At 72.3% G+C, this 114,061-nt stretch carries 95 protein-coding genes and 1 pseudogene (1 of these 96 running past the window's edge); 49 read left to right on the plus strand and 47 right to left on the minus strand.

Going from position 1 to position 114,061, the window contains the following annotated elements:
• From ACZ60J_RS32650 to ACZ60J_RS32660, 3 genes are all read right to left on the minus strand, one after another.
• The coding region (locus ACZ60J_RS32650) for a cellulose binding domain-containing protein (protein ID WP_469687451.1) at positions 1–875 on the minus strand (875 nt) is incomplete at its 3' end.
• 202 nt (positions 876–1,077) lie between these two features.
• Positions 1,078–1,719 carry a response regulator gene (locus ACZ60J_RS32655; RefSeq protein WP_469687453.1) on the minus strand — a complete coding sequence of 214 codons (642 nt, stop codon included), beginning with the start codon at positions 1,717–1,719 and terminating at the stop codon, positions 1,078–1,080.
• Positions 1,716–2,942 (minus strand): sensor histidine kinase, encoded by a 1,227-nt coding sequence (locus ACZ60J_RS32660; protein ID WP_469687455.1) that lies wholly within the window; start codon positions 2,940–2,942, stop codon positions 1,716–1,718. The genes ACZ60J_RS32655 and ACZ60J_RS32660 overlap by 4 nt, the downstream gene beginning before the upstream one ends.
• A 166-nt stretch (positions 2,943–3,108) precedes the next feature.
• Between ACZ60J_RS32660 and ACZ60J_RS32665 the strand changes: the two genes are divergently transcribed.
• Positions 3,109–3,669 (plus strand): hypothetical protein, encoded by a 561-nt coding sequence (locus ACZ60J_RS32665; RefSeq protein WP_469687457.1) that lies wholly within the window; start codon positions 3,109–3,111, stop codon positions 3,667–3,669.
• Between the two features lie 38 nt (positions 3,670–3,707).
• On the opposite strand, the gene ACZ60J_RS32670 is transcribed toward ACZ60J_RS32665, so the two are convergent.
• Entirely contained in the window at positions 3,708–4,280 is a 573-nt protein-coding gene (locus ACZ60J_RS32670) for a cob(I)yrinic acid a,c-diamide adenosyltransferase (RefSeq protein ID WP_469687459.1), read from the minus strand.
• Between the two features lie 217 nt (positions 4,281–4,497).
• On the opposite strand from ACZ60J_RS32670, the gene ACZ60J_RS32675 reads away from it, so the two are divergent.
• From ACZ60J_RS32675 to ACZ60J_RS32685, 3 genes and pseudogenes are all read left to right on the plus strand, one after another.
• Positions 4,498–5,346 (plus strand): 3-hydroxyacyl-CoA dehydrogenase family protein, encoded by an 849-nt coding sequence (locus tag ACZ60J_RS32675; protein WP_382970649.1) that lies wholly within the window; start codon positions 4,498–4,500, stop codon positions 5,344–5,346.
• Positions 5,347–5,504: 158 nt separating this feature from the next.
• Positions 5,505–5,828, plus strand: a complete 324-nt coding sequence (locus ACZ60J_RS32680) for an STAS domain-containing protein (RefSeq protein ID WP_243336243.1) — start codon at positions 5,505–5,507, stop codon at positions 5,826–5,828.
• 221 nt (positions 5,829–6,049) lie between these two features.
• Positions 6,050–7,840: pseudogene (locus ACZ60J_RS32685) on the plus strand (ATP-binding protein); the annotation flags it as partial.
• 1,424 nt (positions 7,841–9,264) lie between these two features.
• Here ACZ60J_RS32685 and nucS read toward each other — a convergent pair.
• Positions 9,265–9,936, minus strand: coding sequence for an endonuclease NucS (gene nucS, locus ACZ60J_RS32690; protein WP_469687461.1), 672 nt, complete (start codon positions 9,934–9,936; stop codon positions 9,265–9,267).
• Between the two features lie 220 nt (positions 9,937–10,156).
• Between nucS and ACZ60J_RS32695 the strand changes: the two genes are divergently transcribed.
• Positions 10,157–10,549: an SCO5389 family protein gene (locus ACZ60J_RS32695; RefSeq protein WP_243336246.1), complete on the plus strand. Its 393-nt coding sequence runs from the start codon at positions 10,157–10,159 to the stop codon at positions 10,547–10,549.
• Positions 10,550–10,662: 113 nt separating this feature from the next.
• Here ACZ60J_RS32695 and ACZ60J_RS32700 read toward each other — a convergent pair whose 3' ends face one another.
• Complete coding sequence (locus ACZ60J_RS32700) at positions 10,663–11,694, minus strand: LLM class flavin-dependent oxidoreductase (protein WP_469687463.1); 1,032 nt, start codon at positions 11,692–11,694, stop codon at positions 10,663–10,665.
• Between the two features lie 242 nt (positions 11,695–11,936).
• Between ACZ60J_RS32700 and ACZ60J_RS32705 the strand changes: the two genes are divergently transcribed.
• Positions 11,937–12,278: an ATP/GTP-binding protein gene (locus tag ACZ60J_RS32705; RefSeq protein WP_407837193.1), complete on the plus strand. Its 342-nt coding sequence runs from the start codon at positions 11,937–11,939 to the stop codon at positions 12,276–12,278.
• A 9-nt stretch (positions 12,279–12,287) separates the two neighbouring features.
• Here the strand turns inward: ACZ60J_RS32705 and ACZ60J_RS32710 are convergent, their stop codons facing one another.
• The 7 genes from ACZ60J_RS32710 to mce form a co-directional block, all read right to left on the minus strand.
• Positions 12,288–13,151 (minus strand): ABC transporter permease, encoded by an 864-nt coding sequence (locus tag ACZ60J_RS32710; RefSeq protein ID WP_469687465.1) that lies wholly within the window; start codon positions 13,149–13,151, stop codon positions 12,288–12,290.
• The gene (locus tag ACZ60J_RS32715; RefSeq protein ID WP_469687467.1) at positions 13,148–14,338 is read right to left on the minus strand and encodes an ABC transporter ATP-binding protein; all 1,191 of its coding nucleotides are present in this window, start codon (positions 14,336–14,338) and stop codon (positions 13,148–13,150) included. The genes ACZ60J_RS32710 and ACZ60J_RS32715 overlap by 4 nt, the downstream gene beginning before the upstream one ends.
• 136 nt (positions 14,339–14,474) lie before the next feature.
• Positions 14,475–15,254: an ABC transporter permease gene (locus ACZ60J_RS32720; protein ID WP_469687669.1), complete on the minus strand. Its 780-nt coding sequence runs from the start codon at positions 15,252–15,254 to the stop codon at positions 14,475–14,477.
• Positions 15,255–15,256: 2 nt separating this feature from the next.
• Positions 15,257–16,279: an ATP-binding cassette domain-containing protein gene (locus tag ACZ60J_RS32725; protein ID WP_469687469.1), complete on the minus strand. Its 1,023-nt coding sequence runs from the start codon at positions 16,277–16,279 to the stop codon at positions 15,257–15,259.
• A 113-nt stretch (positions 16,280–16,392) separates the two neighbouring features.
• Positions 16,393–17,331, minus strand: coding sequence for a coiled-coil domain-containing protein (locus tag ACZ60J_RS32730; RefSeq protein WP_254384267.1), 939 nt, complete (start codon positions 17,329–17,331; stop codon positions 16,393–16,395).
• Positions 17,332–17,533: 202 nt separating this feature from the next.
• Entirely contained in the window at positions 17,534–22,255 is a 4,722-nt protein-coding gene (gene scy / locus ACZ60J_RS32735; protein WP_469687471.1) for a polarized growth protein Scy, read from the minus strand.
• Positions 22,256–22,435: 180 nt separating this feature from the next.
• Positions 22,436–22,864 (minus strand): methylmalonyl-CoA epimerase, encoded by a 429-nt coding sequence (gene mce / locus ACZ60J_RS32740; protein WP_469687473.1) that lies wholly within the window; start codon positions 22,862–22,864, stop codon positions 22,436–22,438.
• Positions 22,865–23,001: 137 nt separating this feature from the next.
• Between mce and ACZ60J_RS32745 the strand changes: the two genes are divergently transcribed.
• From ACZ60J_RS32745 to ACZ60J_RS32755, 3 genes are all read left to right on the plus strand, one after another.
• A complete protein-coding gene (locus ACZ60J_RS32745; protein ID WP_469687475.1) occupies positions 23,002–24,198 on the plus strand; it encodes an acetyl-CoA C-acetyltransferase in 1,197 nt (398 codons plus the stop codon).
• Between the two features lie 72 nt (positions 24,199–24,270).
• Entirely contained in the window at positions 24,271–25,245 is a 975-nt protein-coding gene (gene meaB, locus ACZ60J_RS32750) for a methylmalonyl Co-A mutase-associated GTPase MeaB (protein ID WP_469687477.1), read from the plus strand.
• Between the two features lie 80 nt (positions 25,246–25,325).
• Positions 25,326–25,400 carry a 50S ribosomal protein bL37 gene (locus ACZ60J_RS32755; protein ID WP_099895366.1) on the plus strand — a complete coding sequence of 25 codons (75 nt, stop codon included), beginning with the start codon at positions 25,326–25,328 and terminating at the stop codon, positions 25,398–25,400.
• An 83-nt stretch (positions 25,401–25,483) separates the two neighbouring features.
• Here the strand turns inward: ACZ60J_RS32755 and ACZ60J_RS32760 are convergent, their stop codons facing one another.
• The 5 genes from ACZ60J_RS32760 to ACZ60J_RS32780 form a co-directional block, all read right to left on the minus strand.
• Entirely contained in the window at positions 25,484–26,071 is a 588-nt protein-coding gene (locus tag ACZ60J_RS32760) for a PepSY domain-containing protein (RefSeq protein WP_469687479.1), read from the minus strand.
• Positions 26,072–26,193: 122 nt separating this feature from the next.
• Positions 26,194–26,670, minus strand: coding sequence for a MarR family winged helix-turn-helix transcriptional regulator (locus tag ACZ60J_RS32765; protein WP_469687671.1), 477 nt, complete (start codon positions 26,668–26,670; stop codon positions 26,194–26,196).
• A gap of 69 nt (positions 26,671–26,739) precedes the next feature.
• The gene (locus tag ACZ60J_RS32770; RefSeq protein ID WP_469687673.1) at positions 26,740–27,543 is read right to left on the minus strand and encodes an AIM24 family protein; all 804 of its coding nucleotides are present in this window, start codon (positions 27,541–27,543) and stop codon (positions 26,740–26,742) included.
• Positions 27,544–27,554: 11 nt separating this feature from the next.
• Positions 27,555–28,205: an AIM24 family protein gene (locus ACZ60J_RS32775; RefSeq protein ID WP_399376866.1), complete on the minus strand. Its 651-nt coding sequence runs from the start codon at positions 28,203–28,205 to the stop codon at positions 27,555–27,557.
• A complete protein-coding gene (locus ACZ60J_RS32780; RefSeq protein WP_469687481.1) occupies positions 28,205–28,843 on the minus strand; it encodes an AIM24 family protein in 639 nt (212 codons plus the stop codon). Before ACZ60J_RS32780 ends, ACZ60J_RS32775 begins: the two co-directional genes overlap by 1 nt.
• 170 nt (positions 28,844–29,013) lie before the next feature.
• Between ACZ60J_RS32780 and ACZ60J_RS32785 the strand changes: the two genes are divergently transcribed.
• From ACZ60J_RS32785 to glxA, 5 genes are all read left to right on the plus strand, one after another.
• Complete coding sequence (locus ACZ60J_RS32785; RefSeq protein WP_469687483.1) at positions 29,014–29,358, plus strand: DUF3817 domain-containing protein; 345 nt, start codon at positions 29,014–29,016, stop codon at positions 29,356–29,358.
• Positions 29,355–29,651: an MTH1187 family thiamine-binding protein gene (locus ACZ60J_RS32790; RefSeq protein ID WP_383952579.1), complete on the plus strand. Its 297-nt coding sequence runs from the start codon at positions 29,355–29,357 to the stop codon at positions 29,649–29,651. Before ACZ60J_RS32785 ends, ACZ60J_RS32790 begins: the two co-directional genes overlap by 4 nt.
• Before the next feature lie 90 nt (positions 29,652–29,741).
• Positions 29,742–30,395, plus strand: coding sequence for a C39 family peptidase (locus ACZ60J_RS32795; protein WP_469687485.1), 654 nt, complete (start codon positions 29,742–29,744; stop codon positions 30,393–30,395).
• Between the two features lie 125 nt (positions 30,396–30,520).
• Positions 30,521–32,284, plus strand: coding sequence for a glycosyltransferase family 2 protein (locus tag ACZ60J_RS32800; RefSeq protein WP_469687487.1), 1,764 nt, complete (start codon positions 30,521–30,523; stop codon positions 32,282–32,284).
• Between the two features lie 3 nt (positions 32,285–32,287).
• Positions 32,288–34,306: a radical copper oxidase GlxA gene (gene glxA / locus ACZ60J_RS32805; RefSeq protein WP_469687488.1), complete on the plus strand. Its 2,019-nt coding sequence runs from the start codon at positions 32,288–32,290 to the stop codon at positions 34,304–34,306.
• Positions 34,307–34,339: 33 nt separating this feature from the next.
• Here glxA and ACZ60J_RS32810 read toward each other — a convergent pair whose 3' ends face one another.
• Positions 34,340–35,365 carry a glycoside hydrolase family 6 protein gene (locus ACZ60J_RS32810; protein WP_469687490.1) on the minus strand — a complete coding sequence of 342 codons (1,026 nt, stop codon included), beginning with the start codon at positions 35,363–35,365 and terminating at the stop codon, positions 34,340–34,342.
• A 247-nt stretch (positions 35,366–35,612) separates the two neighbouring features.
• Complete coding sequence (locus tag ACZ60J_RS32815; protein ID WP_469687492.1) at positions 35,613–36,611, minus strand: ArsR/SmtB family transcription factor; 999 nt, start codon at positions 36,609–36,611, stop codon at positions 35,613–35,615.
• Positions 36,612–37,545: 934 nt separating this feature from the next.
• Between ACZ60J_RS32815 and ACZ60J_RS32820 the strand changes: the two genes are divergently transcribed.
• The 6 genes from ACZ60J_RS32820 (at position 37,546) to ACZ60J_RS32845 (ending at position 43,180) form a co-directional block, all read left to right on the plus strand.
• Positions 37,546–38,736: an MFS transporter gene (locus tag ACZ60J_RS32820; RefSeq protein WP_469687494.1), complete on the plus strand. Its 1,191-nt coding sequence runs from the start codon at positions 37,546–37,548 to the stop codon at positions 38,734–38,736.
• A gap of 21 nt (positions 38,737–38,757) precedes the next feature.
• On the plus strand, positions 38,758–39,267 hold the full coding sequence (locus ACZ60J_RS32825) for a MarR family winged helix-turn-helix transcriptional regulator (RefSeq protein ID WP_469687496.1): 510 nt from the start codon (positions 38,758–38,760) through the stop codon (positions 39,265–39,267).
• A 98-nt stretch (positions 39,268–39,365) separates the two neighbouring features.
• The gene (locus ACZ60J_RS32830) at positions 39,366–40,403 is read left to right on the plus strand and encodes an MBL fold metallo-hydrolase (RefSeq protein WP_469687498.1); all 1,038 of its coding nucleotides are present in this window, start codon (positions 39,366–39,368) and stop codon (positions 40,401–40,403) included.
• Positions 40,404–40,464: 61 nt separating this feature from the next.
• Positions 40,465–40,794 (plus strand): DUF3817 domain-containing protein, encoded by a 330-nt coding sequence (locus ACZ60J_RS32835; protein ID WP_469687499.1) that lies wholly within the window; start codon positions 40,465–40,467, stop codon positions 40,792–40,794.
• Between the two features lie 99 nt (positions 40,795–40,893).
• Positions 40,894–42,594, plus strand: coding sequence for an acyl-CoA mutase large subunit family protein (locus ACZ60J_RS32840; protein WP_469687501.1), 1,701 nt, complete (start codon positions 40,894–40,896; stop codon positions 42,592–42,594).
• A gap of 34 nt (positions 42,595–42,628) precedes the next feature.
• Positions 42,629–43,180 carry a hypothetical protein gene (locus ACZ60J_RS32845; RefSeq protein ID WP_469687503.1) on the plus strand — a complete coding sequence of 184 codons (552 nt, stop codon included), beginning with the start codon at positions 42,629–42,631 and terminating at the stop codon, positions 43,178–43,180.
• Here ACZ60J_RS32845 and ACZ60J_RS32850 read toward each other — a convergent pair.
• Positions 43,122–43,784 (minus strand): TetR/AcrR family transcriptional regulator, encoded by a 663-nt coding sequence (locus ACZ60J_RS32850; RefSeq protein WP_469687505.1) that lies wholly within the window; start codon positions 43,782–43,784, stop codon positions 43,122–43,124. The genes ACZ60J_RS32845 and ACZ60J_RS32850 overlap by 59 nt on opposite strands.
• A gap of 249 nt (positions 43,785–44,033) precedes the next feature.
• Here ACZ60J_RS32850 and ACZ60J_RS32855 point away from each other — a divergent pair, with 249 nt between their 5' ends.
• The 4 genes from ACZ60J_RS32855 to ACZ60J_RS32870 all read left to right on the plus strand — a co-directional run bounded on the left by ACZ60J_RS32855 (position 44,034) and on the right by ACZ60J_RS32870 (position 48,234).
• Positions 44,034–45,041 (plus strand): tetratricopeptide repeat protein, encoded by a 1,008-nt coding sequence (locus ACZ60J_RS32855; RefSeq protein ID WP_469687507.1) that lies wholly within the window; start codon positions 44,034–44,036, stop codon positions 45,039–45,041.
• Between the two features lie 591 nt (positions 45,042–45,632).
• Positions 45,633–46,274 (plus strand): DUF6230 family protein, encoded by a 642-nt coding sequence (locus ACZ60J_RS32860; RefSeq protein WP_469687509.1) that lies wholly within the window; start codon positions 45,633–45,635, stop codon positions 46,272–46,274.
• A 111-nt stretch (positions 46,275–46,385) separates the two neighbouring features.
• Positions 46,386–46,973: a DUF6114 domain-containing protein gene (locus ACZ60J_RS32865; protein ID WP_469687510.1), complete on the plus strand. Its 588-nt coding sequence runs from the start codon at positions 46,386–46,388 to the stop codon at positions 46,971–46,973.
• Entirely contained in the window at positions 46,963–48,234 is a 1,272-nt protein-coding gene (locus ACZ60J_RS32870; protein WP_469687512.1) for a hypothetical protein, read from the plus strand. Before ACZ60J_RS32865 ends, ACZ60J_RS32870 begins: the two co-directional genes overlap by 11 nt.
• A 125-nt stretch (positions 48,235–48,359) precedes the next feature.
• On the opposite strand, the gene pyk is transcribed toward ACZ60J_RS32870, so the two are convergent.
• From pyk to pta, 3 genes are all read right to left on the minus strand, one after another.
• Positions 48,360–49,790 carry a pyruvate kinase gene (pyk, locus tag ACZ60J_RS32875; protein WP_469687514.1) on the minus strand — a complete coding sequence of 477 codons (1,431 nt, stop codon included), beginning with the start codon at positions 49,788–49,790 and terminating at the stop codon, positions 48,360–48,362.
• A gap of 63 nt (positions 49,791–49,853) precedes the next feature.
• Positions 49,854–51,077 carry an acetate kinase gene (locus tag ACZ60J_RS32880; protein ID WP_469687516.1) on the minus strand — a complete coding sequence of 408 codons (1,224 nt, stop codon included), beginning with the start codon at positions 51,075–51,077 and terminating at the stop codon, positions 49,854–49,856.
• Positions 51,078–51,139: 62 nt separating this feature from the next.
• Entirely contained in the window at positions 51,140–53,221 is a 2,082-nt protein-coding gene (pta, locus tag ACZ60J_RS32885) for a phosphate acetyltransferase (protein WP_469687518.1), read from the minus strand.
• 308 nt (positions 53,222–53,529) lie between these two features.
• Between pta and ACZ60J_RS32890 the strand changes: the two genes are divergently transcribed.
• Together ACZ60J_RS32890 and ACZ60J_RS32895 are read left to right on the plus strand one after the other, a co-directional pair.
• The gene (locus tag ACZ60J_RS32890; protein WP_385369109.1) at positions 53,530–54,555 is read left to right on the plus strand and encodes an ATP-dependent 6-phosphofructokinase; all 1,026 of its coding nucleotides are present in this window, start codon (positions 53,530–53,532) and stop codon (positions 54,553–54,555) included.
• Between the two features lie 302 nt (positions 54,556–54,857).
• Positions 54,858–56,915 carry a hypothetical protein gene (locus tag ACZ60J_RS32895; RefSeq protein WP_469687519.1) on the plus strand — a complete coding sequence of 686 codons (2,058 nt, stop codon included), beginning with the start codon at positions 54,858–54,860 and terminating at the stop codon, positions 56,913–56,915.
• 153 nt (positions 56,916–57,068) lie between these two features.
• On the opposite strand, the gene ACZ60J_RS32900 is transcribed toward ACZ60J_RS32895, so the two are convergent.
• Positions 57,069–57,692: a helix-turn-helix domain-containing protein gene (locus ACZ60J_RS32900; RefSeq protein ID WP_469687674.1), complete on the minus strand. Its 624-nt coding sequence runs from the start codon at positions 57,690–57,692 to the stop codon at positions 57,069–57,071.
• 399 nt (positions 57,693–58,091) lie between these two features.
• On the opposite strand from ACZ60J_RS32900, the gene ACZ60J_RS32905 reads away from it, so the two are divergent.
• Positions 58,092–58,511, plus strand: coding sequence for a MerR family transcriptional regulator (locus ACZ60J_RS32905; protein WP_469687521.1), 420 nt, complete (start codon positions 58,092–58,094; stop codon positions 58,509–58,511).
• A gap of 25 nt (positions 58,512–58,536) precedes the next feature.
• Positions 58,537–58,896 carry a thioredoxin family protein gene (locus ACZ60J_RS32910; RefSeq protein ID WP_469687523.1) on the plus strand — a complete coding sequence of 120 codons (360 nt, stop codon included), beginning with the start codon at positions 58,537–58,539 and terminating at the stop codon, positions 58,894–58,896.
• Here the strand turns inward: ACZ60J_RS32910 and glgB are convergent.
• The 4 genes from glgB to ACZ60J_RS32930 form a co-directional block, all read right to left on the minus strand.
• Complete coding sequence (glgB, locus tag ACZ60J_RS32915; protein ID WP_469687525.1) at positions 58,874–61,189, minus strand: 1,4-alpha-glucan branching enzyme; 2,316 nt, start codon at positions 61,187–61,189, stop codon at positions 58,874–58,876. The genes ACZ60J_RS32910 and glgB overlap by 23 nt on opposite strands.
• Complete coding sequence (locus tag ACZ60J_RS32920; RefSeq protein WP_469687527.1) at positions 61,186–62,649, minus strand: maltokinase N-terminal cap-like domain-containing protein; 1,464 nt, start codon at positions 62,647–62,649, stop codon at positions 61,186–61,188. The genes glgB and ACZ60J_RS32920 overlap by 4 nt, the downstream gene beginning before the upstream one ends.
• 143 nt (positions 62,650–62,792) lie before the next feature.
• Complete coding sequence (treS, locus tag ACZ60J_RS32925; protein WP_469687528.1) at positions 62,793–64,505, minus strand: maltose alpha-D-glucosyltransferase; 1,713 nt, start codon at positions 64,503–64,505, stop codon at positions 62,793–62,795.
• Entirely contained in the window at positions 64,502–66,496 is a 1,995-nt protein-coding gene (locus tag ACZ60J_RS32930) for an alpha-1,4-glucan--maltose-1-phosphate maltosyltransferase (RefSeq protein WP_469687530.1), read from the minus strand. Before ACZ60J_RS32930 ends, treS begins: the two co-directional genes overlap by 4 nt.
• Before the next feature lie 323 nt (positions 66,497–66,819).
• On the opposite strand from ACZ60J_RS32930, the gene ACZ60J_RS32935 reads away from it, so the two are divergent.
• Both ACZ60J_RS32935 and glgP read left to right on the plus strand, forming a co-directional pair.
• Complete coding sequence (locus tag ACZ60J_RS32935; protein ID WP_469687532.1) at positions 66,820–67,278, plus strand: hypothetical protein; 459 nt, start codon at positions 66,820–66,822, stop codon at positions 67,276–67,278.
• Between the two features lie 121 nt (positions 67,279–67,399).
• Complete coding sequence (glgP, locus tag ACZ60J_RS32940; RefSeq protein ID WP_469687534.1) at positions 67,400–70,045, plus strand: alpha-glucan family phosphorylase; 2,646 nt, start codon at positions 67,400–67,402, stop codon at positions 70,043–70,045.
• Positions 70,046–70,082: 37 nt separating this feature from the next.
• Here glgP and ACZ60J_RS32945 read toward each other — a convergent pair whose 3' ends face one another.
• Positions 70,083–71,093 carry an Lrp/AsnC family transcriptional regulator gene (locus ACZ60J_RS32945; protein ID WP_469687676.1) on the minus strand — a complete coding sequence of 337 codons (1,011 nt, stop codon included), beginning with the start codon at positions 71,091–71,093 and terminating at the stop codon, positions 70,083–70,085.
• Positions 71,094–71,275: 182 nt separating this feature from the next.
• On the opposite strand from ACZ60J_RS32945, the gene ACZ60J_RS32950 reads away from it, so the two are divergent.
• Together ACZ60J_RS32950 and ACZ60J_RS32955 are read left to right on the plus strand one after the other, a co-directional pair.
• Entirely contained in the window at positions 71,276–72,856 is a 1,581-nt protein-coding gene (locus ACZ60J_RS32950; protein ID WP_469687536.1) for an MFS transporter, read from the plus strand.
• A gap of 200 nt (positions 72,857–73,056) precedes the next feature.
• Positions 73,057–73,596: a hypothetical protein gene (locus tag ACZ60J_RS32955; RefSeq protein WP_469687538.1), complete on the plus strand. Its 540-nt coding sequence runs from the start codon at positions 73,057–73,059 to the stop codon at positions 73,594–73,596.
• A gap of 66 nt (positions 73,597–73,662) precedes the next feature.
• Here the strand turns inward: ACZ60J_RS32955 and ACZ60J_RS32960 are convergent, their stop codons facing one another.
• The gene (locus tag ACZ60J_RS32960) at positions 73,663–75,132 is read right to left on the minus strand and encodes a nitronate monooxygenase (protein ID WP_469687540.1); all 1,470 of its coding nucleotides are present in this window, start codon (positions 75,130–75,132) and stop codon (positions 73,663–73,665) included.
• Between the two features lie 223 nt (positions 75,133–75,355).
• Entirely contained in the window at positions 75,356–77,626 is a 2,271-nt protein-coding gene (locus tag ACZ60J_RS32965) for a M4 family metallopeptidase (RefSeq protein WP_469687542.1), read from the minus strand.
• A gap of 383 nt (positions 77,627–78,009) precedes the next feature.
• On the opposite strand from ACZ60J_RS32965, the gene ACZ60J_RS32970 reads away from it, so the two are divergent.
• Positions 78,010–79,485: a sugar transferase gene (locus tag ACZ60J_RS32970; RefSeq protein ID WP_469687544.1), complete on the plus strand. Its 1,476-nt coding sequence runs from the start codon at positions 78,010–78,012 to the stop codon at positions 79,483–79,485.
• Between the two features lie 71 nt (positions 79,486–79,556).
• Here ACZ60J_RS32970 and ACZ60J_RS32975 read toward each other — a convergent pair whose 3' ends face one another.
• Positions 79,557–80,528, minus strand: coding sequence for a GDP-L-fucose synthase family protein (locus tag ACZ60J_RS32975; protein ID WP_469687546.1), 972 nt, complete (start codon positions 80,526–80,528; stop codon positions 79,557–79,559).
• Positions 80,529–80,995: 467 nt separating this feature from the next.
• On the opposite strand from ACZ60J_RS32975, the gene gmd reads away from it, so the two are divergent.
• The 4 genes from gmd (at position 80,996) to ACZ60J_RS32995 (ending at position 86,144) form a co-directional block, all read left to right on the plus strand.
• On the plus strand, positions 80,996–82,009 hold the full coding sequence (gene gmd / locus ACZ60J_RS32980; RefSeq protein ID WP_469687548.1) for a GDP-mannose 4,6-dehydratase: 1,014 nt from the start codon (positions 80,996–80,998) through the stop codon (positions 82,007–82,009).
• A gap of 254 nt (positions 82,010–82,263) precedes the next feature.
• Entirely contained in the window at positions 82,264–85,035 is a 2,772-nt protein-coding gene (locus ACZ60J_RS32985; RefSeq protein ID WP_469687550.1) for a CBM96 family carbohydrate-binding protein, read from the plus strand.
• Between the two features lie 79 nt (positions 85,036–85,114).
• Positions 85,115–85,798: a hypothetical protein gene (locus ACZ60J_RS32990; protein ID WP_469687552.1), complete on the plus strand. Its 684-nt coding sequence runs from the start codon at positions 85,115–85,117 to the stop codon at positions 85,796–85,798.
• 133 nt (positions 85,799–85,931) lie between these two features.
• Positions 85,932–86,144 (plus strand): hypothetical protein, encoded by a 213-nt coding sequence (locus ACZ60J_RS32995; RefSeq protein ID WP_469687554.1) that lies wholly within the window; start codon positions 85,932–85,934, stop codon positions 86,142–86,144.
• Between the two features lie 90 nt (positions 86,145–86,234).
• Here ACZ60J_RS32995 and ACZ60J_RS33000 read toward each other — a convergent pair whose 3' ends face one another.
• Complete coding sequence (locus ACZ60J_RS33000) at positions 86,235–87,350, minus strand: glycosyltransferase (RefSeq protein ID WP_469687678.1); 1,116 nt, start codon at positions 87,348–87,350, stop codon at positions 86,235–86,237.
• Positions 87,351–87,379: 29 nt separating this feature from the next.
• On the minus strand, positions 87,380–87,919 hold the full coding sequence (locus ACZ60J_RS33005; protein WP_382970782.1) for a WcaF family extracellular polysaccharide biosynthesis acetyltransferase: 540 nt from the start codon (positions 87,917–87,919) through the stop codon (positions 87,380–87,382).
• A 111-nt stretch (positions 87,920–88,030) separates the two neighbouring features.
• Between ACZ60J_RS33005 and ACZ60J_RS33010 the strand changes: the two genes are divergently transcribed.
• Together ACZ60J_RS33010 and ACZ60J_RS33015 are read left to right on the plus strand one after the other, a co-directional pair.
• Positions 88,031–89,548: a hypothetical protein gene (locus ACZ60J_RS33010; protein WP_469687556.1), complete on the plus strand. Its 1,518-nt coding sequence runs from the start codon at positions 88,031–88,033 to the stop codon at positions 89,546–89,548.
• A gap of 87 nt (positions 89,549–89,635) precedes the next feature.
• Complete coding sequence (locus ACZ60J_RS33015; protein ID WP_469687558.1) at positions 89,636–90,217, plus strand: TetR/AcrR family transcriptional regulator; 582 nt, start codon at positions 89,636–89,638, stop codon at positions 90,215–90,217.
• A 45-nt stretch (positions 90,218–90,262) separates the two neighbouring features.
• Here the strand turns inward: ACZ60J_RS33015 and ACZ60J_RS33020 are convergent, their stop codons facing one another.
• From ACZ60J_RS33020 to ACZ60J_RS33030, 3 genes are read right to left on the minus strand one after another with little or no spacing between them, the layout of a single operon-like run.
• Positions 90,263–91,510 carry an MATE family efflux transporter gene (locus tag ACZ60J_RS33020; protein ID WP_469687560.1) on the minus strand — a complete coding sequence of 416 codons (1,248 nt, stop codon included), beginning with the start codon at positions 91,508–91,510 and terminating at the stop codon, positions 90,263–90,265.
• The gene (locus ACZ60J_RS33025) at positions 91,507–93,273 is read right to left on the minus strand and encodes a lipopolysaccharide biosynthesis protein (RefSeq protein WP_469687562.1); all 1,767 of its coding nucleotides are present in this window, start codon (positions 93,271–93,273) and stop codon (positions 91,507–91,509) included. The genes ACZ60J_RS33020 and ACZ60J_RS33025 overlap by 4 nt, the downstream gene beginning before the upstream one ends.
• Positions 93,270–94,475 carry a glycosyltransferase gene (locus ACZ60J_RS33030; RefSeq protein WP_469687564.1) on the minus strand — a complete coding sequence of 402 codons (1,206 nt, stop codon included), beginning with the start codon at positions 94,473–94,475 and terminating at the stop codon, positions 93,270–93,272. The genes ACZ60J_RS33025 and ACZ60J_RS33030 overlap by 4 nt, the downstream gene beginning before the upstream one ends.
• A gap of 172 nt (positions 94,476–94,647) precedes the next feature.
• Here ACZ60J_RS33030 and ACZ60J_RS33035 point away from each other — a divergent pair, with 172 nt between their 5' ends.
• Positions 94,648–95,121 (plus strand): FAD synthase family protein, encoded by a 474-nt coding sequence (locus ACZ60J_RS33035; RefSeq protein WP_469687566.1) that lies wholly within the window; start codon positions 94,648–94,650, stop codon positions 95,119–95,121.
• A gap of 57 nt (positions 95,122–95,178) precedes the next feature.
• Here ACZ60J_RS33035 and ACZ60J_RS33040 read toward each other — a convergent pair whose 3' ends face one another.
• Both ACZ60J_RS33040 and glgX read right to left on the minus strand, forming a co-directional pair.
• Positions 95,179–95,922, minus strand: a complete 744-nt coding sequence (locus ACZ60J_RS33040) for a CDP-alcohol phosphatidyltransferase family protein (RefSeq protein ID WP_469687567.1) — start codon at positions 95,920–95,922, stop codon at positions 95,179–95,181.
• A 105-nt stretch (positions 95,923–96,027) separates the two neighbouring features.
• Entirely contained in the window at positions 96,028–98,241 is a 2,214-nt protein-coding gene (glgX, locus tag ACZ60J_RS33045) for a glycogen debranching protein GlgX (protein WP_469687680.1), read from the minus strand.
• A 348-nt stretch (positions 98,242–98,589) separates the two neighbouring features.
• Here glgX and ACZ60J_RS33050 point away from each other — a divergent pair, with 348 nt between their 5' ends.
• The 8 genes from ACZ60J_RS33050 (at position 98,590) to ACZ60J_RS33085 (ending at position 108,410) form a co-directional block, all read left to right on the plus strand.
• Positions 98,590–99,786 carry a L,D-transpeptidase gene (locus ACZ60J_RS33050; RefSeq protein ID WP_469687569.1) on the plus strand — a complete coding sequence of 399 codons (1,197 nt, stop codon included), beginning with the start codon at positions 98,590–98,592 and terminating at the stop codon, positions 99,784–99,786.
• A gap of 164 nt (positions 99,787–99,950) precedes the next feature.
• Positions 99,951–102,152: a choice-of-anchor A family protein gene (locus tag ACZ60J_RS33055; RefSeq protein WP_469687571.1), complete on the plus strand. Its 2,202-nt coding sequence runs from the start codon at positions 99,951–99,953 to the stop codon at positions 102,150–102,152.
• 181 nt (positions 102,153–102,333) lie between these two features.
• A complete protein-coding gene (locus tag ACZ60J_RS33060; protein ID WP_469687573.1) occupies positions 102,334–103,065 on the plus strand; it encodes a L,D-transpeptidase family protein in 732 nt (243 codons plus the stop codon).
• A 136-nt stretch (positions 103,066–103,201) separates the two neighbouring features.
• The gene (locus tag ACZ60J_RS33065; protein ID WP_469687575.1) at positions 103,202–104,446 is read left to right on the plus strand and encodes a L,D-transpeptidase; all 1,245 of its coding nucleotides are present in this window, start codon (positions 103,202–103,204) and stop codon (positions 104,444–104,446) included.
• An 85-nt stretch (positions 104,447–104,531) separates the two neighbouring features.
• Entirely contained in the window at positions 104,532–105,299 is a 768-nt protein-coding gene (locus tag ACZ60J_RS33070; RefSeq protein ID WP_469687577.1) for an enoyl-CoA hydratase/isomerase family protein, read from the plus strand.
• Positions 105,300–105,528: 229 nt separating this feature from the next.
• On the plus strand, positions 105,529–106,032 hold the full coding sequence (locus ACZ60J_RS33075; RefSeq protein WP_469687579.1) for an ATP-binding protein: 504 nt from the start codon (positions 105,529–105,531) through the stop codon (positions 106,030–106,032).
• Between the two features lie 405 nt (positions 106,033–106,437).
• The gene (locus tag ACZ60J_RS33080) at positions 106,438–107,226 is read left to right on the plus strand and encodes a polysaccharide deacetylase family protein (protein WP_469687581.1); all 789 of its coding nucleotides are present in this window, start codon (positions 106,438–106,440) and stop codon (positions 107,224–107,226) included.
• Complete coding sequence (locus ACZ60J_RS33085) at positions 107,223–108,410, plus strand: YncE family protein (protein WP_469687583.1); 1,188 nt, start codon at positions 107,223–107,225, stop codon at positions 108,408–108,410. The genes ACZ60J_RS33080 and ACZ60J_RS33085 overlap by 4 nt, the downstream gene beginning before the upstream one ends.
• 75 nt (positions 108,411–108,485) lie before the next feature.
• Here ACZ60J_RS33085 and ACZ60J_RS33090 read toward each other — a convergent pair whose 3' ends face one another.
• A complete protein-coding gene (locus ACZ60J_RS33090; protein WP_469687585.1) occupies positions 108,486–109,739 on the minus strand; it encodes a cytochrome P450 in 1,254 nt (417 codons plus the stop codon).
• Positions 109,720–110,508 carry a tRNA-dependent cyclodipeptide synthase gene (locus ACZ60J_RS33095; protein ID WP_469687587.1) on the minus strand — a complete coding sequence of 263 codons (789 nt, stop codon included), beginning with the start codon at positions 110,506–110,508 and terminating at the stop codon, positions 109,720–109,722. Before ACZ60J_RS33095 ends, ACZ60J_RS33090 begins: the two co-directional genes overlap by 20 nt.
• A gap of 258 nt (positions 110,509–110,766) precedes the next feature.
• On the opposite strand from ACZ60J_RS33095, the gene ACZ60J_RS33100 reads away from it, so the two are divergent.
• Entirely contained in the window at positions 110,767–110,979 is a 213-nt protein-coding gene (locus ACZ60J_RS33100; protein ID WP_243336380.1) for an EF-hand domain-containing protein, read from the plus strand.
• 48 nt (positions 110,980–111,027) lie between these two features.
• Here the strand turns inward: ACZ60J_RS33100 and ACZ60J_RS33105 are convergent, their stop codons facing one another.
• The 5 genes in view from ACZ60J_RS33105 to ACZ60J_RS33125 are tightly spaced (at most 9 nt apart) and all read right to left on the minus strand, a layout consistent with a single transcriptional unit that may run on beyond the window.
• The gene (locus tag ACZ60J_RS33105; RefSeq protein ID WP_469687588.1) at positions 111,028–111,582 is read right to left on the minus strand and encodes a PadR family transcriptional regulator; all 555 of its coding nucleotides are present in this window, start codon (positions 111,580–111,582) and stop codon (positions 111,028–111,030) included.
• Positions 111,583–111,591: 9 nt separating this feature from the next.
• Positions 111,592–112,425, minus strand: a complete 834-nt coding sequence (locus tag ACZ60J_RS33110; RefSeq protein WP_469687590.1) for an energy-coupling factor ABC transporter ATP-binding protein — start codon at positions 112,423–112,425, stop codon at positions 111,592–111,594.
• Positions 112,422–113,171 carry a cobalt ECF transporter T component CbiQ gene (cbiQ, locus tag ACZ60J_RS33115; RefSeq protein ID WP_469687591.1) on the minus strand — a complete coding sequence of 250 codons (750 nt, stop codon included), beginning with the start codon at positions 113,169–113,171 and terminating at the stop codon, positions 112,422–112,424. Before cbiQ ends, ACZ60J_RS33110 begins: the two co-directional genes overlap by 4 nt.
• A gap of 4 nt (positions 113,172–113,175) precedes the next feature.
• Positions 113,176–113,523: an energy-coupling factor ABC transporter substrate-binding protein gene (locus tag ACZ60J_RS33120; RefSeq protein WP_469687682.1), complete on the minus strand. Its 348-nt coding sequence runs from the start codon at positions 113,521–113,523 to the stop codon at positions 113,176–113,178.
• Between the two features lie 8 nt (positions 113,524–113,531).
• Positions 113,532–114,061, minus strand: the 3' portion of a protein-coding gene (locus tag ACZ60J_RS33125) for an energy-coupling factor ABC transporter permease (RefSeq protein ID WP_469687593.1). Its footprint extends 166 nt past the window's final position; only the last 530 of its 696 coding nucleotides appear in the window; its start codon lies off the right edge, out of view; it ends in the stop codon at positions 113,532–113,534.

Raw genomic sequence — 114,061 nt, forward strand, 5'->3', positions numbered from 1 at the left:
TCGGCGTAGGAGGTGCCGGTGACGGTCGCGATCTTGGCGCCGTTGCGGTAGACGTCGTAGTTCTTGACGCCCTTGTCGTCGGTGGCCGCGGCCCAGTTCAGGGTCAGTCCGGTCTCGCCCACGTTGCTCGCCGTGGGGGTGCCGGGGGCGCTCGGCGGGTTGTCGGTGGTGCCGCCGCTGGTGGTCACCGAGAGGGGGCCGGAGGAGGGGCCGGTCTGGTCGATCGTGTCGCGGGCGGTGACCGTGTAGCTGTACGTCGTGCCCTTGGTCAGGCCCGAGTCGGCGTAGGAGGTGCCGGTGACGGTCGCGATCTTGGCGCCGTTGCGGTAGACGTCGTAGTTCTTGACGCCCTTGTCGTCGGTGGCCGCGGCCCAGCTCAGGGTCAGCCCGGTCTCCGTGACGCCGCCGGCCGTGGGGGTGCCGGGGGCGCTCGGCGGGGCGTCGGCGGTGCCGCCGTCGCAGCTGCCGCCGTTGATCTTGCAGCCGCTGGGGGCACCGGAGCCGACGCCGTTGAAGCCGAAGCTGATGGTGGCGCCGGGGGCGAGGGTGCCGTTCCAGCCGACGTTCTTGCCGGTCCAGTGGGTGCCCGAGCTGGTGACGCTGGCGTCCCAGGCGGAGGTCACGGCGGTGCCGGCCGGGTAGTCCCATTCCACGGCCCAGCTGCTGAGGGTGGTCGTGCCGGTGTTCTTCACCGTCCACTTGCCCTCGAAGCCGGTGCCCCAGTCGGAGACCTTGGTGTACGTCGCGGTGGCCGAGGCGGCGGCCTCGGCGGGACCCGCGAGGGCCACGAGTCCGGCGACGGGCAGGGCGAGTACGGCCAGTGCGGCCGTGACTCTTCGAAACAGCGGTGCGCGTCGTGGGGGTGCTGTGCTCAAGGGTGCTCCTCCGAGGTCCGCAGCGGCCGTGGGAGCGGCCGCTGCATGGGGGTGGGACCTGCGCCGCCCGTGAGCGCGTCGGTGACCTTTTGTCATGACGTGCTCACCACAGTTGTGCGTGAGAGTAGAAAGGTCTGGACCAACCGTCAAGAGGTCCAGACCTCCTCGTAGCAGCCCTGCACTTGTTTCCGGTCGGATTCGACTAGAGCCCCAACTCCTGTGCCAGCACGGCCGCTTGGACCCGACTGCGCAGTTCCAGTTTGGCCAGCACCCGGCTGACGTGCGTCTTCGCCGTCGCCTCCGCCATCTCCAGCCGCACCGCGATCTCCGCGTTCGACAACCCCTCGCCCAGACACCCCAGCACCTCCCGCTCGCGCGGGGTCAGCGACTCCACCGTCGCCGGTACCGGGACCCGTACGGGCCGCGGAGCGGCGAACTCCGCGATCAGCCGACGGGTCACCGCCGGGGCGATGAGGCCCTCGCCGCGCGCGACGGTCCGTACCGCCGCGATCAGCTCCGCCGCGTCCGCGTCCTTCAGCAGGAAGCCCGACGCGCCCGCGCGCAGCGCGCCGAAGACGTACTCGTCCAGGTCGAAGGTGGTGAGCACGAGGACGTCGGCCAGACCCTCCGCAACCACCTGGCGGGTCGCCGAGACCCCGTCCAGACGCGGCATCTGCACGTCCATGAGGACCAGATCGGGCCGCAGCTCGCGGGCCAGGAGCACGGCCTCCTCCCCGTCCGCGGCCTCGCCCGCCACCTCGATGTCGCCGGCGCTGCGCAGGATCAGGACCAGCCCGGCCCGTACCGCACTCTGGTCCTCCGCCACCACGACCCTGATCGTCACGCCCGTACCGCCTCTTCTTCCACGGGCAGCGTCGCCCGGACCCGCCAGACCGCGTCCGCGCGGCCCGCTTCGAATGCCCCGCCCAGCAGCTCCGTCCGCTCGCGCATGCCGATCAGGCCGGCCCCGGAGCCGGGTGCGCGGGGGCCCGGGCGGTCCCCGTAGGGGGATTCGACCACGACGTGCAGCGCGCCGTCGCCGCCGGCCCGGCCGCCGCCCGCCGGGCGGTCGCGGGCCAGCCGGACGGTGACCGTGCCCGGAGCGGCGTGCTTGAGGGCATTGGTCAGCGACTCCTGGACGATCCGGTACGCCGCCAGTTCCACCGGGGCGGGCAGCGGCTGCCCGGGCGGCCGGTCGTCGCGCAGTACGAAGTCCAGCCCACTGGCGGCCCCGTTCGTACGGGCCTGCTCCAGCAGGGCGTCCAGAGCGTCCAGCGAGGGCGTGGCGACGGCCTCCTGGCCGGCGCCCGCGTCCCGCAGCAGTCCGATCAGGCGGCGCATCTCGGCCAGTCCCTGGACGCTGTTCTCCCGGATCACCCCGAGCGCCTCGCGGCTGGTGGCGGGGGAGTCGATGGAGAGCGCGGCGGTGGAGTGGATGGCGATCGCGGAGAGGTGGTTGGCCACCATGTCGTGCAGTTCGCGGGCCATCCGGGCGCGCTCGGCGACGACCGCCTGAGACCGGTCCATCTCGGCCAGCAGCGCGGTCTGCTCGGCGCGCAGCCGGGCGGCCACGGCGGCCTCCCGGTGGTTGCGCAGGGTGGCGCCGGTCAGTGCCGGACCGAAGCTCACGATGCCGGTGACCACGCCGATCAGCAGTGCCTGCGGGGTGCGCAGCCAGGCCACGGCGGCGATGGTGACGGCGACGGTGATCAGGCCGGTCTGGACCGGGAGGCGGCGGGCCATGGCCGGTTTGCCGTAGACGACGGCCGCGTACATCAGGTCGGTGAAGATCAGGATGGTGGCCAGGTTCCCCACCGTGAACTGGTCGGCGATCAGCCCCGCGGTGCCGACGGCCAGGGTCACCCGGGGCATGCTGCGGCGCAGCAGCTCCATCGGGCCGAGGGCCAGGAGCGGTACCAGGGCGGCCCAGGCCGGGAGCAGGTCCCGGCTGGGGGAGCTGTGCACCCCGAGCGACCACAGGAGCAGGCCGGCGGCCACGCTGCACCCGGCGAGGAGCACGTCGTCGCGGTGCGGTGGCGGGATCCGATGAGTCACGGACCCATCCAACAGGCTGCGGCGGGGCCGGGCGTCGCCATCGCGGCTGCCTTTCGGGCGGTCCCGTACATCGAAGGATGCAGGGCGGCCGCCCCGGCATTCGTCATCAGTGACGAGGAAACGGCGCGCACCGGGCGGGAAGCTGGAGGCATCCCCCACCGCAGGAACGGAGACTCCCGTGCTCGTCACCCTGATCATCGCCTGTGAAGTCGGCTTCTGGGTCCTGCTGGCCGGCGGCCTGGCCCTGCGCTACCTCGCGAAGATGCCGAAGACCGGCGCGGCCGTCCTGCTGTGCGAGCCGCTCCTGGAGCTGACCCTGCTGGTGGCCACCGCGGTGGACCTGCGCGGCGGCGCCGAGCCGGACTGGAAGCACGGGCTGGCCGCGCTGTACCTCGGTTACACCGTCGCCTACGGGCACTACACCGTGCGCTGGCTCGACGGCCACGCCGCGCACCGGCTGGCCGGGGGGCCGAAGCCGGCCGGCGCCGGACACGGCGCGGCGCGGGCCGTCCACGAGTGGAAGCTGTTCGCGCGCACCGTCCTCGCGGCGGCCGTCGCGGCAGGGCTGCTGCAGGCCGCGATCTGGTACGTCGGCGGTGCGGGCGACACCGAGGCGCTGCGCGGATGGCAGTTCACGACCCTGCGGATGGTCGGCATCCACGCCCTGATCGCCGCCACCTACACGGTGTGGCCGAAGCGGGCACCGGCGAAGGTGCTCACCTCCGCGGACCGGTCGTAGCGGACCGGTCGCGTCCGGGCCTAACGGGCGCGTCCGGCCTACCGGTCGCCGCCGGGGACCCACAGGACGTCGCCGACCTCCTTGTTGGCCGTGCGGGCCAGGATGAAGAGGAGGTCGGAGAGGCGGTTGAGGTAGGTGGCGGTCAGCGGGTTCATGACCTCGCCGTGCACCTCCAGGGCCGCCCACGTGGAGCGCTCGGCGCGCCGGACCACCGTGCACGCCTGGTGCAGGAGGGCCGCGCCGGGGGTGCCGCCGGGGAGGATGAAGCTGCGGAGCTTCTCCAGCTCGCCGTTGAAGAGGTCGCAGTCGGCCTCCAGCTTGTCCACGTAGAACTGCTCGACGCGCAGCGGCGGGTACTCCGGGTCCGGGACGACCGGGGTGCAGAGGTCGGCGCCCACGTCGAACAGGTCGTTCTGCACACGGACCAGGACCTTCACGACATCGGCGGGCAGGGAGCCGAGTGCGATGGCCGTTCCGATGGCCGCGTTGGCCTCGTTGGCGTCGGCGTACGCCGAGATCCGCAGATCGGTCTTGGCCGTACGGCTCATGTCGCCGAGCGCGGTCGTGCCCTGGTCGCCGGTACGGGTGTAGATGCGCGTGAGGTTCACCATGCCGCCACCCTAGTGCGGGTCAACTGGGGCCCCCTGTCGCACTGCTGGGCCGTCCCGGTGTGATGTCCGTCATCTGAGACGTGACGCGTGTTACTTCGCGGTCACTGCGCCCCTCCCGGACGCTAGTCTCCGCCGGAGAACGAACGAGGCTGTGCCGTGTCCGAGGCCGCGTGTCCTGTCGAAGGCCGTGTCCTCTTCAAAGAGCTTGGGGTGTGCAGTGGCTGGGAAGCTTGCCGTCATCGGTGCCGGACTGATGGGGTCCGGAATCGCGCAGGTCTCCGCTCAGGCGGGTTGGGACGTCGTGCTGCGCGATGTCACCGATGCCGCTCTGACGCGTGGTACCGACGGGATCAAGGCCTCGTACGACCGCTTCGTCTCCAAGGGCAAGCTGACGGCCGAGGACGCCGAGGCGGCGCTCGCCCGCATCACCACGAGCACCGAGCTGGAAGCCGTCGCCGACGCGGACATCGTCGTCGAGGCCGTCTTCGAGAAGCTCGAGGTCAAGCACGAGATCTTCCGCGCGCTCGACAAGCTCGTGCGCGAGGACGCGATCCTCGCCTCCAACACCTCCGCCATCCCGATCACCAAGATCGCGGCCGTGACGGAGCGTCCGGAGCGGGTCGTCGGCGCACACTTCTTCTCGCCGGTCCCGATGATGCAGCTGTGCGAGCTCGTGCGCGGCTACAAGACGAGCGACGAAACCCTCGCCACCACCCGGGCGTTCGCCGAGTCGGTCGGCAAGACCTGCATCGTCGTCAACCGCGACGTCGCCGGATTCGTGACGACCCGTCTCATTTCGGCACTCGTCGTCGAAGCGGCGAAGCTGTACGAATCGGGCGTCGCGTCGGCCGAGGACATCGACATCGCCTGCAAGCTCGGCTTCGGGCACGCGATGGGCCCGCTGGCCACCGCGGACCTCACCGGCGTCGACATCCTGCTGCACGCCACCAGCAACATCTACACGGAATCGCAGGACGAGAAGTTCGCGCCGCCGGAGCTGATGCGCCGCATGGTCGACGCGGGCGACATCGGCCGCAAGAGCGGTCAGGGCTTCTACAAGCACTGAGCACCAGTTCGAGACCTGCACCCCACGGGGTGAATTAGGTATCGGTTCGCTCACGGTCGGCAACTTCCCTGCCCCTGAGGCAGTCAGTTGCAGTGAGAGTTGCCGACCACGGACCAGTCGGACCATAAGCAATCAGTACCGCGCTGCCGGGAGTACACATGCACATCAGGGGCGACCACGCCGAACTCGCTGTCGGGGGTCGCCTCGACGTGCGCAGCGCGGCGGACGCCCGTACGGTCCTGCACACCGCCCTGGACGACGGTCACGGCGACCTCGTGCTGGACCTCACCGGGCTCGACTCCTGGGACGCGACGGGTCTCGGCGTGATCATGGGCGCCCACCGCCGGGCCGGCCGGACCGGCCGGCGGCTCGTCCTGCGCGGGGTCCCGCCGCAGATGCAGCGGCTCCTCGTGGCCACCCGGCTGCACCGGATCCTCGCCATCGAGGGCGGCCTGGAAGCGGAGTCCCTGCCGCGCGCCTGACCCGTACGCGGTTCACCTGCGCAGGGCCCGCTCCCCGCGACCGCCGGGCCTGCTTCACCGGGACTGCGCAAACGTAACGGTCCGGTGGTGAAGGCACCCCTGCGGTTCACGCCCGGCCGGGCACGGTCTAGGGTTCGGGCGGAAACCGGACCAGTAGCGACAGCGGCGTGGGCGAAGGCCGGGCGAGACGACGGCGCACGGCGCGATCGGGGGACTGGGGCATGGACCGCAGCACACAGGGGCAACAGGGGCAGGCCGATCAGGCGGAGGCGCCCGCGGCGCGCGTGGTGACGCTCACGTCCGGGGACTACACCCTCACGGTGAACCCCGTCGACGGCAGCGAGATCGTCCGCACGCACCGCCCCGGAGGCGAGCCCGCCCCCACCCCCGTCAAGCGCACCCCCGCCGCCCGCGCCTCCGCGGCGGCCGCCGCCCGGCCCCCCGTACCGCCGGGCGCCCCGGCCGGTGCACGGCCCCTGCTGGGCCGCGAGGAGGAGCGCGACCGCCTCGTACGGCTCCTCGGGCGCGGCCGTTCCGTACGGCTGACCGGCCCCTCCGGATCCGGGCGCACGGCGCTGCTCGACGCGGTCGCCCAAGCCTGCGCGGACCTCGCCCCCGACGGGGTCGTACGGCTCAGCGGGCAGGGACACCAGCAGCCCGGCGAGCTGCTCCAGGCGCTGTACGCCACCGTGTACGAGGCTTCGGCCGAACGCCCCGACCGGGCCGTCCTCCTCGCCCGGGTGGCGGAGATAGGCGCCGTCGTCCTCGTCGACGACCTCGACATGGGCGGCACCGCCCTCGACGAACTGCTGCGGGCCACGCCGGAGTGCGCGTACCTGCTGACCGCCACCCCCGACACCCGGGCCCCCTCCGACGACTCCCACCTCGAAGAGGTCTTCCTCGGCGGCCTGGCCCGCACCGACTGCCTGGCCCTCCTCGAAGCGGGCACGGGACGGACGCTCACCGACGAGGAAACGGCCTGGGCGGGAGACCTGAGCTTCGCCTCCGAGGGGCTGCCGCTGCGCTTCGTCCAGGCGGCCGCGCTGCTGCGACAGCGCGACGAACTCAACCGCACCGGTCACGACGACGAGGGCGACGAGGACGAGGAGCCCGGCGTCTTCGACGAGAAGCCGCGCGCCGGCGTGTTCGTGCCGCTGCCGACGCTGGCCGAGGCCGCCGCCCCGGCGGAACTGCTCGCCTCGCGGGTCAGCGAGTCGGCGCGGGCCGCACTGCGGATCGCCTGCGCGCTCGGCGGGGAGCTGCCGCACCACGCGCACCTGCCCGCGCTGGTCGGCGACACGCACGCCGACACGGCCGTCGCGGAACTCCTCGACTGCGGGCTGCTGAGCCCCGTCGGGACGCGCTACCAGCTGGCCGCGGGGGTCGTGCGCCAGCTGGAGGAGACCGGCTACGGGGACACCGCGGCCGAGGAAGCCCGCACGGCCGCCCGGCACTACGCCTGGTGGACCGGGCACACCTCGGTCAGCCCGCAACGGGTGGCCTCCGAAGCCGACGCGGTGCTCGCGGCGCTGGCCGGGGCCGATGTGGTGGCCGCGGTACTGCTCGCGCGGACGGCGGCCCCTGCGTTCGCCGCCTCGCTGCACTGGGAGGCCTGGGAGCGGGTGCTGCGCGCGGGCGCGGAGGCCGCGCGGAAGGCCGGCGAGGTCGCCGAGCAGGCGTACTTCCACCACGAGCTGGGCGTACTGGCCCTGTGCGAAGGCCGGCTCGACCGGGCGCGGGCCGAGCTGGAGGCCTCGATCGGGCTGCGCGGTGCGCTGGCCGACAAGCGGGGGACCGTGGCGGGACGGCGGGCCCTGGCCCTCGTCACCGACCGGGAGTCCGCCGAGACCCAGATATCCCCGCCCCTGCGTCTGGCCCCGCCGACCGCGTCCGCGGCTGCCGCCGGGGGAGCCCCGCGGCCGGCAGGCCCCGGCCGGGCGGGCGCGGCGGGGGCGCCCGACGCGCTGGAGGCTCCGGGCGGTGCGGGGGCACCGGGGGGTGCGGGTGTGCCGGGCATTCCGGGTGTCCTGGGTGGCCCGGGTGTTGCCGGTGTCCAAGCTGCTGCGGGCATCCCGGGTGCCGTGGGCATTCCGGCTGCTGCGGGTGTACCGCCGGTTCCGGGTGTTCCGGGCCTTCCGCCGGTCCCCGGGACCGCGGGGGCTCCCCTGCCTCCGGGGCTTGCCGGCCTCGCCGGGGCTCCCGGGGTGTCCGGGGTTCCTGCTCCTCCGGGGCTTCCGGAGGCTGGTGCGAAGCCGCAGTTCCCTGCGGTGACGGGGACTGCGGGGGTGCCCGGGGTGTCCGGGGTTCCTGGTCCTCCGGGGCTTCCGGAGGCTGGTGCGAAGCCGCAGTTTCCTGTGGTGGCCGGGGCTCCGGGGGTGCCCGGGGTGTCCGGGGTTCCTGGTCCTCCGGGGCTTCCGGAGGCTGGTGCGAAGCCGCAGTTCCCTGCGGTGACCGGGACTCCGGGGGCGCCGTTTGCTCCAGGGGCTCCTGGGCCCGCCGGGGCTCCGCCGCTGCCTGAAGTTCCCCGGGTTCCGGGCGTCCCCGGTGCGACCGGGTCCCCGTTGGCCGGTGCTGCTGGTGCCGGCGGGGTGCCGTCGGCTGCTGGGGCTGCCGTGCCGGGGGCTCCGGTGGCGCCTGCTGCTCCGGTGACTCCGGCGACGCTGTCCAAGGCTCTTGCCGCCCTGCCAGGGGCGGGCCCCGGGGCCGCCCCCGTTCCCGAGCGTGCGGCGACGCGTGATCCGGAGGCGTTCACGACGGTCGTGCCCGCGGTGGCGCCGCCGGGCTCCGTCGCACCCGCCACGCTGGCGGAGGTGTTCGAGGACGCCTTCCCCCTCACGCCCGAGCCGGCCCCGGCGCCCAAGGCGACGCCCGCGCCGAAGCCGAGGTCCCGTCGCAAGCCGCTGCTGCTCGCCGCGGCCGGGGCGGTGACGGCCGTGGTGCTGGGCACGGTGGTCGCCCTGGCGCTGGACACCGACGAGGAGCCGCCGGCGCAGGCACCCGCGGTCTCCACGGCACCGACCTCGGAGGAGACGCAGCCGCAGCCGAGCACCCCGGATCCGGGCAGTGGCGATCCCTCGCCGGAGCCGGGAGCCTCGTCGCCCACCGCACAGGCACCGGGTACGACCCCGTCGCCCAAGAAGACGCCCTCGGGCAAGCCGACGCCGACGCCCTCGCCGACTCCGTCGGCATCGAACCCGGCCTCGCCGCCGGTGTCGAGCTCGCCCCCGCCGGTGAGCAGCCCGCCGGCTTCGCCGAGCGCGTCCGCGACCGTGTCGCCGAGCGCCACGCACACGCCGCCGACCGACGGGCCGAAGCCCCCCGTGGAGGGGGCGGGCGAGACGGGGGAGCAGACCCCCTGACGCCCGTTCACGCAGAACGGGGCGGGGCGGGGCCGCGATCGCAGCCCCGCCCCGCCCCGTGTCCGTACGGACAGCGCCTAGAACAGGCGGAGCTTGTCGTCCTCGATGCCGCGCATCGCGTCGTAGTCGAGGACCACGCAGTCCATGCCGCGGTCGTTCGCCAGGACGCGGGCCTGGGGCTTGATCTCCTGGGCCGCGAAGATGCCCTTGACGGGCGCCAGGTGCGGGTCCCGGTTCAGGAGCTCCAGGTAGCGCGTGAGCTGCTCGACGCCGTCGATCTCGCCGCGGCGCTTGATCTCCACCGCCACCGTCGCGCCGGAGGCGTCCCGGCACAGGATGTCGACCGGTCCGATCGCGGTCATGTACTCGCGGCGGATCAGCGTGTAGCCCTCGCCGAGGGTCTCGATCCGGTCGGCCAGGAGCTCCTGCAGGTGGGCCTCGACGCCGTCCTTGATCAGACCCGGGTCGGTGCCCAGCTCGTGCGAGGAGTCGTGGAGGACTTCCTCCATGGTGATGATGAGCTTCTCGCCCGCCTTGTTGACGACGGTCCAGACGCCGGCGTCGTCCCCGGTCCCCTCCTTGAGGGTGCAGGGCGGGGACATCCAGTTGAGCGGTTTGTACGCTCGGTCGTCCGCGTGGATCGAGACACTGCCGTCGGCCTTCACGAGGATCAGACGGGGTGCCGAGGGCAGATGGGCGGTGAGCCGGCCCGCGTAATCGACGGAGCAGCGGGCAATGACGAGACGCATGGTCGGCAACGCTACTCGACGAGAAGGCATGCACGCGATTCGCCCCCGAAAGCCCCGTTCGAGGATGGCGCGTTGTATGCGCATTCTCCTGGTGCGGTACCCACCGGGCGCCTACCGTGGTGAGCGGGAGGTTGCGACACGTGCACACTGCGTGGCGATCTCCGTCCCTGCCCGTAAGGCTCCGGCAACCCAATCGGCCGGAGTCGCGAGAGGAGAACCCATGTCGCTCGACGTCTCACCGGCCCTACTCGAACAGGCCGAGCGAGGCGAGGTCGACGAAGCCGCTTTCGTCGACTGCGTCCGGACCTCCCTGCCCTACGCATGGGAGATGATCAGCTCGTTGGTGGCCCAGCTCAAGGTGGACGGCGGCCAGTTCGCCGACAACCAGACGCCGCCGCCGGACGAGCAGGCGCGTGGCCAGCTGCTGCGTGCCCTCGCGAGTGACGCGATACGGGGTGCGCTGCAACGGCACTTCGGAGTGCGCCTGGCATTCCAGAACTGCCACCGGGTCGCGGTGTTCCCGCTGGACTCCTCGGTGGACGACCGGCTGGCCAAGTTCACTTCGATCCGTGGTCAGCTGCTCAACCAGTCGCCCGAAATGCGCGACTGTTAGCAGGAAGTTCCGCACGACAGCACCTCCGCACCACAGCACCGCCGTACGACCGTATCGCCGCACGACCGGTACCTCGCTGCCGCTCCGGTGCCAACGGAGCGGCAGCCCTGGTCTCAGCCGAGCAGGGGCAGCACCTCGGCGCCGAGGCGCCGGAGGTTCTCCTCGGTCGAGGCGAGATCGCCCGATCCTTCCGTCAGCAGGGCGAACCGCGTGATGCCCGTACGCTCCGACGTGGCCGCGAGCCGGTCTGCCGCCAGCTCCGGTGTGCCCACGGGGTGCAGATCGCACAGGAGCTCGGTGTACGCGGCCGGGTCCCGCATCGCGCGCTGCCGTCCGTCCACCGTGACGTGCGCGTCCAGACCCTGCTTGAGCCAGCCCGGCATCGCCTTCATCAGCGTCTCGCGGGCGTCCGCCGTCCGGTCCGCCAGCTGGCAGACCCCGGCCGACACGTGGCCCGCCTCGGGCGAGCGTCCCGCGGCACGCGCCGTGCGCCGCCACAGATCGACCATGGCGGCCTTGTCCTCGTCCCCGCAGTGCATGCCCAGCAGCATCGGCAGTCCGCGCTCCGCGGCCAGCCGTACCGAGCCGGGGGAGGTGCAGGCGACGATCAGTTCCGGCCCTGTCGCGTCCCCGTCCAGCGACTCCGACGCACGCGGTACGACGGCCACCTCGCGGAAGCCGTCCCGGCCGCCGGCCGTTGCCGCGGGCGCCCCCACGCGCGGCTCGGCCAGCCAGCGGCGCAGCAGGTCCAGGTCCTCCGGGAAGCGGTTCTCGTACGCGTCGAGCCCGCCGCCGAAGACCTCCAGGTCCACCCAGGGACCGCCCCGGCCCACCCCGAGGGTGAACCGCCCCTCCGAGGTCAGGTGCAGCAGGGCCGCCTGCTCGCCCAGGGCCACCGGGTGGGTGTTCGGCAGCACGCTCACCGCGGTGCCCACGCGCAGCCGCCGGGTGCGGCCCAGCATCAGGGCCGCCAGGGTCACCGCGGACGGGCAGACCCCGTACGGGACGAAGTGGTGTTCGGCGAGCCAGACCGAGTCGAGTCCGGCCTCCTCGGCCACCTCGGCGGTCCGCACCGCCCGGTGCAGTGCCTCGCCCTGTCCCTGTCCCGGGAACTGGGCCGCCAGTACAAATGCTCCTACGCGCATCGCCTTTAGCCTCCTCGCGGCTGACGCGGCCTCCCCCAGGCGGACCGGTTGCTTCACCGGCAACAACGTCTGACACGTGCCAAAGGCACGGCCTGAACGGAAAGTTATTGGGATTGTCGGGTCGGTCACACCAACCGGTTGTTCCGTACTACGGTCGTCCTTCGGCCACCCTGCGGGTACCCGGGCTCGCTGCGCGTAGTCTGGGAGAAAGTCACTGCCGTCCGCCCATCCGTGAGGTATACGTGTCACCGCGCCACAACCGCCCCAGGGGCGGCGAGAATCCAGCCGATCGTTCGGACCAGGGCTCGGGCCCGGGCGGTCTGGACCGGTACGGCCTGGAGCGCACGGAGGAGTACCAGGGCGAGGACTGGAAGGTCCGGCACGTCGCGGGCGCGAGCGCTGCGGGCAAGCGCTACCGCTGCCCCGGCTGCGACCAGGAGATCCCCTCGGGCACCCCGCACCTGGTGGCCTGGCCCGAGTACGGCGGGGTCGACGACCGCCGGCACTGGCACAAGGCCTGCTGGAACGCGAAGGACCGCCGCACCTCCAAGGTGCAGCGGTCCCGCAACGCTCCCAAGTACTGAGTCCCCGGATCAGACGTCCCGGCGGCCGGACACCACGTACGAAGCGGCGACCGCGGCGCCCGTCACCAGCAGGATCAGCACCAGGTGGCTCACGCTCGACGGGTACGGCGAGCTTCCGTCGGCCGGGGCCTCGGTGGTGTCCAGCGGCATGCCGAACAGGGTGATCAGCGCCACCGGCGCGTTGAACTGGAGCAGCGCCTGGCCCACCGGGGCCAGGGCCTCCCAGATGCTGAGCACCGCCCCTATCACCGGCGGCAGCGTGACGACCCCGAGCATCACGGCGATCGCCCCGGCGGAATGCCGGACCAGCGCCCCGACCGCCATGGCCAGCACGCCGAGCAGGGTGACGTAGAGGCTGCCCAGGAGTCCGGTGGCCCACTCGGCGCTCCCGTGCGCCCCGGCGCCCCGGCCGCCGTGCAGGAGCGTCGCGGTCAGCCCCACCAGGCAGACGGACCCGGCCGTGACGAAGAAGGCGGTGGCGGCGAAGACGAGGTATTTCGCGGTGAGCACCCGGTACCGGTCGGGGGCGGCCGTGAACGTGGTGCGGATCAGTCCGGTGCCGTGCTCGGAGCTGATGGTCAGCACCCCGAGCACCATCACCGCCAGCTGCCCGACCAGCAGGCCGAACAGGGCGGGGGCGATGAACGGCATCTGCTCGTAGTCGCGGGGGGAGGTCTGCAGGATCACCGCGCCGCCGATGCCGACGACCAGCAGCACCAGGGCCCCGAGCGTCCACACCGTGGAGCGCACCGAGGTCAGCTTGGTCCACTCCGAGGCCACCGCGTGCCCCAGGTGCGGCCGGCGGGCCGGCAGGGGCGAGGTGTACTCCGGCGGGCCCTGCTCCCCGTCGGTCGCGATCGTCGGGGCGGTCATCTCTGGTCCTCGGGCTTCTGCGCGGGGGAGTGCACGGGGTCGGGGGCGTGCACCGCGTCGGGGGAGTGCCCGGCCCCGGTCCCGCTCGGGGAGCCGGCGAGTTCGCCGGGGCTGGCGGGCATCAGGAAGGGCTGCCCGGCGGCGCCCGGCGGCGGGGGCGCGAAGAAGCCCGCCGCGGGGACCTGGAGGGCCTCGGCCGCTTCCAGCGCCTCCTCCTCCCACTTCGGGACGGTCAGCGGTTCGGGCTCCCAGAGCTCGGCACGCGGGTCCTCGGTGGAGGTGTACTCGACGGAGGACTGGGTCATCCGCATGTACGCCTCCTCCAGCGAGGCCCGGTGCGGCGACAGCTCCCACAGCCGTACGCCGGCCTCGTGCGCGAGGTCGGAGATCCGCGGCAGCTCCAGCCCGGTCACCCGCAGGGCCCCGTCGGGCTCCCGGAGGACCCGGCCGCCCGCCCTGGTGAGGACGGAGCCGAGGGTGTCCCAGCCCCCCGGGTCGGTGTCGGCCGTGCGCACCCGGGCGAATCCGGCCGAATTGTGGGTGATGAACTCCTGGGTGCCCATGTCGGCGAGCAGCCGCCCCCGGCCGATCACGATCAGGTGGTCGGCGGTCAGCGCCATCTCGCTCATGAGGTGGGAGGAGACGAAGACGGTGCGGCCCTCGGAGGCGAGCCGGCGCATCAGATTGCGGACCCAGAGGATGCCCTCGGGGTCGAGTCCGTTGATCGGCTCGTCGAAGAGCAGCACCTGCGGGTCGCCGAGCAGGGCGGTCGCGATGCCGAGCCGCTGGCCCATGCCGAGCGAGAAGCCCTTGGCGCGCTGCCGGGCCACGTCCTGCAGGCCCACGACGCCCAGGACCTCGTCCACCCGCTTCTCGGGGATCCCGGAGAGCTGGGCGATCGACAGCAGGTGGGTACGGGCCCGGCGGCCGCCGTGGACGGCCTTGGCGTCGAGCAGGGCTCCGACGTGCCGCTGGGCGTTCGGCAGCTCGCGGAAGGGCAGGCCGTTGATCGTGACCCGGCCGGCGGTGGGCCGGTCCAGGCCGACGATCATGCGCATCGTGGTGGACTTCCCGGAGCCGTTGGGCCCCAGGAATCCCGTCACGTGACCGGGCCTGACCTGGAAGGAGAGGTCGTCGACAGCGGTCTTCGCGCCGAAGCGCTTGGTCAGGCCGACTGCCTCGATCATCTTTGCTGCCCCTTGCCAGGCCGGGACGACTCTCGCCCGCGTAAGGGTTAAGAGGATATCCAGTCCCTTGCGGTTCCACGTCGTCCGTGACCCTGAGGTACCCCTGAGAACGCACCCGGGGATCCCCCGTAGTACGTCAGGCGTCCCTCTGCTTGAGGACCAGGTAGCCGCCGAGCACGGCCGCCAGCACCCACAGGGCCATGATCCCGAAACCGCCCCAGGGGCCGTAGGGCACCTTGTCGCTGCCCATCGCTCCCGGGATCACCTGCATGATCTTGGAACCGGCCTGGTCGGGGAAGTACTGGGCGACCTTCCGGGTCGCCGGGACCGCCCCGAGGATGGTCGAGATCAGGAGGAAGAACGGCATCAGGATGCCGAGCGAGAGCATCGAGCTGCGCAGCATGGTGGCCACGCCCATGGAGAACAGCGCGAGCATCGCCATGTACAGCCCGGCTCCGAAGACGGCGCGCAGCACGTTCGGCTCGTCGATGCCGATGGAGCGGTCGCCCAGGATCGCCTGTCCGATGAAGAAGGACGCGAAGCTGGTGATCAGGCCCACGACCAGCGCGAGCCCGGTGGCGACGAGGAGCTTGCCGGCGAGGAAGCTGCTGCGCCGGGGTACGGCCGCGAGCGAGGTGCGGATCATGCCCGAGCTGTACTCGGTGCCCACGACCAGCACTCCGAACACGATCATCGCGAGCTGGCCGAGGGACATGCCGGCAAAGCTGGCGAGCGTCGGGTCGAAGGTGGCCTGCTCCTGCGGGGGCATGTCCTTGAAGGAGGAGTTGACGAACGCGCAGAGCAGGGAGCTGATGCCGACCGTGACGATGGCGGCGGAGGCCAGGGTCCAGACGGTCGAGGCGACCGAGCGGATCTTGGTCCACTCGGACTGGAGGATGGCGGGGAAGGCGGACATGGTCACTTACCGCCCTTGCGCTGAGCCTCGAAACCGGCGCCCCAGGCGGGTACGTCCGCCGGCCGGGCCGGGTTGTCGGCGGCCATGCCCGGTCCGGCCGGGAAGCCGGCCGCCCCCGGTGCGTGGGCGTGGTACTCGACGGAGTCCGCCGTCATGCGCATGAACGCTTCCTCCAGTGAAGCCCGCTGCGGGCTGAGTTCGTGCAGCACGATCTGGTGCTGGGCGGCCAGCTCGCCGAGCTGCTCCGCCGCCACGCCGTCGATCTCCAGGGTGCCGGTGGCCGGGACGCTGATGGCGTCGATCCCGGCCTCGTGCAGGACGTCCTTGAGCCGTTCCTGCTGCGGGGACCGCATGCGGACGAAGCTGCGGGAGTTCTGCTGGATGAAATCGGCCATGGACAGGTCGGCCAGCAGCCTTCCCTGTCCGATGACGACCAAATGCTCTGCGGTCAGAGCCATTTCGCTCATCAGGTGAGAAGAAACGAAGATCGTCCTTCCTTCCGCCGCGAGCCCCTTCATCAGATTGCGGATCCAGAGAATTCCCTCCGGGTCCAGACCATTGACGGGTTCGTCGAACATCAGAATCTCGGGGTCGCCGAGCAGCGCGGCGGCGATTCCGAGCCGCTGGCCCATGCCCAGCGAGAATCCCTTCGACTTCTTCTTCTCCACGGCCGTGAGGCCGACCAGGTCCAGTACGTACGAGACCCGGCTGGCCGGGATCCGGTTGGCCTGGGCCAGGCAGAGCAGGTTGTTGTACGCGCTGCGGCCGCCGTGCATCGCCTTCGCGTCCAGCAGTGCCCCGATGTACTTCAGCGGCTCCGGCAGGTCCCGGTAGTGCTTCCCGTCGATCCGGACCGTACCGCTGGTCGGATTGTCGAGGTCGAGCATCATGCGCATGGTCGTGGACTTGCCCGCTCCGTTGGGGCCGAGGAAGCCGGTGACCACCCCCGGTCTGACCTGGAAGCTGAGGTTGTCCACGGCGGTCTTCGCGCCGAATCGTTTCGTAAGGCCCTCGAGCTCGATCATTCCGCCACGCTAGAACGCCGAAGGGCCGAACGCCACCTTCTTAAGGTGACGCCCGGCCCTACTTAGGTCGTGAAACGGGCGAACGGTACCGCCCGGTAACCGCGACGCGGAGGTCAGCGGCTCTGCTGCGCCGGAACGCCGCGGGTGACCGGCTCGTCGTCGATCGGCGCGGACGCGGCGGCGACCGCGGCACCCGTCAGCGTCGCCAGCATCTCGCGGACGTTGGTGAGCTGCGCGTTGATCGAGTCGCGGCGGTTGGTGAGCGCCGCGAGCTCGCGCTCGGACTCGCTGCGGATCCGGTCGGCCTTGGCGTTGGCGTCGGCCACGATGTCCTCGGCCTGGCGCTGCGCGGTCTCCACGGTCTGGCGGGCGCGACGCTCGGCGTCCGTACGGAGCTTCTCGGCCTCCAGGCGCAGCTGCTCCGCGCGGTGCTCGATCTCCGCGAGACGCTTCTCGGCCTTGGCCTGACGGCCGGCCAGGTCGCGCTCGGACTGCTCGCGGCGCTTGGCCAGGTTGGTCTCGAAGTCCGCGGCGGCCTGGGCGGCCTTGGCGCGGGTCTCCTCGAAGAGCGCGTCGGCCTCCTCGCGCTTGGAGGCCGCGTCCTTCTGGGCCTCGGCGCGCAGCGAAGCGGCGTCGCCCTTGGCCTTCTCGACGATCCGGACACCCTCGTCCTCGGCGGTCGACTTCCGGTCGGCGGCGAACGACTCGGCGTCGTTGCGCACCTGCTGGGCGGCCGACTCGGCGAGCTCGCGGTGCTGCTCGGCCGCGCGACGGGCCTCCTCACGGAGGTCCTTCGCCTCCTCCTCGGCCAGGCGCAGGATCTTCTCGACCCGGGCGCCGAGGCCGGCGTACGACGGCTCGGCGTCGTTCACCTGAGCCTGGGCGTTCTGCGTCTCGAGGTGCAGCTCCTCGATCCGCTTTTCCAGAGAGTTGATACGTCCTAGGGCGCTGTCGCGGTCGGAGACCAGCTTGGTGATGCGGTCGTCCACCTGACCGCGGTCGTAACCACGCCGCACGAGCTCGAAGCCGAAGGGGGAGGATGTGTCGCTCATGGGGTTCCTGTCGAATGAGACCGATGAGGTGCTACGCGGGGTGTTAGGTGTTAAGGGGAATCCTAGGCGCCAGGACGGCGTGTCATCGAGTCAATCCGCGTTTGATCTGGACAATGACACCCCTTTTGAGTGGCAAGGCGACAGAATGCTTGTCACTCGTTCGCCTGAACCTCCATCAGGAGCACAGAGTCGAGTGCGCTGACTAGCCCTCTGACGACTTGCCACCCGATCGAGTGGAACCCGCCGCTGCGCCGGCCTTCGCGCCCCCCGCGCCCTGGCCGCCGACTCCGGGCTTTCCGCCGCCCGAAGGCGCCTCGAATGATTCCAACGCCTCAAGAACGTCCTGGACACGGGAGATCTCCCCCTGAATGTCCTGCCGCCTGCGCACGAGGACCTCCAGCTCGCGTCGGCCCTCCTCGACGAGCCGTTCCGCCTCGGCCTTGGCCTCCGCGAGAGCGCCCTCGGCCGCCCGGACCAGCTCGGCCTTCTTCTGCTCGGCCTCCTTGAGCAGCGCCTCCGCCTTGCGCACCGCGGCGATGCGGACCTTGCTCGCCTCGCTGCTCGCGTCCGACACCAGCTCCTTGGCCTTCGCGTCGGCCTCGACGCTCTGCTCGGTCGCCGCACGCACCAGCTTGTCCACGCGCTCGCCGGCCGACTTCATCTGCTCGGCCGACTCCCGGCGGGCCCGCTCGTGCAGCTCCTCGACCTCCGCCTCGACGCGGCCGCGCAGCTCCTCCGCCCGTTCCCTTATGGCCGACGCGTCCGTGCGCGCCCCGACCAGCAGCTCGTCGGCGTCCGTACGGGCCTTCTCCACCAGGGAGTTGCCCTCCACGGTCGCCTCCGAGGAGATCCGCGCGGCTTCCTTGCGCGCCGCGTCGACCATCGCGTCCGCCTGCTCCTCGGCCGCCGTCGTGGCGGCCAGGGCCTGCTTCTGCGCGTCCCCGGTGAGCTTCTCGGCCTCCGCGGAGGCCTCCGTGATGAGCCGGTCGACCTGCGTCGCGGCCTCGCTGCGGCGCTTGTTGGCCTGTTCGCGGGCCTCGTCCAGCACCCGCTCCGATTCGGCGCGCGCCTCGCCGCGGATCCGCTCCGCCGCGGTGGCGGCCTCGGCCTTGACCCGCTCGGCCTCGGACCGGGTACGGGTCGCGTGCTCCTGCGCCGAGGACAGCGCCTCGGAGGCCTCGGCGCGCAGCCGCTCGGCCTCGTTCGCCGCCTCGCCGACCGTGCGCTCGGTGTCCTTGCGGGTCTGCTCGGTGAGCCGGTCCGCCTCCGCGACGGCCTCGCCGACCAGGTGGTCCGCCTGCTCGGCGGCCTCGGTACGGATCCGGCCCGCCTCGGCGCGCGCCTCGTCCAGAGCCCGCTCGGACTCCCGCTCGGCGCCCGCCAGGGTCTCGTTGGCCGCGACCGTGACCCGGTCCGCCTCCGCGGTGGCCTCGCCGATGATCCGGCCGCCCTCCGCGCGGGCGTCGTCCAGGGTGCGCGCCGCCTCGGCGCGCAGCCGGTCGGCCTCCGCCGCGGCCTGGCCGACGGTGGCCTCGCTGGCCGTACGGGTCTCCTCGACGAGCCGGTCGCCCTCGTTGCGCGCGTCGACGAGGATCCCCGTCGCGTCCCGCTCGGCCCCGGCCAGCGTCTGCGCGGCCTGCGCCGTGAGCTGCTCGGCCTTGGCCTGCGCCGCGTCCAGTGCGGCGGCCGCCTCGGCCCGCAGCGCCTCGGCCGCGGCCTCGGCCTCACCGACCGTCAGCGCATTGGCCGCACGGGTCTCCTCGGTGAGCCGCTCCGCCTCCGCAGCCGCCTCGGTGATCAGGCGGTCCGCCTGCTCGGCCGCCTCCGTGCGCAGCCGGTTCGCCTCGGAACGGGCCTCGTCCAGGGTGCCCGCGGCCTCGGTACGGGTCGCCTCCGCGGCGGCCTCGGCCTCGGCCGTGAGCCGCGCCGCCTCCGCCTGGGCCTCGCCGACCGTGGCCTCGTTGGCCGCGCGGGTCTCCTCGGTGCGGCGCTCGGCCTCGGCCGTGGCCTCGGCGACGATCCTGCCGCCCTCGGCGCGGGCCGCCTCCAGGGACTCCGCGGCCTCGCCGCGGATCCGGTTGGCGTCGTCGCGGGCATCGGCCTTCGTACGGGCCGCATCGCGCTCGGAGGCGGCCAGTGCGTCGGTGGCCTCCGTGCGCACCCGCTGCGCGTACTCCGCCGTGTCCGTGCGCAGCTGCTCGGCCTCGGCGGCGGTCTCGGTGCGCAGCCGCTCGGCTTCGGCCGTCGATTCGGTGTGGAGCCGCTCGGCCTCGGCCGTCGACTCCGTGCGCAGCCGCTCGGCCTCCGCCGCCGCGTCCGTGCGCAGCTGCTCCGCCTCGGCGATCGCGTCGCCGACCGTGCGTGCCGCCAGCTCCTTCGCCGCGTCCGTCTCGGTGCGTGCCTCGGTGCGGATCCGGTTGGCGTCCTCGGTGGCCCGCTCCCGCTCCGCGTACGCGTCGGCGCGGACCCGGCCGGCCTCTTCCTCGGCCTCCGACTTCGTGCGCTCCGCGGAATGCTCCGCCGCGCTGCGCAGCCCCGCGACCTCTTCCTCGGCCTGCTCGTGCAGCCCCGCCACGGCGTCGCGCACCTGCTGGGCGGTGGCCTCGGCCGCAGCGACCACCTCGGACGCGCGCCGCTCGGCCTCCTCGGTGAGCCAGACGGCCTCGGCCGTGGCGTCCTCGGACCGCTTGCGGGCCTGGGCGAGGAGCTCCTCGCTCTCCTCCCGCGCCTGCGCCCGCTCGCTCTCCGCGTCCGTACGCGCCGACGCCAGGGTCTCCTCGGACTCCCGACGGCGCCTGGCGGCCTCCTCCTGGGCGGCGGCCAGCGCCTCGGCGGCCTCCTGCGCGACCCGCTCGGCGGCGGCCTTGGCCTCCGCGCGCAGCCGGTCCGCGGTCTCCTTCGCCTCGGAGCGCAGCCGCTCCGCCTCGGCCTCGGCCTCGCCGGTCAGCCGTACCGCGGACTGCTCGGCCTCCGCACGGACCCGGCCGGCGTCCTCGGCGGCGTCGGTGCGCAGCTGGTCGGCCTCGGCCTCCGACTGCGCCTGCAGCGTGCGGATCCGCTCGGCGGACTCCGCGCGCAGCCGGTCGTTCTCCTCGCTGGTCTCCTTGCGGATGTTCTCCGCGGCCGCCCGGGCATCGCGCAGCGTCTGCTCGGCGGTCGCCAGGCGTCCCTCGGCGTCGGTGTGCAGCCGGACGAGCTCCTCGTCGGCCTCCGCGCGCTTCGCCGACAGGGCCCGCTCGGTCTCCTCGCGCCGCACGGCAGCCGCGGCGTCCGCCTCGGCCCGTACCGACTCCGCCTGCTCCTCGGCGTCCGCGCGCAGCCGCTCGGCCTCGGCGCGGGTCCGCTCCAGGGTCTCCTCGGCCTGCTTGCGCAGGGTGGTGGCCCGCTCGACGGCCTCGCCGCGGACCCGCTCGCTCTCGGTGTTCGCCCCGGCGCGCACCTCGTCGGCGTCGGCCCGGGACTTGCCCAGCAGCTCCTCGGCGGTGCGGGCCGCCTCCTCGATCTGCTGGACCGCCTCGCGGCGGGCCTCCCCGCGGATCCGCTCGCCCTCGGCGACGGCCTCCGCGCGCAGCTGTTCGGCCTCGCCGCGCAGCCGGCGGGCCTCCTCCTGGAGCTCGACCGTACGGGCCCGGTACTCCTCCGTGTCGTCCTTCGCGGCGCCCTTGAGCTCATCGGCCGTGGCCGCGGCCTGGGCGCGCAGCCGCTCGGCCTCCGCCTCGGCCTCGCCGCGGATCCGCTCGGCCTCCTCGGACGCCGCCCGGGTGGTGGCGCGCGCGTCCTCCGAGGCCTTGTTCAGAACCTCTTCGGCGGTGCGGGCCGCCTTCGCCAGCTGGGCCGCCGTGTCCTCGGCCGCCGCCGTACGGGCCTGCTCGCCGGCCTCGGCGCGCAGCCGGTCCGTCTCCGCGCGGGCATCGGCGAGCGCCTGCTCGGCCTCGGCCTTGAGGGTCTCGGCCTCCTTGCTGGCCTCGCCCACGAGGCGGGCCACCTGCTCCTTGGCCGTACGGGTGCGCTGCTCGTTGACGGACTCCGCCGAGGCGAGCTGCCGTGCGGCGCTCTCCTTGGCCTCCGCGAGCAGCTTCTCCGCGGCCGCGCGGGCCTCGCGCAGGGCGCCGTCGGCCTCCTGGGCGCGCTGTTCGGCGACCCGGCCGAGGTCCATCGTCTGCTGGCGCGTCTGCTCGGCCTCGGCGGAGGTGGTGGAGCGCAGCCGCTCCGCGTGCTCGGTGGCCTCCTGGGCCTGCGAGGAGGCGGCGGTCAGCAGCCGCTCGGCCTCCTTGCGGGCGCGCAGCAGCGTCGACTCGGCCTCGGCGCGCGCGGATTCGTTCTCGGAGGCGAGCCGGCGGGTGGCCTCGGAGGCGACCCGGGCGGCCTCGGCGCGGGCGGCGCCCAGGGTCTGCTCGGCCTCGGCGCGGGACTCGTCCATGAGCCGGCGGGCCTGCGCCTCGGTGCGGGCGCGCAACTGCTCGGCCCAGGCCACGTTCTCGTTGACGTGGGCTTCCACCGTCTGGCGGCGCTCGCTGAGCTCCTGGTCCAGTCGCTGGCGGCGGTTGACGGCCTCGGCGTGCAGTTCGGCCTGGAGCCGCGCCTGGTGCTCGGCGTGCTCCTGGAGGATCCGCTGCGTCTGCGCCCGTACGTCGCGCAGTTCGCGCTCGGCGTCCGAACGCATCTGGTCGGCCTGGATCTGGGCATTACGGAGCAGCTGCTCCGCCTGGTACCCCATGTCCGCGCCGTCGTAGGCGGGCCGGGACGCCAGGTTGCGGCGTACCTCGTGGAGCTTGGCGCGCAGCACCTCGACCTGGTACCCCAGGTCATCGGCGTGCTGGACGGCCTTCCCGCGTTCCTTCTTCAGCCGCTCCATCTCGGCTTCGAAGCGCGAGAGATGGTCGGCCTCGGCCTGATGGCTCTCCTGGCTTTCGTAGCCCCGCACAGCGCGGTCCCATCCGTCCCCTGGTCGCAAGCTCACTACCGAATGAGCACCGTCCGCCCGCTGAACGACGCCCCCAGGGATGGTGTCAGATCCCGGGTCGGCCGATACAGGCCCCGACCCCGTCTCCGCACCGAACCCCGGCCGAGCCAAAGCCACTCTACCGGCCGGGGAAACGGGACATCAGTGGTCGGGGTTGCTCGTGACCAGTTCGGTGAGGACGCCGTGGCAGTCCTTGGGGTGCAGGAAGGTGATCGAGGAGCCCATCGAGCCGGTGCGGGGCTGGTCGTAGAGGACGCGGACGCCCTTGCCGCGGATGGCCTCCGAGTCGGTCAGGACGTCGGCGGTGCCGAAGGCGATGTGGTGGACGCCCTCGCCGTTCTTGGCCAGCCACTTGCCCACCGCGGAGTCCTCGCGGGTGGGCTCCAGGAGCTGGATGTACGAGGCTCCGCCGTCGTCGGTCCCGTTGATCTTCAGCATGGCTTCGCGGACGCCCTGCTCCTCGTTGACCTCGGAGTGGAACACCTCGAAGCCGTACGTGGCACGGTAGAACTCAACCGTCTTGTCCAGGTCGAAGCAGGCGATCCCGATGTGGTCGATTCTTGTCAGCATGGACACAGTGCAGCGCTACCGGGGGCGGTTACGCAACGTGCGCGCGATCACACTGACGGGCCGGTGACGGCACGGGTACCGCTCAGTACATTCGGGTAAACCCTCGTTCACTCCTCATCTTCAAGGGGCTGTGCTCCATGTCCGGAACGAACAACACCACGTCAGTGATCGTCGCCGGGGCCCGCACGCCCATGGGGCGACTGCTCGGCTCGCTGAAGTCCTTCTCGGGTGCCGATCTCGGCGGCTTCGCCATCAAGTCCGCGCTGGAGCGGGCCGGGATCTCCGGTGACCAGGTCCAGTACGTGATCATGGGCCAGGTGCTCCAGGCCGGCGCGGGCCAGATCCCCGCCCGCCAGGCCGCCGTCAAGGGCGGGATCCCCATGAACGTGCCCGCGCTCACCATCAACAAGGTGTGCCTCTCGGGCCTCGACGCCATCGCCCTGGCGGACCAGCTCATCCGCGCCGGGGAGTTCGACATCGTGGTCGCGGGCGGGCAGGAGTCCATGACCAACGCCCCGCACCTGCTGCCGAAGTCCCGCGAGGGATACAAGTACGGCGCCATCGAGATGCTCGACGCGATGGCCTACGACGGCCTCACCGACGCCTTCGAGAACATCGCGATGGGCGAGTCCACCGAGAAGCACAACACCCGCCTCGGCATCGAGCGCGCCCCGCAGGACGCCTTCGCGGCCACCTCCCACCAGCGCGCCGCCGCCGCGCAGAAGAACGGCGTCTTCGAGGCCGAGATCACCCCGGTCGAGATCCCGCAGCGCAAGGGCGAGCCGGTGGTGTTCTCGCAGGACGAGGGCATCCGCGCCGAGACCACCGTCGAGTCCCTCGGCAAGCTGCGTCCCGCCTTCACCCGCGACGGCACCATCACGGCCGGCACCTCCTCGCAGATCAGCGACGGAGCCGCCGCCGTGGTCGTGATGAGCAAGGCCAAGGCCGAGGAGCTGGGCCTGGAGTGGCTCGCCGAGATCGGCGCCCACGGCAACGTGGCGGGTCCGGACAACTCGCTCCAGTCGCAGCCCTCGAACGCGATCCTGCACGCCCTGAAGAAGGAGGGCCTCGGCGTCGAGGACCTCGACCTCATCGAGATCAACGAGGCCTTCGCGGCGGTCGCCGTGCAGTCAATGAAGGACCTCGGCGTGACCCCGGAAAAGGTGAACGTCAACGGCGGCGCCATCGCCCTGGGTCACCCGATCGGCATGTCCGGCGCCCGTGTGGTGCTGCACCTGGCGCTGGAGCTCAAGCGCCGCGGCGGCGGGGTCGGCGCGGCCGCCCTGTGCGGTGGCGGCGGCCAGGGCGACGCCCTGATCGTCCGCGTCCCGTAGGGGAGGGGCGGCCTGCCGGGCCGCCCGTACCCGTACTCGTAACCCGTAAGAGAACCGAGGAGCGCAGCACGTATGACGGCGGTGGACGTCCCCCAGCTGGTGGCCCAGGCCCGCGAGGGCAGGCCGCGAGCGGTCGCCCGGCTGATCTCGCTGGTCGAGGGGGCGTCCCCGCAGCTGCGCGAGGTGATGGCGGCGCTGGCGCCGCTCACGGGCAACGCGTACGTGGTGGGCCTCACCGGCTCCCCGGGCGTCGGCAAGTCCACCACCACCTCGGCGCTGGTCTCCGCCTACCGGCAGGCCGGCAAGCGGGTCGGCGTCCTGGCCGTCGACCCGTCCTCCCCGTTCAGCGGGGGCGCGCTGCTCGGCGACCGGGTGCGGATGTCGGACCACGCCTCCGACCCGGGGGTCTACATCCGCTCCATGGCCACCCGCGGCCACCTGGGCGGCCTCGCCTGGGCGGCCCCGCAGGCGATCCGGGTGCTGGACGCGGCCGGCTGCGAGGTGATCCTGGTCGAGACCGTCGGGGTCGGGCAGTCGGAGGTGGAGATCGCGGCGCAGGCGGACACCTCCGTGGTGCTGCTGGCCCCCGGGATGGGCGACGGCATCCAGGCCGCGAAGGCGGGCATCCTGGAGATCGGCGACGTCTACGTGGTGAACAAGGCCGACCGGGACGGCGCGGACGCCACCGCCCGGGAGCTGAACCACATGCTGAGCCTGGGGGAGTCCCGGGGCAAGGGCGACTGGCGGCCGCCGATCGTGAAGACGGTCGCGGCGCGCGGTACGGGCATCGACGAGCTGGTCGAGGCGCTGGAGAAGCACCGGGCGTGGACGGACGAGCACGGGGTGCTGGCGCAGCGGCGTACGGCCAGGGCCGCGCGCGAGGTGGAAACGATCGCGATCACCGCCCTGCGGGCCCGGCTGGCCGACCTGCACGGCGACGCCCGGCTGGATGCGCTGGCCGGGCGGGTGGCGGCGGGCGAGCTGGATCCGTACGCGGCCTCGGACGCGCTCCTCGCGACGCTCACGGAGGCGGCGGAAGCGGTGTAACCGGCGGAACCGGATGCGGGGCCCGCGGCCCGGTCATAGACTGGCGAACGCCCGGAATGCCCCACACGCAGGGAGGTTTCATGGCGAAGCGCGGCAACAAGAAGCGAGCCCGCAAGAAGAAGAAGGCCAACCACGGAAAGCGTCCCAACGCCTGACCGTGAGCACGGACCGACCACACACGGAAGCCGCACCCCGTCCACGGGGTGCGGCTTCCGTGCGTGCGGGGCCGGGACGGGTCCTAGCCGTTGTCGTTCCCGTCGTCGTTCTCGTTCTCGTCGTTGCCGTGGTCCGAGTGGGAGACGGTGGCCTTGCCGGACGTGGGGTCCACGTGGACGTTCGTCGTGGTGCCCCCGGACTTGACCTCCACGTCCCAGTAGGTCGTGTTGTTGTCGTCATCGTCGTCCCACTGCACCGACCAGACCTGGCCGGGATGGGCGGCGACGGCGGCCTTCACGGCCTGCTGGGCGGTGACCTTCGCGGCGACCAGGGCGGCGTCCTCGTTGCCGTTCCCGTCGTCGTTCCGGTCCGTGTTCTCGACGGTCACCGCTCCCGTGGCCGCGGTGACGAGCAGCTCCGTGTTGCTGCCGTCCTTGCCGATCACGTTCACGTGCCAGACGGAGCCGTCCTTGTCGAGGGACTCGATGACCCCGGGGTGGCTCTTGAGGGCCGCCGCGGCGGCCCCCTCGGCATCGACTGCGGCGCGCAGGGGTGCGCCGACGCTGCCGCCGGCCGCTGCGGTCGTGGATGCGGCGGCGGCCGCCACCGGCCCCGCGACCAGCAGGACGGCGGCGGCCGCGGCCGACGAGACGTACAGGGTGCGCTTCATGGCGTGACCTCCTCAGGCCGGCCATGGCGCTTACGGTTGCTCGGCGGCGGCCGGCGAGCGAGCGTTACCGCCCATTCTCCGGCCTGCGGCAGAGGGGCGCCGCTCGGGGAGCGGCCCGGGCGTCAGGCCTTGCCGCGCCCCGCGCGCAGGTGGTCGGCGACCGGGGAGAGCGCGGAGCGCAGTGCCGCGAGGGCCTCCGGCGGGAGCAGGTCGATGAAGTGCCGGCGGACGGACGCCACGTGGTGCGGGGCGACCTTGCGCATCGTCTCCATGCCCTCGGGCGTGAGGACGGCGTAGAGACCGCGGCGGTCGGACTCGCAGTTGACGCGGCGGACGAGGCCCGCCGATTCCATGCGGGTGATCTGGTGGGAGAGCCGGCTCTTGGACTGCAGGGTCGACGTCGCGAGATCGCTCATCCGCATCCGGTGTTCCTCGGATTCGGAGAGGTTCACGAGGATCTCGTAGTCGTTGTTGGTGAGCCCGAACGGCTGGAGGTCCTTTTCCAGCTGGTGGGACAGCAGTCTGCTGACGTCCAGGTGGGTGCGCCAGGCGCACTGCTCGGCGTCGCTCAGCCAGGGGGTGGCCGCCTCGGTCTCGATGGTCTCCATGAAAGAACTCTACCTAAGAAGTTGAATTACGTACAAAAATACTGCGAGACACAGGGGTGCCTACAGCCCGAAGCGCCGCTGGAGATCACCCAGCTGCCCCGGCATCCGCGGTACGCCGAGCTGCCCCAGCGGACCCTGTCCCTGGCCGGGAACGCCCTGCGCCTGGCCCGTGGCCGCCCCGGCGCCCACGGCCCCGATCGCCTGCTCCGGCATCAGCATCTCCGAGGACTGGAGAAGCACCGTACCGGCACCCACGAACTCGAACTGGTGCTCCTCGCCCGAGGAGCCCCCGATGCCCGTCAGCGAGCGCAGCCCGCCGATCACGCCCGACATGTACCCGTGGTCGTAGTGGTGGCAGGGGGAGGGGCAGTCCGCCCACCCCACCAGCGCCTGCGGATCCACCCGCAGCGGCGGCTCCATGAACACCACCGGACCGCTGGAGGCGGCCACGAACTTCCCGGTCCCGATCAGCGTGAGGAAGCCCGGGACGATCGACTGCTTCAGCGCGAGCGAGGGCTGGTAGGCGAGCAGGTTGCCCGACCGGATGGTCAGGTTGCCATTGTCCAGGTCGTACGAGTTCACGTCGAAGGCCCGGTCGGCCAGCAGCATCTTGCCCTGGCCCTCGGCCACCACCCAGTCGCTCGCGTGCAGCGGCGAGTGGAAGCTGGTGCGCAGCAGCCGGTCGAAGCGGCCGTGGCCGATGCCGTTGAACTCGATGCGCCCGTAGTAGGCGATCATCTTGCCCTTCTGCAGGAACCACTGGCTCCCCTTGAGCTCCACGCAGAAGGTGTAGGCGTTGACGTTGTCGTCGGACGGCAGGGTGTACGGGTCGAAGACGGTCGGACCTCCCGGTCCGCCGGTCACGGGACCAAAGTTCACAGTTTTTCCTCCGAGGCCTGTACGTACACCGCGCCCTGGCCGGACAGTTCCAGCTGGAACGCCTCGCCCGAGCCGCGTCCGACCATGTCCCGCCAGCCGAGCGCCGTGGACAGCTTGTTGCGGACCTCGCCGTGGTGGGCGACGTACGCCTGCGGGTCCACGTGGACCGGGCGGTTCGGGTGGATCGGCAGCTCGATGACCCCGCCGTGGGCCATCACGGCCACCGAGCCGTGGCCCTTGAGCGTGGTGGTGAACAGGCCCTGGCCCGTCACCTGGCCGCGCACCATGCCCATGACCCCGCCCTGCGCGCCCATGAACATCGTGCCCTGCTGCAGGGTGCCGTCGAAGGCGAGCAGCCGGTCGGCCTCCACGTAGAGCGTCTCGCCGGTGAGGCTGATCACCTGGATGTGGTGGCCGCCGTGGCCGAACATCACGGTGCCGCTGCCCTCGACCTCCATCAGCGGGGTCTGCTCGTTCGCCACGCGGCGTCCGATCATGCCCATCACGCCGCCCTGGCCGCCGGTCAGGCTCGGGGTGAAGGAGACCTCGCCCCGGTAGGCGAGCATCGCGCCGCGCTGGCTGTACATCTTCTGCCCCGGTACGACCTGGGCCTCGACCATCTTCGAGTTGATCTCGCGGAACGGCATCAGACGTCGCCCCCGATGGTGTTGCGCTCGCTGGGCTGCACGTACACCAGGCCCTCGCCCTCGAAGCGGATCTGGAACGCCTCGCCGGAGCCCTCGCCTATCAGCGTGCGGAAGTTCACACCGGACTGGAAGGACTGCTGGAGGTTCCCGGTGTGCGCGATGTACGCGCCCGGGTCGACGGAGAGCGGGTACTGGGAGCTGACGCGCAGCACCACCGCCGGGCCGTCGGACATGATCGCCGCCTGGCCGCTGCCCTCGACGGTGGTGGTGAACAGGCCGTTGCCCGTGCTCGCACCCCGCAGGCCGGTGAAGGTGGTGCCGGTGCGCAGGCCGGCGTCGGTGCACAGCAGGTTGCTGGACTCGACGTACAGCTTCTCGCCGCGCAGGTTGACCAGATTGATCTCGCTCGCCCGGTCGGCGAAGAAGCAGGTGCCGTGCCCCTGCACTTCCATCACGGTCATCTGCTCGCCGGTGAGCCGCCGGGTCACCATTCCGCGGAGGCCTTCGCCGCCGCCGGTCATCTTCTTGAAGGCCATCTGGCCGTCGTACGCGACCATGGAGCCGTTCTTCGCTTTCACGGCGTCCCCGGTCAGGTCGACGGCGAGCACCTTGCTGCCTTGGAGTCGGAACTGAGCCACGGGAAGACGTTATCGGCAGCGGGCGGCACCGAACAGGGCCCGTTGGCCGATATCCGTCACGGTTCGGCACGGTCCGCCCCGGTCCGGCCGGAGCCGGGCCCCCCGCCAAGATCGCCCGGGGCGGCTGAGACACTGGGACGGACCCCCGGCATCCACCCCGAAGGTTCCACGTGGACATCAAGACCGCTTCCGCCCTGCACCGGCTGCGCCTCATCTCCGTACCGGAGGCGCTCTCGTTCCCGGCGCTGCTGATCTTCGGCTCGGTGCTGAGCCGGATCTCGGACATCGACTACCTGATGATGCCGCTCGGCGTCCTCCACGGGATCCTGTTCGTCATCTACGGCGTGTTCCTGCTGGACGTGTGGTTCAAGGCGAAGTGGCCCCTGAAGAAGGTCGCCCTGTTCTTCCTGCTGTCGCTCATCCCCTTCGGCGGGCTCTACGGCGACCGCGTGCTCAAGCGGGACGAGTCGGCCGGCGTGCTCGCCGCCCGCGCCCGTGAGGCGGCCCGCGCATGATGATCGCGTTCTCGGTGACCCCGCTGGGCGTCGGCGAAGAGGTCGGCGAGTACGTGGCCGACGCGGTCCGCGTCGTGCGCGCCTCGGGGCTGCCCAACCACACGGACGCCATGTTCACCACCATCGAGGGCGAGTGGGACGAGGTGATGGACGTGGTCAAGCGCGCGGTGGCCGCCGTGGAGGCGCGCGCCCCCCGGGTCTCCTTCATCCTCAAGGCCGACATCCGCCCCGGCGTCACGGACGGCATGACGTCGAAGATGGAAACGGTCGAACGCCACCTCGCCGGGGGCTGACCGAACCGCGGGACCGGTCGGCTCACGCGTCCCGCGGGACCCGTCGGCTCACACGTCCCGCCGTGGCCGGCCCTGGCAGACTTCGGGCGTATGAGCACCGCCATGATCAAGCACGCCGTCCCGTACTACTCCCAGTGGGAGTCCGCCGCGCTGGTGCCCGGGTTCGTCTCGGGGGCGGACGCGGCGCGGGATCCGCTGTGGGCCGGGTCCGGTGCGGAGTCGCCCGGGGAGTACGCCTTCTGGGCGCCCCGCATGTGCGGAGTGGCCTGCCTGCGGATGGTGCTGGGGAGCCTGGGGCTCCCGGTGCCGCCGTCCGTGGAGCTGGTGAAGGAGCTCTGCGCGGCCGGGGCGTACGTACGGGACGGGGACGCCGTACAGGGGCTGATCTACCGGCCGTTCGCCGAGTACGTGAACGCCCGCTGGGGCCTGGACGCCCGCTCGGTGCCCGTACTGGACCACCGGGCCGTGCGGGACACGCTCGCCGCGGGCGGTCTGGCGATGCTGTCGGTGCACTGGTCGATCCGTGGCCTGGCCCCCGAGGTGGAGGCCCGGGGCGGGCACCTGGTGCTCGCCGTCGGGGCCACCGACGAGGCCGTCCTGGTGCACAATCCCTCCGGCTTCCCCGACGGCTCCCAGCAGTACGCGCGCGTCCCCTGGGCCGACCTGGACCGGTTTTACGCCGGACGCGGCATCCTGATCGGCGGCCGGCAGGCCGGCTCCCCGTCGCCGCAGCCGGGCCGCTGACCCGTTCGGGTCCGTGAGGGAGGGCGCGCAGCAGAACCGCCCGGTCGGGTGCATCCCGTTCGACAGCCTGAGGTATCTCCCCTTTCGTGGGGATACGTACCTCGGTTTCGAGCGCTGGAGGAACCGTGCGGCAGGAGACCTTCGACTACGAGACCCACAGCCGGCTGGCCGGCCCCTGTGAAGAGCCGGATCCCGCCGTCGCCTACCGCGTGAGGTACCGCTCCCTCCTCGCGCGCGAGGACCTCCGGACCCGAATACGGGCCCTCGCGCTCATGACGCTCGCCCCCGTCGCCGCCGCCGGGCTGCTGCTCTACCTCGTCTGGCCCACGCACCACACCGTCCGGGAGGGCGCCGCGGGCTGGCTCGTCCGGCTCGACGCCGTGATGCTCGGATCCGTCGCCCTGATCATGCTCTTCATGGTGGTCAACGTGGTCTCGATCGCCCACGCCACGATGGCCGCCCGGGACCCCGTCCCCGTCCCCGCCGAGCCCGGCACCCGCGTCGCCTTCCTCACCACCTACGTCCCGGGCAAGGAACCGCTCTCCATGGCGGCCGCCACCCTGCGCGGGGCCGTGGCCGTCCGGCACGACGGGCCGCTCGACGTCTGGCTCCTCGACGAGGGCGACGACCCCGCGGCCAGGGAGCTGTGCGCCGCGCTCGGCGTGCGCCACTTCACCCGCAAGGGCGTCCCCGAGTGGAACACCGCCGCGGGCGCCCACCGGGCGAGGACCAAGCACGGCAACTACAACTCCTGGCTCGCCCGGCACGGCGCGGACTACGACTACCTCGCCTCCGTGGACACCGACCACGTGCCGCTCCCGCAGTACCTGGAGCGGATGCTCGGCTTCTTCCGCGACCCCGACGTCGCCTTCGTCGTCGGCCCGCAGGTCTACGGCAACTACACCTCCCCGGTCACCAAGGCCGCCGAGTCGCAGCAGTACCTCTTCCACGCGCTGATCCAGCGCGCGGGAAACCGCTACGGCGCCCCCATGTTCGTCGGCACCAACAACGCCGTCCGGATCAGCGCGCTGCGGCAGGTCGGCGGGCTCCACGACTCCCTCACCGAGGACATGGCCACCGGCTTCGAGCTGCACCGGAGCAGGAACCCGGGCACGGGGCGGTTCTGGCGGTCCGTGTACACCCCCGACGTGCTCGCCGTGGGGGAGGGGCCGAGCACCTGGACCGACCTGTTCACGCAGCAGCTGCGCTGGTCGAGGGGGACGTACGAAACCCTCCTGCGGCAGTACTGGCGCGGCTGCTTCCGGATGCCCCCGGGCCGCTGGCTCAACTACACCCTGATGCTCGTCTACTACCCCATGACCGCCGTCAACTGGCTCCTCGGCGTCCTCAGCTGCGTGCTGTTCCTGTGGTTCGGGGCCTCCGGCACCCAGGTCTCCTCCGAGGTCTGGCTGATGCTGTACACCGACGCCGCCGCCCTCCAGGTCGGGCTGTACCTGTGGAACCGCCGCCACAACGTCTCCCCCCACGAGCCGGAGGGCTCCGGCGGGCTCGCCGGCATGGCCATGTCGGCCGTCTGCGCGCCGGTCTACCTGAGGTCGCTCGGCTCGGCGGCGCTGCGCACCCGGGGCCGCTTCGTCGTCACCCCCAAGGGCGGCGGCGCCAGCCCCGACCGGCTCGCCACCTTCCGCATCCACCTCTTCTGGGCCGCCGTCCTCCTCGTCTCCCTCGCCGCCTCCGTGCGCTACGAGCACACCCACGCGGCCATGCGCGTCTGGGCGGTGCTCGCCCTGGCCGTCACCCTCGCCCCGCCGGCCGTCTGGGCGCTGACGGAGCTGCGCGCCCGGACGGCCCGGACCGCGCCCGGCGGCGGCCCCGAACCGGGTGGGGAGCCGGAGCAGGCGCTCGCACAGACGGCGGGAGGGAACTGAACCATGCCGTACCGGCCTTCGAAGCAGTTCAAGAAGACGGCCCTGGGCGCCGCAGCCGTCGCCCTGCTGCTCGCGCTCAACGCGCCCGCCGCGCTCTCCTTCGCCGGGGACCGCTACCACGCGTACAAGATCGGCAGGGCCGGCTACCGCCTCCAGTACGGCTCCTGGGGGCTCGTCGGGCTCCCCGAGGAGTACCGGATCAACGCCATGCACGCGGCGCTGCTGCGCACCGGCAAGGTGCTGCTGATCGCCGGCTCCGGCAACGACCAGCGCAACTTCGACAAGGGCACCTTCTCCACCGTCCTGTGGGACCCGAAGGACGACAGCTTCAAGAAGATCCCGACCCCGGAGGACTTCTTCTGCTCGGGCCACGCCCAACTCCCCGACGGGCAGCTCCTGGTGGCCGGCGGGACCGCGCGCTACGAGGTGCTCGGCGGGAAGGTCACCCGGGCCGGCGGCGGCATGCGGGTCAAGAACGAGAGCCCCGACAAGGCGGTCAGCCTGCCGAAGGGCACCGTCTTCCGGTCCCCCTCCGGAGTCGAGTACGTGTCGAAGTTCCCCGTCACCGTCCCCAAGGCCACCCGGCGGTTCGAGATCGCCTACGGGCGCGGCGGGCAGATGATGCCGTGGAAGACCGAGGTGGTCGCGGCCGAGGCCCGCGTCTTCGTGGAAGCGGTCCGGGAGGGCGCCGCGGGGCTGACGACCCAGGCCGCCCAGTACACCGTGGCCGGGCTCACCGGCAAGGACGCCGCCGACGTCTACGGGCTCGCGGAGCGGCTCAGCGCCGGCAAGCAGGACTTCCAGGGCATCAGGTCCGCCTACGAGTTCGACCCCGTGGCGGAGAAGTACGTACCGGTCGACCCGATGAGGGACGCCCGCTGGTACCCGACCCTGGTGGGCCTCCAGGACGGGCGGGTGCTGGCCGTGTCCGGGCTCAACGACGTGGGCGACGTCGTACCCGGCGACAACGAGTACTACGACCCGAAGACCAAGAAGTGGTCCAAGGGGCCCTTCCGCTACTTCCCCACCTACCCCGCCCTCTTCCTCACCCAGGGCGGCAAACTCCTCTACACCGGCTCCAACGCGGGCTACGGGCCCAAGAGCAAGGGCCGCGAGCCGGGCGTGTGGGACCTGGCGACGAACCAGTACCGCAAGGTCGGCGGACTCGCCGACCCCGACCAGCTGGAGACCTCCTCGTCCGTGCTGCTCCCCCCGGCCCAGGACCAGAAGGTGATGGTGCTCGGCGGCGGCGGAGTCGGCGAGTCCAGGCTGTCCACGGACCGCACGGCGGTCGTGGACCTCAAGGCGGAGGTGCCGGTCTTCCGGTCGACGGCCCGGCTCCCGCAAGGGGTCCGCTACCTCAGCAGCGTGCTGCTGCCCGACGACTCCGTCTTCACCACGGGAGGCTCCGCCGACTACCGCGGCCGGGGCGCCAGCGACATCCGCAAGGCGCAGTTCTACTACCCGCGCACCGACACCTTCGTCGCCGCCGCGGCCCCGAAGGTCGGGCGCAACTACCACTCCGAGGCGCTGCTGCTGCCCGACGGGCGGGTGGCGACCTTCGGCTCCGACCCGCTCTTCGCGGACAAGGACAACACCAGGCTGGGCAGGTTCGAACACCGGCTGGAGGTGTACAGCCCGCCGTACCTGCACCGGGACCCGGCGCTGCGGCCGGTCCTGGGCGAGGGGCCCGAGGAGGTCGGGCCCGGGGGCCGCGCCACCTTCCGGGCACCCCAGGCGGAGCGGATCCAGCGGGCCCGGCTGATGCGGCCGAGCGCGGTCACGCACACCACCGACGTGGAGCAGCGCTCGATCGAGCTCGGGCTGGAGAAGACCGCCGGCACGGTGACGGTCACCGTGCCGGCGGACCCGACGCTGGTGCCGCCCGGCTGGTACATGCTGTTCGTGACCGGCGCGGACGGGACCCCGTCGGTGGCGAAGTGGATCCGGGTGCGGCCGGCTCCGGAGGCGGCCGCGGAGCCGCCGTCGGCGGCCTCGCGGGACGGCTGGCTGAGCGAGTAGGGCCGGGGTCGGGTGGCGCCGGGCCGGGCCGCGCTAGTCGGTGGCGCGGCGGGCCAGGCCCAGGGCGTAGTCCGGCCACCACTTCCCGGCCGGCGGGCCGCCGCGGCAGGTGCCGTCCGATTCGCCCGGCCGCTTGACCCAGAGGTACGCGTCCACGAGCGGGTCGCCCGTCCCGTCCGTCGGCGGCGTGCCCAGCGCCCGGCCCGGCGGGTTGCACCAGGCCTGGCTGCGGTCGCCCTGGAGCGGGCCGTCGCCGTTGCGGCTGGTGTCGATGACGAAGTGCTTGCCCTTGGTGGCCTTGGAGAGGGCGGCGCCGTACTCGCGGCCGGCCGGGCTGGGCTGGAAGTTGGAGACGTTGAGGGAGAAGCCGTCGGCGTGGTCCAGACCCGCCTTGTAGAGGGGACCGACCAGCTTCTTCGGGTCCGGGATCCACGCCGGGTTCCCGGCGTCCAGGTAGACCTTGGTGTTCTTGTTGCGCTTGAGCCGGTCGACGGCCTCGGAGAGCAGCTGCAGCCGCTCGTCGCGGTGGCCGGCCTCGGTGCAGCCGTCCACGAGGTGCGGGACCGCGTCCGGCTCCAGGACGACCAGGGCCTTCGCATCGGCGATGTTGTCGGCGAAGGCGCCGATCCAGCTCCGGTACGCGGCGGCGTCCCGGGCGCCGCCCGCCGAGTGCTGCCCGCAGTCCCGGTACGGGATGTTGTACGCAACGAGGACCAGCGTGCGGCCGGCCGCACGGGCGCTCGCCCTGGCCCGGCGGATCTCCGGGCCGGGGTCGCCGGCCGGGCCCCACAGGGCCATCGGCCGGTCCGCGATGCGGCGCAGCACCTGGGCGTCGCTGTTGCGGCCCTGCGCCTCCCAGGCGGCGACCTGGCGGGCGGCGTCGCTCTGCGGATCCACCCAGAACGGGGACTCGTCGACCAGGCCGACCCCGGCCGGGTGGTGGGGCGGTGCGGATTCCGGCTGGGCGGTGGGGGCGGGCGTGCAGGCGGCTGCCGCCGTCAGGGCGAGGGCCGCGGTGAGGAGGGGGTGGGGGCGGGGGCGGCTGCGGGGGGCTGGCATCCGGCTTCCTCGGGGCGAAGGGGCGGGCGGCGGCTGCGGGCCGGGTCATCGTGACATAACGGGCAGTCGGGGCGGAGCGCGACACCGCCGAGTGCGGCCGGGTGGGGGCGGACGGTCCGCTGCGCGGGGCCGTCCCCGACCCGCCCTTCCCCCGTTCCCCGTGCTCCGCCCGGACCCCTCGGGGCCCCGCCCCCGGCGCCGGCGCCTCAGACGCCGGCGGGGCTGGGTTTGCCCCTGTGGGGGCGGATCACTCCGGCGGGGTGGGTTCCGAGCCTCCGGTCAGGGCGATGGCCAGGGGGGTGCGTTCGTAGAGGATCTGGTGGCCGTGGCGGGAGGGGATGAGGAGGCCCGCCTGGTGGAGGGTCTTGAGGTGGGCGGACACGGTCGAGGGGGCCAGGGAGAGGCGGTGGGCCAGGGCGGTGGTCGAGGCCGGTTCGGTCAGGGCGCACAGGACGTCGGCGCGGGCGCGGCCGAGGAGCCGTGCCAGGGCCTGCGGGGCCGGGCCGGCCGGGGCCGTCCACAGGGCGCCGATGCCGCGGGCCGGGTACACCAGGGTGGGCTGCCACGGCGGGTCGTAGCCGCCCACCACCTCCGGCCAGACGAAGGCGCTCGGCATGAGGAGGAGGCCCTGGCCGTCGAGGGAGCGGTCGTGGTGGCCCCGGCGGGCGATGCTGAGGGTCTTCCCCGACCAGCTCAGATCCGGGTGGAGGCCGTCGAAGAGGGCCTCCAGCCCGCCCGCGGCCAGCCGCCGGGAGTGGAACAGGACGTCCGCCTCCAGCAGGGCGCGCAGCCGGGGCCAGTGGGGGGCGACCAGGGTCCGCCAGGCCTGCTCGTAGAGGTCGGCCAGCTCCTGGACCGCCCGCTCCGGGTCCGCCAGCATCCGCTGCCCGACCGCGCTCTCCAGTGCGCCCGGGGTGCAGACCAGGGAGCGCCGCAGGTCCTCCCGGGCCTCCTGCGGATCGGCGGCCCGGACCCGGGCGAGCTCCTCCTCGAAGGTGACCGACGGGCCCGTCGGCGGCGGGCTGAGGAAGTCCGGATTGTGTCCCGCGCGCGGCATCAGCAGCCACAGCGGCCGCAGGTCCAGCCCGGCGGCCGCTGCGCGGATCCCGCGGAGCCAGGGCAGGTGGTACGCGTGGCGGCGCCGGTCCAGCAGGACCCGTACGGCCTCCTGGGTCTCCCAGCGGGGCGAGATCGAGAACCGGCAGCGCAGCAGGTCGGCGGCGCCGAAGCGGAAGTGGAACGGCACGGGTCCCTCCGGGGGTGGAACGGGTCGGTCGAGACGGCCCGCGCCCGGGCGGCCGGCCCCTCAGGGGAGCCCCCCCGGGGGACCGCCCTCGGGGACGGCCCTTCCGGTGACGCCCCCGAGGGCCCCCGGCGGACGGCCCGCCTGGGTGCGGACGGGCCCCGCGGGCCCCCGAGGGAGGGCCCCTGGGCGGACCGCCCCAAGGGACCGCCTCTCCGGGCGGACACCGCCCGAGGAGCGGCCCTCCGGCGGACGGCCCCGGCGGACGGCCCCCGAGGGACCGCCCCCGGCGGATGGCCGCCCTGGGGGATGGTCGCCCCGGGGGACGGCCTCCGGAGTGGGCCGGGCCCTGCCACAGGTGCTGGCTGCGTTGCGACGGAGAGCCCGGGGGACGGCCCCCTGAGGGACCGCGCCCCCCAGTGGACGGTCGCCCGGGCGGACGCCCTCGGAGTGGGCCGGGCCCTGCCGCAGGCGCTGGATGCGTTGCGACGGAGGGCCGGTGATTCGGATGGGGACGAATCTCTGGAGGGCCAGCCTAGGCGCCAGCAAGCTCCTCCGTATGACCACCACAGACCCGCCCACCCCGGAAGCCGCCGTCCTCGGGCAGGGCTCCGTGCCGGGACCCGTCGGCTCCGGGCAGGGCCTCGCGCCCGGAACGGGCGTCTCCCAGGAGGTCCTCGTGCCGGGGACGGTCGGCTCTGGGCAGGGGCCCGTGCCGGGGACCGTCGCTTCCGGTCAGGACTCCGTGCCGGGGACCGTCGCGACCGGTCAGGGCTCCGTGCAAGGAACGGGCGTCTCCCAGGAGGGTCCCGTGCCCGGGGCGGGCGTTTCCCGGGAGGGGGCCGTGCCCGGGGCGGCCGGCTCCGGGCAGGGTTCCGTGTCGGGAGGGGGTGGGTCCGGGTATCGGGGGGTGTTTCGGGTTCGGGAGTTTCGGCCCGTGTTCGCCGCGCATCTGTTGTCCGTGCTCGGTGTCGTCATCGCCGAGATCGCTCTCACCGTCCTCGTCTACCGGGCCACCGGGTCTCCGCTGCTGAGCGCGCTCACCTTCGCCCTCGGGTTCCTCCCGTACGCCCTCGGCGGCACCCTCCTCGCGCCGCTGGCCGACCGGCTGCCCGCCCGCCGGGTGCTCGTCGGCTGCGACCTCGTCTGCGCGGCCTGCGCGGCGGCCATGGCCGCGCCCGGTACCCCGGTGGCGCTGCTCCTCGTACTGCGCTGCGCGATGGCCTTCGTCGCGCCGCTGTTCCAGGGCACCCGCAGCGCCTCCCTCGCCGACGTCCTCGGCGCCGGCGACGCGTACGTCCTGGGCCGCTCGCTGCTGCGCATGGTGGCGCAGAGCGCCCAGCTCATCGGCTTCGGGCTCGGCGGCCTGCTGCTCACCGTGCTGGCCCCGCGCGGGGCCATCCTGCTCACGGCCGCCGGGTTCCTCGGTTCCGCGGCCCTGCTGCGCCTGGGCACCCGCGCCCGGCCCGCCCGCAGTGCGGGCAGCGGGCGGACGCCGGACCGGGTTTCCCCGGTCGCCGGGCTGCGCGCCGTGCTGGGACACCGCCGGCTGCGGGCCCTCACCCTGCTGTCCTGGCTGCCGCCGCTCTTCGTGGTCGTGCCCGAGGCGCTGCTGACCCCGTACGCCACCGGCCTCGGCGCCTCCACCGCCGGGCTCGGGCTGCTGATGTGCGCGATGCCCGTCGGGGCCATCGCCGGGGAGGTGTGGGCGGGCTCGGCGCTCACCGCCCGAACGCGTTCGCGGATCACGGCCCGGCTCGCGGCCGTCTCGCTGCTGCCGCTGCTCGCGTACGCCGTCCGGCCCGGCCTGCCGCTCCTGTGGGGCGCGCTGGTGCTGGCCGGGCTGGCCCACGCGTACACTCTCGGCCTCGACCAGTGGTACGTCGAGGCGGTACCGGAGGAGCTGCGCGGCCGGGCGATGACCCTGCTCAGCACCGGGCTGATGACCCTTCAGGGCGTCGGCATGGCGCTCGCCGGGGTCGCGGCGGAGTTCCTGCCCGTCCACGTGGTCGTCGCGTCGGCGGCGGTGCTCGGCACCGGGGTCGTCCTGGTGCTGCTGGCCGAGGTGCGCCGGACGGCTCCGGGGCCTGCCGGGCCGAGGAGTGAGACGGTTCCCGCAGCCAAATGACCGCCCGGTAGGGTCTGGTGCGTGCCGAAACCGCTCAGCCTTCCCTTCGACCCGATCGCCCGCGCCGACGAGCTCTGGCAGCAGCGCTGGGGTCCCGTGCCCTCGATGGCCGCGATCACCTCGATCATGAGGGCGCACCAGATCCTGCTCGGCGAGGTCGACGCGGTCGTCAAGCCGTACGGCCTGACCTTCGCGCGCTACGAGGCGCTGGTGCTGCTGACCTTCTCCAAGGCCGGGGAACTGCCGATGTCGAAGATCGGCGAGCGGCTGATGGTGCATCCGACGTCGGTGACGAACACCGTGGACCGGCTCGTGAAGTCGGGGCTCGTCGCCCGCCGCCCCAACCCCAACGACGGGCGCGGCACGCTCGCGTCGGTCACGGACAAGGGCCGCGAGGTGGTCGAGGCGGCCACGAAGGCGCTGATGGCGATCGACTTCGGGCTGGGCGCCTACGACGCCGAGGAGTGCGGGGAGATCTTCGCGCTGCTGCGCCCGCTCCGGGTGGCCGCGGCCGACTTCGAGGAGCGCTGACCGCCGCCTGATCCGGGCCGCGGCGCCCGCGGGGGCGGCGCCCGCGGCGGCGGCGTACGCTCGGCAGGGGTGGACCCGGACGGGACCGCGGAGGGCCGATGACCGCACTCGGTGACCTGATCGAGATCGACGACCGGACCGTACTGGTCCTCGGGCAGGAACTGGACCTCGGCCGCGGACAGCCGGACGTGGCCAACGCCCTGGTGCACCGGGCCGGCGACACCCTGGTGCTCGTCGACACGGGGGTCACGGAGGCCTTCCGCACGGCGCTGCTGGAGGCGGCCGGCCGGGTCGGGCCCTGGTCCCGGGCGCTGGTGCTGACCACGCACGGCCACCTCGACCACGTCGGCAACAACGACCTGGCCGACGGTCTGGGCGTACCGGCGGAGCACTGCGTCCCCGCCCCCGACGTGGCCCAGATGCGGGACCCGGTGGGCTACTGGGTGCGGGCCTTCGACGGCGTCGCGGGGCCCGCGGGCCTGACCGACCCCGCAGGAACCGCGGCCCGGGTGGTCTCGCTCTTCCAGCCGATGCGGCCCTTCGGCGAGACGACCCGGACCTACGAGGAACGGCCGCCGGAGCGGATCAGGATCGGCCCGCTCCGGTTCGTCGGCTGGACCTTCGCCGACGGCGCGGTCCGCGTGCTGCGCAGCCAGGGGCACTGCGCCGGGCACGTGATCGTGCACCTGCGGGACTCCGGGGTGCTGCACCTGTCCGACGAGGACAACGGGCCCTGCGGCGCCATGGCCGACGCCGACCAGCTCAAGATCCAGACGGTGCTGGGCTCCGCGGCCGTCCTCTGCGAGGCGGGGGCGGTGGAGTTCCTCACCGACGGGCACACCTTCGCCGTGCGCCGCGGAGCCGAAGCGGTGGCGCACCTGGAGGGCCTGCTGGAACAGGCCGCCGCACTGGGGGAGGCGGCGTTCGCGCTGGTCGGGGAGGGCGCCCGGGTCGACCCGGGCGGGTTCGCCGCCCGCTACGGGCAGGCCATGGCGGACCTGGGCGTCGGCGGAGCCAACGCGAACACGCTGTTCACCGCCATGTCGGCCGTCAACCAGCTCCGCCAGCTGGGGCTGAGCCCCGAGTCCGGCGCCGCCGGCGCGCCCTGGTCACGTACGGCGCCTCAGGACCCGTAGCCGGCCGCCCGAACCCGGCCCCCGTCAAGATCGTGCAAACCGGACGGCTAGGCTCGACGGCATGAAACGAAGCGTGCTGACCCGCTACCGCGTCATGGCCTACGTGACCGCGGTCATGCTCCTCATCCTCTGTGCCTGCATGGTGGCGAAGTACGGCTTCGACACCGGCGCCGACCTGACCTTCGCGGTCTCGCAGGCGCACGGTGTGCTGTTCATGATCTACCTGGTGTTCGCCTTCGACCTGGGCTCCAAGGCCAAGTGGCCGTTCGGCAAGCTCCTCTGGGTCCTGGTCTCCGGCACCATCCCGCTCGCCGCGTTCTTCGTGGAGCGGGGGATCCGCGCCGAGGTCGAGCCCCTGGTCGCCGGCGATCCGGCGGCCGCCCGCGTCTGACCCCGGGTGATCCACCCGCGGTGATCCACCGACCCCCGGGGTGACTCCCCGGGGGTTTGCCATCGACATTTACTAGGACGTCCTAGTAAATTCGGAGGCATGGACGCTGACGCCATTGAGGAAGGCCGCCGTCGCTGGCAGGCCCGGTACGACAAGGCCCGCACGCGCGAGGCCGATTTCACCACGCTCTCCGGCGACCCCGTCGATCCCGTCTACGGCCCGCGGCCCGGCGACTCGTACGAGGGCTTCGAGCGCATCGGCTGGCCGGGGGAGTACCCGTACACCCGCGGCCTGCACGCCACCGGCTACCGGGGGCGGACCTGGACCATCAGGCAGTTCGCCGGGTTCGGCAACGCCGAGCAGACCAACGAGCGCTACAAGATGATCCTGGCCGCCGGCGGCGGCGGGCTCTCCGTCGCCTTCGACATGCCCACCCTGATGGGGCGCGACTCCGACGACCCCCGCGCGCTCGGCGAGGTCGGCCACTGCGGGGTGGCCATCGACTCGGCCGCCGACATGGAGGTCCTCTTCAAGGACATCCCGCTCGGCGACGTGACCACCTCCATGACGATCAGCGGCCCGGCCGTCCCGGCCTTCTGCATGTACCTGGTGGCCGCCGAGCGGCAGGGCGTCGACCCGGCCGTCCTCAACGGGACGCTGCAGACCGACATCTTCAAGGAGTACATCGCCCAGAAGGAGTGGCTCTTCGAACCCGAGCCGCACCTGCGCCTCATCGGCGACCTCATGGAGTACTGCGCGAACGGCATCCCCGCCTACAAGCCGCTCTCCGTCTCCGGCTACCACATCCGCGAGGCCGGGGCCACGGCCGCGCAGGAGCTCGCGTACACCCTCGCCGACGGCTTCGGGTACGTGGAGCTCGGCCTCTCGCGCGGGCTGGACGTGGACCACTTCGCGTCCGGGCTCTCCTTCTTCTTCGACGCGCACCTCGACTTCTTCGAGGAGATCGCCAAGTTCCGCGCCGCCCGCCGGATCTGGGCCCGCTGGATGAAGGAGGTGTACGGGGCGAAGTCCGAGAAGGCCATGTGGCTGCGCTTCCACACCCAGACGGCCGGGGTCTCCCTCACCGCCCAGCAGCCCTACAACAACGTCGTGCGCACCGCCGTGGAGGCCCTCGCGGCCGTCCTCGGCGGCACGAACTCCCTCCACACCAACGCCCTCGACGAGACCCTCGCGCTGCCGAGCGAGCAGGCCGCCGAGATCGCCCTGCGCACGCAGCAGGTGCTGATGGAGGAGACGGGCGTGGCCAACGTGGCCGACCCGCTGGGCGGCTCCTGGTTCGTCGAGCAGCTCACCGACCGCATCGAGGCCGACGCCGAGAAGATCTTCGAGCAGATCAAGGAGCGCGGGCTGCGCGCCCACCCGAACGGGCAGCACCCGATCGGCCCGATCACCTCGGGCATCCTGCGGGGCATCGAGGACGGCTGGTTCACCGGGGAGATCGCCGAGTCGGCCTTCCAGTACCAGCGCTCGGTGGAGAAGGGCGACAAGCGGGTCGTGGGCGTCAACGTGCACCACGGCTCGGTCACCGGGGACCTGGAGATCCTGCGGGTCAGCCACGAGGTGGAGAAGGTCCAGGTCCGCGAGCTCGCGGAGCGCAAGGCCGCCCGGGACGACGCGAAGGTGAAGTCGGCGCTGGACGCCATGCTGGCCGCCGCCCGCGACGGATCGAACATGATCCCGGCGATGCTGGACGCGGTGCGCGCCGAGGCCACGATGGGCGAGATCTGCAACCTGCTGCGGGACGAGTGGGGCACGTACACGGAGCCGCCGGGCTTCTGACGCCCCGTCGCCCGCGACCCCTAAGGTGGCGGCCATGACCGGCCGCCGCCTTCCCGTCCCCGTGCCCGGGGTGACCGTCCGCGTGCTCATGCAGACCGGCTGCGGGCCGTACGCGTACATCGCCGCCGACTTCGAGCCGCCCGGCCGGGACGGGCTGACGGAGGTCCTGAACGCCGTGCCGGCGGACCGCCGGCTGCCCGAGGTGTACGCCTCCTGCGTGCGGGCGGGCATCGTGCGCGGCCTCGACGGGGTCGCGGCCTCGGTGCTGCTCACCGACGCCCGGGTCCACGAGGTGGACTCCTCGGAGTACGGCTACCGGCTCGCCGGGCTCGAAGCGGGCCGGGCGGCCCTGGTCGCCTCCGGCCTGCTGCCGCCCGAGGAGGCCGACAGCCTGCGCTGGGCCGACTGGCCGGGGCGCCCGAGGCCCTGGCCGGGCCACAATCCGCGCTCGGAGGCGCTGATCGCTTCGGCGCCGGCCTGGTGCGAGGACTTCCTGCCCCTGTCGGACGGCGGCCGGCCCGCCGTGGTCACACCATCGGTACGGGGCCGGAAGGGCCGGCGGCGGAACCCTGGAGGCCGTACATGAGCAGGGCCGTGAAGGTGGCCACCCACAGCTCGTCCACCGGCTCGGAGCTCACGAGCGCCCGGTGGACCACCGTGCCCGCGATCACGTCGAAGATCAGGTCCGTGGTGGGGGAGGCGAGGGAGTCGTCCTCCTCGTAGGGGAGTTCGCCCCGGGCCTGCGCCCGTTCGCGCCCCAGTACGACGAGACGTTTCTGCCGGTCCACGATCGCCGACCGGATCCGGTCCCTGAGGGCCTCGTCCCGGGTGGACTCGGCGACCACCGCCATGAGGGCGGTACGGGCCTCCGGGCGCCGCAGCAGCGCCGCGAACTGGAGCACCACGTACTCGATGTCGGCTTCGAGCGATCCCCGGTCGGGGAGTTCGAGGGAGTCGAAGAGCTCCGCGACGGCGTCCACGACCAGCTCGCTCTTGCCCGACCAGCGCCGGTACAGGGTGGTCTTCGCGACCCCGGCCCGCGCCGAGACGTCCCCCATCGTCAGCTTCGACCAGCCCAGCTCCACCAGTGCGTCCCGGGTCGCGGCGAGGATCGCGGCGTCCGCCGCGGCGCTGCGCGGGCGTCCGGTGCGGCCGCGCGGGCAGGAGGTGTCCGAGCTGGGGTTGCGCATGGCCGAGACCATACCCGCCGGTAGCAGAACCGATCGGTACCCCGTGCGTGTGCTTCAGATCACGGCCCACGGGAGGGCGGGGGGAGTTACGCTACGACTCGTAGCGTAAGAGCGGCAACCACGCGAAGAGCTACCGGCGCCAGGTGGGGACCCGGCGCCAACAAGCACCACAAGCACCACAGGTACCGCGATCGGTTCGTTTCGGCCGATCTTTTTCGTCGGCGCGCGCACTCGGGGGAGGATGTACGCATGCAGCCCAGAAACATGTCCATGAGCGGCGTCGTCGACCTCGCCGCGGTGAAGGCGGCCGGTGAGGCCAAGGCCAAGGCCGAGCAGGCCCGCGCCGAGGCGGCCCGGAAGGCCGCTCAGGGCGGTGCGCCCGCGCCCGCCGGGGCCGTTCCGCCGTCCGCGCTCGTCTTCGACACCGACGAGACCCGCTTCGAGAGCCACGTCGTACCGCTCTCGGGCGAGGTTCCGGTCATCCTCGACTTCCGCGCCGAGGGCTTCGAGCAGGGGCGGGAGCTGAGCCTGCTGCTGGAGCGGCTCACGATCGAGGCGAACGGCCGCCTCGCGCTGGCAGCGCTCGACGTGGCCGCCAACCAGAACCTGATCCGCGAGTTCCGCATCCAGGCCCTCCCGGCGGTCTTCGCCGTGGTCGCCGGCCAGGCGATGCCGCTGTTCCAGGACCTCCCGTCCGAGGGCGAGGTCCGCGGGGTCCTGGCGCAGCTGGTCCAGATCGCCGAGGAGCGCTTCGGCGTCATCGGCGTCGAGGTGGACCCCGGCGCCGAGGGCGCCGGCGTCGGCGGCGCCGGACAGGTGGCGGCCGAGGAGCCGGCCGGTCCGTACGACGCGCTGCTCGACGAGGCGATCGCGGCGCTGGACGCCGACGACCTCGACGGGGCGGTGCGCGCCTACAAGAGCGTCCTGGCGGCCGATCCGTCCAACAGCGACGCCAAGCTGGGCCTCGCCCAGACCGAACTGTTCGTCCGGGTCAAGGACATGAACCCGCAGGCGGTGCGTGCCGCGGCGGCCGAGAACCCGAAGGACCCGGCGGCGCAGATCGCCGCGGCCGATCTGGATCTGGCCGGCGGTCACGTGGCGGACGCCTTCGGGCGGCTGGTGGACACCGTGAAGGTGACGTTCGGTGACGACCGCGACGCGGTGCGCGTCCGGCTGCTGGAGATGTTCGAAGTGGTCGGCCCGGACAACCCGCTCGTCACCTCCGCCCGTACGGCCCTCGCGCGGGTGCTGTTCTAGCAGCCCCGCAGGACCGGCACGAGACCGGCACATCGCCGGTGATTTGTTGACACGGAGATAAACAGCGGCCGCGCTTTGCCAAATCTTGGCAATCGCGGCCGCTGTTACTCGCAGTAAATCGAACCCCGTGAACTGTCCGGTGTGTTCGCTCTTCCACCGATCTGTCGTGGCCCATGGTGACACCCTGTGTTGCGGCCCGACAGGGGCGGGACGCCCTCAGGTTATCTGGCCGTTACCCGCCAGTAACGAACCCCCTTGTGCCCCGGCCGTGAATGGACCACGATCGGCGACGCCCGGTCCTTCCCGCAGAGCCGCTCACCCGGAGCCGCGGCGAGGGTCCCCACCGGGCCGGCTGGTGGCAGTGGCACCGGCCGTGGGACAGGGGGGTCTCCGTCACGCGACGGGGCCTGTCCCCCCGGTTGCGCGAACGCGTGGCCAAGTGGTTGTCGCTCGGGGGTGAACGCCGGTGTACGGACGCGGCTCGGCCGCGGCTCGGCCGCTCGCGCTCCTTCCCGAGGACGTAGCACTTCTCCCATCCCAGGACGGGCACCGCCCGGACCGGAGATGTACGTCCGAGAAGGAGGAACGAACATGATTTCCCAGATTCGTGGCGGGACCAGATGGAAGCGCTTCGCGCTCGTCATGGTGCCGAGCATCGCCGCCACGGCGGCGGTGGGTGTCGGCCTGGCGCAGGGTGCCCTCGCGGCGTCGTTCAGCGTGTCCGGCCAGGACTTCAAGGTCAGTGCCGACTCGCTCGAAGGCACCGACATGATCCAGTACGGCAGCGTGGCGCAGGGCGCGACGCTGGAGTCGGACAAGAAGTCCTACCACCCGGTGATCATCTCCGGCTTCAAGGAAGCCAAGATCACCAACATGTGCCAGTCGCTGGTGACGAAGACGCCGCTCGGCAACATCACCATGCAGCTGAAGACGGGCCACAAGGGCTCGCCCGCCGTTGCGAAGAACATCTACCTCGACGTCGCCGAGCTCGACGCGGACGCCGTCCTCGGCGACCTCGACATCGGTGTCGCGGCTGGTGACGGCTCGCACGCCACCAAGCCGAAGGAGGGCACCCTCTCGGACGGCGCCCTGTTCTCGCAGCGTGCCAAGACGGCCACGCTGACGAAGGTGCGCCAGAAGGCATGGGCGACGACGGCGGGTACCTTCACCCTGCCCGACCTCAACCTGCGCCTGTACGGCGGCGACAAGCCGTGCTACCAGGACGAGAAGTAGTCCGTCCGGACTCCTGACCGGACGGGCCGGGGGCGACGGCCACCGTCGCCTTCGGCCCGTCCGGGCTCCACATCGTTCTCCGTACCACCCGTTTTCAGGGAGCTGTTGTCCATGAACCCCCAGGCCCCGGTTTACGTGCGCGCCGAAGACGACGCCTGGCTCACGGTGGCGTACTACCACTTCCACGCCTGGAGCGGTCGCCGCCCCTTCTGGGCCGGTCTGGTCACCCTCCTCGGTGGCATTCCGATCGGTTACATCCCGTACGCGGACGTCCGCCTCGGCAACGTCACCTTCGCGATGGCGACGACGGCCGGCGCCGGCTCACTGATCATCGGCGTCCTGCTGTTCACCCTGGGCCTGGCGCTCTGGTTCCAGCAGGGCATCCGGATCTTCGCCGGTGTCGCCGCGATCCTGCTGGCGCTGGTGTCCCTGCCGGTGTCGAACCTCGGTGGCTTCGGTGTCGGGTTCACCCTCGCGCTGGTCGGCGGCGGCCTCGCACTGGCCTGGGTACCGGGCACTCCGGCGGAGCCTGCGCAGGCGCAGGCCGTGGACTTCGGCAAGGGCGCGGGCGGCTCGCTGCCCCAGGAGACGCACGAGGCGTACTCCCAGGGCTTCCCGGGGCAGCGCGAGACGGAAACGACGGCATACGCGAGCGAGACGACTGCCCACGCCGATGGCGGGAGGAACAGTGCGGGGTGACGAGACGCAGCGGGGCGAGGCCCCGGGTGCGGGGTCCCGTGAAAGGAAGGGCCCGCGCCACGCGGCGCCCAGGAAGTCGCTGCTGACCAAGATCCAGATACCCGTCGGCAAGACGATGGCGCTGGCCGCCATGCCGACCGCCGTGTTCGTCGGCATGAGCATGGCGCCGAAGCTGGCCGTGGCCGACGACAAGGAGATCCCCTTCGCGCCCGGACCGTGCGTGACGCGGTCCGACGAGCCCGCGGAGTCGGCGTCCCCATCGGCGAAGACGCCTTCCACGACCCCTTCGAAGAAGCCGCAGGCGACGCCCGCTCCGGGCAGGTCGCCCAGCACGGTGCCTTCGCCGGGCGCGAGCCCGTCGGCCGGCAAGCCCGCGTCGAAGCCCGCCGCGAAGCCCGGCCTCGTGCCGGCTGCGGTGCCCACGGCCAAGGCGGCGAACCCGCTGGACCCGCTCGGCGTCGGCGACGCGATCAAGGGCCTGGTAGACGAGCTCGGCAAGCCCCTCAGGGGCACCCCGGCCGCGCCGGCTCCGACCGCCACCGCAGCCACCGCCGCGCCCGCGGCGGACCCGGCCGCGGCAGCGATCCGCGACGCAGCGAAGACTGCGGGCGCCACCGTCTCGGAGCTCTCCGAGGAGGTCAAGGCCACGGTGACCGCCCCGAAGGACGAGACGGGCAAGACGACCAAGCCGAAGCCCAAGCCGGAGCCGGAAACGGCGACGGAGGGCGAGGACGAGGGCGCGAAGGGTGCGAAGGGCAAGGACGGGAAGGAACCCTTCCCCTGCCCGACCTACGACGCCAAGGCGCTGGCCGCCGCCGAACTGGAGCAGAACATCCCGCTGCTCCCGGACGAGCCCTGGTACCTGGACAGCTCGCTGCTGACCCTCTACGGCCTCGACTACGAGGGCATCGTCGAGGTGAAGACGGCGAGCGGCAAGACCAAGACCGTCCTGAAGTTCACCGCGGACTCGCTGGACATCAAGGACCTCTACCAGACGGTCGGCAAGGGCAAGAACGTCGCCCACCTGAAGTCCCGCCCGGGGTCCACCTCGAAGATCCGCGGGGCCAAGGTGACGATGTACACCGAGAGCCTCAAGGGCAACCTCTTCGGGCTGATCCCGATCGAGTTCACCCCGAAGAGCCCGCCGCCCCTGAACGTCCCCTTCGCGTTCTTCACGAACGTCAAGGTCGTCCAGGCCGGCCAGTTCGGCGGCACCCTGACCGTTCCGGGCCTCCACAACTACATCGGCCCGGAGGAGTAGACGCGTACGGCCTCGCGCGGCCGCACGCACCGAGGGCGGCACCCCGGATCCTCATCGGATCGGGGTGCCGCCCTCGGTCTCTGTGCGGCAGAGTCCTACGCGTGGAGCCGTACGGCGGTGCGAGGTCAGTCGCGGGCGCCGCCGCCCAGGTGGTGGACCCGGACCATGTTGGTCGTGCCCGGGACGCCGGGGGGCGAGCCGGCGGTGATGATCATGGTGTCGCCGTTGTTGTAGCGCTGGAGCTTGAGCATCTCCACGTCCACCAGGTCGACCATGGAGTCGGTGTTGTCCACGTGGGGGACCACGTAGGACTCGACGCCCCAGCTCAGCGTGAGCTGGTTGCGGGTGTTGACGTCGGTGGTGAAGGCCAGGATCGGCTGGTTCGCGCGGTAGCGCGACAGGCGGCGGGCGGTGTCACCGGAGTGGGTGAAGGCGACCAGCGCCTTGCCGTCCAGGAAGTCCGCGATCTCGCAGGCCGCGCGGGCGACGGAGCCGCCCTGGGTGCGGGGCTTCTTGCCCGGGACCAGCGGCTGCAGGCCCTTGGACAGCAGTTCCTCCTCGGCCGCCTCGACGATCTTCGACATCGTCTTGACGGTCTCGATCGGGTAGGCGCCGACCGAGGACTCGGCGGACAGCATGACCGCGTCCGCGCCGTCGAGGATCGCGTTGGCCACGTCGGAGGCCTCCGCGCGCGTCGGGCGCGAGTTGGTGATCATCGACTCCATCATCTGGGTCGCGACGATCACCGGCTTGGCGTTGCGGCGGCACATCTCCACGAGGCGCTTCTGCACCATCGGGACCTTCTCGAGCGGGTACTCGACGGCGAGGTCGCCACGGGCGACCATGACCGCGTCGAAGGCCGCGACGACGCCCTCCATGTTGGCGACGGCCTGGGGCTTCTCGACCTTGGCGATGACGGGGACCCGGCGGCCCTCCTCGTCCATCACCTTGTGGACGTCCTTGACGTCGTTGGCGTCGCGCACGAAGGACAGGGCGACCATGTCGCAGCCCATCCGCAGGGCGAAGCGGAGGTCGTCGACGTCCTTCTCCGACAGGGCGGGGACGTTGACCGCGGCACCCGGCAGGTTGATGCCCTTGTGGTCCGAGATGACACCGCCCTCGATGACGATGGTCTTGACCCGGGGGCCCTCGACCTCGGTCACGCGGAGCTCGACGTTGCCGTCGTTGATCAGGACCTGGTCGCCCTTGGAGACGTCGCCCGGCAGACCCTTGTAGGTCGTGCCGCAGATGGACTTGTCGCCCGGGACGTCCTCGGTGGTGATGGTGAACTCGTCACCGCGGACGAGCTCGACGGGACCCTCGGCGAAGGTCTCCAGGCGGATCTTCGGGCCCTGGAGGTCGGCGAGGACGCCGACCGCGCGCCCGGTGTCCTCGGAGACCTTCCGGACGCGGTCGTACCGCTCCTGGTGTTCTGCCTGGGAGCCGTGGCTGAAGTTGAATCGGGCCACGTTCATGCCGGCCTCCACGAGAGCTTTCAGCTGCTCGTAGGAGTCGACGGCGGGGCCCAGCGTGCAGACGATTTTGGAACGGCGCATGGAGCGGATCCTATCGGTTTGTTTCGTAGCGGAATATTCCGTCTGGCGGAAAGTCCAAAGTGACTAACCGGTAACCAGCGCGTACGTCTGGCTGGCGATCTCCAGTTCCTCGTCCGTCGGGACCACGGCCACGGCCACCCGCGCGTACTCCGCGGAGACCAGGCGCGGCTCGGGGGACCGCACGGAGTTCGCCTCCAGGTCGAGCGCCAGGCCCAGTTCGGCCAGACCGGCCAGGGCCATCTCCCGGATGTCGGAGGAGTTCTCGCCCACGCCCGCGGTGAAGGCCACCGCGTCCACCCGGCCGAGGACCGCCGAGTAGGCGCCGATGTACTTCTTCAGACGGTGGATGTACGAGGCCAGCGCCAGGCGGGCGGAGGCGTCGCCCTCCGCGGCCCGCCGCTGCACCTCGCGCATGTCGTTGTCGCCGCACAGACCCAGCAGACCGCTCTTCTTGTTGAGCAGCGAGTCGATCTCGTCGACGGACATGCCCCCCACCCGTGCCAGGTGGAAGACGACCGCCGGGTCCAGGTCGCCCGAGCGGGTGCCCATGACCAGGCCCTCCAGCGGGGTGAGCCCCATGGAGGTCTCCACGCACGCCCCGCCGTGCACGGCCGAGGCCGAGGCGCCGTTGCCCAGGTGGAGCACGATGACGTTCACGTCCTCCTCGGGCTTGCCGAGGAGCCGGGCCGTGGCCCGCGCGACGTAGGCGTGCGAGGTCCCGTGGAACCCGTACCGCCGGATGGAGTACTTGTCGGCCGTCGCGGTGTCGATCGCGTACCGCGCCACGTGCTCCGGCATGGTCGAGTGGAAGGCCGTGTCGAAGACGGCGACCTGCGGCAGGTCGGGGCGCAGCTCCCGCGCCACCTCGATGCCCGTCACGTTCGCCGGGTTGTGCAGCGGGGCGAGCGGGATCAGCGCGCGGATCTCGGCCAGGACGGCGTCGTCGACCAGCGTCGGGTCGGTGAACTTGGTTCCGCCGTGCACCACGCGGTGGCCCACGGCGGCCAGCTCGGGGGAGTCCAGGCCCAGGCCGTCGGCGGCGAGCTCCGCCGCGACGGCGCGCAGCGCCGCCCCGTGGTCGGCGATCGGACCCTCCGTCACCCGCTTGCCGCCCGCGGCCCCGGGTGCTGCTTCGTCGACCAGTCGCTCGTGACTGAGCCGGGAGGTCTCCTCGCCGATGCGCTCCACCAGACCGACTGCCAGGCGGGAGGAGTCCGCCATGTCGAGCAGCTGGTACTTCACCGACGAGGAGCCGGAGTTGAGGACGAGTACGCGCGATGCGGTCACGATGAGGGTCTTTCCTTTGCGGTCGGGGCTCGGTGGAGGGAGGGCTCGGGCGGTCGAGGGGCTCAGCCGGCCACCGGCTGGGACTGCGCCTGGATCGCGGTGATGGCCACGGTGGTGACGATGTCCTGGACCAGGGCGCCGCGCGAGAGGTCGTTGACCGGCTTGCGCAGACCCTGCAGGACCGGGCCGACCGCCACGGCACCGGCCGAGCGCTGCACGGCCTTGTACGTGTTGTTGCCGGTGTTGAGGTCGGGGAAGATCAGCACCGTCGCGCGGCCGGCCACCTCGGACCCGGGCAGCTTGGTCGCGGCGACCGAGGGCTCCACGGCGGCGTCGTACTGGATCGGCCCCTCGATCAGCAGGTCGGGGCGCTGCTCGCGGACGATCTCGGTGGCCTTGCGGACCTTCTCCACGTCGGCGCCCGAGCCGGAGGTGCCGGTCGAGTACGAGAGCATCGCGATCCGCGGCTCCAGGCCGAAGGCGGCGGCCGTGGCGGCCGACTGGACGGCGATGTCGGCGAGCTGCTCGGCGTTGGGGTCCGGGTTCACGGCGCAGTCGCCGTAGGCCAGGACCTTGTCGGCCAGGCACATGAAGAAGACCGAGGAGACGATGGACGCGTCGGGCTTGGTCTTGATGATCTCGAAGGCCGGCCGGATGGTGGCGGCGGTGGAGTGCACCGAGCCGGAGACCATGCCGTCGGCGAGGCCCTCCTGGACCATCAGGGTGCCGAAGTAGTTGACGTCGGTGACCACGTCGTGGGCCAGCTCGACCGTCATGCCCTTGTGGGCGCGGGCCTTGGCGTAGTACTCGGCGAACCGTTCCCGCAGCGGGGAGGTCGCCGGGTCGATGAGCTGGGCGGCCGAGATGTCGATGCCCAGGTCGGCGGCCTTCTTCAGGATCGCCTGCTCCTCGCCCAGCAGGGTGAGGTCGCAGACCCCGCGGCGCAGCACCACGTCGGCGGCGCGCAGCACGCGCTCCTCGGTGCCCTCGGGGAGGACCACGCGGCGGCGCTCGGCGCGGGCCTGCTCCAGCAGCTGGTTCTCGAACATCATCGGCGTGACCCGCTCGGAGCGGGCCACCGAGAGCACCTCGCGCAGTTCGGCGGTGTCCACGTGGCGTTCGAACAGGCCGAGCGCGGTCTCCAGCTTGCGCGGGGTCGCCGAGTTCAGCCGGCTCTGCAGCGCGAAGAGTTCGGCGGCCGTGGGGAAGCTGTTGCCCGCCACCGAGACCACCGGGGTGCCCGGGGCCAGCTTGGAGGCCAGCGTCAGGATGTCCTTGCTCGGGCGCTCGTTCAGCGTCAGCAGCACGCCGGCGATCGGCGGGGTGCCGGAGGTGTGCGCGGCGAGCGCGCCGACGACCAGGTCGGAGCGGTCCCCGGGGGTGACGACCAGGCAGCCGGGGGTCAGGGCGTTCAGGAAGTTGGGCAGCATGGCCCCGCCGAAGACGAAGTCCAGGGCGTCGCGGGCCAGTCCGGCCTCGTCGCCGAGGAGCACCTCGCCGCCGAGCGCCCGGGTGATCTGGGCGACGGTCGGGGCGGACAGGTGCTTGTCGTCCGGCAGGACGTAGCAGGGCACGGGGAGCCGGGCGGCCAGGCGCTCGGCTATCACCTCGCGGTCCTCGGCGGCGACCCGGTTGACGACCATCGCGCCCACGTGGCAGCCCAGTGCCTCGTAGGCGCGGTAGGCGTTGCGGGCCTCGGCGCGCACGGCCTCGGCGGGGTGCTTGGTGCCGCCCACGACGGGGATGACCAGTGCGCCCAGCTCGTTGGCGAGGCGGGCGTTGAGCGCCAGCTCGTCCGGGAGGTTGGTGTCGGCGTAGTCGGTGCCGAGGACCAGCATGACCTCGTAGTCGCGCGCCACCCTGTGGTAGCGGCCGACGAGCTGGGAGACCAGTTCGTCGGTGCCCTTCTCGGCCAGGATGGCGGAGGCCTCGTGGTACTCCATGCCGTAGGCCGTGGCGGCGTCCTGGTCGATCCGGTACCGGCCCTTGAGGAGGTCGAACAGCCGGTCGGGCCCGTCGTGCAACAGGGGGCGGTACACGCCCACCCGGCCTGTCTGGCGGGTGAGGAGCTCCATGATGCCCAGCTCGACGACCTGGCGGCCGTCCCCCCGCTCGATCCCCGTCACGTACACGCTGCGCGTCACGCGTGCTCTCCGTCCCAATTCGAGTCGGTTGTCCCAGTTAATGTGGGGTTGACCTCTTGACAATACCCCTGTGATTCCTTAGGACGCCCGCCGGGAGAAGGGCCTCCCGGCGGGGGCCGAAAGGCCCTGCGGGCCCCTCCGGGGTGACGTGCCACGGAGCGCGCGCCACCCGGAGCCCGTGGAACAATCGGACAGGCTTCATCAATACGCCCTTCATATGGCACCTCATATGGCACCTCATATGTCGCGTCGACTGGACGCCCGCACGCGGACAGTCACGTACGACCAGGAGCAGGAGACACAGCACGATGCGTATCGGAGTTCTCACCGCAGGCGGCGACTGCCCGGGCCTGAACGCTGTCATCCGGTCGGTCGTACACCGTGCCGTGGTCGGGCACGGGGACGAGGTCATCGGCTTCGAGGACGGCTTCAAGGGCCTCCTCGACGGCAACTTCCGCCCCCTCGACATCAACGCGGTCAGCGGCATCCTCGCCCGCGGCGGCACGATCCTCGGATCGGCCCGCATGGAGCGCGCCCGCCTCCACGAAGCGGCCGAGAACGCCGTCGAGCTGGCGAAGCGCTACGGCATCGACGCCCTGATCCCGATCGGCGGCGAGGGCACCCTGACGGCCGCCCGGATGCTGTCGGACGCCGGCATGCCGGTCGTGGGCGTACCGAAGACCATCGACAACGACATCTCCTCCACCGACCGCACCTTCGGCTTCGACACCGCCGTCATGGTCGCCACGGAAGCCATCGACCGCCTCAAGACCACCGCCGAATCGCACCAGCGCGTCATGGTCGTCGAGGTCATGGGCCGGCACGCGGGCTGGATCGCCCTGGAGTCCGGCATGGCCGGCGGCGCCCACGGCATCTGCCTGCCGGAGCGCCCCTTCGAGGTGGACGCCCTGGTCAAGATGGTGGAGGAACGATTCGCCCGCGGTAAGAAGTTCGCCGTCATCTGCGTGGCCGAAGGCGCGCACCCCGGCGAGGGCTCCATGCCGTACGAGAAGGGCGCGATCGACCAGTACGGCCACGAGCGCTTCGCCGGCATCGGCAACCGCCTCGCCGTCGAGCTGGAGCGGCGCCTGGGCAAGGAAGCCCGCCCGGTCATCCTCGGCCACGTCCAGCGCGGCGGCACCCCCACCGCCTACGACCGCGTCCTCGCGACCCGCTTCGGCTGGCACGCGGTCGAGGGCGTCCACCGCGGTGATTTCGGCAACATGACCGCCCTGCGCGGCACCGACATCGTCATGGCCCCGCTGGCCGAGGCCGTCACCGAGCTGAAGACCGTCCCCGAGGACCGCATGTACGAGGCCGAGTCCGTCTTCTGACGGCCCCGGCCGGGACTTCCGCCCCGAATTCCGCCGCCGAACGGCCCGGTCCGCACCCCCCTCCGGGGTCGCGGAGACCGGCCGCCAGGCCCGGACGGCCCGTCCGCGTCCCCACCGGGACGGGGACGGGCCGCACCTCGTTCGGACCCCTTCCCGCGTTATGATCCGAAGAATCCGCCGTTGGGGGATTGATCGGCCGAGCCGCACCTGGCCGGATCGGGCCGCGAAGTCCAGGCCCCTCACCCGGCTCCCGTGCGCACGATGGAAGGTTCCCGTCTCCCGTGGCGACCCGCCCTGCCCTTTTGACCAGTAGGAACGCCGAGAACCCGCAGGCGGGACAGCCAGGCGGTCCGGCCGCGGCACCGGCCCGGGCCCAGCGCCGGTGGCCCGTGCTCGCCGCGGCCGTGGGCCTCTCCTGGGCGCTGCCCCTGCTCCTCGACGCAGCCGGCCTGGACGTGGTGCTCATCCCCGTCCTGGTCCTGGCGATCGGCTCGCTGATCCGGGTGGGCGGCGGCCTCCTCGACCGCCTCGTCGTCTCCGCCTTCATCCTGTGCGGCGCCGTCATGGCCTTCGGGCTGCTCTTCTCCGTCTGGCCGTGGGGGCTGTCCCCGGTCCCGGGCGGAGGCCTGCTGCTGACCGTCGTGTCCGTCTGCGGCTGGCTGTCCGGCCGGCGCCCGCACATCCCCCTGCGGCTGCGCGGCACGGACGCACTGGTGCTCGGCACCTTCGCGGTCGTCTGGCACTACATGCACCACCCGCTCGCCGGTAAGTCGATCACCGAGCGGCTGGCCTTCTTCGTCACGTCCGAGGACCGGATGGGGCACTTCTCGTACTTCGACGGCATCCACCACGTGGGCGGCTACAACTTCCTGCACCAGGAGGCCGCCAAGACGTTCATGATGACCCCCTCGGAGGCCGTCTACCCGCAGGGCACCCACTTCCTGCTGGCGTGGATCGACGTCCTCGTGAAGTCCTCCACCGACGGCGGCCCCACCGCCGAGATGATGAACCGGTACCTCCTGTACGTCATCGGCGCCTACGCGCTGCTCTGCGCCGTCCTGGTCTGGGCCGCCCGCTGGATCGGCGGCCCGCGACTGCGCGGCTGGCGCGCCGCGGCGGTCTGCGCCACCGTGATGGCGGTCATGTTCATCGGCTCCATGTCGACCCTCGTCGAGCGGGGGTTCGACTCCGAGATCGTCGGCCTGCTGTTCCTCGCCGTCGGACTGGCGCTGCTCGTGCGACCGGCGACGGGCCGGGTCGAGTTCGCCCTCGTCGCCGTGGCCGGCCTGGTGACCGTCACCTTCGTCTACAACCTCTACGGGGCCCTGCTCGGCCTCGGCCTGGCCGCGGTCCTCGTCGTCCACCGGCGGCGCTTCGCCCCCCGGCGCGGGCTGCTCCTCACGGTCCTCGCGGCCGGCACGCTCCTCGCGGGACTGCCCAGCATCTTCTCCGTGCTGACCAAGCTGGACGTCTCCAAGACCTCCAACCTCGCCGGCCCGATGGTGGTCCCCGACCGCCCGGTGCTCATCGGATGCGCCCTGGCGGCCCTGCTGGCCGCCTCCCTGCGGGCGAACCGGCGCACCGCCACCGGACAGATGGTCCTGGTCATGGTCCTCGGCGCGATGGCGATGCTCACCCTCTTCGGCGTCTACCAGACGAAGACCATCGGCTACCTCTCGTACTACTTCGAGAAGCTGGCCGCCGGCGGACTCGTGATCGGCCTGATCTCGCTGGGCCTGGTCGGGCTCCTGCTGACCCCCGGGCAACAGGCCCAGGGCTCCCCCCGGCGACGTCGGGCGGAGCGGCTGCTGCAGTCCGGGCTCGCCGTGGTCACCGCACTCGCGCTGTTCGGCGGCGTGCAGTTCGGGATCCCCTCGGGGTGGACCAGCTTCGCGGAGCGGCTGAACACCACCTCCGCCTTCCACGAGAGCCCGATGATCAAGTGGGCCAAGGGCGGGGGCCGCAGCGACATGGGCCCGCCGGCCAAGGCGCTCGTCGGGCGGGACCTCGAGGACCGGCCGGGCCCGGTGATCGCCCTGTACGCCAACGACTCGTACCTGAACCTGAAGTCCACCTTCCTGGCCGCCCTCCTGAACCACCGGGCGGGCGACATGGTGGCGCTGTACGAGATCTTCTACGTCCAGATGGGCGGCCCGCCCGCCGAGAAGGACAACCAGAAGCGGGAGTTCGCGAGCCTGTACGACACCTCGCTGGTCCACCTGAAGAAGGCGCTCGCCGAGGGCCCCGCCGCACCGACCATCCTGGTCGGCGACCGGACGGTGGCGGACCGGCTGACGAAGGACCTCGCCAAGGCGGGCATCAAGGCGACCGTGGTCCACGCACCGCTTCCGCCGCGCTAGCGGCGGCGGACCGGGGCTGCCGGACGGCGGCTGCCGATCGGCCCCCGGGGCGGGACCTCCGCCCCCACTTCGAACGCCGGAAGGCCCCGATCGCGTCCTCGTCTGGACGCGGTCGGGGCCTTTCCCGTAGGGAGACCGAGGGCGAAATGTGTCCTACGCCGCACCCCCGGCGAGGGACCAGAACCGCTCCACGATGTCCGCGAGGTACTCACGTCCCGCATCGCCGCTGCCGGCCTCGCCCTGGCCGCCGCCCCAGCTCAGGGTCGCCACCATCCGCGACTGGTACTCGCCGTGCAGCTGCTCCAGCACCCGCTCCAGGTGCGTCTTGGGCACCGGAAGCAGCTTGGTCAGCGGCTTCACGTACGCCTGCCAGCGCGTGGTCACCGCGCTGCGCAGCAGCTCGGCCAGCTCCTCGTGCTTGCCGGTCGCCGTCACGAACTGGGCCAGGGTCAGCCCCAGCGCCGTCGCCAGCGCCGCGGACTGCCGCTCGTTGCCCTTCCAGCGGCCGGTGTCCTCCATCTTCTGGTAGGCACCCGCCTCCACGCCGACCCGGCGGGCCAGGTCCTCGGCGGCCAGACCCCGGGCGATGCGGTGCTCCCGCAGGGTGACGGGCTCCGCGAGCAGCTCGCCGGGGGCGCACCAGAGCACGCCGGCCAGCGCGGTGAGCTCGGCGGAGGTGGGCGATATCTCGCCACGCTCCCATGCCATCACGGTTTCGGGGGTGACGAGCATCCCGTACTGGGCCCGCAGACCGTAGGCGACATGACCGGGAGCCATGCCCAGGGCCGCGCGGAGACGACGCGCGGCGGGGGCATTGAAGGGGGGGCTGGAGTGCACATGGCACACCGTAGGAGTGGCCGAGGCGTGGCGACTACAGACCAAACAAACAAGCCCATAACTCGTAGGAAAGTCCTATGCAGTTAAGGGCTTTGGACGGTTTTCCCTGCGACTGTCCGGTAATCGGGGCGGAACGTGATCCACTTTCTAGCGTACGTTTCCGGCCGCCCGCAGCGATAGCCCCGTGCGTGATCCGTCTCACACGACCGGACCGATCCGAACCGGCCACCCGTCGCCTCCGTGCTCCATGAGGCGGAGGCCCTCGCTCACGGGGGTGGTGAGGGCCTCCCCACCCCGCTCCTTGCCTTGACGTCGGGGTCAAGGATTACCGTCGGGGCCATGCGAATCGGCGAACTGGCCGAGCGTGCGGGCACCAGCACCCGGACGCTCAGGTACTACGAGTCACGGGGACTGCTGCCCGCCCGGCGCGACGCCAACGGCTACCGCAGCTACGACGAGGAAGACCTGCGGCTGCTCCGCCAGATCCGCACGCTCCAGGACTTCGGCTTCGACCTGGAGGAGACCCGCCCGTTCGTGGAATGCCTGCGCGCCGGGCACCCGTCCGGCGACTCCTGCCCTGCCTCGCTGGCCGTCTACCGGCGCAAGCTCACCGAACTGGACGGCCTGATCGGCCGCCTCGGCGAGGTGCGCGACCAGGTCGCGAGCCAGCTCGCCGAAGCGGAAGCCGAAGCCGGTGCCCTGGCGGGAGCCGGAGCCGGAGCCGAAACGCCCAGACCCAGATGCGAGATGACCGGCTGACCCGGTCCGACGAGAGGGGAAGCACATGATCAAGGCCCACGGCGTCGCCGAAGTGACCGACGCGGACTTCGAGGCGGAGGTGCTCGCCGAGCGAGGCCGGCCCGTCCTGGTGGAGTTCACCGCCGACTGGTGCGGCCCCTGCCGCCAGCTCGCGCCCGTCCTGTCCGCCGTCGCCGCGGAAGAGGCCGACCGCCTCAAGGTCGTGCAGATCGACGCGGACACCAACCCCGGCACGGTCGTGCGCCACGGCGTGCTGTCCATGCCGACCCTGCTCGTCTTCCGCGACGGCGAGCCCGTCCTGCAGCTGGTCGGAGCCCGCGCCAAGCGCAGGCTCCTCCAGGAGCTGGAAGGGGTGCTGGCTGCTAGCGGCGTGGCAGCGGGCTGAGCCAGAGCGTCGCCAGGGGCGGGAGGGTCAGGCGCAGGCTGGCCGCCCGGCCCTGGGCGGGGACCGGCTCGGGTCGCACCGGCTGGGTGTGGTGCACGCCGCTGCCGCCGTAGAGCTGCTGGTCGGTGTTGAGGACCTCCTGCCACAGCGGCACCTCCTCCGGGACCCCGATCCGGTACCCGTGCCGGACCACCGGGGAGAAGTTGGAGACGCACAGCAGCTGCGAGCCGTCCTGCGCGAACCGCAGGAAGGCGAACACGTTGTCCTCCGCCGCGTCCGCCTCCACCCACGCGAACCCCTCCGGCACCGTGTCCCGCTCCCACAGGGCCGGAGCCGCCCGGTAGGTGCGGTTCAGGTCGCCCACGAGGCTGCGTACGCCCCGGTGGTCACCGGCCGCCGCGTACGAGGAGTCCAGCAGCCACCAGTCCGGACCGTACGTCTCGGACCACTCCGAGCCCTGCGCGAACTCCTGCCCCATGAAGAGCAGCTGCTTGCCCGGGTGGGCCCACATGAACCCCAGGTACGCCCGGTGCGCGGCCCGCTGCTGCCACCAGTCGCCGGGCATCTTCGACACCAGCGAGCCCTTGCCGTGCACCACCTCGTCGTGCGAGATCGGCAGCACGTAGTTCTCGCTGAACGCGTAGACCATCCCGAAGGTCATGTCGTGGTGGTGGTACTTGCGGTGCACCGACTCCTTCGACGCGTAGCGCAGGGTGTCGTGCATCCAGCCCATGTTCCACTTCAGGCCGAAGCCGAGACCGCCCGTGTCGGTGGGCTGCGTGACGCCCGGCCACGCCGTGGACTCCTCGGCGATCGTCACCACGCCCGGGCAGCGCCGGTAGACGGTGGCGTTCATCTCCTGGAGCATCGCCACCGCGTCCGGGTTCTCCCGTCCGCCGTGCTCGTTCGGCGTCCACTCGCCCTCGCCGCGCGAGTAGTCGAGGTAGAGCATCGAGGCCACCGCGTCCACGCGCAGCCCGTCCACGTGGAACTCCTGGCACCAGTACACGGCGTTGGCCACCAGGAAGTTGCGCACCTCCCGGCGCCCGTAGTCGAACTCCAGCGTCCCCCAGTCCGGGTGCGCGGCCCGCCGCGGGTCGGGGTGCTCGTACAGCGGCCGCCCGTCGAACTCGGCCAGCGCCCAGTCGTCGCGCGGGAAGTGCGCCGGCACCCAGTCGACGATCACCCCGATCCCGGCCCGGTGCAGCGCGTCCACCAGGAAGCGGAAGTCGTCCGGGGTGCCCATCCGGGAGGTCGGCGCGTAGAAGCCGGTGACCTGGTAGCCCCAGGAGCCGCCGAAGGGGTGCTCGGCGACCGGCATGAACTCCACGTGCGTGAAGCCGAGCTCCGTCACGTACGCGGGCAGCTGCTCGGCCAGCTGCCGGTACGAGAGCCCGGGCCGCCAGGACGCCAGGTGCAGCTCGTAGACGGAGAAGGGGGCCTGGTGCGGCGCCCGGTCCCCGCGCGTCGCCATCCACTCCGCGTCCTGCCAGACGTAGGAGGAGGCCGTCACCACCGAGGCGTTGGCCGGCGGGACCTCGGCGTGCTTCGCCATCGGGTCGGCGCGCAGGGTGTGCGAGCCGTCCGGGCGGGTGATGTCGTACTTGTACAGGGCGCCCTCGCCGACGCCGGGCAGGAACAGCTCCCACACGCCGGTGGCCCCGAGCGAGCGCATCGGGTAGGCGACCGAGTCCCAGTACGAGAAGTCCCCGCTGACCCGCACCCCCTGCGCGTTCGGCGCCCACACCGTGAACCGGGTGCCCGCCACGCCCTGGTGCTCCATCGGCTCCGAGCCGAGCGCCGTCCACAGCTCCTCGTGCCGGCCCTCGCCGATCAGGTGCAGGTCGAGCTCGCCGAGCGCGGGCAGGAAGCGGTAGGGGTCGTGGACCTCCACCTCGTCGCTGTCGTACGTCACCAGCAGCCGGTAGTCCGGCACCCCGGCCAGCGGCAGCAGCCCGGAGAACAGCCCGTCGCCCTCGTCGAGGAGCTCGGCCCGCAGCCCCTTGGCGACGATGGTGACCGCCTTCGCGTACGGACGCAGCACCCGGAAGGACACCCCGCCCCGCTGGGCCCGGGCCCCGAGCACGCCGTGCGGATCGTGGTGACGGCCCTCCAGCAGCCGGGACCGTTCCTCCGCGCCCAGCGCCGGCGCCGGCCGGACCCCGTGCGCCGGGGCCGCCCGCCGGGCCCTGGGGGCCCGGGGCTTCTTCACGGGCTCGGGGGTGTCGACGGTGTCGGTCACGGGCTTGGCTTCGTCGCGGACGGTCGGTGACGGCTGTCGTGCGGCGCTCACGCGAGCGGCCTCCTCGGGGGCTTCGGGTGGAGGGTGGGGGATCCTGGGGCGGGGAGCTGCGTGCGGTGCGAGGGCGGACGCTGCGGCTCCGAGAGCCGCCGGATCGCCGCCATCGGCACGTGCAGCCAGTCGGGGCGGTGCCGGGACTCGTAGCGGGCCTCGTACACCGCCTTGTCGGTCTCGTAGGCGCGCAGGAGCACGGGGTCCTCGCGCGGGTCCCGGCCGGTCGTGCGGGCGTAGCCCTCGCAGAAGGCGGCCCGGCAGTCGTCCGCCCAGGTGGGGGCGAAGGGCCGGTGGGAGCGGGCCGCGTAGTCGAAGGAGCGCAGCATCCCGGCGATGTCCCGGACCGCCGGCTCGGGGCGGCGCCGGTCGGCGAGCGGCCGGGCCGGCTCGCCCTCGAAGTCGATCAGCGCCCAGCTCCCGTCGGCGGTGCGCAGGGTCTGGCCCAGGTGCAGGTCCCCGTGGATCCGCTGGGCGGCCACCCCGGTCCCGCGGGAGGCGGCCAGTGCGTCGAAGGCGCCGCGCAGCCCGGCCTCGTAGGGGCGCAGGGCCGGTACCTCGCGGGCGGTGGCGGCGAGCCGGGCCGTCATCCCGGCGGCGAGGCGGGCCGTCTGCTCCGGGCCCAGTGCGACGGTGGGCAGGGCTCCGGCCAGCGCGCTGTGCACCTCGGCGGTGGCCCGGCCCAGCGCGTGCGCCTCGGCGGTGAAGTCGACCCCGGTGCGCAGCCGGTGCAGCGCGAGCTGCCAGCCGTCGTCGGAGCCGCGCAGGTACGGCTGGAGCACGCCCAGGGTCAGCGGTTCGGAGCCGGGCAGCTCGGCCTCGTACCAGGCGACCGGCGCGGGCACCCGGGCGCAGCCGGCGGCGGCCAGGGCCCGCGGCAGCTCCAGGTCGGGATTGACCCCGGGGCCGACCCGCCGGAAGACCTTCAGGATGTACGAATCCCCGTAGATCAGCGAGGTGTTGGTCTGTTCCCCGGACAGCGGCCGGGGGGTGGGCGCCTCGGGGATGGCGGCGTCCGGGTCCCGGTCGAAGCGGAGCGGGCCGAGGGTGCCGGGGGAGCGAAGCCGCTCCAGCAGCAGCGAGGCGAGCCGCGGATCGCCCAGTCCCTCGTAGACCGCGAGGCCGGCGTACGGGCCCTGCTCGGCGTGGCCGATCAGCGCGGGCGCGAGGGCCGGCGGCAGCGGGCTCGGGCGGATGCCGAGCAGGAGCTGGTAGCAGTCCCCGTCCACGTCCAGCAGCAGGTGCAGCAGTCCGGCGGTGGACCCGGGCGGCAGCAGTTCGGCCGCCGAGACGGCCCTGAGCCGTCCGATGGCACGGCCCTTGCCCGCGAACCAGCGCTGCGCGGGCAGCCAGGCCCGCAGCATCGGTTCCAGGGGACCCAGTCCGGGTCCCGGTCCGAGCCCGGGCCCGGTGGCCCGGTCGGCGGTGAGCCGATCCCGGGCGGATGCAGCCTCCGACATGGCGTCGCGTCCTTTCCCCGGGCCGTCAAAGAATGCGCAGAGTGTCCCGGATCGCGGTGTGTGCTGCTCCGGTGTGAGCGAGTGTCGGGTCAGAAGGGTCCGTACAGGGCGGGCGATTGACCCATTCGCCCGCCCTCGTGCGTCTAAGCGCGCGGCGGTTGCGGTTCCGAGCGCAGTCGGAACCAGTAGAAGCCGTGGCCCGCCAGGGTCAGCAGGTACGGCCACTCGCCGATCGGCGGGAAGCGGACGTCGCCGGTGAGTTCCACCGGGACCCGTCCGTTGAACGACCGCAGGTCCAGCTCGGTGGGCTGCGCGAAGCGCGAGAAGTTGTGCACGCACAGCACCAGGTCGTCCCCGTACTCACGGAGAAAGGCGAGCACCGCCGGGTTGGACGAAGGCAGTTCGGTGTACGAGCCGAGCCCGAAGGCCGGGTTGGCCTTGCGGACCTCGATCATCCGGCGGGTCCAGTGCAGCAGCGAAGAGGGTGAGGCCATCGCCGCTTCGACATTGGTCACCTGGTACCCGTGGACCGGGTCCATGATGACCGGCAGGTTCAGCCTGCCCGGATCGCACGAGGAGAAACCGGCGTTGCGGTCCGGGGTCCACTGCATCGGCGTGCGCACGCCGTCGCGGTCGCCGAGCCAGATGTTGTCGCCCATGCCGATCTCGTCGCCGTAGTACAGCACCGGGGAACCGGGCAGCGACAGCAGCAGGGCGGTGAACAGCTCCATCTGGTTGCGGTCGTTGTCCAGCAGGGGGGCGAGCCGGCGCCGGATGCCGATGTTGGCCCGCATCCGCGGGTCCTTGGCGTACTCGGCGTACATGTAGTCGCGCTCTTCGTCGGTGACCATTTCGAGGGTGAGCTCGTCGTGGTTGCGCAGGAAGATGCCCCACTGGCAGCGGTCCGGGATCGCCGGGGTCTTCGCCAGGATTTCGGAGACCGGGTAGCGGGACTCTCTTCGGACCGCCATGAAGATGCGCGGCATGACGGGGAAGTGGAAGGCCATGTGGCACTCGTCCCCGCCCTTCTCGAAGTCCCCGAAGTAGTCGACGACGTCCTCGGGCCACTGGTTGGCCTCGGCGAGCAGGACGGTGTCCGGGTAGTGCGCGTCGATCTCGGCGCGGACCGCCTTGAGGAGGGTGTGGGTGCGCGGCAGGTTCTCGCAGTTGGTGCCCTCCTCGGCGTACAGGTAGGGCACGGCGTCGAGGCGGAAGCCGTCGATCCCGAGGTCGAGCCAGAAGCGCAGCGCCGAGACGATCTCCTCGACGACGGCCGGGTTCTCGTAGTTGAGGTCCGGCTGGTGGGAGAAGAACCGGTGCCAGTAGTACTGCTTGCGGACCGGGTCGTACGTCCAGTTCGAGGTCTCGGTGTCGACGAAGATGATGCGGGCGTCCTGGTACTGCTTGTCGTCGTCGGCCCACATGTAGTAGTCGCCGTAGGGGCCCTCGGGGTCCTTGCGGGACTGCTGGAACCACTCGTGCTGGTCGCTCGTGTGGTTCATGACGAAGTCGATGATCACCCGCATGCCGCGGGTGTGCGCCGCGTCCACGAACTCCACGAAGTCGGCGAGGTCGCCGAACTCGGGCAGCACGGAGGTGTAGTCGGAGACGTCGTAGCCCCCGTCGCGCAGGGGTGAGGCGAAGAACGGCGGGAGCCACAGGCAGTCGACGCCGAGCCACTGGAGGTAGTCCAGCTTGGCGGTGAGCCCCTTGAGGTCACCCACGCCGTCGCCGTTGCTGTCGTGGAAGGACCGTACGAGGACCTCGTAGAAGACCGCCCGCTTGAACCAGTCGGGATCGCGGTCCTTGGCGGGGGTGTCCTCGAAGGTGTCGGGGACGGGATCGTTGATCATCATGAGATGGGTGACCCTCCGGTGGGCGGGGACGGTCGCAGAGCCGCCAGTACGTGCGCGGGGGTGCGGCCCGGTTCCAGGCGCACGTAATTGGCCCTGCCCCAGTGATAGGTCTCGCCGGTGAGCTCGTCGCGCACCGCGAGGGACCCGTGCCAGTCGAGGCCGAGTACCGGCATGTCCAACGAGACCGTCGCCTCCTGGGTGTGGTGCGGATCGAGGTTGACGACCACCAGTACGGAATTGCTCCCCGCGTGCTTCGAATAGGCGATCACTTGTTCGTTGTCGGTCGGGTGGAAATGGATGTCGCGGAGCTGCTGGAGGGCCGGGTTGCGTCGGCGCAGCCGGTTCAGGGCGGTGATCAGCGGGGCGATGGTGCGGCCCTCGCGGTCGGCGGCGGCCCAGTCGCGCGGGCGCAGCTCGTACTTCTCGGAGTCCAGGTACTCCTCGCTGCCCTCCTTGACCGGGGTGTTCTCGCAGAGCTCGTAGCCGGCGTAGACCCCCCAGGTGGGGGAGAGCGTGGCGGCGAGGACCGCGCGGACCTCGAAGGCGGGGCGGCCGCCGTGCTGAAGGTATGCGTGCAGGATGTCCGGGGTGTTGACGAAGAAATTCGGCCGCATGACGGAGGCGGAGCGGGTGTCCGCGAGCTCGGTCAGGTACTCCGTCAGCTCGGCCTTGGTGTTGCGCCAGGTGAAGTACGTGTAGGACTGCTGGAAGCCGACGGCGGCCAGGGTCCGCATCATCGCGGGACGGGTGAAGGCCTCGGCGAGGAAGATCACGTCGGGGTCGGACTTGTTGATGTCCGCGATCACCTTCTGCCAGAACACCACCGGCTTGGTGTGCGGGTTGTCGACCCGGAAGATCCGGACCCCGTGCTCCATCCAGTGCCGCAGGATCCGCACCGTCTCCGCGACGATGCCGGCCATGTCGGCGTCGAAGTGGATGGGGACGATGTCCTGGTACTTCTTCGGCGGGTTCTCCGCGTACGCGATCGTCCCGTCGGCGCGGTGGCGGAACCACTCCGGGTGCTTCTCCACCCACGGGTGGTCCGGGGAGCACTGCAGGGCGAAGTCGAGCGCCACCTCGATGCGCAGCTCGCGGGCCCTGGCGACGAAGGCGTCGAAGTCCTCCAGGGTCCCGAGCTCGGGGTGGACCGCGTCGTGGCCCCCCTCGGTGGAGCCGATGGCCCAGGGCACGCCCGGATCCCAACTCCCCGCCGACAGCGTGTTGTTCGGCCCCTTCCTGAAGGTGCTCCCGATCGGGTGGATCGGCGGCAGGTACACCACGTCGAAGCCCATCGCGGCGACGGCGGGAAGCCGCTCGGCGGCGGTCCGGAAGGTCCCGCTGACCGGAGCCTCACCGGGCTCCAGCACCGCCCCCTCCGACCGGGGGAACATCTCGTACCAGGAACCGAACAGGGCCCGCTTGCGCTCGACCAGCAGCGGCAGCGGCTTGGAGGCCGTCACCAGCTCCCGCAGCGGACGCTTGGCGAGCAGCGCGTCGATCCGCGGACCGAGCGCCGCCGCGTACCGCTCGGCGACGGGCCGGTCCTCGTCGCGCATCACGTCCGCCGCGGCCAGCACGTGCTCGCGGCCGTCCCGCTTGGGAATCTTCGCGGCGGCCCGCTCGTAGAGCTCGGCGCCTTCCAGCAGCATGAGCCCGGTGTCGATCCCGGCCGGGATCTTCACCGCCGCGTGGGCCCGCCAGGTGCCCACCGGGTCGCTCCACGCCTCGACGGTGTAGGTCCACCTCCCCTCGACCTCGGCGGACACCCGCGCCCCCCACCGGTCGGTACCGGGAGCGAGCTCGGACAGGGGCACGGGGGGCCGCAGCCGCCCGCTCGGATCTCGGAGCACGACATGGGCCGCCACGGCGTCGTGCCCCTCGCGGAACACGGTGGCGGAAATCTCGAAGACCTCGTCCACGACCGCCTTGGCGGGTCTGACGCCGCAGTCGACGGCGGGGCGGACGTCCAGCACGGGAATGCGACCGATCATGATGGGATCACCTGGGGGCAGTTCGCAGGGCTCGGTGACAACAGGCCAGCCGGCAAGGCAGCTGGTAGTGCACGCTCTGTTCGCTCTGTTTCTAGCCGCTCGGAAGACGGCTGGGCTGCGGGCATGGCCGCTCCTGTCCGCGTTCACTCGGGTGGCGGGAGAGGTTCGGGGAGGCTGCGCCGTGCGCGTACCCGGGAGCCCTTCCCACTCCAGCCCGACCCATGCCGCGTGTTCGGTTAACTACTCGTACGTACTGGAACGCCTGCCCGGTCGCCGATCCCCGACACCTGCCGATGCTCCGTCAACTCCAAGAGGACTACCGGATGTCCACCGCACCGCTCTTCGCCTACGTCGGCCCACCCGAACTGGCACCCACCCCGGACGCCTGCCCGGGCGGGCTGCCGGTACGCACCAGCGCGGACCTCGACGGCGAACTCCCCGCGCAGTGGAACGTGGACGGGGGCGTGTGCGACCTCGTACGGCGGCTCGGAGCGGACGAGGCGGAGGTGCGGGAGCTCGCGGCCGCTGTGGCGAGGGACTGGCCCGATGCCCGCGATCCGGGTGAGGGGCGGATCCTGTGCGAGGCCCTGGCGCGGGCGGCCGTACGGGAGCGCGACGACGTGGCGCTGGAGGCCGAGCTCTACGCGCTGCTGGAACTTCAGGCCTTCCTGCCGGCCGCCGCGCTCCACGTGCTGCGCGCCCTGTCCCGTACCGAGCTGCCCGCCGCGCTGCGGCCTTACCTGGACGAGCTGTTGGAAGGGCCCGGAGGAGGGGGGTGGTGACGGGCGGTCGAGGCCCCATGGTCCGGGAGGGGGGAGGGCGCTAGCCTTCCGAGGGTGACGCTTGCGGTGCACAGCGTGGTGCGGCCGCTCCGATCCGTAATCCCCTGCGAAGGTGGAACGCGTGAAGGCTATCCGTCGATTCACCGTGCGCCCCGTCCTCCCCGAGACCCTCGCGCCGCTCGCCGACCTCGCGCGCAACCTGCGCTGGTCCTGGCACGCCGAGACCCGTGAACTCTTCCAATCCGTCGATCCCGAGGGCTGGCAAGCCGCCGGCGGGGATCCCGTCCGGCTGCTCGGCGCCGTGTCCGCCGCGCGGATCGCCGAGCTCGCGGGGGACCGGCGGTTCCTGCGCCGGCTCGCCGTCGCAGCCGCCGACCTCGATGACTACGTCCACGGCGGGAGGTGGTACCAGAGCCACGAGGCCGCGGCCGAGCTGCCCGCCGGCATCGCCTACTTCTCGCCCGAATTCGGCATCACCGCCGCCCTGCCCCAGTACTCCGGCGGCCTCGGCATCCTCGCCGGGGACCACCTCAAGGCCGCCAGCGACCTCGGCGTCCCCCTCATCGGTGTCGGACTGCTCTACCGGCACGGCTACTTCCGCCAGTCCCTCTCCCGCGACGGCTGGCAGCAGGAGCACTATCCGGTCCTCGACCCCAACGAACTGCCCCTCGCGCTGGTGCGCGAGGAGGACGGGACCCCCGCGCGGGTGTCCCTGAGCCTCCCCGGCGGCCGGGCCCTGCACGCGCACGTCTGGCAGGCCCGCGTCGGCCGGGTGCCGCTGCTGCTCCTCGACTCCGACGTCGAGGACAACGACGCCGTCGCCCGCGAGGTGACCGACCGGCTGTACGGCGGCGGCAGCGACCACCGGCTGCTCCAGGAGATGCTGCTCGGGATCGGCGGCGTACGGGCCGTGCGCGCCTACTGCCGGATCACCGGCCATCCCGACCCCGAGGTCTTCCACACCAACGAGGGCCACGCCGGGTTCCTGGGACTGGAGCGCATAAGGGAACTGGAGGGGCAGCAGGGGCTCGGCTTCGAGGCCGCCGTGGAAGCGGTGCGCGCCGGAACCGTGTTCACCACCCACACCCCCGTCCCCGCCGGCATCGACCGCTTCGACCGGGCCCTGGTCGCCCGCCACTTCGGCGACGGCGGCGAACTGGCCGGCGTACCCGTCGACCGGATCCTGGCCCTCGGCGCCGAGACGTACCCCGGAGGCGACCCCGGGGTGTTCAACATGGCGGTGATGGGCCTGCGCCTCGCCCAGCGGGCCAACGGGGTCTCCACCCTGCACGGCGCCGTCAGCCGCGAGATGTTCGCCGGGCTGTGGCCGGGATTCGACCCCGCAGACGTGCCCATCACCTCGGTGACCAACGGTGTGCACGCACCGACCTGGGTGGCGCCCGAGGTGGTGAAGCTCGGCGCGAAGCAGATCGGCGCCGGCCGCACCGAGGACGCGCTCTCCGTCGGCGGCTCGCAGCGCTGGGACGCCGTCGCCGACATCCCCGACCAGGACGTCTGGGACCTGCGCCGGGTGCTCAGGGAACAGCTCGTCCAAGAGGTACGGGACCGCCTGCGCGCCTCCTGGCGCCAGCGCGGGGCCGCCGACGCCGAACTGGGCTGGGTGGACTCCGTCCTCGACCCCGACGTGCTGACCATCGGGTTCGCCCGGCGCGTGCCGTCCTACAAGCGGCTCACGCTGATGCTGCGCGACCCCGACCGGCTGCGCCGCCTGCTGCTGGACCCGGACCGGCCCGTGCAGATCGTGGTCGCCGGCAAGGCGCACCCCGCCGACGACGGCGGAAAGCGGCTCGTCCAGGAGCTGGTGCGGTTCGCGGACGACCCCCGCGTGCGCCACCGGATCGTGTTCCTGCCCGACTACGGCATGGCCATGGCCCAGAAGCTCTACCCGGGCTGCGACGTCTGGCTGAACAACCCGCTGCGCCCGCTGGAGGCCTGCGGCACCAGCGGGATGAAGGCGGCGCTCAACGGCTGCCTCAACCTCTCCGTCCTGGACGGCTGGTGGGACGAATGGTTCGAGCCGGACTTCGGCTGGGCCATCCCGACCGCCGACGGACTCGGCGCGGACGAGGACCGCCGCGACGACCTGGAGGCCAACGCCCTCTACGACCTGATCGAAGGCCGGGTCGCCCCCCGGTTCTACGACCGGGCCGGACAGGCCGGACTCCCGGTGCGGTGGATCGAGATGGTCCGGCGCACCCTCGTCTCGCTGGGCCCCAAGGTGCTCGCGGGCCGCATGGTGCGGGAGTACGTGGAGCGGCTCTACGCTCCGGCCGCGCTCTCCCACCGCGCCCTGACCGCGGACGCGGCGCGGGACCTCGCCTGGTGGAAGGGGCGGGTCCGCGCGGCCTGGCCGCAGCTCACCGTCGAGCACGTGGAGGCCCTGGCGGCGGGCCCGGTCGGCGGCACCGCCGAACTCGGGGCCACCCTCACCCTGCGCGTGCAGGTCTCCCTCGACGCCCTGGCCCCCGAGGACGTGGAGGTGCAGGCCGTCGCGGGCCGGGTCGACGCGCAGGACGTGATCCAGGGCGGTCGGACCTTCCCGCTCAAGCCCGCCGGCGGACCCGACCTGGAGGGCCGCTGGCTGTACGAGGGCCCGCTCGCCCTCGACCGTACGGGACCCTTCGGCTACACCGTACGGATCCTGCCGGCGCACCCGCTGCTGGCGACCCCGGCCGAACTGGGCCTGGTCGCGGGCCCGGCCACGGGCGCGGACACGGACACGGGAGGCGGGGTCGTGCTGCGGTAGGCACGCCTGCCGCGGTAGGCGCCCGCGCCGAACCGGTTCAGGGGGCGGGCGGCGGATCCACCAGCCGCCCGTCCTCCACCAGCATCCCGGCCCGCTTGACGCTGCGCAGGGCCGGGATGACCTCCACCTGGCCCACCCCGTCCACCGCGCCGATCCGCTCGGTCAGGTACGTGTACAGCGCGTCCGTGTCCCGGCACACCACCACCGCCATCAGCGAGGCCGCCCCGGTGACGGCCGCCGCGAACGCCACCTCCGGGTGGCCCGCCAGATCCGCCCCCACCTGCGCCAGGCGGGCCGGGGGGACCGTCAGCACCAGGGTCGCCTCCGCCTCGTAGCCGAAGAGCGCCGGGACGAACTCCACGTCGAAGTAGACCGCCTCCACCTCGCGCAGCCGCTCCAGCCTGCGCCGCGCGGTGGACTCCGACAGGCCGCTGGCACGCGCCAGTTCCGGGTACCCCGCGCGGCCGTCCCGGCCCAGCACCGAGAGCAGGGCCAGCTCCGCCTCGTCCAGCACGTACCGCTGCGGGCCCGGCTGCCCGGCGGGCCGTTCCAGGGCGGCCGCCTGGTCGGGGCGCAGGATGTCCAGGCCCACCCAGGCGTCGGGCCCGCCGAAGAACTTCCGCAGGATGGTGTGGGCGCTCACGCCGGTCACCCGGCGGGTCCGCGGCAGCTTCTCCAGCAGCAGGGCGTCCCGGTCCTGGCGGGTGCGGGCCCGGGTCATGCAGTGGATCTCGGTACCGCCCGATCCCAGGGTCACCCACGCGATGTCCGGGCGGCGGGCGAGCGCCTCGGCCACCGGGAGCGCGGCGTCGGGGGCGCACTGCACCCGGAGCCAGGACTCGAACAGCCCGACCCGGCTGCCCAGCGGCAGTCCGACGACCCGGATCAGGCCGGTGGCCCGCAGCCGCCGGTAGCGCCGTACGACGGTCTGGTCGGAGACCCCCAGCACCTCGGCCAGCCGGCTGAAGGGAGCCCGGCCGTCGATGGTGAGGGCCTGGACCAGGGACCGGTCGAGCGGGTCCAGCTCCGTTTCGTTCACGGTTTCCATCATCACAGACCCTGCCGTGGGTGAAATCCGCCGCCGGACGGCTGCTGGGTGGGGGTGGGCGGCGTCCTGCTGGCACCGTACTGAAGGCGGAAGCCGCGCCCCGCCCACCCCGGCGGCAGCCGGCCACCCACCCGGTCCTCCGCCCCGCCACCCCTGCCTTCGGAATTCCCGGGAGTACCCCCATGCGCAAATGGCTGCCGTTGACGGCGGTGTGTCTCGGAGCCTTCATGCTCCTGGTCGACGTCACGATCGTGACCGTCGCCCTGCCCGACATGGCCGCCGACATGAACACGGGGTTCTCCGGACTCCAGTGGGTGATGGACATCTACGCCCTCGCCCTGGCCGCCCTGCTGCTCGGCGCGGGATCGCTCGCCGACCGGATCGGCCGGCGCCGCGTCTACCTCGGCGGGCTCGGACTCTTCGCCGCCGCCTCGCTCGCCTGCGGCCTGGCCCAGGGCCCGGCCGCGCTCATCGCCTTCCGCGCCGTCCAGGGCATCGGCGGCGCCGCGATGTTCGCCACCACCATGGCCCTGCTCAGCTCCGCCTACCAGGGCCGCGACCGGGGCGTCGCCTTCGGCGTCTGGGGCGCGGTCAACGGAGCCGCCGCCGCGGCCGGTCCGATCATCGGCGGGCTGCTCACCGAGCAGTTCGGCTGGCGCTGGATCTTCTTCATCAACCTCCCGGTCTGCGCCCTCGCCGTGTACGTCACCCTCAAGGCCGTCACCGAGTCCCGCGACCCGCACGCCAAGGGCCTGGACCTGCCCGGCATGGCCACCTTCACCGCCGGCGCCGGGGCGGTCACCTACGCCCTGATCCGGGTCGGCGAGAACGGCTGGACCTCCGCGACCACCCTGGCCCTGTTCGCCCTCGGCGCCGCGGCCTTCGCGGCCTTCGTCCTGGTCGAACTGCGCAGCTCCCGCCCGATGCTGGACCTCTCGCTCTTCCGCAGCCCGACCTTCGTGGCGGTCATGACCTCCGCGCTGCTGATGTCCGGCGCCGCCTTCGGGTACCTGATGTACGTCTCCCTGTGGCTCCAGAGCGCCGAAGGCATGGGCCCGGTCGCCGCCGGTGCGGCGATGCTCCCCATGAGCCTGGCCGCCTTCGTGGTCGCCGCCGTGGCCGGCAAGCTGATGCACGGTGCCCCGGCCCGGCTCACCATCGGCGGCGGGCTGTTCCTGATCGGTGCGGGCGCCCTGCTCCAGGGCTGGATGCTGGACGCCGGGGACGGCTGGACGGCGCTGTTCGCCGGACTGGCGGTCACGGGCGTGGGCGTCGGCCTGATCTCCCCGGCCCTCGCGGCCGCCGCGATGGGGGCCGTGCCCCCGGCCCGTGCGGGCATGGCGGGCGGCGCCCTCAACACCGCGCGCCAGCTGGGCATGGCCCTGGGCATCGCGGTGCTCGGTGCGGTCTTCCACTCGGGCCTGGAGGACGGGCTGGCCGGCTCCGGCCAGCCGGACGGGGCGGCCGACGCCCTGGCCGGCGGCGGGGCGGGACAGCTGCTGCACGCGGCCCCGGCGGCCCGGCAGTGGGTGGAGGCGGCCTTCGCGAGCGGGCTGCGGGACACCTTCTGGGTCTCGGGGGCGATGGGTCTGGCGGGGGCGCTGATCCTGGTCGTGCTGGTCCGCAGGCCGGCCGCCGCGGCGGCGGCTCCCACGGCGGCTCCGGCCGCCGCCGGGGCTCCCGCGGCCGCCGGGGCTCCTGTTCCGGTGCCGGGTCAGGCCTCGGGCGCGGGGGAGCGGGCGGCCGGAAACGCCGCCGTCTGAGTGGCCCGTACGCCCTGGATCCGGGCCCGGATCCAGGGCGTACACGTGTCCGGTTCCGAAGGGGCCCGTGAGGGTGAACCTTCGAACGCACTACCGTGCCGAACCGTTTCCCCGCCTGTGCCCGCTCCTACGCTGCCCGCGGATGCCCACCGCACCAGGCATCCGAGGAACCCGAGGAACACGAGGAACGGACTCCCCCCATGCGTCTTCGCACCACCGCCACCGCACTCCTAGGCGCCCTCGCGCTGGTCCTGCCGACCGCCGGGCTGTCGCACGCCAACGACCACGACGACCGCGAGAACCTCGGCACGCTGTACTACCGGTACAGCAACAACGGCGACACGCGGCACGGCCGGATCGAGCCCGCCGACAACGACACCTGCTACCAGCTGACGAACGCTTCCCGGAACCACCCGGCCTTCCAGGTGCGCAACGACACGGAATCGCTGGCGCTGCTGTTCGAGGACCGCTCCTGCGGCGGCCAGGCCGTGGAGACGCTGGAGCCGGGCGAGCGGGCGAACGACCTCGAGGTCCGCTCCGTGTACTTCAAGCCGACCGACGACCACCACCACGGCCGCCACGACGGCCGCCACGACGACGGCCGCGGCGACTGGCGCGACGACGACGGCCGCGGCGACTGGCGCGACGACGAGGACCGCAGCATCGGCGGGCGCACCGCCGCCGTACCGGCCGACGGGACCTCGGCCGTCCTCGACTCGGTCTTCCGCTCCATCGGCTGACCCCGCGCACGCGCGAAGGGCCCGGCTCCCCCAGGGGGAGCCGGGCCCTTCACCTGCCTCGGGGCCTCAGCGGACGGCGAGCCCCTCCGCGCCCGCCGCGAGCCAGTGCACCACGTCCGCGGCCGTGTACGGCTCGGCGTTCGGGGCGAGCTGCGGGAGGAACGACAGGTCCTTGCCGATCGTCACCAGCGGAGGCTCCACCCGGCCGTGCGGCCGGCGCTGGGCCAGCCCGATCGTGGCCAGCAGGCCGTTGCACAGGCACTGGCGGCCCTTGGTGTCGGACGCCTCGCCGCCCTTGCGGACGTACGCGGCGACCGGCTCGGCCGCGCACCGGTAGACCACCCCGCGCGGACCGCGTACCGGAGTGCGCAGGAACCCGAGGTCGCAGACCCGGCGCCGGGCCTCGGCGACCTCCGGCTCGGAGACCGTCCCCGGCAGGTCCGCCACCTTGAACGGGAACGAGGTCGGGGAGGCCTCGGGGTCGTTGCGGACCGAGAGGGTGCCCGTGTGGGCCCGGTCCAGCAGCTCCTCGCGCAGGTGGCGGGCCATCCCCGACTCCTCGCACAGGGCGAACGCGCTGCCGACCTGGACCCCGGCCGCGCCCTCGGCGAGCGCTCCGGCCACGGCCTCGGGGCTGGCCTGGCCGCCCGCGAGCCAGAACGGCAGCCCGAGCGCCGCCATCTTGGCGAGGTCGGGGCTGTCGCGCGGGCCGTAGACCGGCTCGCCGTCCGCGTCGAGCTTCATCGGCCCGCGCGGCGGGGCGCTGTGCCCGCCGGCCTTGCTGGTCTCGATCACGAAGCCGTCGGGGCGGGTGACCTCGTCCCGGGCCAGGTAGGTGGCCAGCACCGGGAGGGACACGATGGCCAGCACGTGGGGGCGGCGCAGCGGGCCGGGCAGGTGCCCGGCGAGCAGGGCCGCGGGGTCGAAGAGGTGCTCCAGGGGCTCGTCCCCGTGCGGCCCCGCCTCCACGTGGATCTGGGTCACGCAGCGTTCGTAGCGCGCCAGCCGCGAGGCGAGGGCAGGGATCTGACCGGGGACTCCCGCGCCCACGAGCACGTAGTCGACGCCTGCCAGGATCGCGCCGAACATTGCGGGGGCTGTGGCGAGCTGGATCTTCTCCAGGTAGTTGATGCCGACGACACCGTCATGTCCCTCCTTGGCGAGCCAGACCTCGACGAAGTTGCCGAGGACGGTGAGGATCTCGGCCTGCGACCCGCCCGTCGCCCGCAGCCGCGGGGTGGTGCGCATCGCCGCGCCGTCCGCGAGGCCGTCCTCGCGGAAGTAGAGGTCGAGGGCGGACTGGGCGAGCTCCGGCAGCGGGAAGGCCGCCAGTGCCCGGCGGGCGTGGCCGCCGGGGTCGCCGGTCTGCAGCACGCGGGCCAGTACGACGTCCAGCGCCGTGCCGGAGACCACGCCCAGCTGACCCTCGCCGGAGACCGCCTTGGCCAGCCTCCAGCCGGAGACTCCGACGCCCATGCCGCCCTGGATGAGCCAGGGGTGCTGCGCGGCGGGGGCGTTCGTGGGGGGCTGCGGCATGGGTCACGTCCTCGGAATCACCCGAACCTACGGTTCCGTAGGTTCGCTGGTTCCACTATGACCCTGGGGCGGCGAGCCGGAAGGCGCCGAAGGTCCCGCCCCTCAGGGGCGCTGGACCCGGTCCGGCGGGGCGAATGGAACAGGGCCGCCCGGGGAGGTCTTCTCCCGGGCGGCCCCGTGATCTAGCGGTTCAGCTCTGGTTCACCTGCGGCCCCGGTGGGGGTCAGAAGGTGAGCTTCCAGCTGTCGATCTTGCCGGTGTCAGCGCTGGCCAGGTCGGCGACCCGGAGCTTCCAGGTGCCGGCCGCCACCTCGGAGGAGGCGTTGACCGTGAACTGCTGGACGATGTTGTCCGCGCTGCCGCCGGTGCGGTTGCGCAGGTTGTAGACGGAGCCGTCGGGGGCGACCAGGTCGACCCGCAGGTCACCGACGTAGGTGTGGACGATGTTGACGTCGACCTTGAGCGCCGCCGAGGCGTTGCCCGTGCGGTTGACGGCGATCGGGGACTCCACCGTGGAGTTGTCGGCGATCGCGTAGTCGGTCGTGTTCTCGAAGACCGTCTGCTGCGAGGTGCCGACCGTCCAGACGAAGGACGCCGTACCGGTCTTGCTCGCGGAGTCCGTCACCGTGACCGTCACGTTGTACGTGCCGGCGGTGGAGGCGGTCCCGGAGATCAGGCCGGTGGAGGAGTTGATCGACAGCCCGGTCGGCAGACCGGAGGCCGCGTAGCTCAGGGCGCCGGCGTTGGTGCTGGTGGCCTGGACCTGGAGGCTGACGGCGCTGCCCGTGATGGTGTTCTGGTTACCGGGGTTGGTGACCGTGACACCGCTGACGACGCGGGGACCGACCGCGATGGCCGCCCAGGCGTTGGCCGCGTTGTTGTACGTGGCCGAACCGGCGCCGTACAGGTCGGCAGCCGCCTGCAGGGTGGCCGTACGGGCCGCCGCGTAGTTGGTGTTCGTCTTGAACAGACCGGTGGTCAGCGCGCGGAACCAGATCTTGGACGCGGCGTCACGGCCGATCGCGGTGACCGGCAGGCCGTCGGAGGTCGGCGAGTCGTAGCTCACGCCGTTGACGACCTTGGCGCCCGAGCCCTCGGAGGCCAGGTAGTACCAGTGGTTGGCCGGGCCCGAGGAGTAGTGGACGTCGATGTTGCCGAGGCCCGAGTACCACGCGTCCTTGGAGCTGCCGTCCTTGCTCGGCTTGTCCATGTAGCGCAGCGGGGTGCCGTTGCCGTTGATGTTGATCTTCTCGCCGACCAGGTAGTCGCCGACGTCCTGGGCGTTGTTGGCGTTGAACTCGACGGCCGCCGCGAAGATGTCGGAGGTCGCCTCGTTCAGGCCGCCGGACTCACCCGAGTAGGTCATGTTGCCGGTGACCGAGGTCAGACCGTGGGTCATCTCGTGCGCGGCCACGTCGATCGAGGTCAGCGGCTTGGTGTTGCCCTGGCCGTCGCCGTAGGTCATGCAGAAGCAGGAGTCGCTCCAGAACGCGTTGACGTACGCGTTGCCGTAGTGGACCCGGCTGTACGGGGCCACGCCGTCGTTGCGCAGGCCGTTGCGGCCGTGCACGTTCTTGTAGTAGTCCCACGTCAGCTGGGCGCCGTAGTGCGCGTCGGCGCCGGCGGTCTCCCGGTTGGAGGGGAGGCCGTTGCCCCAGGTGTCGTCCGGACCCGAGAAGAGGGTGCCGGTGCCGCTGCCCGTGCCGCCGTTGAGGTCGTAGGTCTTGTGGCTGCCGCGCCCGGCGTCGGTCAGCGTGTAGTTGCTGCCCGACTGCGAGGTGCCCAGCGTGACCTGGCCGGTGTACATCGTGTTGCCGACACCGGTCTCGATGCCCTGCCACTCGAAGATCTTCACGCCGGTCTTGGCGTTGGTCACCACGTGCAGCTCGCTCGGGGTGCCGTCGTGCTGGACGCCGCCCACGACGGTCTCGTAGGCGAGGACCGGGGCGCCGTCGGCGGCCCAGATCACCTTGCGGGCACCCTTGGACGCCTTGGTGTCCTTGGATCCCTCGGCGTTGGCGGCGGCGACCGCCTGGCCCTCCGCCGCGGCGGTGGTGATGGTGGCGGTGGTGTCCGCGACCTTGATCTCGTGGTTGGTGGCCTTGGTGACGCTCTTGGTGACCCCGCCCTTGGCGTGGACGGTCAGGTCGCCGCCGAGCACGGGTATGCCGTCGTAGGTGCGCTCGTACGTGGTGTGCGTGGTGCCGTCGACGTCCTTGACCACGTCGCGGACGACGAGCTTCTCCGCGCCGCCGAGGCCGAGGCCCTTGGCCGCCTGCGCGCTGGTGGAGTTGGCCTCGGCCAGGAGCGTCGCACGCTCCGAAGCGCTGAGTTTGAGGTTGGCCGCGCCCGGGTTGGCCTGGGCGACCGCGCCGGCCTTCGACGCGGTGGCGTCGGCGGTGGCGGTTCCTGTCTGGATGCCTACGGCGAGGAGAGCGGCCGCGGCAACGAGCGCGCCGGCCGTGGTGGCACGCCGCTGGGGGGTGGGACTCAACGCAGACTCCTTCTGCAAGGGGGGTTCCGGATGGCTGGGTGGGCCTCCGGGCAGATCGGGCTGGTGCGAAGAACGGTCGAAGAGTGCCACTTGGGCGTCAGGATGTCAGGGCCGCGTCAAAATGTTGGCCGGAAATCGTTCGTTGTCCGAAGAGACGTATCCGGTATCCGGAACATTCACTTTGAGGTGAGAAGGGCGCGTGTCCCGTGGTCGGAATGCGGACGGCCGGCCGCTAACGCTTGGGCAACAAGATGCCCGGTTCCCCGAAACGGCATTTACCGTGGTGGCGTTTGTCGTACTGTTTCCCGGTGCGCCTGACGTCCACGGTTTGGGGAAGCCGCGTACTCGCGCCACCGTCATAGACCACGTGCCAGGGGGGCCTCATGAGGCATGTCCATCTACCTGTGCAAAGAGTGGCAGGCTCGGCCAGGGTGTCGGCCATGCCGGCCAGGGGCCTGCGCGACAAGGCCCGTTGGTACCTGCCCGCCGCGGTGGCCGCGGACCTGATCGGCGCGGGAGTCCCCGTCGGTCTGGTCTTCGAGGCCGCCCAGCAGGCACGGCCGCTCTTCTGCGCCGTCGGCACGGCCCTCGCCTGGACCGGCGTGCAGCTGATGCGCCGGCGCTACGCGGGCCGTGCGCTCGGCGAATCCCGGGGAGTCCTGCCGGTCCTGCACGACTGGCTGATTCTGATCGGCGTGCTCGCCGTGGCCCGCGTGGTCACCGGTGAGAACACCCCCCGGCTGTCCGCCCTCGCCGCCCTCGTACCCGCCCTGCTCGTCACCATCGCCTGCCACAAGCTGACCTACCGCCACCTCTCCGCGGCCCGGCGCGAGGCCCAGGCCGTGAGCCGGGTCCTGGTCGTCGGCGAGCCCGACGCCGCCGAGTCCGTCATCGGGCACCTCGCCGCGCGCACCGACCACCCCTACGTGGTGGTCGGCGTGGTCCCGGTGGGTCCCGGCGGGCTGGACAGCGGGGTGCCCGTGGCCGCGCGCCTCGGCTCCGCGATGGCGCAGTCCCCGAACGGGGACTCCGGCGCCGTGCTCGACGCCGTCGCCGCGCACCGCGCCGACCTGGTGCTCGTCGCACCGGGCGCCCGGCTCGCGGGGGAGCGGCTGCGGCGGATCTCCTGGGCCCTGCACGACGCCGGCCTCGAACTGGCGGTCTTCCCCGGGCTCGTGGAGGTCTCCGTCAAGCGGCTGGAGACCCTGTCCGCGGGCGGTCTGGCCATACTGCGGGTGACGCCGCCGGTGAGCCGCGGCATGCAGCCCCTGCTGAAGTCCGTACTGGACCGGGCGGGCGCGGCGCTCGGACTGGTCCTGCTGTCGCCGGCCTTCCTCGCCATGGTCCTGGCGATCCGCTTCGGTTCGCGCGGGCCGGCCTTCTACCGGCAGCGGCGCATAGGCCGCGACGGGGTGCCCTTCGTCATGTGGAAGTTCCGCACGATGGTCGTGGACGCCGACGCGCGCAAGGCCGAGCTGTCCGGGGCGAACGAGAACGACGGCCTGATGTTCAAGATGCGCCGCGACCCCCGGGTGACCCGCGTGGGCCGGCTGCTGCGCCGTACGTCCATGGACGAACTGCCCCAGCTGATCAACGTGGTGGCGGGCAACATGTCCCTGGTCGGCCCGCGCCCGCCGCTGCCGGAAGAGGTGGCCGAGTACGACGAGGTCGAACTGCGCCGGCTCGCGGTGCGGCCCGGGATGACCGGGCTGTGGCAGATCAGCGGGCGGTCCGACCTCTCGTGGGACGAGACGATCCAGCTCGACCTGCAGTACGTGGACAACTGGTCGTTCACCAGTGACGTCGACGTGATGGGCCGCACGCTCCGCGCCGTGGTCGACGGTCGCGGAGCGTACTGAGGCACCGGGGATCGCGCCTTGGGGGCCCTGGGGGCAGCTCCGCCCGCTGCCCCCGAGGCGCTCCTGCTGCTCTAGCTGCCGCTCCGCCCGTCGCTCTGCCCGTCGCTCTGCTCGCGCCACCAGGCGTACGTGGCGGCGATGCCCTCGCGCAGCGGGACCGCGGGCTTCCAGCCGAGCCCCTGCAGCCGGGTCACGTCCAGCAGCTTGCGGGGCGTCCCGTCGGGCTTCGAGGTGTCCCAGGCGAGCCTGCCCTGGAAGCCGGTCACCTCGGCGACGGTCTCCGCGAGGGCCTTGATGGTCAGGTCCTCGCCGCAGCCGATGTTCACCGGCTCGGCGCCGTCGTACTCGCGCAGCAGCACGGCGCACGCCGCGGCCAGGTCGTCCACGTGCAGGAACTCCCGGCGGGGCGTCCCCGATCCCCACAGCGTGACCTCCTCGCGCCCCTCCGCGGCGGCTTCGTGGAAGCGCCGGATGAGGGCGGGCAGGACGTGCGAGGACTCCAGGTCGAAGTTGTCGCCCGGTCCGTAGAGGTTCGTGGGCATGGCCGAGATGTACGAGGCCCCGTACTGCTTGCGGTACGACTGGACCTGGACGATGCCGGCGATCTTCGCCAGGGCGTACGCCTCGTTCGTCGGCTCCAGCGGGCCGGTCAGCAGGGCGTCCTCGCTGATGGGCTGCGGGGCCAGCTTGGGGTAGATGCAGGAGGAGCCGAGGAACAGCAGCCGGCCGACGTCCGCCGCGTGCGCTCCGGCGACGACGCTCAGCTGGATCTTGAGGTTGTCCTCCAGGAACTGCACCGGGAACGTGCTGTTGGCCATGATCCCGCCGACCTTGGCGGCGGCCAGGACGACGGCGTCGGGCCGGGCGTCGCGCAGGTACGCCGCGGTCGCGGCGGCATCGCGCAGGTCGAGGTCGGCGCGGCCGCGGGTGAGCACCTCGTACCCGTCGGCGGTGAGCCGGCGGACGACCGCGGACCCGACGAGGCCGCGGTGGCCGGCGACGAAGACGCGGGCGTTCGGGCGCAGGAACGGCGAACTTGTCATACCGCCGATGATGCCAGTCCGCTGTCCGCGGCCGTACGGGGGAGCCCCCTGCCCGCCGGGCGGCCGGACACCCGGGGGCCGCGTCCCGGACCGCCCTCCCGGCACGGCCGGCGACCGCCTTCCGCGGGCCCGGACCGCCACCCGGGCGAGCGCGCCGGGCCGGGCGCGGAGGCCCCGACCCGCAGGCGGATTTCGGGCGGTAGGGCCGACTCCGGTACATACCGACGTGCACGGGGGCGAGGGGGCCCGATCCGGCGGAGGCCGCTCCGGATGGACCGTGTACGGTACCCATCTGGTACCCGTCGCCAGCCCCCTGGAGACGGGCCTCCACCCCACCCGGGCCCGCACGCGGGGGCGCGTACGCGGACCCCGGCGGCCGGTTCCGAGCCGCAGACCAGACCGCGCCCCGACCCGTACCTCCGGGGCGCAGCCCCGACCCGCACCGCAACGATCCCCAGGGGGACCCTATGGGCAAGACCGCGCTGATCACCGGCGTCACCGGGCAGGACGGCTCGTACCTCGCAGAGCTGCTGCTCTCCAAGGGCTACACGGTGCACGGGCTCGTGCGGCGGTCCTCCAGCTTCAACACGGAGCGGATCGACCACATCTACCAGGACCCGCAGACGGCGAATCGTTCCTTCGTCCTGCATCACGCCGACCTCTCCGACGGCGTCGCCCTGGTGAACCTGCTCCGCGAGATACGTCCCGACGAGGTCTACAACCTCGGCGCCCAGTCGCACGTCCGCGTCTCCTTCGACGCCCCGCTCTACACCGGCGACGTGACCGGCCTCGGCGCCCTGCGCCTGCTGGAGGCGATCCGGGCCAGCGGCGTGGACACCCGCATCTACCAGGCCTCCTCCTCGGAGATGTTCGGCGCCACCCCGCCCCCGCAGAACGAGGCCACCCCGTTCCACCCGCGCAGCCCGTACGGCGCCGCGAAGGTGTTCGCGTACTGGACGACGGTGAACTACCGCGAGGCGTACGGAATGTTCGCCGTCAACGGGATCCTCTTCAACCACGAGTCCCCGCGCCGCGGCGAGACCTTCGTGACCCGGAAGATCACCCGCGCGGTCGCCCGGATCAAGGCGGGCCTCCAGGAGAAGCTCTACCTCGGCAACCTCGACGCCGTCCGCGACTGGGGCTACGCCCCCGAGTACGTGGACGCCATGTGGCGGATGCTCCAGCAGGACGAGCCCACCGACTACGTCGTGGCCACCGGGGTCGCCGCCACCGTCCGCGAGTTCGTCGAGGCCTCCTTCACGCACGCCGGTCTCGACTGGAACGACCACGTGCGCTACGACCCCAAGTACGAGCGCCCCAGCGAGGTCGACGCGCTCATCGGCGACGCCTCCAAGGCCCACGACCTGCTCGGCTGGAAGCCGACGGTCCTGGTGGCCGAGCTGGCCAGGATCATGGTGGATTCCGACATCCGGCAGGTCGAGGACCAACTGGCGGGGGCCAGCGTCCGCATCGACCGCTGAGGCCTTATATTTCGCCTACGATTTGCCCTGTCCCGGTCATGTACGCAGCAAACGGCGTGCGCGACCGGGGCAAATCCGCCGTATGTCCGTAGTGCTCCATCCGCGACCGGACCCGTTGATTCCAAGTTGGTATGCAATGGGTCAAGCGTGGTGACCAGGCCCTTCGCTGAGCCCTAGTCTGCGCCAAGTACATATGGCTGTTCCGAAAGATGCCGAACCAGCCATTCAAGCCGGGCAATTGCCCTGGGGGGCTCATGCGTAGATCCAGAGGGCTGACTGCTGCCCTCGCCCTGTCACTGGCCGGCGCCGGCACCGCGATAGGCCTGGTGCTGATACCCGAGGCGTCGGCCATCACGCAGCCGGTGGCCTTCACCGCCGACAACCTGCCGACGTGGCAGCCCAACGGCATCGTCTGGGCGATGGCCGAGGCCAACGGCACCGTGTTCGCCGGTGGCACCTTCTCCGCGGTCCGCCCGCCCACCGGCGGCGCCGGTGCGGAGCAGGAAGCCGTGAACTTCGTCGCGCTCGACGCGGCGACCGGTGCCCCCACCTCCTGCAAGCTCTCCTTCACCATCGGTGACGGCAGCGCGACCGTGCGCGCCCTCACCGTCTCGAAGGACAAGAAGACCCTGTACGCGGGCGGCTACTTCGCCGCCGTCAACGGAACCCCGGTCAGCAGCGTCGCCGCCATCGACATCGCGACCTGCACCCCCAAGGCCTCGTTCCGCCCGAAGTTCCCCGCCACCGTGCGCGCGCTGGTCGCCTCCGACAGCACCCTGTACGCGGCAGGAGACTTCAGCACCGTCGAGGGCTCGGCCCGCCAGCGGTTCGCCGCGGTCGACGCCACCTCCGGTGCGCTCAAGCCCTTCGTCGCCAATGCCGACGAGCCCGGCCGCGCGCTCCACCTCAGCAACGACGGCAAGAACATCCTGCTGGGCGGTGACTTCTTCACCGTCAACGGATCCCAGAGCCACGCGCTCGCCGTCGTGAACGCCACCACCGGAGCCGTCACCAAGACGTACGGCACCATCCCCTCGATGTCGGTCATCAAGTCCATCACCGCCGACTCCACGGGCTACTACACCGGCGCCGAGGGCACCGGCGGCTTCGACGGCCGCGTCGCCCTCGCCACCGACTTCAACGAGAAGTGGCGCGACCAGTGCCTGGGCGCGACCCAGTTCGTGCTGCCGTACGACGGAGTCCTCTACAGCTCCTCGCACGCGCACAACTGCACCTCCGAGGGCGAGTTCCCGGACGGCAAGCGCCACTTCCTGCTGGCGCAGAACACCGACTGGGCCGCCGGCCAGGCCCCCGCGCCCGTGGGCGGCTTCGTGCGCAGCCCGGGCAAGCTCGGCTGGCACCCCACCGCCAACGACGGCCTCGGCGAGGGCATCGGCCCGCGCGTGATGGCCATCGCGGAGCAGGGGGCCACCAAGTACATGTGGGTCGGCGGTGAGTTCACCCTCATCAACGGCAAGGCCCAGCAGGCCCTGACCCGCTTCGCCTCCACCGGCGACGTCGGCGCCCCGACCACCCCGGTCGCCAGCGTCTCCAGCGTCAAGCCCGGCGAGGTCCAGGTCCGCTGGCGCACCAGCTACGACGCGGACGACAGCAAGCTGACCTACCGCATCTACCGCAACGGCTCCGCGACCCCGATCGCCACCGTCAGCGCGAACTCCCTGGAGTGGCTGCGCCAGCAGGCCTCCTGGACGGACGCCACGGCCAAGGCCGGCGCGTCCTACAGCTACCGGGTCACCGCCACCGACGCCGCGGGCAACACCAGCGCCCTGTCGGCCGCCGTCTCGGTCTCGGTCCCGACCACGGTCAGCGCGTACCCCAACCAGGTCCGCGAGGACGGCGCCAACCTGTACTGGCGCTACGACGACGTCGTCAGCCCGTACGTGGCCGACTCCTCGGTCTCCGGCAACACCAGCGGCATCCAGCTCAACGCCCCGGCGCTGCGCCAGACCCCGGGTGCGATCACCGGAGCCAGCACGGCCATGGGCTTCAACGGCACCAGCCAGCAGGTGTACAGCGACCACCGCCAGACCGTCGGCAGCAGCTACACGCTGGAGACCTGGTTCAAGACGAACAGCACGCGCGGCGGCAAGCTGCTCGGGTTCGGCACCAACCAGGACCGCAACAGCAACCTGTACGACAAGCACGTCTACATGACCAACACCGGCCGGATCTTCTTCGGGGTCAACCCGGGCTCGACGAAGACCGTCTCCACCGGCCTGCTGGACACGTACAACGACAACAAGTGGCACCACGTCGTCGCCACCCAGGGTCCCTCCGGCATGGCGCTGTACGTCGACGGCAAGCTCAAGGACACCCTGAACGTCACCGGCTCCCAGGCCATCGAGGGCTACTGGCACGTCGGCGGCGACAACCTCGCCGCCTGGCCCTCCCGGCCGACCAGCAACTTCTTCGCCGGCCAGATCGACGAGACGGCCGTCTACCCGAAGGTGCTGACCGAGGCCCAGGTCAAGAACCACTACAACCTGGCCAAGGCCGCCACGGACACGGTCTCCAAGATCACCGCGACCGAGGACACCTACATCAACCAGGGTGCCCCCAGCACCGCCTACGGCACGTCCACCTCGCTGGCCGTCCGCGGCACCTCGGCCTACGAGACGTACCTGCGCTTCGACATCCCGGCCGCCCCGGCCGGCACGGTGCTGAAGTCCGCGTCCCTCCAGGTCAAGACCACGACCGTGGCGAGTGCCGGCACCACCGACACCGTCTCGGTGGTCCCGGTCACCGGTACGTGGAGCGGTGCGGGCACGACCTTCAACAGCAAGCCCACCCTGGGCACCACCCCGCTCGGCTCCTTCGCGGGAGTGCCGGACGGCTCGGCGGTCCAGAGCACTCCGCTGGACACCGCCGCCCTCTCCGCGGTGCTGGGCAGCAGCTACAGCCTGGGCCTGACGAGCACGGGTACCAACCCGCTGTGGATCTGGTCCTCGGAGTCCACGGCCGTGGACGCCAAGCCGCAGCTGACCCTCACCTTCGGCGCGAAGTAACCGCTTGACGGAGTGCGGGGCCCGGCCGCTTCGACGGCCGGGCCCCGCACTCCCTCTCCACACGTACGGGAGCCACCTCATGTACCGACGCTCCGCAGCGGCCGCTGTGCTGCTCGCCGCCGCCCTGACGCTGACGGCCTGCAGTTCGGGCGGAGACGGCAAGGCCGAAGCCACGGCCGCCTCGCCCAAGCCGCCGGCCGCCTCGTCGGCCCCCGACCCGGCCGACGCCACGGGCGCCCCGGCACCGGCCTCCCCCGACGCGAAGCCGACGGGTCCCGTCCTGCCGGACGCGAAGCTCGTCCCGAAGACGGGCAGCTTCACCGCGCCGCAGAAGCAGTACCTGAGCGGCAGGGTCCCCGAGCAGATGGACCCGGCGGCCGTCCTGCAGAGCGGCCAGGAGGCCTGCCAGCGGGTGGAGCGCACGGCGAAGCGGGACAAGGACGCGGCGGTCGGCGCCCTCGTCGCCGGGGAGATCCCGGGCGCGAAGGACGCGATCACCTACCTCTGCCCGGAGCAGAAGCCCGTCCTCGACGCGTCGGCGAAGGGCTTCCCGGACGGTACGAAGGAATCCCCGGCGGCGGGCACGTACCGCGCGCTGACCCAGAGCACGACGTGCACCTGGGAGGCCAAGGGCAAGGACGGCGCCGCCCTCGCCTCGGGCCCGGAGGCTCCGCTGAAGCCGGGCGACAAGATCACCGCCAAGGTCCCGGCAGGCACGGCCCAGTTCGTCTCGAACGGCTGCTACGCCTGGATCCCGGCCTGACCCAGGCCCGCCCCGAACGCCCCCGCCGCCCGAACCTCCCGGGCGCCGGGGGCGTTTCCGTTCCCGCATCCGGGGCATCCGCGCCTCCAGACGGCGGGGCTGCACCCCGTCCACGACGCTGGAGGCGAATGCGATGAGGGGCATCAGCGGCTGCATAGGCCTGATCGTGGTGGGGGCCATCCTCACCTTCGCGAGCGACTGGCAGCTGCAGAGCGTCAACCTCGACCTGGTCGGGGTCATCATGATGGTCGCGGGCGCCATCGGCCTCGCGGTCTACGCGAGCGTCCTCAAGCGCCGCCGCGTGGGCGCCGTCCCGGTGGTGGACGAAACCCGCCGCGGCCTCTGACCCGACCGGCCCCGGCCCCCGGACCGCCGCGGAGCGGAAACGCGCAGGCCGTGGCCCGTGCGGCCGCTCGAAGCGCCATCGGGAGCCCGGTCAGCGGGAGATGTCCGCGTAGACCCCCAGTAGGGTGTCCAGGACGGCGTCCATCGAGAAGGCGGACGAGGCCAGTTCGCGGGCGGCCTTCGAGGCCGTGGCGTTCTCGGCCGGGTCCAGGAGGGACAGGACCGCTTCCGCGACGCCCGCCGGGCCCGGCTCGACCGCGCGGCCGGCGCCCGCACGGGCGATGTCGCGGGCCAGGCCGTTGGAGTGGGTCACCACCGGGGGGACGCCCACCGCCAGGGCCTCCAGGACCGACATCGGGAACGGCTCGTCCACCGAGGGCAGTACGTACACGTGGGCGCGGCGCAGCTCCGACAGGACCTCCGCGCCGGACAGCGCGCCCGGGACGGTGAAGCGGGCGGAGAGGCCCAGCTCCGCGATCCGGGCGCGCACGGCCGCGAGTTCGCCCTCGTCCGGGCCGGCCACCACGAACTCCGCGTCCGGGTGCACCGCCAGGACGGCCGGGGCGGCGTCCACGAAGTCCACCGGGCGTTTGCGGGCCTGCAGGCGGGCCGAGTAGAGGATCCGCGGGGGCCCGGACAGGGCGGGCCGCTCCTCCTGGGGCGGGGTGCCGTTGACCAGGCGGACGGTGTTCGGGAGGGGAGCCCCGGCGACGGCGTCGAGGCCCTCGCGCTCGTGCGGGGTGAGGTAGAGGAGCGCGTCGGCGCCGCGCAGCAGACGGCGTACCGCCACCGCGTCCAGCACCTTGGCCAGCAGCTTTCCGCTCGGGTCGACCATGCCGTGGGTCTGCAGGACCAGCGGGATGCCGGCCCGCAGCGCCGCCAGGGCGACGGGCAGGGTGACCAGGTCCCGCGCCAGGTGGACGTGGACCACGTCGGCGCCCCGCACCAGGCGGCCCGCGGAGGCGAGCAGGGCCGGCGAGGTCATCCCGCTGAAGCCGAGGGGGAGCAGGCGCCGGGCGGGGAAGAGCTTCGCCGGCACCCCTTCCACCGAGGTGGGCCAGGGCTCCGGGAACCCCTCGCCCAGCGCCAGCAGGTTCGCCTCGTGGCCGCGGGCCCGCAGCCCCTTGGACAGGTTCAGGGCGACCCGTACAGGGCCGCCGAAGGCGTGCGTGGGGGAGTGCAGGGTGACGGCGTGCAGGACCCTCAGGGCGGGCTTCACCGGGGCGTTCAGGGCGTTCACTTGGGCTCCTCGACCGGGCGGCGGTGCCCGTCCTGGGTCTGCAGGGTCAGCGCGGGAAGGTCCTTGTGGACCACGGACCCGGCGCCGGCGACCGCGCACCGGCCGATGGTCACCCCGGCCAGCACGGTGGCCCGTACCGCCACCCACGCGCCGTCCTCGACGGTGACCGGCGCGTTGCGGTAGCGGAAATCGGCGGCCCGGTGGTCGTGCGAGCCGGTGCACAGCAGCGCCTCCTGCGAGACGCAGGCGTGCGCGCCGATCGTCACCGGCTCCAGGTTGAGTATCCAGGCGCCCTCGCCGATCCACGCGTGGTCGCCCACGGTCAGCTTCCAGGGCCACAGCACCCGGACCCGGTGGCGGATCAGCACCCCTTCGCCGATCCGCGCCCCGAAGGCCCGCAGCAGCGCGACCCGCAGCCGCGCGGGGCACAGCCAGCTCATGAAGAGCGTGTTCATCACGGCGAACCAGAGCGCCTGGGTCAGCCGCCCGCGCCCCTTGTCGTATCCGGCCAGCGTGAAGGCAGGAAGATCACGCACGGGTACCCCCTCGCACTGCGGCCCCCATCGGCGCCTTCGAAGGCGCCTCCCCGGGCGCCGACCGCTCAGACTAGACTGCGCCCGAATCAGGCACAGGGGGTGGGGGCAAGCGTGGCGACCGACATACGCGGGACCGCTGCCAGGGTGGTCAGGCCGCTGCCGCCGCGGCCGGGCGAGGAGAAGGCCTGGGGCCGGGTCACCACGCCGAGGACCCTGCTCTCGCGGGCGCTCTCCGTCCCGCTGGCCCTCGGGTTCACCGTCTTCCTGCCGCTCTTCGTCGCCGTGCAGCCCGGCGCCGGTCAGCACGACGCCGCCTTCTGGCTCCAGCTCCTGCTCACCATGTACGCGGGCGCCCGGCTCTCGGCGATGGTCCTGACCAGCCGCCGCAAGCTGCTCCAGGGCTCCTTCTGGCTCTTCGTCTACATGGCCATGGGCGTGGCCCCCCTCGCGCAGGCCGTGCTCGGCCAGGTCCCGACCCCCGTCGTCGGCCCGCGCTCCGACCTCACCGCCGCCATCGGCCTGGTGCTGCTCGGCTGCGCGGTCTTCGACGTGGGCGTCCTGCTGGCCCGGCACCGGCCGGCCGGCCGCGCGGGCGGTTCGCTGAAGGAGCCGCGCCCGGTCATGGCGCACCGCAGGCGCCTCTACGTGCTGACGGCCGTGGCGTTCCTGGGCGGGGCGGCGCTGATCGTGAAGCTCGGCGGTCCGGCGGTGTTCTTCTCCAGCCGCCAGGAGATCATCGCGGGCATCGAGGAGGCGGGCGTCTCCCAGGACGGCCAGGCCGGGCAGGCCCTGCTGCGCGGGTTCGGCACGGTCCCCGCGCTGCTGGCCCTGCTGCTGTACACGCGCTGGCTGATCACCTCGAAGTTCGCCCGCCGCAAGATGTCGATCATCACCACGTGGTCGGCGCTCGTGGTCCTCAACCTGATCGTCAACAACCCGATCTCCAACCCGCGCTACTGGTTCCTCACGGTCATGTTCTCGCTGCTCTTCACCGTCTTCCCGGTGAGCGCCGCGATGTACCGGGTGGCGCTGTCGATGGCCGTGGTGGTCGCCCTGCTGATCTTCCCGTTCGCGGACCGCTTCCGCTACGACGAGAAGAACTACAAGCCGGTCGAGACCACCTCGTTCCTGGAGCCGATGGCGCTCAAGGACTACGACCAGATCGGCATGTTCGCGAACACCATCACCTACGCCCAGTCGGGCCCCGGCCATTCCTACGGGCGCCAGCTCGCGGGATCGGTCTTCTTCGCGGTGCCGCGCTCGGTGTGGTCGGGCAAGCCGCGCGACACCGGCGTGATGGTCGGCCAGTGGATGGGCACGGTCAACACCAACCTCTCCTCGCCGATCTGGGCCGAGCTGTGGATCGACTTCGGGCCGCTGGGCATGGGGGCGGGGCTCCTGGGGATGGGGTACGCCTCCGCCCGCGTCGACCGGCGTTACGCGAAGCGGGCACGGCGCAGCTCGCCGCCCGGCAGCCTGATCTCCACGGTGGTCCCGCTGGTCGCGGGGTACTCCTTCATCCTGCTGCGCGGGCCGCTGCTCCAGGCCTCGGGCCGGATCGCCATCGCGGGGATGTGCCTGGCGCTCGTGGCCACGTACCGGCAGGACAGGACCGCCGCCCTGCGCTGACCTGCGGGCACACACAGGGGGCAATTGCTCCATAAGTGCATCCACTCAACTTGTGCACCGAATACGCACCGCCGGTACAGTGGCGCCATGACCGAGACCGTGGGGCGCCGCGAGCGCAAGAAGGCACAGACCCGCAAGGCCCTGGCCGATGCCGCGCTGAGCCTGTTCCTGGAGCACGGGTACGACAAGGTCGGCGTCCGTGACGTGGCGGAGGCGGCCGACGTCTCGGTGACCACGCTGTTCAAGCACTTCCCGAGCAAGGAGGCGCTGGTCTTCGACGAGGACGAGGACGTCGAGGCCGCGCTCGTCTCGGCCGTACGGGACCGCGCGCCCGGGCAGTCCGTCCTGCACTCCCTGCGCGAGCACTTCGTGGAGACCCGGGCGAACCGGCGGAGCGACGACCCGGCGGTGATCGCGCACGTCAACCTGGTCCGGGAGACCCCGGAGCTGCAGGAGTACTGGGACCGCATGTGGCGGCGCCACGAGTCCGCGCTCGCCGCGGCCGTCGCGGAGGAGGCCGGAGCTCCCGAAGGCGACCTCAGGTCCGCCGCGCTGGCCCGCTTCGTGATGGACACCGCGAGCCTGATCCGGGGCCGGGAGGACCAGCACCAGGCCGTGCGGGAGCTGTTCGCCCTGATCGAAGAGGGCTTCGGCGGCGCCCCCGCCTGACGGCGCTCCCGGGCCCGCCCCCGGCTGCCCGCGAGGGAAGCCGCCTCAGGCCGCCCGGACCTGGTCCGAGGGGCCCGCGGCGGCCGGCTCGGGGGCCGGTGCCGGGTCAGGCAGTCGGGCCACGCGCAGCCAGCCCGCCGCCGCCTTCGAGGCGGAGCCGAGGGCGAGGCCCCAGGCGGCCCCGGCCACGCCCCAGACGGCGTACCCGCCCAGCAGCAGCCCGACCGACAGCAGCGAGAAGACCACCTGGAGCGAGAGGGTGGCCTTCGGGTTCAGCACCCGCAGGGTCAGCAGCGCGCAGGTGCCGAGCCCCATGACGGCGTACTGGGCGCCGGTCGCCGGCAGCAGCGCGGCCGCCGCCTGCCAGGTCTCGCCGAGCAGTTCGCGGCCGGCCCGCTCCGGCAGCGCGTACAGCACGGCCCCCCACGCGGCGCCGGTCACCGCGAGCGCGCCGCCCATCAGCGCGGTCAGCCGGACCACGCCCCGCTTCCCCGACGCCCGGCCGACGACCGGCGGGCCGAAGGAGTTCGCGGAGTTGAACAGCACGTTCAGCGGCCCGAAGAGGGTGGTGGCGCCGCGCAGCGCGCCCACGGCCAGCGGGGTCGCGAAGATGCCGAGCCCCAGCACGGCGAGCTGGCTGGAGCCGTTGCCCACGGCGAACTCGACCACGAACCGCTGCCCGAGGTGCCCGCGCCGCAGGTACGGCCGCAGGTCGGCGGAGGCGCCGCGCACCGAGGGCCGCAGCAGCCACAGGCCCAGCGCCAGCGCGGGCAGCGCCGAGACCCCCCACACCAGCACCAGCCGTCCGGCCGACGCGCCCTCGGGCTGGAGCAGCAGCGCGGGCACCACGCAGGCCAGGCGCAGCGCGTCGGCGGCCAGCGCCCGCTGGGGCGCCCGCAGCGCGGAGAAGCAGTAGCGCAGCCCGTCCTGGAGCAGCACCAGGGGCAGGACGAGCCCCAGCGCGAGGAACGCCCGGCCGGTGGCCCCGGGCAGCAGCAGGCCCACGAGGGCCAGCACGGCGCCGGCCGCCGCCCCGGCGGCCCCGGTGAAGGAGAGCCCCGAGCGGCAGGCCGCGGCGAGGCGGGCGGGTTCCTTCTCCAGCACCAGGGTCTGGCCGACGTAGGCCATGTTCAGGCCGAGCAGCACGGTGAAGGTCACGTAGACCATCGTGAAGTCGGCGAAGCCGGCCGCGGAGGAGAGCCGGGCGGCCAGCACCAGGACCAGGATGTTCGTGGCGCTGGCCGCGGCCTGGTCCAGTACCGAGGCGACCGCCGCGAGGCCGCGCCGGCTCACCGCCGGCCCGTGCGGACCGTACGCAGGGCGACCGTGTCGGTGCCGTCGCCCTGGATGCGCTGAGCGGCGTCGGCGGCCGCCACCTCGTACGGGATCGGCTGCGGCTCCTGCGAACCGGGCCGGGGCGCGGGCGGCGCGGGCCGGGGCTCCTCGGCGACGGGGTCGCCGCCCTTGGGGGCCCGGCCGAGGCCGCGCTTCTTCTCGCCCGGCAGCGGTGCGTGCAGGACGGCGCCCAGCACCGTGCCGCCGGCCCCGCTGATCAGCTCGCGGATGCGGGAGAGGTCGGTGCGGCGCACCGCACCGGGGTTGCAGACCACCAGGACCCCGTCGACGCGGTCGACGAGCGCCAGGGCGTCGGCGTACGAGAGCACGGGCGGGGCGAGCACCACCACGGTGGAGTTGGGGGAGTCGGCCTCGGAGATCAGCCGGGTGGCCCGCTGCGAGGTCAGCGCGCGGGGCACGTTGCGCACCCGCTCGCCCGGGATCAGGTCGAAGCTGCCCGATTCCCCGGCGTCCACGAGGAGCTGGCGGCCGTCGGGCCACTCGGTCTCCGCGTGCTGCGCGCCGCCGCCACCCTGCGACTGGCTCCAGCGCGGCCGGCCGGCGGCGTCGGTGGGCAACTGGCTGGCCAGGACCGGGGTGCGCAGGTCGGCCTCGATGAGGAGCACGTCCTTGCCGGTCTCCGCGAAGGAGGCGGCCAGGTTCACTGCCACGGCGGCGGCGATCTCGCTGCTGCCGCGCGGGGCGACGACGAGGAGCCGGCGCCGGTCCGCGAAGCGGGCGTCGTAGGCGAGCCGGAAGGCCACCGAGCGGAACTCCTCGGCCAGCCGGGGGTCCTCCTCGCCCGCGGCGAGCAGCGGCCCGCCGTCGGCCTTGCCCCGGGGCAGGGAGCCCAGTACCGGCGCGCGCAGGGCGCGGGCGACGTCGCCCTCGGAGCGCGGAGCCGGGTCGAAGACGAGGCGCACCCAGGCGCCGAGCAGGCCCAGGGCGAGGCCGACGGCCGCGCCGAGCGCGAGCGACATGGCCAGTCCGGGGCCGTCGGCCCCGTGCGGCGGGACGGCGGTGCTGGTGACCCGGCCCGGGGTCATGTCCAGGGCCTGGAGCTTGGCGATGTTGCCGTTGAGGGTGTTGATCTTGCCCTGCTGGTCGGTCTTGGCGGAGTAGGCGGCGTCCCGCGCCGGACCGGCCGGCATGCCGGTGATCTGCTTCGACAGGTCTTCGAGCTGCTTGACCACCGGATCGCGCTGCTCCTGGTAGCCCTTGACCATCTTGTCGCGGGTGACGTCGAGGGCTTCCTGGCGCTTGAGCAGGTAGGCCTCGGTCATCGCGTTGGCGCGCTTGGCGGCCTGGGCGGGGGAGGAGGCGGTGTAGGTGAAGCGCAGCACCATCGTCTGCGGGGGGTTGGTCACCTGCAGACCGGCGCGCAGGGCCGAGAAGTCGGCGGCCGAGACCCCGAGCTTCTTCGCGGCCTCGTTGGCTATGGAGCTGGAGAGCGCGACCTGCCGCTCCGAGCCGATGTTGATCGCCTTGTCGGGGGCGAGGCTCGGGTTGAAGGGGTCGTCGGTGGGCGCGCGCAGCACGATGTCGGCGGTGGCCACGTAGGTGTCCGCCGTGGAGACGCCGAGGTAGACCCCGCCGAGCAGGCCGATGCCCACGCCCGCGCCGATGAGCCGGCGGTAGCGCAGGAGCTGGCGGAACTGGTCCCGGAGCAGGTCCGGTTCGTCCTCGGCCGGAGCCGCTGCCGGGCGGTTGGTCTCGATCACGGCCGGGGACCCCCAAGTGCTTCGTCCATCAGTGCATCGATGCGGGCGAGGCCCGCCTCGCGGCTCAGGTGCGCCGCGACGTGCCGCGGCCCGGCCGCGCCCAGCGCGTCCGCGCCCGCGGGGTCCTCGGCCAGCGCCCGCACGGCCTTCAGCAGGGCCTCCGGGTTCTCCGGCGGTACGAGCACCCCGGCGCCCGAGCGCTCCACTTCCTGGGCGGTCCCGCCCAGCGCCGCGACGGAGGCGACGACGGGACGGCCGGCCTGGAAGTACGAGGTCAGCTTGGACGGCACGCTCATGTCCATCACGGCGGCGTGCTGCGTGACCGCGAGCACGTCCGCCGCGGCGAGGATATCCGGGAACTCGCCGTCCGCGGCAGGGGGGATGATGTCGAGATTGGGAACATCGGCCGCCAGGTCGGCGAGGGCGGAGCGCTGGCTTCCGTCGCCCATCAGCACGAAACGGACGCTCGGGTCCAGCCGGGCGGCGCCGACGAGGACCTCCAGCCCCTGCTTGAGCCCCATGTTCCCGGAGTGCAGGACGACGGTCTGGTCGGGAGCCCACCCGAGGTGGTGGCGGGTCCGGCCGCGCGGCTTCGTGGGCAACGCCACATGGGACCAGTTGGGGACGAGCCGGATCCGCTTGGGGTCCACGCCCATGCCGACGACCCGGTCGACGAATGTCTCGTGGATCACACCGACGAGGGCGGCCCGCTTCAGGGCATGGGCCTCGGCCCGCCCGGCGAACACGGCCGCCTTGTCCCCGCCGCTGATTCCGCTCTGTGCGGCGGCCGCGCCCATCAGGTCCTGGACCACCGGGACGAAGGGAACCTTCCAGCGCGCCGCGAGACGGGCGGCCACCAGGCCGCCGGCCAGGCTCGGCATCTGGGCGAGGACCGCGTCCGGCCTGGCCATCCGGGGCGGGGCCACGGAACCGTGCAGCAGAATCGATCCTTCGAAAAGGGCCCGGCGGAGGGCGGTCTGGCGCGGGGGAACGGTGTGCGCGCGCCGGTGCACGGTGACCCCCGCGCGCTGTTCCGTGCGCCGCAGCGCCCCCTTGTACTCCGGCTCGACGGACCAGGCCGGGTAGTGCGGCATGCCCGCCAGGACGTGCGTCTCGTGACCGAGATCCGCCCAGTGCTCCGCGATCTGGGTGGCGTACGGGCCTATGCCCGTGTGCTCGGGGGCGTAATTCGTGGAAACCAACAGCAGGCGCCGCTGACCGGATTTCGACACTGGACGTCCCCCTCTCACCAGGATGATGCGCACGTCACCCTATTCGTTCACCGGCAACAGGGGGAACGTGCACGCTATTGTCTGCTAATCCGCCACACCGGGGTGTGCGGCTTCTGGGGGATAACACGTGACGGAGCGGGACATGTCGGAATTTGCCGAGGCTGGACGTAGACCACACCGCATCGGTTATGCACCAGGTGCATACGATCTGTTCCATATCGGACACCTCAACATCCTGCGCCACGCCCGGAGTCAGTGCGACTACCTGGTGGCCGGAGTCGTGTCCGACGAGATGGCGGAACTCGCCAAGGGGCGCCGCCCGGTGATCCCGCTCGTCGAGCGGCTGGAGATCGTCCGCAGCGTGCAGTACGTGGACGCCGCCTTCGTCGAGACCGTCCCGGACAAGGTCGAAACCTGGAAGCAGGTCCGGTTCGACGTCATCTTCAAGGGCGACGACTGGCGCGGCACCCCCAAGGGCGACCAGCTGGAACGGGACTTCGCCGTGCACGGGGTCGAGGTCGTCTACTTCCCGTACACGGTCCACACCTCCAGCACCCAGCTGCGCCGGGCCCTCGACGTGCTGACGGAACCGCTCGCCACGGAACAGCGGGGCTGAGCGGCCCCCCGCGGCGGCTCCCGGCGGCGGGCGCCCGGTGGCGGGCGCCGGCCCCGGTCACTTCGGTACGGCGCCGAGCTCCCGGTACCACTTCGCGAGGAACGCCAGCAGGAACAGCGCGGCCATCGCACCCGCCCCGGCATAGGCCCAGCGGAACGCGCCGCTGCCGCCGAGGAGCAGGAACACCAGGCAGAACACCCCGTAGTCCACGGGCAGCAGTGCCACCGCGCGCAGGGTCGACGGCGCGGCGGCCGCGCTCCCCGGCGCCGGCTTCGGCTTGAGCTTCTCCGTCAGCAGCCCCCCGAAGAAGGTCACGACCGCGGCGAGCTGGAAGCCCAGGGGCACCAGCAGCCACCCGGCCGAGGCGGCTGCGTCCGCCCCGCCGCCGATCCCGTAGGCCTCGGGGAAGCGGTAGAAGGCGATCAGCACGCAACTGTGCAGCGCGGTGAGCTTCGCGCAGTCCACGACGTGGTCCAGCCACTCGCCCGCCGCGCTGCCGCCCCCGCGGAGCCGGGCGAGCTGTCCGTCGGCGGAGTCGAAGGCGAAGCCGACCGCGAGCAGGGCCCACACCGCGAGCCCCAGCCCCCACGAGGGAGAGACCAGGGCGACGGCGGCCGCGCCCGCGAAACTCAGGGCGGCGCTGATCAGCGTCACCTGGTTCGGGGTGAGCCCGACCGCGTACGACCCGGCGGCCAGGTACCGTCCGACGGGCCGGTTGACGAACCGGGAGTAGAGCGACACCCCCTTCGCCGACTTCTGCGCCCCGCGCAGCTCCCGCAACGCGGTTCCGACACTCGCCATCGGCACAACCCCTCGAACATCCGTCTACGCGTTCGTGCGTACGAAGGCCACATCATTGCAGGGTGTGCGGAGGGCTCCCGACCGGTTCCGGACGCGCCGTCCGGATCAGGCCGGGCCCACCACCTTCAGCAGCAGCACCGCACGGGCCGGGACGGTCACGCTCTCGCCCCCGCGGTGCACGGTGGCGGGAGCCGCCGCCTGGTCCTCCCGGGAGGTGTCCAGGAGCAGTTCGTACGCGCGGCCCCACGGTGCCCCCGGCAGCGTCCAGGCCACCGGCCGGTCCCCGGCGTGCAGCAGCGCCAGGAAGCTGTCGTCCGTGACCTGCCGCCCGCGCTCGTCACGGCCCGGGATGTCCTGCCCCGACAGGTACAGGCCCACCGACCCGGTCGGGGCGTACCAGTCCCGCTCGGTCATCTCCGCCCCCGCCGGGGTGAACCAGGCCAGGTCCCGCAGTCCGTCCGCCCCTTGGGAGCGCCCCGAGAAGAACGCGCGCCGCCGCAGCACCGGATGGGCCCGGCGCAACGCCAGCAGCCGCCGGGACAGCGCCAGCAGCGCCTGCCAGGACGGGTCCTCCAGCAGCGACCAGTCCACCCAGCTCGTCTCGTTGTCCTGGCAGTACGCGTTGTTGTTGCCGCCCTGCGTCCGCCCGAACTCGTCGCCCGCCACCAGCATCGGCACCCCGGTCGACAGCAGCAGCGTGGTCAGGAGGTTGCGCAGCTGCCGCCGGCGCAGCGCCGCGATCCGCGGCTCCGTGCCCCCTTCCGGTTCGCCCTCCACCCCGCAGTTCCAGGACCGGTTGTCGTTGGTCCCGTCCCGGCCCTCCTCGCCGTTCTCCTCGTTGTGCTTGGACTCGTACGACACCAGGTCGCGCAGGGTGAAACCGTCGTGCGCGGTGATGAAGTTCACCGAGGCGTACGGCCGCCGCCCGCCCCACGCGTACAGGTCGCTCGATCCCGACAGCCGGTACCCGAGGTCGCGTACGTCGGGCAGCGCGCCGCGCCAGAAGTCCCGTACGGCATCCCGGTAGCGGTCGTTCCACTCCGTCCACAGCGGCGGGAACGCCCCCACCTGGTACCCGCCCGAGCCCACGTCCCACGGTTCGGCGATCAGCTTCACCCGCCGCAGCACCGGATCCTGGGCGATCACCGCGAGGAACGGCGAGAGCATGTCCACGTCGTGCATCGAGCGGGCCAGCGCCGCCGCCAGGTCGAAGCGGAAGCCGTCCACCCCCATCTCCGTCACCCAGTACCGCAGCGAGTCGGTGATCAGGCGCAGCACGTGCGGCCGCCCGGCGTGCAGGGTGTTGCCGCAGCCGGTGTAGTCGGCGTACCGGCGCTGGTCGGACTGGAGCCGGTAGTACGCCCGGTTGTCGATCCCGCGCAGCGACAGCGTCGGGCCCAGCTCGCCGGCCTCCGCCGTGTGGTTGTAGACCACGTCGAGGATCACCTCGATCCCGGCGGCGTGCAGTGCCTTGACCATCCGCTTGAACTCGCCGACCTGCTGGCCGGCCGTACCGCTGGAGGAGTACGCGGCGTGCGGGGCGAAGTATCCGATCGAGTTGTAGCCCCAGTAGTTGCGCAGGCCCCGGCGCAGCAGGTGGTCCTCGTGCGCGAACTGGTGGACCGGCAGCAGCTCCACCGCCGTCACCCCGAGCCCGGTCAGGTGCTCGATCGCCGCCGGGTGGGCGAGGCCCGCGTACGTGCCGCGCAGGTGCTCGGGGATGCCGGGATGGCGCATCGTGAAGCCGCGCACGTGCAGTTCGTAGATGACCGAATCGGCCCACGGGGTCTTCGGCCGGACGTCGTCCGCCCAGTCGTCGTCGTCGTGGACCACGACCCCCTTCGGGACGTGCGGGGCCGAGTCGCGGTCGTCGCGCACGGTGTCCGCGATGTACTGCTGCGGCCAGTCGCGGACGTGCCCGTACACCTCCGGCGGCAGCAGGAAGTCCCCGTCCACGGCCCGCGCGTACGGGTCCAGGAGCAGCTTCGCCGGATTGTGGCGGGCCCCCGTCCACGGGTCCCAGCGCCCGTGCACCCGGAATCCGTACCGCTGCCCGGGGCGCACCCCCGGCAGGAACCCGTGCCAGATCTCGTGGGTCAGCTCCGTCAGCGTGCAGCGGCTCTCCGAGCCGTCCTCCGCGAAGAGGCAGACCTCCACCGCCTCCGCACCCTGGGCCCACAGCGCGAAGTTGGTCCCCGCCGTGCCGTCCGGCCCCTGGTGGAACCGGGCGCCCAGCGGATGCGAGGAGCCGGGCCACACCGGTGGCCCGGGGCGCGGCCGGGCCGTCACCGCATGCCCCCTCACCTGGGTGTCCAGCAGGTTCTGGGACTGCGCGCCCACCCGCCCGTTCCCGTTCCCGTTCCCGGCCCCCGGGTCGGCTACGACCCCCGTCCCGGATCCCGTTCCCACCCCGGCCGGGGGCCCGGCCAGGGGCTCCGCCTCTTGTTCGGCTGCGCTCGACACTGCCCGCCTCCACGGCTCTCGGTACCTGCGGGGGTGGGGGAACTGCGGCCCCGGCGTCCCTGCCGCGGCCCGCCCCCGTCCGGTCCTTCCCACTGTTCTGCCCGGACTGTCCTGCCTGGAACGTGGGCCGCACCCACGTTTCCCCCGGAGGGGCCCGGTCGTTGGAGGAACGTGACTCTTCTGACGAGGCGGGCAGGGGCGGGCTTGGCCGCCGTGGCGGTATGGGCGGGTCTCCTCGGAGGCCTGGCCGGATGCACCGAGAACGGCGGCTCCCCGATCGAGATCCAGCTGCCCGGCAAACCCCGGTCACCGGACGAGGCGATCAGGATCACCCCCGACGACAACGCCAAGGGGGTGCCGGCCGAGGGTCCGCTGCGGGTCACCGTGCCCGAGGGCCGGCTGGAGCGGGTCGTGGTCACCAAGGTGGAGGACGCCCAGGAGGAGAAGGTGCCCGGCGCCATCGCCGTCGACGGGCTCAGCTGGAGCCCCGACCCGACCGCGGGCCGCCTCGCGCTCGCGGCCAAGTACACCGTCGACGCGGTCGCTCTCGACGGGCACAACCGTCGCCAGGCCCGGCACACCACCTTCACCACCTACGTTCCCGAGGAGCGGTTCATCGGCTACTTCAAGCCCGAGAACCGCTCGACCGTCGGCACCGGCATGATCATCTCCTTCGGGTTCAGCCGGTCCATCGAACGCCGCGCCGACGTGGAGCGGGCCATCACGATCACCTCGAACCCGGCCGTGGAGGTGGCGGGCCACTGGTTCGGCGACGAGCGCCTCGACTTCCGGCCCAAGACCTACTGGAAGCCCGGCACCGAGGTCACGGTGAAGATCGGCCTGCGGGACGTCGAGGGCGCCCCCGGCTCCTACGGGATCCAGGACAAGACCGTGCGCTTCACCGTCGGCCGCTCCCAGATCTCCACCGTCGACGCGGCCGCGCACACCATGGAGGTCCGGCGCGACGGGGAGCTGCTGTCCACCGTGCCGATCACCGCGGGGGCGCCGAAGAACATGACCTACAACGGCAAGATGGTGGTGATGGAGCTCTTCGACGTCACCCGGATGAACGGGCAGACCGTCGGCTTCGGCGGCGAGTACGACATCCCCGACGTCCCGCACGCCATCCGCCTCACCCGCTCCGGGACCTTCCTGCACGGCAACTACTGGGCGAGCCCGGACACCTTCGGCTCCACCAACGTCAGCCACGGCTGCATCGGACTGCGCGACGACAAGGGCGGCGGCTCGGACACCCCGGCCGGCTGGTTCTTCGACCGGACCCTGGTCGGCGACGTGGTGGAGGTCGTCAACTCGCAGGACAAGACGGTCGCCCCGGACAACGGTCTGGGCGGCTGGAACATGTCCTGGCCCAACTGGGTCGCCGGCTCCGCGCTCGGCTGACCCCGCACCCGGCCGGCGCACCCGGCCGACGCTCACCCCAGTCGAGTGATTGTCCTACCGGAATGCCGTAGTGGGGGAGTGTCGGTCCGCCCGGCTCGCCGGAGCCCGCCGCCAGCCTGTACGGGGCCTGCACGCACGCGGCGGCGGGCAACGGACGGAGCGTCATGTCAGCAAGGAAGTGGACCCTCGGGCCCCTGGGACTCGCCCTCGGGGCCGTACTGGCCGCAGGTGCCCCGGCAGCCCTGGCGGCGCCGGCCGCACCGGGCCCCGGCGGACAGCAGCCGGCGCCGGCCCGGCACGCCGCCACCCTGCGTGCCCCGCTGCCCGGCGGGCTCGGCCCCTGCCTGGGCGTCGGGTGCCCGCCGGTGTTCCCGCCGATCGAGGTCGACACCAACCCCAACGGCTACGACGAGGGCATCAACATCTTCGTCGGCGCCGACTTCCTGGTCCGCGAGCGCGCCGCCGAGGCCGAGGGCAAGGTCGTCGTCCTCGGCAGCTTCGACCAGAACAAGAACCTGGCGGCCGGCGCCGGCGCCGGGTACAACATCGGCATCGTCGGCGCGGGATCGCTGGTGTGGCCCCCGGCCGGGTCGGACTTCCTCACCACCGGCCGCAACGTCACCATCGCCGCGGACCAGCGGCTGATCTCCGACGGCGGAGTCGTCCGCCACGCGGGCACCGCCCCGGGGCCCGGCACCGTCACCGGCCCCCTCGTGGCCGACCCCGCCGCGGCCACCCCGTACGCCGGCCTGCGCGACCAGCTCACCGCGGCCAGCCGCTGCTACGCCCGGACCGACGGCAGCCCGCGCCCGGCCACGGGCACCGCCGCCGTCGAGAACGGCACCGCCGTCTTCACCGGGGACAACACCTCCGCGCTCCAGGTCTTCAACGTGGACTTCGACCTGGCGGGCCCGACCGGCGGCGCCATCGGCATCCGCTTCGACCGGATCCCGGCCGGCGCCACCGTCCTGGTCAACCTCACGGGCGCCAGCCGTACGATCAACACCTACGGCGGCACCATCAACGACACCGGCGCCGGCGCGGACCCCTGGAACGGCTACCGCACCCGGCTCCTGTGGAACTTCCCCGACGCCACCACCGTCCAGCTGTCCGGCAGCGGACAGTTCCAGGGCAGCGTGCTCGTCGGCGAGCAGGCCTCGCGCACCAGCGTGACCCTGCCCGGGACCAACGGCCGCTTCTTCACCACCGGCGAGCTCGTCCACAACAGCAACACCTCGGGCGGGGAGTTCCACGCGTACCCGTTCGACGGCGACCTGCCCGACTGCGGGCCCACCCCTCCGGCCACCACGGGCGAGGTCTCCGTCCTCAAGCAGGACGACGCGGCCGCCCCGCTCGCCGGGGCCACGTACGAGCTGTGGCGCGAGACCAACGGCACCGACGGGGCCCAGTTCACCGGGCCGGACGCCGACACCAAGGTCGGCGACGACTGCGTCACCCCGGCGAGCGGCATCTGCTCGCGCACCGTCCCCCTCGGCACCTACTACTGGCGCGAGACCAAGGCCCCTGACGGCTACGACCTCCCGGCGAACACGGTCGCGGAGCTGACGCTGACCGCGCAGAACGCCTCGGCCGGTGTGCGCGTGAACGTGGTCAACACGAAGACCCAGCCCAACGCCAGCGCCCAGGTCGTCCTGTGGAAGTCGGACAAGGACACCGGGACGCCCCTGCCCGGCGCGCGGTTCGAACTGTGGCGCGAGAGCAACGGCCTCGAAGGACTGCAGACCACCGGAGCCACCCCGGACGAGCAGCTCCCCGGGACCTGCACCACCGACGCCCAGGGCAGCTGCACGGTCCAGCTGCCGATCGGTGAGAGCTACTACTGGCGCGAGACGCAGGCCCCGGCCGGCTACGACCTGCCGGCGGACCCGGTGATCCCCTTCGACCTGGACGAGGACGACGTGGAGACCGGCATCGTCCTCAACGTCCCGAACGAGAAGCCGGTGGTCCCCGACTGGGAGATCAAGGTCCTGAAGAAGGACGCGAAGACGAAGCGCCCGCTGCGCGGGGCGGTCTTCGAGGTGTGGAAGGAGACCAACAGCACCGCAGGCCTCCAGACGCGCGGCATCAACCCCGACACCAAGGTGACGGCGGGCTGCGCGACCGACCGGGCCGGGGTGTGCGAGTTCACCGGCCTGGAGCAGGGCTCGTACTACGTGCGCGAGACGGCGGTCCCGGAGGGCTACGTCCTTCCGCGCAACCGGGTCACGGGTCCGCTCCTGCTGGACGGGAACACCCCGGACCACCGCGTGGTCGTCACAGTCCAGAACAAGCGTGACGACCACGGCAAGGGGCACGGCAAGGACAAGGACCACGGCAAGGACAAGGACCACAAGCCGAAGCCGTAGTCGTAGCGGAAGCCGTAGTCGAAGCCGCCACGCGCCGCGCCCCGGTCCGCCCGGGCGCGGCGCGTCCGCGTAGGCCGGGCAGGTGGCCCTGCGCCCCTGCCGGCGCACCCGGCGTGCCGGAGCCCGGCGGGCCGGGTTGGCTGGACCCGGAGGCCCGGGCGGCGGGTCCGAGGAGGCCCGTATGACGACGGACGGCGCGGCAGGCGCGAGGCGCAGGATGCTCAGGGCGGCCACCACGGCCGCGGTCCTCGCGGTGGCGGCCCTCGGCCCGCAGACCCCGGCGGTACGGGCTGCCGCGGACCCGGACGGATCCGCGGAGGCCTGCACCGCCGGGACCGGGCCCTACCAGCGCGAGGCGGAGGCCCACGTGGGCCGGACGGCCGACGGGACGCAGGACGCCGGGGACTGCGAGGCGATCCGCGCCTTCCAGCAGGCGAACGGGCTCCGGCCCGCCACCGGCTACGCCGGGCTGGCCACCTTCCGGACCATGGTCGCGGTCGCCGCCCGTACGAACCCCAACGCCGCCGGCGACTGCCCGGTCCGCCCGCACCGGGTGACCTGCGTGGACCTGGAGCGCCAGATCCTGTGGGTGCAGCGCGGCCGCACGGTGGTCTTCCCGCCCGTGCCCGTCCGCACCGGACGCGACGACGAGGAGACCCGTCCCGGCTGGCACGAGATCTACTGGCGCAGCGAGGACCACGTGTCCACGCTCTACGACGACTCCCCGATGCCCTACGCCCAGTTCTTCGACGGGGGCCAGGCCCTGCACGGCCGCCCCGGCAACCTGTACGCCCACGGCGGCTCGGCCGGCTGCGTCAACCTCACCGTCCCCGCCGCGCGGCGCCTGTGGGACCTGCTCACCGAGGGCGACGCCGTCTACGTCTGGGGCACCAAGCCCGGCACGGAGGGCTGACCCCGGACGGGCGGGGCCGGCCGACTACCGGCGCGCCGCCCACTCTTGGGACGGAACGGTGACACGACCGTACCGTCTCGTGATCCCCCATGTGATTTCCTGGCGATAAGCGCGCGACTGTCCGCGCGCGGGGGACATGGGGAGAACGAGAGTGAACCTGCAGCCGATACGCGGCCGCGCCCGCACCGGCCTGCCGGCCCTCCTGCTGGGCGCGGCCCTGCTGTTCACCAGCGCGTGCAGCGGCGGTGGCGGCAACGGGGGCGGCGCCGGCGGGAGCGGTGGCGGCGACGGAGGGACCGGCTCGACCGGTACCGAGGCGTCGAAGGCCGTCGTGAGCGTCAAGCCGGACGACGGGTCCAAGGAGGTCGCGACGAGCGGCGTCCTCAAGATAACCAGCACCGGCGGCAAGCTCACCACGGTGACGGTCGCCGACACCAAGGGCAATGCGGTGGAGGGCAAGCTCGCCGAGGACGGCGCGAGCTGGGAGCCCGTCCGCAACCTCGCCTCCGCCACCGAGTACAAGGTGCACGCGGTGGCCAAGGACGAGGCCGGCCGAGAGTCCGCGAAGGACACCACCTTCACCACCCTCACGCCCGCCAACACCTTCATCGGCCAGTACACCCCCGAGGACGGGTCGACGGTCGGCGTGGGCATGCCGGTCTCGATCAACTTCTCCCGCGGCATCACCAACCCCGAGGCCGTCGAGAAGGCCATCACGGTGACGGCCGAGCCCGCCGTCCCGGTCGAGGGCCACTGGTTCGGCAACGACCGCCTGGACTTCCGCCCCGAGAAGTACTGGGCCGCGGGCACCACGGTCACCGTGAAGCTGGCGCTCGACGGAGTCGAAGGACGCCCGGGGGTCTACGGCAAGCAGACCCGTACGGTCACCTTCAAGGTCGGCCGCTCCCAGGTCACCACGGTCGACGCGGCCGAGCACCAGATGAGCGTGGTCCGCGACGGCACGGAGATCAAGAACATCCCGATCACCGCCGGCGCCCCCGCGAACACCACGTACAACGGGCAGATGGTCATCAGCGAGAAGTACAAGGTGACCCGGATGAACGGCGCCACCGTCGGCTTCGGCGGCGAGTACGACATCTCCGACGTCCCGCACGCGATGCGGCTGACCACCTCCGGCACCTTCGTCCACGGCAACTACTGGGCCTCGTCCAGCACCTTCGGCAAGGAGAACGTCAGCCACGGCTGCGTGGGCCTGAAGGACGTCCGCGGTGCCGGTGACGGCAGCCAGCCGGCCGCCTGGTTCTTCAACGAGTCGCTGATCGGAGACGTGGTCATCGTGAAGAACTCCAAGGACAAGACGGTCGCCCCCGACAACGGCCTCAACGGCTGGAACATGGACTGGGCGGACTGGATCAAGTAACCCCGTCCGGTACGCAGTCGGGTGGCCCGGTGCTGTGACCCACAGCACCGGGCCACCCGGCGTTAACCGGCGCTAACCTTCCCGTATGACCATCTCTCTCGAAGTCTCCGAAGGCGTCGGCGTCATCCGGCTGGACCGGCCGCCCATGAACGCCCTGGACATCGCCACCCAGGACCGGCTGCGTGAGCTCGCCGTGGAGGCGACCGACCGGGCCGACGTCCGCACGGTCGTCATCTACGGCGGCGAGAAGGTGTTCGCGGCCGGCGCGGACATCAAGGAGATGCAGACGATGGACCACGCGGCCATGGTCGCCCGGTCCCGCGGACTGCAGGACGCCTTCACCGCCGTGGCCCGGATCCCCAAGCCCGTGGTCGCGGCCGTCACCGGCTACGCCCTGGGCGGCGGCTGCGAGCTGGCCCTGTGTGCGGACTACCGGATCGCCGCCGACAACGCGAAGCTCGGCCAGCCCGAGATCCTGCTCGGCCTGATCCCCGGCGCGGGCGGCACCCAGCGGCTGTCCCGGCTGATCGGCCCCTCCAAGGCCAAGGACCTCATCTTCACCGGCCGCATGGTCAAGGCCGACGAGGCGCTGACCCTCGGCCTCGTGGACCGCGTCGTCCCGGCCGGCGAGGTCTACGAGCAGGCGTACGCGTGGGCCGCCAAGCTGGCGCAGGGCCCGGCCCTCGCGCTGCGCGCGGCCAAGGAGTGCGTGGACGCGGGGCTGGAGGCCGACATCGACACCGGGCTGACGATCGAACGGGGCTGGTTCGCGGGCCTGTTCGCCACCGAGGACCGCGAGCGCGGGATGCGCAGCTTCGTCGAGGAGGGGCCAGGCAAGGCGAAGTTCTTGTAGATCATCCCTGTGGGTGGATTAGCCAGGCCTTAAGGCAGCCTTAAGGCGCAGTGTTGATCCACTCTCGGTGACCATGGTGGCGCGGTGTGTCACCGCAGGTCAGGGCGGTGTGGCGGCCTCCGGATTGCCAGTTGCATATGACAGGAAGACCCCTCGGGATCCACGATCCCGGGGGGTCTTTTCCTGCGGAACGGCCCGAACGGCCCGACCGGGCCTCCATGATGGGTGCATGGCGGGTCTGGAGGGTGTGGAACAGCCGCGGCAGCGCAATGGCGCTTCCGCCGTACGGCTCACGGCGGCCCTCGAGGACGAACTGGGCCTCAAAGCACTGGAGTTGTACGGGAATCCGGCCGAGGCGGAAGTGACGCTGCCCTCGATGCCCGAGTCGGCCGGCACCGCCCGCCGCCTCACGCAGTGCGTGGTCGTGCGCCTGTGGGGGCTCTCGCCGCAGATCGCCGAACACGCGGTCCTGCTGGTCTCGGAACTCGTGGGCAACGCCGTCCGGCACACGGGGGCCCGGTCCTTCGGCTTACGGATGCTCAGGCGGCGCGGCTGGATCCGCGTGGAGGTCCGCGATCCCTCGCGCGGGCTGCCCTGCCTGATGCCGGTGCACGAGATGGACACCACCGGGCGGGGCCTCTTCCTCGTCGACAAGCTCTCGGACCGCTGGGGCGCGGACCTGCTGCCGCGCGGGAAGATCACCTGGTTCGAGATGCGGGTGGCCGACCGCTGAGCGGCACTCGTACGGCCCTGGCCCCGGCCCCCGGAACGCCAGAAACCCCCTGTCGCCGTTGTGGGGCGCTGCGGGGGTTTCGTGGGGGTGCCGAGGATCGAAGGGGGTGTGATCCTCGGCAGGGACTTCGCTCGGGTCAACGGGAAGCCGTGGTTCCGACTATGGCAGACGAGGGACCAAATGCCAAAAGTCCCAAGTTGGACATAAGTGTGCATATCCTAAGACTTTCTATCTAAATCTTAGGTGAGATGGGCCACGAACCTCGTAATCATTGAATAAATATCGACTGCTGTGAGTGAATCGTTGATCACATAGCGGACAGTCCTCGTGTGGTACCGGTTCGGCCGATGGTCCCGAATGGGGTCAATCAAGACCTACGGGGGCATCCACCCCTTAAATGGGCGGGTGCTCTGCTACCCGGACCGCCGATCCGCCCTCCGTGCCGGCGCGGCGGTCGCCGCCGGCGCCCTCGCCGCCGCCTGTTCCCCCGCGGGCCCCGCGGCCCCGGCCAAGGCCGCCCCGGACCGACCGGCCGCCCCCGCCAAGGCGGCCCCGGCCAAAGCGGCCCCCGCCCCCCGCCGGTTCGCCGGGCAGCCCGTGGAGATCGGACACGGCCCCCGCGACGGGTCCGGCGTCGCGCTCACCTTCCACGGCAACGGCGACCCCGCCGTCGCCAAGGCGGTGCTCGCCGAGGCGGAGCGGGCGGGCGCACGGGTCACCGTCCTGGCCATCGGCGCCTGGCTCGACGACCACCCGGAGATGGCCCGCCGGATCCTGGACGGCGGCCACGAGCTCGGCAACCACACCCAGCGCCACCTCGCGATCAACACCCTGCCCGAGGAGCAGGCGTACGCCGAGATCACCGGCTGCGCCGACCGGCTCAAACGGCTGACCGGATCCATCGGCACCTGGTTCCGCCCGTCCCAGACCCAGTACGCCACCCCCCTGGTGCGAAAACTGGCCCAGCGGGCGGGCTACCCGCACGTCCTCTCGTACGACGTGGACTCCCTCGACTTCACCTCGCCCGGTGCCGCGGCCGTCGTCCGCACCGTCATCGGCCCGATCCAAGGCGGATCGGTGGTGAGCCTGCACTTCGGCTACGCGGACACGGTCGACGCGATGCCACCCCTCCTCGAAGAACTCGCACGCCGCAAACTGCGCGCGGTGACCACCACGGAGCTGCTGACCCCATGACGACCACCCGCCTTCCCCGGAAGGCCACCGCGTTGCTGGCCGGCCTGGTCCTCGCCGCCCTCGCCGGCTGCGGAGCGGCCGAGAAGGGACCCGCCGAGGCCCTCGGCACGAAGGGGCCCGCCGCGCCCGTCAAGGCCGTACCGGCCGCGCCGCCGGGCCTCGCCGGCATGCCGCCGCTCCTCGACCCGAACGACGTGTACGCGGCCGACCGGCCGAACAAACTCTCCCCGGTGGTCAAGGACTTCCCGTCCCGCGTCTACGTGCCGAACACCACCTCCAACACGGTGTCCGTCATCGACCCGGTGACGTACAAGGTCATCGACACCATCCCCGTCGGCATCCAGCCCCAGCACGTGGTCCCCTCCTGGGACATGAAGACCCTCTGGGTCAACAACAACCGGGGTCACACGCTCACTCCGATCAACCCGGCCACCGGCGAGGCCGGCAAGCCCGTCGAGGTGCACGACCCGTACAACCTGTACTTCACGCCCAACGGCAAGTACGCGGTGGTCATGGCCTCGATGGACAAGGAGCTGGTCTTCCGCGACCCGCACACCATGGACCGCGTGAAGACCGTCCCGGTGACCTGCTTCGGCGTCAACCACGCGGACTTCTCCGCGGACGGCCGCTACTTCATCGTCAGCTGCGAGTTCTCCGGCGAACTGCTCAAGGTCGACACCGAGAAGATGGAGGTCGTCGGCCAGCAGAAGCTGCCGTTCGAGGGCGCGATGCCGCAGGACGTCAAGGTCTCGCCGGACGGAAAGACCTTCTACGTCGCGGACATGATGGCCCACGGCATGTGGGTGCTCGGCGGCGACAAGTTCGAGACCCCCAAGCTGCTGCCCACCGGCAAGGGCTGCCACGGCCTGTACGTCAGCCGCGACTCCAAGGAGATGTACGTCTCCAACCGCGGCGAAGGGTCCGTCTCCGTCTTCGACTTCACGCAGAACAAGCTGACGAAGAAGTGGGAGCTGCCCGAAGGCGGCAGCCCCGACATGGGCGGGGTCTCCGCCGACGGCAAGGTGCTCTGGCTCTCGGGCCGTTACAACTCCGAGGTCTACGCCATCGACACCACCACCGGCAAGCAGCTCGCCAAGATCCCGGTGGGCGGCGGACCGCACGGCCTCGCCGTCTACCCGCAGCCCGGCCGCTACTCCCTCGGCCACACCGGCATCTTCCGGTAGGACACCGCGTCCGGCAGGACGCGGGAGTGCCCCGGGGGCTCGCACAGCTCCCGGGGCACGTTCATGCTCCCGCCGTCACCAGGCGACGGGGAGCCGCTCGGGGAGCCGCTTGATGAAGCCGGTCCGCCACACGAGGTTCTCCGCCGGCACCGCGAGACGCAGCTCGGGCAGCCGCTCGACCAGTACCTCCAGCGCGATCTCGGCGTGGGCCCGGCCCAGGGCGGAAGCCGGGCAGAAGTGCCGGCCGGCGCCGAAGGCGAGGTGGGCGTGGGAGCTCTCGCGCTCCAGGTCCAGCTCGCCGGGGTTCTCGAAGGCCTCCGGGTCGAAGTTGGCCCCCTCCAGCAGGACGAGGACCAGCTCGCCCTCCTTGACCAGCACGTCTCCGACCTGGATGTCCGCCATCGCGATGCGCGGCAGGCCGTCGCCGACGGACAGGTTCCAGCGGAGCAGTTCGTCCACGGCCTTGCCCATGCGCTCCGGGTGCTTGCGGAGGTACCCGACGAGCTCGGGCTTCTGCAGCAGCGCCAGGACCGCCAGGGTCAGGAACGCGGAGGTGGAGACGGCTCCGGCCCCGAAGAGGGAGACGGCGACGGTGGCGAACATGTCGTCGGTCAGGTGCGCCGACTCCGGGTCCGCCTCCTTCAGCTCGGCGAACTTGCCGAGGAGCCCCGTACGCTCCTCGGCGGGCAGCGCCAACTGCGCCCTCAGCTGCTCCTCGAAGTAGCCGACGTCCTTGTACCAGTTGAGCGCGGAGTCGGCGAACGGCTCGCGCGCCGTCATGAACGCCACGTCCAGCCCCGACATCAGCCGACGCCAGTCCTCGAACGGCACGCCCAGCACCTGGCAGTGCATCGCGGCGGAGAAGGGGTCGGCGAACCCGGCCCGCAGGTCGGCGGGCCCCCCTTCGGCGAGGAGCTGGTCGACGAGCTCGCCGGCCTTCGCGCGCAGCCGGTCCTGCAGGCCCTTCTGGCGCGGGTTGAGCGCCTTCATGACCGCGTTGCGCAGTCCGGCGCTGTTGATGTTGCCCATGTTGTTGACGACCTCGGGCGGGATCGTCAGCGCGTACTGGCGCGGGACGCCGGCATTGGCCGTGTCCTTCAGGCTGAAGCGCTCGTCCTCCAGCACCTGCTTGGCCAGCGCGTAGCTGCTCACCAGCCAGGCCGGGTCCCCGGTGAGGGTGCGGACCCGCGCGACCGGCGCCTTCTCGCGCAGCCAGGTGCACTCCTCGGGGAGCACGTCACCGCGCCGCGAGAGGGGGAAGTCGATGAGGGGCCCGGTGGTCTGCCCGCCGCCCTGATCGGAACGGGCCTCAAGCTGCTCGACGCTCATCGACGGTCCCTTCGGCTGGTGCGGTGCGCGTGTGCGTGTGCGTGATCGGGTGGTTCGGGTTTCTCTGCGCCGTTTCATCCGCCTCGGGACGCACCACGGCATATGCCTGGTTCCTCGTCGCGCGGAGTCCCCCGCCGCGCGCGAAGAGGACGTCGGTCATCGGCATCTTGACGTGGTAGGCCGCCACGGAGGACGGCACGTCGAGAATGCTCGGGGTGTCGATGAAGAACGGCAGTTCCGCCGCCATGTAATCGAAACACACCTGCAACTGTGCGTCGGTGATGGATTCACCTTCCGGCAACTTGGAGCCGACGAAGTGCAGGGCCATTTCCTCACAGCCCTTGCGGAATTCGTCATCGGTCTCCAGGAAATGGAGTACGCGACGGTGCAGAAGTTGGTAGACAGGGTTCGTCTGGAACTCCGAAAGTGCCCTCACTCGGATCTCGGCGTTCGGAGGTCCTGATTCCTCCACGCCTTTGAGAATCCTTCGCCGGACTGCCTTGATTTCCTTCGTCGCGCGCTTCTCGGCGTGTTCCCGGGTGTAGCCGAAGGCGGCGAACATCCCGTCCACGTGGAGGTCTGCGTAGACGAAGTCGACCTGTGCGAACCGGGTCGTGGCCCATCGGGTGAGGCCGGATATGCGCTCGGAGCTGAAGTAGCTGTTGCCCGGACTCACTCCGATGAGCACATGGTCGCCGTCTTCCCAGATGTGATGGCAAGTGCGGGTGAAGGGCAGAACTTCGAATGATGCGTCAGCTGTGATCGTCACCTGTGTGATCGCCCTTGTTGCCGCTTGTCCCTGGGAGCCCTGCGCTCCCGGTGTGGCGGCAATGTCGCTACGTTATGCCGTGGTCCCGGAGCGTGACAAGTGGAGGCTTGAATTGTTGGCTGGAATTATCGCTTCCGCACTACGGAAGAGTAATTGAATTTCTATCTGCCGCTCGAACGGGACCCGGGGCGTGCGGGGGCCGGGCGTGCCGCTACCCTGAGCCGGTCAACAAGCACCAAGCAAGAAGGGGTGGACCCAGTGGCGGACATCGAGAGCGCACGGACGACGTTCGGCAAGTTCGACGTGAACGGTGACGGCTTCGTCACGGCCGACGAGTTCCGTTCGGCGATGGCGGAGATGGGCGACCCGTTCGTCACCGGCCCGGTCGCGGAGGCCGTGATCGCCGCCAAGGACTCCAACGACGACGGCCTGCTGAGCTTCGACGAGTTCTGGGCCTCCCTGAACAAGTGAGCACCCGCGCCGCCCCTGGTCCCCTGCCGGGCCGGGGGCGCGTGCGCGTCAGGCCCGCCGCGGCCCGCCGGCCATGCCCTCCACCTCGGCGAGGGCCTCCTCCAGCCAGCGAAGCCAGAAGGTCTCCAGCCCGGTTCCCGCGTGCAGCACGACACGCCGCAGCCGGTCCTCGTCGGAGTCCCGGCCGGCCGGGAAATCCTTCGCCTCGATGCCCTCGTACACGGCCAGCTGGGCCCGGTGCAGCTCCAGATGCCGCCGCAGCTCGGCGGCCAGCCCCTCGGACCCGACCACCGCGGCCGCCCGGATCCGCAGCAGCAGGGGATCCCGCACCGCCTTGGGGTCCTGCCGCTCCCCGACCCACCGCGCCAGCTCCCCGCTCCCGGCGGGCAGCACCTCGTACTCCTTCTTCTGCCCGCGTACGGGACCCTCGCTGGGCAGCGCCCGGATCAGCCCGGACTCCTCCAGCCGGCCGAGCTCGCGGTAGATCTGCTGGTGCGTCGCGGACCAGAAGTACCCGATCGACTTGTCGAACCGCCGGGTCAGCTCCAGCCCCGACGAGGGCTTCTCGAGGAGGGCGGTGAGGATGGCGTGCGGGAGCGACATGCGGCCATCCTAGGTTTGCGGCTGCCTCCAGGCGGCCAGTGCCTCCGGGGTGCGGGGGGCGGGGGCGTCCGCCGCCAGTAGGCCGTGGGCCCGCAGGAGTGCGGCCACCGCCGGGGACCAGGCCTGGCGCAGGCCCGCCTCGGCCAGGAGGGCCGGCTCCGAGAGGAGGGCCTCGGCCGGGCCGAAGCGGATGCCCGCCGGGGTCAGGACCGCCGCGTCGTCGGCCCAGCGGACCGCCAGGTCCACGTCGTGGGTGGCCATGACCACCGTGGTGCCGGAGGTGCGCAGTCCCGCGAGGACGTCGAGGAGCCGCTCCTGGCCGTCCGGGTCCAGGCCGGCCGTCGGCTCGTCCAGGATCAGCACCCGCGGAGCCATCGCCACCGCCCCCGCGATCGCCGCGCGCTTGCGCTGGCCGTAGGAGAGCAGGTGGGTGGGGCGGTCCCGGAGCGGGGTGATGTCCAGGGCGGCGAGGGCCGAGTCCACCCGGGCGCGGACCTCGGGGGCGGGCAGCCCCAGGTTCATCGGGCCGAAGGACACGTCCTGTTCGACGGAGGCCGCGAACAGCTGGTCGTCGGGGTCCTGCACCACCAGCTGGACGGAGGTGCGCAGCCGGGTCAGTCCCGCCCGGTCGTACGAGACCTCCGTGCCGTCCAGCCGCAGCGATCCCGCGCCGGGCCGCAGGCCGCCGCTCAGCAGCCGCATCAGGGTGGTCTTGCCGCTGCCGTTGCGGCCCAGCAGGGCCAGCGCCCGCCCCGGGGCGATGACGAAGTCGACGCCGGTCAGGACCGCCGGGCCGTCCTCGTAGGCGTAGCCGGCCCCGGACAGTTCCACCAACGGGTTCACAGGTACAGCCCCTTCAGGGTGAGGGTCAGGGTGATCAGGGCCGCGAGCAGGCCGGCGGTGGCCGTGAGGAAGCGCCACGACAGGGCCGCCTCCGGTACGAGGACCCGCAGTGCGCCGTCGTAGCCGCGTCCGGCCAGCCCCGCCTGGAGCTTGGCCGCGCGGTCGAAGGCCCGTACGAAGGAGGTGGCGGCCAGCCCGGCCAGGGACCGCCACAGCGCCGCCCGGCCGGTGTGCCCGAGCCGGGCGGCCTGGGCCCGGCGGACCTGGGCCATGGAGTCGAGCAGCAGGAAGCCGATCCGGTACATGACCAGGGCCACGTCCACCACGGGGGCCGGCACCCCGGCCCGGACCAGCCGGGGCAGTACGTCGGAGACCGGGGTGGTGAAGGCGAACAGCAGCAGCCCCAGTGAGGCCGCCGAGGTGCGCAGCAGCAGTTCGGCGGCGAGCCGGGGGCCGTCGGGGGCCAGGGACACCGGCCCCGCCGGGCCGCCGACCGCGAACAGCAGGGGCAGCGCCCCGGTGAAGCAGAAGCCGAGCGGGATCCGGAAGGCCCGCCAGAGCTGCCGGCCGGCCACCCCGGCCGGGCCGAGCAGGACGGCGAGGGTGGCGGCGGCCACCAGCGGCCCGCCCGGCCAGGGCGGCAGGCACACGGCGGTGACCGTCAGCCCGATCCCGAGCAGGGCCTTCTCCAGGGGGTGCCGGCCGCGCCAGCGACTGCTGTGCGCGGCCACGTCGATCGGCAGCACCCGGCTACGCCTCCGGGGTGGCGGCGGGCGCTGCGGCGGGAGCGGCCGCAGCGGCGGCCGCTCCTTGGCGGCGGCCCTTGCGGACCCCGAAGTAGTACGCGAGGACGCCCGCGCCCAGCGCCGCCTGCAAGGCGAACAGCGCGGACTCGACCTCGCCGGAGGGGGGCTCGTACAGGGGGGAGAACCAGGGCTCGTAATCCGGCTTCAGCTCGGTGATCGCCGCCTCCGCCTGGGCGTCGGCGCCGGCGAAGGGCTCCTCCTTGCCCTCGCCCAGCCCCAGGGCGAGCGGCAGCACGGCCAGCGCCGCCACCAGGAGCAGCAGCAGGGCGTTGATCTTCGCGTTCTTGGACATCCCGCTCATCAGGCCGCCGCCTTCTCTCCGGTACGGGGGGCGGTCAGCTTCGCGACGCCCAGCCGGACCAGGTCCGACTTGCTCGACGCCATCAGCAGCCGCATCACCAGGACGGTCAGCAGCCCCTCGCTCACGGCCAGCGGGATCTGCGTGACCGCGAAGATCCCCCCGAACTTCGCGAGCGAGCCCGGGATCCCGGAGGCCGGGTCCGGGAAGGCCAGGGCGAGCTGCACGCTGGTGACGCAGTAGGTGACCAGATCGGCGAAGAAGGCGCCGAAGAACACGGTCACCATCAGCGGGAGCCCGGACGTGCGCAGGAGCCGGTAGACGGCGTACCCCGCCCACGGGCCGGCGACGGCCATCGAGAAGACGTTGGCGCCGAGGGTGGTGAGTCCGCCGTGCGCCAGCAGCAGGGCCTGGAACAGCAGGGTGATCGTGCCGAGCACCGCCATGATCGGCGGCCGGAACAGGATCGCCCCGAGCCCGGTGCCGGTGGGGTGCGAGCAACTGCCCGTCACCGACGGAATCTTCAGGGCGG

This window comes from Streptomyces sp. NPDC104226 (assembly GCF_055584085.1).

What these genes read in the sequence shown, in the direction of transcription:
- ACZ60J_RS32985 (WP_469687550.1), top strand. Translation starts at nt 82,264, where the DNA reads ATGCGTAGATCCAGAGGGCTGACTGCTGCCCTCGCCCTGTCACTGGCC.
- ACZ60J_RS32935 (WP_469687532.1), top strand. Translation starts at nt 66,820, where the DNA reads ATGTCCACCGCACCGCTCTTCGCCTACGTCGGCCCACCCGAACTGGCA.
- ACZ60J_RS32795 (WP_469687485.1), top strand. Translation starts at nt 29,742, where the DNA reads ATGAGCACCGCCATGATCAAGCACGCCGTCCCGTACTACTCCCAGTGG.
- ACZ60J_RS32725 (WP_469687469.1), bottom strand. Translation starts at nt 16,279, where the DNA reads ATGATCGAGCTCGAGGGCCTTACGAAACGATTCGGCGCGAAGACCGCC.
- ACZ60J_RS33120 (WP_469687682.1), bottom strand. Translation starts at nt 113,523, where the DNA reads ATGTCCAAGAACGCGAAGATCAACGCCCTGCTGCTGCTCCTGGTGGCG.
- ACZ60J_RS32950 (WP_469687536.1), top strand. Translation starts at nt 71,276, where the DNA reads ATGCGCAAATGGCTGCCGTTGACGGCGGTGTGTCTCGGAGCCTTCATG.
- ACZ60J_RS32970 (WP_469687544.1), top strand. Translation starts at nt 78,010, where the DNA reads ATGAGGCATGTCCATCTACCTGTGCAAAGAGTGGCAGGCTCGGCCAGG.
- pyk (WP_469687514.1), bottom strand. Translation starts at nt 49,790, where the DNA reads ATGCGCCGTTCCAAAATCGTCTGCACGCTGGGCCCCGCCGTCGACTCC.
- ACZ60J_RS33060 (WP_469687573.1), top strand. Translation starts at nt 102,334, where the DNA reads ATGACGACGGACGGCGCGGCAGGCGCGAGGCGCAGGATGCTCAGGGCG.
- ACZ60J_RS32905 (WP_469687521.1), top strand. Translation starts at nt 58,092, where the DNA reads ATGCGAATCGGCGAACTGGCCGAGCGTGCGGGCACCAGCACCCGGACG.
- ACZ60J_RS32945 (WP_469687676.1), bottom strand. Translation starts at nt 71,093, where the DNA reads ATGGAAACCGTGAACGAAACGGAGCTGGACCCGCTCGACCGGTCCCTG.
- ACZ60J_RS33075 (WP_469687579.1), top strand. Translation starts at nt 105,529, where the DNA reads ATGGCGGGTCTGGAGGGTGTGGAACAGCCGCGGCAGCGCAATGGCGCT.
- ACZ60J_RS33035 (WP_469687566.1), top strand. Translation starts at nt 94,648, where the DNA reads ATGTCGGAATTTGCCGAGGCTGGACGTAGACCACACCGCATCGGTTAT.
- ACZ60J_RS32710 (WP_469687465.1), bottom strand. Translation starts at nt 13,151, where the DNA reads ATGACCGCCCCGACGATCGCGACCGACGGGGAGCAGGGCCCGCCGGAG.
- ACZ60J_RS32730 (WP_254384267.1), bottom strand. Translation starts at nt 17,331, where the DNA reads ATGAGCGACACATCCTCCCCCTTCGGCTTCGAGCTCGTGCGGCGTGGT.
- mce (WP_469687473.1), bottom strand. Translation starts at nt 22,864, where the DNA reads ATGCTGACAAGAATCGACCACATCGGGATCGCCTGCTTCGACCTGGAC.
- ACZ60J_RS32720 (WP_469687669.1), bottom strand. Translation starts at nt 15,254, where the DNA reads ATGTCCGCCTTCCCCGCCATCCTCCAGTCCGAGTGGACCAAGATCCGC.
- ACZ60J_RS32855 (WP_469687507.1), top strand. Translation starts at nt 44,034, where the DNA reads ATGCAGCCCAGAAACATGTCCATGAGCGGCGTCGTCGACCTCGCCGCG.
- ACZ60J_RS32890 (WP_385369109.1), top strand. Translation starts at nt 53,530, where the DNA reads ATGCGTATCGGAGTTCTCACCGCAGGCGGCGACTGCCCGGGCCTGAAC.
- ACZ60J_RS33085 (WP_469687583.1), top strand. Translation starts at nt 107,223, where the DNA reads ATGACGACCACCCGCCTTCCCCGGAAGGCCACCGCGTTGCTGGCCGGC.
- meaB (WP_469687477.1), top strand. Translation starts at nt 24,271, where the DNA reads ATGACGGCGGTGGACGTCCCCCAGCTGGTGGCCCAGGCCCGCGAGGGC.
- ACZ60J_RS32695 (WP_243336246.1), top strand. Translation starts at nt 10,157, where the DNA reads ATGTCGCTCGACGTCTCACCGGCCCTACTCGAACAGGCCGAGCGAGGC.
- ACZ60J_RS32960 (WP_469687540.1), bottom strand. Translation starts at nt 75,132, where the DNA reads ATGCCGCAGCCCCCCACGAACGCCCCCGCCGCGCAGCACCCCTGGCTC.
- ACZ60J_RS32810 (WP_469687490.1), bottom strand. Translation starts at nt 35,365, where the DNA reads ATGCCAGCCCCCCGCAGCCGCCCCCGCCCCCACCCCCTCCTCACCGCG.
- treS (WP_469687528.1), bottom strand. Translation starts at nt 64,505, where the DNA reads ATGATGATCAACGATCCCGTCCCCGACACCTTCGAGGACACCCCCGCC.
- ACZ60J_RS32835 (WP_469687499.1), top strand. Translation starts at nt 40,465, where the DNA reads ATGAAACGAAGCGTGCTGACCCGCTACCGCGTCATGGCCTACGTGACC.
- ACZ60J_RS32910 (WP_469687523.1), top strand. Translation starts at nt 58,537, where the DNA reads ATGATCAAGGCCCACGGCGTCGCCGAAGTGACCGACGCGGACTTCGAG.
- nucS (WP_469687461.1), bottom strand. Translation starts at nt 9,936, where the DNA reads ATGCGTCTCGTCATTGCCCGCTGCTCCGTCGATTACGCGGGCCGGCTC.
- ACZ60J_RS32975 (WP_469687546.1), bottom strand. Translation starts at nt 80,528, where the DNA reads ATGACAAGTTCGCCGTTCCTGCGCCCGAACGCCCGCGTCTTCGTCGCC.
- ACZ60J_RS32860 (WP_469687509.1), top strand. Translation starts at nt 45,633, where the DNA reads ATGATTTCCCAGATTCGTGGCGGGACCAGATGGAAGCGCTTCGCGCTC.
- ACZ60J_RS32745 (WP_469687475.1), top strand. Translation starts at nt 23,002, where the DNA reads ATGTCCGGAACGAACAACACCACGTCAGTGATCGTCGCCGGGGCCCGC.
- ACZ60J_RS32995 (WP_469687554.1), top strand. Translation starts at nt 85,932, where the DNA reads ATGAGGGGCATCAGCGGCTGCATAGGCCTGATCGTGGTGGGGGCCATC.
- ACZ60J_RS32715 (WP_469687467.1), bottom strand. Translation starts at nt 14,338, where the DNA reads ATGATCGAGGCAGTCGGCCTGACCAAGCGCTTCGGCGCGAAGACCGCT.
- ACZ60J_RS32790 (WP_383952579.1), top strand. Translation starts at nt 29,355, where the DNA reads ATGATGATCGCGTTCTCGGTGACCCCGCTGGGCGTCGGCGAAGAGGTC.
- glxA (WP_469687488.1), top strand. Translation starts at nt 32,288, where the DNA reads ATGCCGTACCGGCCTTCGAAGCAGTTCAAGAAGACGGCCCTGGGCGCC.
- ACZ60J_RS32670 (WP_469687459.1), bottom strand. Translation starts at nt 4,280, where the DNA reads ATGGTGAACCTCACGCGCATCTACACCCGTACCGGCGACCAGGGCACG.
- ACZ60J_RS33090 (WP_469687585.1), bottom strand. Translation starts at nt 109,739, where the DNA reads ATGAGCGTCGAGCAGCTTGAGGCCCGTTCCGATCAGGGCGGCGGGCAG.
- ACZ60J_RS32955 (WP_469687538.1), top strand. Translation starts at nt 73,057, where the DNA reads ATGCGTCTTCGCACCACCGCCACCGCACTCCTAGGCGCCCTCGCGCTG.
- ACZ60J_RS32775 (WP_399376866.1), bottom strand. Translation starts at nt 28,205, where the DNA reads ATGCCGTTCCGCGAGATCAACTCGAAGATGGTCGAGGCCCAGGTCGTA.
- ACZ60J_RS32850 (WP_469687505.1), bottom strand. Translation starts at nt 43,784, where the DNA reads ATGCGCAACCCCAGCTCGGACACCTCCTGCCCGCGCGGCCGCACCGGA.
- ACZ60J_RS32680 (WP_243336243.1), top strand. Translation starts at nt 5,505, where the DNA reads ATGCACATCAGGGGCGACCACGCCGAACTCGCTGTCGGGGGTCGCCTC.
- gmd (WP_469687548.1), top strand. Translation starts at nt 80,996, where the DNA reads ATGGGCAAGACCGCGCTGATCACCGGCGTCACCGGGCAGGACGGCTCG.
- ACZ60J_RS32990 (WP_469687552.1), top strand. Translation starts at nt 85,115, where the DNA reads ATGTACCGACGCTCCGCAGCGGCCGCTGTGCTGCTCGCCGCCGCCCTG.
- ACZ60J_RS33015 (WP_469687558.1), top strand. Translation starts at nt 89,636, where the DNA reads ATGACCGAGACCGTGGGGCGCCGCGAGCGCAAGAAGGCACAGACCCGC.
- ACZ60J_RS32830 (WP_469687498.1), top strand. Translation starts at nt 39,366, where the DNA reads ATGACCGCACTCGGTGACCTGATCGAGATCGACGACCGGACCGTACTG.
- ACZ60J_RS32840 (WP_469687501.1), top strand. Translation starts at nt 40,894, where the DNA reads ATGGACGCTGACGCCATTGAGGAAGGCCGCCGTCGCTGGCAGGCCCGG.
- ACZ60J_RS32930 (WP_469687530.1), bottom strand. Translation starts at nt 66,496, where the DNA reads ATGATCGGTCGCATTCCCGTGCTGGACGTCCGCCCCGCCGTCGACTGC.
- ACZ60J_RS33065 (WP_469687575.1), top strand. Translation starts at nt 103,202, where the DNA reads ATGGGGAGAACGAGAGTGAACCTGCAGCCGATACGCGGCCGCGCCCGC.
- ACZ60J_RS33105 (WP_469687588.1), bottom strand. Translation starts at nt 111,582, where the DNA reads ATGTCGCTCCCGCACGCCATCCTCACCGCCCTCCTCGAGAAGCCCTCG.
- ACZ60J_RS32865 (WP_469687510.1), top strand. Translation starts at nt 46,386, where the DNA reads ATGAACCCCCAGGCCCCGGTTTACGTGCGCGCCGAAGACGACGCCTGG.
- ACZ60J_RS32920 (WP_469687527.1), bottom strand. Translation starts at nt 62,649, where the DNA reads ATGTCGGAGGCTGCATCCGCCCGGGATCGGCTCACCGCCGACCGGGCC.
- ACZ60J_RS32845 (WP_469687503.1), top strand. Translation starts at nt 42,629, where the DNA reads ATGACCGGCCGCCGCCTTCCCGTCCCCGTGCCCGGGGTGACCGTCCGC.
- ACZ60J_RS32900 (WP_469687674.1), bottom strand. Translation starts at nt 57,692, where the DNA reads ATGGCTCCCGGTCATGTCGCCTACGGTCTGCGGGCCCAGTACGGGATG.
- ACZ60J_RS32760 (WP_469687479.1), bottom strand. Translation starts at nt 26,071, where the DNA reads ATGAAGCGCACCCTGTACGTCTCGTCGGCCGCGGCCGCCGCCGTCCTG.
- ACZ60J_RS32700 (WP_469687463.1), bottom strand. Translation starts at nt 11,694, where the DNA reads ATGCGCGTAGGAGCATTTGTACTGGCGGCCCAGTTCCCGGGACAGGGA.
- ACZ60J_RS33055 (WP_469687571.1), top strand. Translation starts at nt 99,951, where the DNA reads ATGTCAGCAAGGAAGTGGACCCTCGGGCCCCTGGGACTCGCCCTCGGG.
- ACZ60J_RS33040 (WP_469687567.1), bottom strand. Translation starts at nt 95,922, where the DNA reads ATGGCGAGTGTCGGAACCGCGTTGCGGGAGCTGCGCGGGGCGCAGAAG.
- ACZ60J_RS33070 (WP_469687577.1), top strand. Translation starts at nt 104,532, where the DNA reads ATGACCATCTCTCTCGAAGTCTCCGAAGGCGTCGGCGTCATCCGGCTG.